A 114,330-nucleotide genomic window follows, 5' to 3' on the forward strand; every position below is an offset into this window, starting at 1 on the left:
GCTGAAAGTTATGATGCATCTCGACATGGCGTTTTGCGACGGCACCACGAGCCGGGCAAGTTCGTTTCGGCACGACATGCACGAAAATTTCGAACGCATATTCACCCTTATGGATGAAAAGACGAAACTTCCGGCTCCCTGGACGCCGGATACCGCCGCTTCGGCATTGACAGCGGTCATCGGCGGCCTGATCACCGAATGGACACTCGACCGAGGCAGCTTCGAATTAGTCCCGTGTGGACAGATGTTCATAAAGATGGTGCTGAAGACCTGGTTCCCGCTGGCACAGACGCAGGAGCTGGCGATTGCCACGATGATACCGGAAAAAGCCTAGAACGGCTTTCCCTTCGGAATTGAAGAGAACCGACGATGGCGGTTTTAAGCTTCTGCCAGGAGCTGAACCGATTTCCCAAAGCTGGAAATAAAAAAGGATCCGGAGGGAAAGCCAGATCCTTTGCTCTGATCGGAGGTCAACCGATCGATGAAAGAAGCCTGACGGATTGGAACGTCAGGCTTCTCATACCCGGCATTGAGCCGGGTAATTCGATATTAGAAGCTACGCTCGAAGCGCAGGATACCAGCCCACTGATCCTGGTTCACAGAATCGAAGTTGGTGTAGGAGACTTCCGGCTCGATGAGCAGGTTCTTGACCGGGTTCCACTTGACGTTGGTGGTAGCGGCAAAGATCTTGGAGTCGGTGTAGGCGAGCTGGAGGTTCCACTTCAGCTTTTCGTTGATCGGAACGCCAACGCCGCCCCAAACAGCCCAGTCACCCCAGCCGCACTTCGACGGATCGTTAACAGGGCAAGCCGAACGATCGAGGTTGGTGCCTGCGTACTTGTTCAGCTTGTCGCCATCGGTGTTCCAGCCGCCCATCAAGAAGGCCGAGAAGGTACCGAAGTCAGCATCGATACGGGCCTTGATGGCGCCTTCTTCGACGATCGAGTCGTAACCACCGACGACCTTGAAGCCCCATGCGCCCGACTTGAAGCCAGCACCGGCGACAACATCAGGAGCGTAATGGTTGCCCTTGTCGTCAGACCACCAGCTGGAGCCATAGGAAGCGCCCGAGCCACTGGAGTTCGAGTCTTCAACCGAAACGACAGCCGTGAAGCCATTGCCGGCATCGTAGCTGTAGGTCAACTGATTGAGTTCGTACGGACCGTCATAGATCACGTCGTCGTTGATGACGTCGCCGGCGTAACCGATGTAATAGTTATACTGCGAATCTGCCTTACCGACGAGGAAGCCGCCGAGGCTGATGTTGGCGAACAGCAGCTTCGTGGAGGTGGAGTTGCCGTCGTTCCAATCCCAACGGATGACCGTGTTGGTCTTCAGCGGGCCGTATTCGGTGTCGGTCGCGGTGTCGACGCTCAGCTCTGCACGGGTGTGCCACAGCGTACCGTTATGGCTGTTCGGGTTGTAGGCATCGTACCACTCGCCTTCGGTACGGACGCGACCGCCGATCTTGAGGCAGGTTTCAGTGCCTGGAATGAAGAAGTAGCCAGCGCCATATGCGTCGCAGATGCGAACGTATTCCAACGGCTCGGGCTCAGCAGCGACGATCGCGTCGGCCGCATGGGCGCCAGAAACTGCTGCCAGTGCAGCAGCGGAGCCGAGAAGAAGGCTCTTGATGTTCATTATTAAACTCCTGGTTGCAATATGCATTCCAATTTACCGCGAGTACAAAGCTGGAATACCACCCTAAGGAATACGTCGGTCTAAACGCAACCGGGCAGTCCGGCAAATACGCACCTGATGTCGGCTTGAGTCCCCTCTAACCTCCATGATTCACCCCCGCGGCAAAGGTTTTGAAATGCCTCTACCGATCCGGCCGATTGCTCGTCCGTAAGACAATTAATGTCCTGTATTTGGTTTACAAACAGCCCGTATGTTTGTCAATTCTGTGAACCCCTCTCCCCCCGACTAGACTTGATTGCTGTTGCTTAAATGCAACTGGAGGCGACAGGACTGGAATCGCTCCTTCCGGCGAGTGCGACGGCATCGCACAGTTAAGGCAAATGCGTGCCGGCAATCGATCGCAGCACGGCGGCCGGCGTTGCCGCTGCCGCCGAACCATCCAGGCCAATGTCGCGGATCGGCGATGGCGCCATTGGAAAGGGACAAATCGCGAATGAACGAGAATAGTCTTCTGCCAAGTAAGCGAGGCAGAAAGAGTGGCTCGGTCAAACTTTGCTATGACTACTCAAGATTTGAGTTTACATAACAGTGGCGACCGAATGCTGTTCTCTGGCATCAACGCACGGGAAATCGAAGCCATATTGGAAGACGATGTAGACCATGGAACTTCCTCAAGTTGTTCTCGATGTCCTCGACACCGTTCCAGACCTGACAGCTATCCCCACTTTCGGTCAGATGGTGTGGAATACGCAGGCAACGTTGCGGAAGTTTCCCAATATTGCGTCTGTCGCCAGGGTCGGTGTCTCTGGCCAAGGTGAGCCGATCGACATGATTTCGATCGGGAACGGCTCGAAGTCCGCCTTATTTGTTGGAGCGCCACACCCCAATGAGCTGATCGGTTGCCTAGCTATCGAACATCTGATCGCGCGTTTGTGCGCCGACCCAGCGCTTCGCGAAGCGTTGCCATATCGTTGGCACTTTATCAAAGCGATCGAGCCGGACGCCATCCGTTTGAACGAAGGGTGGTTTTCCTCGCCTGGGGATATTCTGACTTATTATGAAAATTACTATCGACCGCCATTGGATCGGCAGGCGGAATATGCCTTTCCCTGCACTGAGGATGATCGACTGAGCCGCCATCCGATGCCTGAGAACCTGGCTTGGCGACGCGCGATCGAGCTGGCAAAGCCGGATTTTCTGTATTCGCTTCACAACTCGGAATTCGGTGGTGCCTTTTTCCTCGTTTCCGGAATGCCGCCGGGCTTGGCGACAGAACTCAGGGGATTATGCGGGAGATATGGATTGCCACTCAATGTCGTCGGAGACGCGGCGCTCAACGAGCTCAAGTGGGAACCCGGGCTCTATCGTTTTCCCAATATGTGCAACCATCCCGGTGAGATCGGTTCCTCCGATTATCGCGAACCAGGTATGCGGCCTATTGGCAATTCGAGTGCCGGCTATAGCGCGGCCAACGGTACTGTTTGCCTATTTGCCGAAGCCCCGTACTGGGACTGCGATTTATTGCTAGATGTGACGCCATCTCCTTACAGCAAGGCTGATGTCGAAGCCAATCTCAGAGACTGGAACCGTGAAGCGCTCCGGCTTGCCGAACGGGCTCTGGCACTTGACTACGCAAAAGCGAACGTCGCTGCGGACAATATGTGGCGTATCATCCTTGAACACCGGAATCACTTCTCCAATACGAGTGAGGTCCGGACAGCGGACGCGGCGCATGACGAAGCATTGACATGGTCGGAGTACACGATCCGACATGTTGGTGGCCGGATGGAGCGGCTAAGCACGATTGCGCTTGCGCGTCGGTTGGCGCTCAGCTCACTGGATCGGCGAGAAGGGTTTCGCTTGGCCTCCAATTGTCATGATGCGCTGTCAGCACAGACAGAGATTCTCGCTCAAACGGAGGGTTTGCGACCGGTTCCGCTGAAGCGGCTCGTCCAATTCCAGCTGCATGCCGGTGTCGCAACGATGACAGCTTTGTTGGCTGGTAGGAAACCATGAGGCGCAGCTTTAGGTTCCCTTCAGTGAACACAGCAATCGCGAATGCGGCCGGGCAGACTTGACAGGAACCGACGGGAAAGCATAGCCTTTCAGCATTCACCAGGGGGGTCCCGGCAAGGGGCTGAGATACTGCTGAACAATGAGGCTTTGCCTCCTGTGGCGCAGTGACCCGTTGAACCTGATCCAGTTCATACTGGCGTAGGGACGGTGCAAGCGCTCGAAGGCTTCGGATTCCCACGTGGATTCCATGCCGGCGTCTTTCCATCATTCCGGCTGATTGACTGGGTCTCCAACCGCAACTTGGAGCCTCAAACCATGAATATTGCCGCAAAGACCCTCACTCCGACCGTCACCACCGGCCCGCTGCCGGCATCGCGGAAGATCTATGTCTCCGGAGACATTCACGCAGACATTCGCGTGCCGATGCGCGAAATCAGCGTCCATCCGACCTCTGGCGAGCCGCCTGTTGTTGTTTATGATTCTTCCGGCCCCTACACGATCGAGGGGGCCGAGATCCGCATCGAGCAGGGTCTGTCGCAACTGCGTCGCGACTGGGTTCTCGCTCGCGGCGATGTCGAGGCTTATGAAGGCCGGCATGTGCGCCCCGAAGACAACGGCTTCGTCACCGGCGAGCGGCTGACACCGGAATTTCCGGCCAAGCGGCAGCCTTTGCGAGCAAAGGACGGCAAGGCCGTCACCCAGCTCGCTTATGCACGCGCCGGCATCATCACGCCTGAGATGGAATTCATTGCCATCCGCGAAAATCTCGGCCGCAAGGCGAAGGCGGAAGCCCTGATTCGTGACGGCGAGAGTTTCGGCGCCCATATTCCCGACCATGTCACGCCGGAATTCGTCCGCCAGGAAGTCGCGGCCGGCCGGGCGATCATTCCGGCTAACATCAATCACCCCGAAAGCGAGCCGATGATCATCGGCCGGAATTTCCTGGTGAAGATCAACGCCAATATCGGCAATTCCGCCGTCACCTCCTCGATGGCTGAGGAAGTCGAGAAGATGGTCTGGGCCGCGCGCTGGGGCGCCGATACCGTCATGGATCTTTCGACCGGCCGCAACATCCACAACATCCGCGAATGGATCATCCGCAATTCGCCACTGCCGATCGGCACGGTGCCGCTCTACCAGGCGCTCGAAAAGGTCGGCGGCATTGCCGAGGACCTGACCTGGGAGATCTATCGCGACACGCTGATCGAACAGGCCGAACAGGGCGTCGATTACTTCACCATCCATGCCGGCGTGCGGCTGCATTACATTCCGTTGACCGTCAATCGCGTGACCGGCATCGTTTCGCGGGGCGGCTCGATCATGGCCAAGTGGTGTCTCCATCATCACCGCGAGAGCTTCCTTTACGAGCATTTCGAGGAAATCTGCGACATCTGCCGGGCCTATGACGTCTCCTTCTCGCTCGGCGACGGCCTGCGACCGGGCTCGATTGCCGACGCCAACGACGCCGCGCAGTTTGCCGAGCTCGAAACGCTCGGCGAATTGACGAAGATCGCCTGGGCAAAAGACTGCCAGGTGATGATCGAAGGCCCCGGCCACGTGCCGATGCACAAGATCAAGGAGAACATGGACAAGCAGCTCGCCGTCTGCGGCGAGGCGCCCTTCTACACGCTCGGGCCGCTGACGACGGATATCGCGCCGGGTTATGATCACATCACGTCCGGCATCGGCGCCGCTATGATCGGCTGGTTCGGCACGGCGATGCTCTGCTACGTCACGCCGAAGGAGCATCTTGGTTTGCCTGATCGCAACGACGTCAAAACAGGTGTCATTACCTACAAGATCGCAGCGCATGCCGCGGATCTCGCCAAGGGTCATCCGGCCGCCCAGGTCCGTGACGATGCCCTGTCGCGCGCCCGTTTCGAATTCCGCTGGGAGGACCAGTTCAACCTCTCGCTCGATCCGGACACAGCTCGCAGCTTCCATGACGAAACCCTGCCGAAAGAAGCTCACAAGGTCGCGCATTTCTGCTCGATGTGCGGCCCGAAATTCTGCTCGATGCGAATTTCGCATGACATCCGCGCCGAAGCACAGAAGGAAGGGCTGGAAGCCATGGCGGCAAAATACCGGGAGGGTGGCGATCTCTATATGCCGATCGACACCGCCTCGCATTCGGCCGAGTGACATGCGTATCCTTGTGAAAGGGGCCGGCGTTGCCGGCCTCACTGTCGCCCACGAGCTGATCAGGCGCGGAGCCGAAATCACGGTCCTAGATCCAAGCCGGAATTTTCAGCGCGCCGCCTCCTGGCTTGCCGGCGGCATGCTGGCGCCATGGTGCGAACGCGAAAGCGCCGAGGAGACCGTGCTGATGCTCGGCCGTGATTCCGCCGATCGATGGGACGAGATTCTGCCTGGCAAGATCGTCCGCAACGGCACCCTCGTCGTCGCACCGAATCGCGATCTAAACGAGCTGAAGCGATTCGCCAGCCGCACGACGGATTACCGCTGGCTGGACGAAGACGACATCGCCGCCCTTGAGCCTTCGCTTGCCGGCCGGTTCCGCCAGGGCTTGTTCTTTCCGCAAGAAGCACATCTCGATCCCCGCGAGGTCCTGCAATCATTAAAGAACGGTCTATCTGCAAAAGGCGCCACCTTTAGCGGCGAACTCCCGGATGATGGCGGCTTTTCCGAAGTCGTCGATTGCACGGGGGCTGCTCATATCGGCCAAATCCAGGATTTGCGCGGCGTGCGAGGCGAGATGCTCTATCTGGAGAGCAGGGAGATCGCACTTTCACGGCCCATCCGCCTGCTGCATCCACGCTTTCCCGTCTATATCGTGCCGCGCGGCGAAGGCCTGTTCATGATCGGCGCGACGATGATCGAGACCGATTTCAAAGGGCCGATCACCGCTCGCTCGCTGATGGAGCTCCTGAACGCAGCCTATGCGCTGCATCCGGCCTTTGCTGAAGCCGCCGTGGTCGAAACCGGCTCCGGCATCCGCCCTGCCTTTCCTGACAATCTTCCCCGCGTAAGACGCGAGAGAGGGACCATCTTCGTCAACGGCCTCTATCGTCACGGCTTCCTGCTGGCGCCGGCGATGGCCGAGAAAGCCGCCGATCTCGTCTTTTCCGGACACAACGAAAGGAGCCGCCAATGCGCCTGATCATCAATGGCGAAGCGCAGATTGTTGAAGCAACGACGCTTTCGCAACTCCTCTTGGCACTCGAATATGAGGGCGAGTGGCTGGCAACCGCCGTCAATGGCGAACTCGTCCATAGCGAGGAACGCGGCGACCATATCCTAACCGACGATGACAGGATCGAGATCCTGACACCAATGCAGGGAGGCTGACCATGCTTGAACTCTACGGAACGCAAATCGCATCGCGCCTTCTTCTCGGCACCGCGCGCTACCCCTCCCCCGCCGTACTGGCGGAATCCGTCAAACGTTCGCAAACCGGGATCGTCACCGTGTCGCTGCGCAGGGAAACGGCAGGCGGGCGCAATGGCGGTGCCTTCTTCGAGATGATTCGCGAGCTCGGCGTTCGCGTCCTTCCTAATACCGCCGGCTGCCACGGCGTATCCGAGGCGGTGCTAACCGCGAAAATGGCGCGTGAAGTGTTTCGGACCAACTGGATCAAGCTCGAAGTGATCGGCAATCACGATACGCTGCAGCCCGACGTCTTCGCGCTGGTGGAGGCGGCGAGAATCCTCACCAACGACGGTTTCGAGGTCTTTCCCTACACGACGGACGATCTCATCGTCGCCGAGCGGCTGCTGGAAGCTGGATGCAAGGTGCTGATGCCCTGGTGCGCGCCCATCGGAACGGCGGCGGGGCCGCTCAACCTCTCCGCCCTGCGCTCGATGCGAGCACATTTTCCCGAGGTGCCGCTGATCGTGGACGCCGGCATCGGCAGGCCGTCGCATGCGGCGACCGTCATGGAACTCGGCTTCGATGCCGTGCTGCTGAATACAGCGGTTGCTGGGGCGAGCGATCCGGCCGCGATGGCGGAAGCCTTCGCCAAGGCCATCGATGCCGGCCGCCAGGCCTACGGTGCCGGCATGCTGGAGCCGCGCGATATGGCCGTGCCCTCGACGCCAGTGATCGGAAAGGCGGTTTTCGCATGACGCTCGATCCCTTCTACCTCATCGTCGATAACGCCGATTGGATACAGAGGCTGGTGCCGCTCGGCGTCAAGCTGGTGCAGTTGCGCATCAAGGATCGCGCCACAGAGCTTCGCGCCGAAATTCGCCAATCGAGCGCAATTTGTGCCGCGCATGGATGCCAGTTGATCATCAACGATTATTGGCAGCTTGCAATCGAGGAGCGCTGCGATTTCGTCCATCTCGGCCAAGAGGATCTCGCTTCCGCCGATCTCTCCGCCATACGGGATGCCGGATTGAAGATGGGGCTTTCGACACATGATGAGGCGGAGCTGGAGACAGCGCTTGCTGCCGAACCCGATTATATAGCGCTGGGGCCAATCTATCCGACCGTGCTCAAGGCCATGCCTTGGGCACCCCAGGGTCTCGAGCGTCTCAGCAAGTGGAAGGCTCGCATCGGCAAGCGGCCGCTCGTCGCGATCGGCGGCCTGACAGTCGAGCGTCTTGGGGGCGTATTCGGGCACGGCGCCGATATCGCCGCGGTCGTGACCGATATTACCCGCAATCCTGATCCTGAATCGCGAACGCTCGAATGGATTGCGGCGACTCGATAGGCGCCTCCAAATTGACAAGATCGCGCCCCAGAGCCCTGCGAGGCGCGATTTTCAGCCGCTATTGCCCGATGAACGGGCCATTCATTGAACATTCAGCTGAACATATTCATGCTGAGGACGTTAATTAGATGACTCGCGTATTCGCTGAGCACAAAGGCTGCTTTGGAGGTAGTCATGATAAAGAAAACGGTTCTTACGGTTTTGCTGGCCGCTACGGTGGTAGGCGGCGCATTGGCGCCCGTCAGCAGCGCACAGGCGCAGTATTATGACGGCTATCGCGGTGATTGGCGCGGCCATGACGGCTGGCGTCACCATCGCCACCATGGCAATGGCGGCGCGATCGCCGGCGGTGTTGCCGCAGGTCTCCTCGGCGGCCTGCTGGTCGGCGGCGCTCTCGCCAACAGGGGCCCGGTTTACGAAGTCGCACCGCCGCCGCCCAGGTGCTGGTACGAGGATCGCCGCGTCCAGAACGAGTATGACTATGGCTGGCATTACGAGCGCATTCGCGTTTGTAACTAAGCAATAAGCGATGCATCCGCCGCGAATGGATGCATCCTTTCATGGAGATTGGGATTTGCCGGCAGTCGTAACTGCCGGCGAATTTGTTTCATGCAGGCAAATTATTGCCCATGAGTCCTCGGATACCGGTTCCGCTCCGGATATATGCGCCCCGCAAGACTTTCAGGTTCGGGTCGCCAGATTTCGACGAGCAACGGATAGCAGGGCACGATATCGCTCGAATGTTCGCTGCCGCAATCGCCACCGGGACAGGCTGAGAGCGCGCCGAGCAGATCGATCTCCGCGAAGAATTCGATGAAGTCGCCAGGCCGCACCGGGCTCGCCTTCATGAAATATTGATGGGTGTCGCGCGTAAAACCTGTGCACATAAACACGTTCAGCACGTCGTGAACGTGAAACTCGGCTTCCTGAACAGGGATGTTCATTTCCTTGGCGAGCGCGCGTGACAGGTTCGAATGACAGCAATGATGGTAGTCGTCGCCCTTCAGCAGCTGGTTTGTATAGGGATCGCAGCGCGTGCCGATGACATCGTGAACGCCGCCTCCATCCGCGTCCCAGCCATACCAACCAAGCGTATCATGGGTGATCGTCGCCATCGGCCGCAGATAGGGCAGCGTGCTCCACAGCCGATCGCCGATACCGACATGAGTGGCGTGCAAAGCCCGCGTCTTACCGCTAAAGAAGCGCTCGGAAAGATCGGCCGCATTCCATAGATTGAGATCACCGACCTGCGGTCCCTCCACGCTGACGATGCGGAAGAAATGTCCCTTTGGCACGCGGAAGCTACCGCCGTCACGTGGCGCCACGACGGTTTCGGCAATCTTAGTCATGGTTTGCCGCGCCGATCGCAGCACATCCATATCCGCGGGCGATAGCGTGCCGTTCGGATAGACGATGACGGGAGGCTTGCCGCGCCGCTCCTCGGCATCGGCGGGAGCGGGCGTATCGAAAATACTGTTCATGGCGACTTCACATTCCTCACCGATTTGGATCTGAGACATAGGCATCACTCTAAGAACAGCCGCCGCCTGCGCAACAGCGATTCTCCTTGCGGTATGACCAAGTTTTACTTAGCCTAGTGGAATGCAACATGTTCCGCTTGCCTCCCTCCGTGCCTTCGAAGCGGCCATTCGTCACGAAAGCTTCGCCCAAGCGGCGAGTGAGCTCAATCTCACGGCGGCAGGCGTAAGCCAGCATGTGCGCAGCCTGGAGGAATGGCTCGGCGTCAAGCTATTCACACGCCATGCCCGCGGCGTGACGGCGACCATGGCCGGGCGCGATTTCGGGACAGCCGTGGCAAGCGGCCTCGGACATATCGATATCGCCGCCCAGCAGCTGCGGCTTGGCGGAAACCACGGGCCGGTCAGCGTGGCCTGCATCGCTTCCGTCGCCACCCGCTGGCTGATACCCCGGCTGCCCGCATTCAAGAAAGAATACCCCGAAATCCAGATCAATATCGTCTATGCACTCGATGCGAGGATGCCGGAGGAGGCAGGCGTCGATCTTCTGATTCGGCATGGACCAAGGCCTTCGACACATGCCATCTCGCTGTTGACGGCCGAAACGCGGCCAACCTGCTCGAGAGAATATGAGCGCCGGCACGGGCCGATCGGGATGCCAGCCGATCTCCTTAATCTCGACCTCCTGCACGACGAAACGACGGCAGCCTGGACGCGCTGGTTCGCCCTCGAAAGTATCCAACAGCCTCCAAGAGCCGGTCCGATCTTTGCCGATTTCGGCTTGATGATCGGGTCCGTCATCGGCGGGCAAGGTGTGGGCCTCTGCCCCACGGCCTTGATTGCAGAAGAATTGGGCAATGGAACGCTGGTTACCCTATCCAATACGGCACTGGATACCGACAAATCTTATTGGCTGATCGAAGCCAATCATCTTTCCGACGACGCTGAAACGTTTCGCGACTGGCTGATTGCTGCCAGTGCCGCAATCGCTTAGGTGCCAAGCTGGACGACTCGAGCCCGACGCCGACGATCACGACCGCTAGACCCAGTTTTCCACCCGAATACCAGGCATGCGGATGAATTCCTTCATGTTGTTCGTCACCACGATCAGCCCCTCGCTGCGGGCATGAGCACCGATCTGCATCTCATGCGGGCCACACGGGGTTCCTGCGCGTTCCAACTCAGCTCGCACTTGTCCGTAGTGCGCAGCCGCCTTGTCGCCGAACGACAGAACCTCCAGACGCGCCACGAAATGCGCGACGGCAGTCAAGTTTTCCGCGCGCCGAGCCGACTTCTCTGCACCGTAGTACAACTCACCAAGCGTTATGCTCGATATGCAAAGCTGCTCCGCTAGAGCGTTAAATTTTTCCTGCACGGCAGGCGGATAGGTCTTCATCACATAAATGCAAATATTCGTATCGAGCATATAGGACAGCATCAGAAGGACTCGCGTTCTTCCGCCACCGGCTGTTCGCGCTCGCTCAGAAAGTCGTCACTGACACGAGGGCCATGAAGGAAGAGATCGTCCCATCGTTTGCCCTGGGGCACGATCACGCGGCTGCGACCGATCTTCAGGATATCGACCTGATGTACGTCCTCGGGGAATGCTACGGCCTTGGGCAGACGCACGGCCTGGCTTCGGTTGCTGGTGAATACAGTCGAACTCGTCATGTCCAACTCCTGATTTTGGGATATGCAATTGGGATATACCAAGCTCTGTGGGCTTGAAAAATCAAGCCACCGGCCCCAAGCGCCGATGCGGTTAAAGCCAACGAGCGCTGGTTAGCTCGATATGTCTGACCCAATGCGCCAATGTTTTCAAAGGCTTTCAGGAGTAACGGTTAGAAACCGCACCGGTTCGAGATCAACGTCGGTCTCAATCAGGCCCAGCCGCTTCAGCGTCAGATCGATGGCACGCCGGGCCTGAACCTCCGGAGCCTGATCGAGAACGATCGTCATCAACCCCTCCTTCAGATAGCCGCGCGTCGCGTCGGACAATTCATGCCCGACCCAGAATACCGGCTGCTGGCGATACCGGCGCAAAACCGTCGCGATCGCAGCATTGTCGCCGCCCGCGCTATAAACACCTATAATATCGGGATATCTCGCAAAGGCACTCGTCAGCAGCTCGACCGTCTTCATTTCATCATCCTCATCGAACATGACTTCGAGGAAGCGATGCGATGGGTTCGCATGATCAAGCAGATAGTTGGAAAAGCCGCGGATGCGTGCCTTGTGGTTCTCGTAAGTGCCGCTGTGGCAGAGCGCGACGAAAGTCCCGGAGATGTCCGCCTGCATGCGCGCCATATAGAAGGCAGCGGTGCGCCCGGCAGCTTCGTTGTCGATACCGACGTAAGGCAGTTCCAGCGCTGGCCGCGTCATGATCTGCACGACAGGAATGCCCCCGCTGGCAGCTTTGCGGATGCTGCCGACAACATCGGGATGGTCGGGCGCGACAACGATCAAGGCGGAGCGCCGCGCCTGCGGATTGGAGATATGACGCGAAAAATCGACAGGATCGTCCTCCCTGGCGAAAGTCCGCTGGATCTGGATATCCTTGTCAAGCAAGGCGGCGATGCGCTCGAAAGCGCGATTGAGCCTTGAGTAGAAAAAGGTTTCCGGCCGGAGCAGCACGACTTCGATGCGCACCAGACTATGCCTAGTGCCGGCGAGCGGCATACGGTAGCCGAGCCGCCTTGCGGCGATGAATACCTTTTCCGCCGTCTCCGGCAACACATTGCCGCGGCCATTGAGTGCACGCTCGACGGTGGCTGCTCCCACACCCGCGGCCGCCGCCACATCCTTCAACGTAATCTTGGCCACGCGTCCCTCACTTGCCAACCCGATGATCAGATTTGATCATGGATCCGTGGCGGATGAAAGAGGTGAAAATGTCAACCGAAGCGAGCGACGAGAAAATCGATAACGCTGCGCAGCATGGCCGTCGGGCGCCGGTCCGGTGCATAGACAAGGTGCATGGGTGTCGGCTGGTACGACCAGAGGGGCAGAACCGGCTCAAGCCGGCCTGCATCGAGATCGGCCGCCAGCAACAGTTCCGGCTGCAGCACAATGCCGGCTCCATGCAGAGCGGCAACGCGCAGAGCACCGCCCTGATTGGTGGTGAAGCGACCTTTGACCGCAATCTCGCGGGCTTCCCCGTCCGGACCGACGAGATGCCAGCGCCCCTGCAGGCGCCAGTACGAATGGCCAAGGCACATATGATGGGCGAGATCATCGGGGTTTTGCGGCCTGCCGCAGCGATCCAGATAGTCCGGCGACGCCGCGAGAATACGCCGATAGGGTTTCAACGGGCGCGCCACGAGATTGGTGTCCGTCAGATCGCCGATATGGATGCCGAGTTCGTAGCCTTCGCCGATCAGATCATGCGGATTATTGTCGAGCGCCAGATCGACGCTGACCTCCAGATTCTCATGCAGATAGTCGACGAGCGCCGGCACGAGGCTTTGCGTTCCGAAACTGACAGGGGCGACGAGCCGCAGGCGACCGCGCGGCACCGATTGCAGTTCGGAGGCCGATTGCTCGGCAAGCTCCACCTCTGCCAGCACTGTCTTGCAGCGCTCGTAATAAAGCTTGCCAACCTCGGTCAGCTGATGGCGGCGTGTGGTGCGATGAAGCAGGCGCGCGCCAAGCCGCTGTTCGATCGTCCTGATATGCTTCGCGACCATGGCTGGCGACACGCGGCTTATGTCGGCAGCGGCGGCGAAACTGCCCTGCTCGACCACTCTGACGAACATCGCCATGCCCGCCAGCTTGTCCATGATTGAATACCTATAGGTTCGGAATGAAGCAAATAGGAGCGTATTTATCGCCGACTGGTTTTGCAAGATAGTCCATAGGCGTCGAACAACCGACGACAATTATTCAAGGAGTTACCATGCCCATTCTGCGCTTGGAAATGCATCCCGGCCGCACACAAGACCAGAAGCGCGCTTTCGTTCGCGAGGCTACCAAAGCCGCTGCGGAAACCCTCGCTTGCCCGCCGGAATCGGTGGAAATCATCATCACCGAGATTTCGAAGGAGTCATGGGCGACGGCAGGAAAGCTGAAATCGGATAGCTGAAAACGACCCGATTTCGTGATCACGGCCTGGCGGTTTTATTCGACCGTCAGGCCTCGTTTGGCGCCAGGCTCTGCCGCCCCCAGGCTTCGGCCCAATTCATCAGGCGCACCATCTCCTGCTTGAGAGCATGCGAACGGATGATATCGGCGGCGTAATTTTGATTGGTGCGCGGATTGTAGAAGACGTCGATCTCTTCGCCGCTCTCCCGCCTTGCTGCCTCCAGGCGAAGCTTCATGTCCTCCACTTCGACCTTCACCGCAAAGTACCGCTTCATGACCTCAACAAGGTCGCGGTCGCCTGCACTAGTCTCCATGCGTACTCCATCCTACTTATTTTAGCAGCCTCGCAATGATCCGATTCGAATGGCGAAATCTAGGTCATTGTTTAGCCGGCAAGATGGATCGAGCGGCGAAGCCTTACGCGGGGATAGAAAAGCAGATGAGGTAAGAAGCGGAATTATGACCAGTTTTCCTTGACCGACTGCATCACGACGTTGGTCGACGTGCTGGCGACGAAAGGAAGGCTGGAAATCTTCTCGCCGAGCACGATACGATAGCGGCGGATATCGGAGGTGCGCACCTTCAGAAGATAATCGAAACGGCCGGCGATCATGTGGCACTCTTCGATTTCCTTGATTTTCTTGATGGCATTGTTGAAGCTGAGTAAGGCCTCCTCACGGGTATCCGTGAGTTTCACTTCGGCAAAAGCAACGTGGTCGAGGCCAAGCTTGATCGGATTGAGGATGGCCTTGAAGCCGTCGATGTAGCCGGAATCGATCAGTTTCTTGAGGCGCGCCTGGCAAGGAGTCTTGGAAAGGCCGACCCGCTCGGAAAGCTCCGTGATCGACATGCGGCCGTCTTCGACGAGGGCGTCGAGGATCTTTTGGTCGAACTGGTCAATTTCACTGGATTTGGTCATTTTCGCAGGCATTCCTATTTGAAATTGAGCTTATTGAAGTTCATTATGGCTGGAAAGCTGCAGTTTCAAGGCGGAATGCTTTATTGGAATGAAGTATGTTTGCGTCGACGCAATGGGAGGGCTGTGTGCGGCGATATCGTTCACATCAGCTCAAGCCATCGTGACCCTTGCACCTTGAGGTTATCATGACTGTCTCTGCCAAGCTCGCAACTGAAGAACCAGCTCCAGACGCCGCCCCATTTTCGCATTTCGCGCCGCCCATTCGTGAGCAGAGCCCGCTTCGTCAGGCGATCACTGCCGCCTACCGGCGCCCCGAAACCGAATGCCTGCCGGCCCTGATCGAGGCGGCCACCCTGCCGGCAACGACCCGCGAGGCAACAAAGAAGACGGCCAGGAAGCTGATCGAAGCGCTGCGCGCCAAACACAAGGGCGACGGCGTCGAGGGATTGGTGCAGGAATATTCCCTCTCCAGCCAGGAAGGCGTCGCGCTGATGTGCCTTGCCGAGGCGCTACTACGCATTCCCGACACGGCGACGCGCGATGCGCTGATCCGAGACAAGATCGCCGGCGGCGACTGGAAATCGCATATCGGCGGCGGCCGCTCGATGTTCGTCAACGCCGCGACCTGGGGCCTCGTTGTCACCGGCAAACTCACCTCGACCGTCAACGAAGGCGGGCTTTCTGCCGCGCTGACAAAGCTGATCGCCCGCGCCGGCGAGCCCGTCATCCGCCGCGGCGTCGACATGGCCATGCGCATGATGGGCGAACAATTCGTCACCGGCGAGACGATCGATGAAGCATTGAAGCGTGCGCGTGTGCTCGAAGCGAAGGGCTTCCGCTATTCTTACGACATGCTCGGCGAAGCGGCGACCACCCATGTCGATGCCGAGCGCTACTATCGCGACTATGAAAACGCCATCCATGCGATCGGCAGGGCCTCGGCCGGCCGCGGCATCTATGAGGGGCCTGGTATCTCCATCAAGCTCTCCGCGCTGCATCCGCGCTATTCGCGCTCGCAGGCCGACAGGGTGATGGGCGAACTTCTGCCGAAGGTGAAGGCGCTGGCGCTACTTTCGAAAGGTTATAATATTGGCCTGAACATCGACGCCGAAGAAGCAGACCGTCTCGAACTCTCGCTCGATCTGCTGGAAGAACTGTGCCTCGATCCGGCCCTCGCGGGCTGGGACGGCATCGGCTTCGTCGTCCAGGCCTATGGCAAACGTTGCCCCTTCGTCCTCGATTTCATTATCGATCTCGCCCGCCGCTCTGGGCACCGCCTCATGGTCCGCCTCGTCAAGGGCGCCTATTGGGACGCAGAGATCAAGCGCGCGCAGCTCGACGGCCTGGAAGGTTTCCCCGTCTATACCCGCAAGATCTATACAGACGTTTCCTATATCGCCTGCGCCCAAAAGCTGTTGGCCGCGACCGACGTGGTCTTCCCGCAATTTGCCACCCATAACGCACAAAGCCTGGCCACTATCTACCATATGGCCGGGGACGATTTTGCGGTCGGCAAATACGAGTTCCAATGCTTGCACGGCATGGGCGAGCCGCTCTACGAAGAGGTCGTCGGCGCGCAGAATCTCGGCCGCCCTTGCCGCATTTACGCGCCGGTCGGCACACATGAGACGCTGCTCGCCTATCTTGTCCGCCGCCTGCTGGAAAATGGCGCCAACTCCTCCTTCGTCAACAAGATCGCCGACCCGGCCGTGTCCGTTTCCGAGCTGATTGCCGATCCCGTCGAGATCGTGCGCGCCATGACCGTGGTCGGCGCACAGCACGACAAGATCGTTCTTCCAGTCGATCTGTTCGGCGGCGCGCGACGGAATTCCACCGGCGTTGATCTCTCCAATGAAACCGCGCTCACCGCTCTCTCTGCACAGCTGCAAGCTTCGGCAGCCAGAGACTGGATCGCTAATCCGCTTCTCGCAGACGGCTCCGAACGCGGCGTGGCTCGCGCCGTCTTCAACCCCGCCGACCACGGCGATGTCGTCGGCCATGTCACCGAGCTCGAGCCGCAGGATGCACCCGAGGTCATGCGGCTTGCCGCCGCCGCAGCGGAGCGTTGGGCTGCTGTGAGCCCTGCTGAGCGGGCCGCCATTCTTGAACGTGCTGCCGATCTCATGCAGAGCGAGATGCCTGTACTCGTCGGCCTGACCATCCGCGAAGCCGGCAAATCGGCTGCGAACGCGGTCGGCGAAATCCGGGAGGCGATCGATTTCCTTCGTTATTATGCCGCTCAGGCACGTCAGGTGCTGAAGCCGGAGAGCGTGCCGCTCGGCCCCGTCGTCTGCATCAGCCCATGGAACTTCCCGCTGGCGATCTTCACCGGCCAGATCGCGGCCGCGTTGGTCGCCGGCAATCCGGTTGTCGCCAAGCCCGCAGGCAATACACCGCTGATCGCAGCCCAAGGCGTTCGCATCCTGCACGAGGTTGGCATCCCACGTGATGTCCTGCAATTTGTCCCGGGCGGTGGACAAATGGGGGCGGCGCTTGTCGGCGCTCCAGAAACCGCCGGTGTCATGTTTACCGGCTCAACGGAAGTTGCCCGCCTGATTCAGGCTCAGCTGGCCGAACGGCTTTCCAAATTCGGCAAGCCGATCCCCCTCATCGCCGAAACCGGCGGGCAGAACGGCATGATCGTCGATTCCTCGGCCCTTGCCGAACAGGTTGTCGGCGATGTCATCGCCTCGGCCTTCGACAGCGCCGGCCAGCGCTGCTCGGCCCTGCGCGTCCTCTGCCTGCAGGAGGAAGTCGCCGATCGCACGCTGACCATGCTGCGCGGCGCTCTTCGCGAGCTCTCGGTCGGCAGGACCGATCGGCTCGCGGTCGATATCGGCCCCGTCATCGACGACAACGCCAAGCGCCGCATCGACGAGCATATCGAACGCATGCGCAAGCTCGGCTGCAACGTCGAACAGCTCGACCTGCCCGAAAGCGCCGCTAAGGGCACGTTCGTTGCTCCCACAATCATCGAGCTGAAGAAGCTGAGCGATCTGAAGCGCGAGGTGTTCGGCCCGGTCCTTCACATCATACGCTATCAGCGTAAGGGGCTGGATAAGCTCATCGCCGATATCAATGCGTCCGGCTACGGCCTGACCTTCGGCCTGCACACCCGGCTTGACGATACGATCGCCCATGTCACGGAGCGCGTGCGCGCCGGCAATCTCTACGTCAATCGCAACATTATCGGTGCCGTCGTCGGCGTCCAGCCCTTTGGCGGCCGCGGCCTTTCCGGCACGGGTCCGAAGGCGGGCGGCCCAATGTATCTGCGCCGTCTGGTCTCCTCTCCGACCGAACCGTTGCACGATGCCTCCGTGCAAGCCGATCCGGTTGCACAGCAGTTCATCGCCTGGCTCGAAAGCAAGGGCGTTGCGGATGCGGCAAAACAGGCGCGCGCCGTCGCCTCCCAGTCGTCGCTCGACTTCCACACCGAACTGCAAGGCCCGGTCGGCGAGCTGAACCTCTACGCACTGCATCCGCGCGGCAGGATCCTGCTTGCTCCGCAGACGGCACTTGGCCTGTATGTTCAGATCGCAGCAGGGCTTGCGACAGGCAATTCGGTCGTTATCGATGCCGCATCCGGCTTGCAGAGCGAGCTTCATGGCCTGCCGGCGCAGGTCGCAAACCGCATCTCCTGGACGAAAGACTGGTCAGCGGATGGACCGTTTGCGGGCGCTCTCATCGAAGGTGATGCCGAGCGGGTTCAGCAGGCGATCAAGACGATCGCGGCAATTCCTGGGCCGCTGGTTCTCGCACAGGCTGCGTCGAGCGAGGACATTGCCAAGAACGTCGATGCCTATTGCCTCAACTGGCTGCTCGAGGAAGTAACGACGTCGATCAACACTGCGGCGGCCGGCGGCAATGCCAGCCTGATGACAATCGGCTAAAACTAACAACAATCTAGAACTTAAGCGGCGGCCGGGACCCACACGGTCTGAGCCGCCGCTTCGTTTTCGTGGCGCACATTCTGCAGTGATCTGCAAATTCGCTAAGGCCGTCATCCAGCTTCCGGACCTCCTTCTCTTCTGTACAGAAATTTTTGAGAAAAGCTTTTCCCATATTGACTCTTGCCTTGAGAAAAGCTTTTCTCATGAAAACTCGACTGGGAGAAGACATCTGGACACTCAGCGTGCGAAAAGCGGACGCGCAACGATTCACGACGTTGCGGCGGCTGCAGGCGTCAGCATTTCAACGGCATCCAAGGCCTTGAATAATACCGGACGCATGGGCGACGAGACGCGCGAGAGGGTCAAGCGCGCCGCCGCCAACATCGGCTTCCGCCCGAATGCCTTGGCCAAGGGTTTGCTGAGCAATCGCACCTTCACGATCGGTCTTCTGACAAATGATACATATGGTCGCTTCACGCTACCGGTCATGGCCGGCATCACGGAGGCACTCGTCGATCACGGCATCTCGGTCTTTCTTTGCACGATCGAGGACGACCCGGCACTTGGAAAGGTTCATGTGGACGCGATGTTGGACAAGCATGTGGACGGCATTATCGCCTCTGGAAAGCGGATCGACCGCCGCCTGCCGGTGGATCTGTCCAATCTGCCGATTCCGGTGATTTATGCCTTCACTGAAGGGGCTCCGGGAAGCGTCACCTTCTGCGCGGATGACTATCAAGGAGCCGCGCTTGCTGTCGAATGGTTGCAGGGGCTTGGCCGACGCCGGATCGCCCATGTGACCGGTCCTGAAAGCTTCGTTTCAGTGCGTGAGCGCGCCAAGGCTTATCGCGACCTCGCCGGAGACGAACTACCGGTCATGTACGGCATGTGGTCCGAGGCCTGGGGACACGACGCTGTTGCGCAGCTCTGGAGCGCGGCCGGAGCAAAGCCGGACGCGATCTTCTGCGGCAACGATCAGATTGCCCGCGCAGTGGTCGATGCGCTGCGCGAGCGTGGCGTGCGGGTGCCGGAGGATGTCTCGGTGGTCGGTTTTGACAATTGGGAGATCGTCGCCGCACAGACCCGCCCGCCGCTGACGACGGTCGACATGAATCTCAAGGCGCTTGGCCGCGAGGCCGGGCTGACGGTTCTTGCGCTTGCGGAGGGACGCAGCGTCGAACCTGGCATCAGAACTTTGCCCTGCGAGCTTATCGTGCGGCAATCATGCGGGGGAAGCCCCGGCCGTTGATTAAAGGAAAGGGGCTGATGGGAGTAGCCCCATGGGAGGAGAACATGATGAAGCGATTTCTGGCCGCAACCGGCCTTATATCCTTGTGCCTTGCATCCGCCGCATCCGCCGAAAACATCTCCATGTGGGTGCGAAGCGGCATTGGCGATTCCTTCAAGAAGGTCGTCGAGGCCTATAATGCCGGCCATGACGACAAGGTCACGCTGACGGAAGTGCCTTTTGCCGAACTCGTGCAGAAATATGCGACGGCCATTGCCGGCGGCCAGGCGCCCGACGCCCTGTCGATGGACCTGATCTATACACCGGCCTTTGCCGCCGCCGGCCAACTCGAGGATCTGACGGACTGGGCCAAGAGCCTAACCTATTTCAATTCGCTGTCGCCCTCGCATGTGAAGCTCGGCACCTATGACGGTCACATCTATGGCCTGCCACTCTCCGTGGAGACGTCGGTCTTTGCGTGGAACAAGGATCTCTACAAAAAGGCGGGCCTCGACCCTGAAAAGGCGCCGACCAGCTGGGACGAGATCACGAGCAATGCCGAGAAGATCCGCGCGCTCGGCAGCGATACCTACGGCTTCTACTTCTCCGGCGGCGGCTGCGGCGGGTGCATGATCTTCACCTTCACGCCGCTCGTCTGGGGTGCCGGCGCCGACATTCTCTCGGAAGACGGCAAGAAGGCGACGCTCGACACGCCGCAAATGCGCAAGGCGGTCGACATCTACCGCAATTTGGTGAAGAAGGATCTGGTGCCGGCGGGAGCCGCAAGCGACACCGGCGCCAACTTCCTCAGCATCAGCAACGGCAAGATCGGCCAGCAGAGCATCGGCGCCTTTTCGATCGGCACGCTGATCACGCAATATCCCGATATCCACTTCGGCGTGACGCTGATCCCCGGCATCGATGGCAAGCCGTCCTCCTTTGCCGGCGGCGACAATTTCGTCATCTCCAAGGGCACGAAGAAGCTCGATGCCGTGAAGAAATTCCTCGAATACACCTATTCGCTCGAGGGGCAGAAGATCATGGCGAAATACGGCAGCCTCCCGACGCGCGGTGATATCGCCGACCAGGTGCTTCAGGGTCTCGATCCCCGTATGCAGGTCGGGCTGAAAGCGATCGCCGTCGCCAAGACGCCCTATACGCTGCAGTTCAACGACCTGATCAACAGCGCCAACGGTCCCTGGGCCGGCTTCACCAACGCAGCCATCTTCGGAAGCGATGTCGATGGCGCATTCTCCAATGCCCAATCGGAAATGCAGTCGATCATCGACAACGCCCAACAATAATCAAGCATGAACGCCGGGGGAGCTTCGACGCTCCCCGGTCCCTCCATCGAAATATCGGGAGCATTCCATGGCTGGCCCTGGAGCTATCGCAACCGCGCGTCCGCGAAAACGGCGAAAGCGTGCCAGCTGGCACGGGTTTCTCTATATCGCGCCGGCCATGGCGCTGGTCTTGATCTTCTTCGTCCTGCCGGTGGTCTTTACCTTTTGGATGAGCTTCCACAACTGGCCATTGCTCGGCAATCCCCGCTGGATCGGCTTCGGCAATTATATCCGCATAGTCTCCGACATGCGCTTCATGGCGGCTCTGCGCTTCACCGCCTATTACACCGTCATCGTCACCATTGCGATCTTCGCCGTCGCCTTCCCGCTCGCCTTCTTCGTCGAGAAGCACCGGCCGTTCGTCGGCTTCTACCGAACGATCATCTTCCTTCCCGTCGTCGTCGGGCTTGCAACGGCGTCGCTGCTCTGGGTCTGGCTCGCCAATGTTGACGCCGGCTTCTTCGCACCGGTCGCCCTGGCGCTTGGCCTCGTCGACAAGAGGCCGAACCTGCTTGCCGATTTCGACATGGCATTTGCAACGATCATCGTCATGGTGGTCTGGAAGATCGCCGGCTTTACCATGATAATCCTGCTGACAGGCCTGCAGGCAATCCCCTCCGAACTGACCGAGGCGGCCCGCATCGACGGCGCGAAACGCTGGCAGCGCTTCCGGCACGTGACCCTGCCGCTGATGCGCCGCACGATCGCGCTCGCGCTGATCATCTCGATCACGGGCTCGGTGCTTGCCTTCGACCAATTCTACATCATGACATCAGGCGGCCCGCAGAACCGCATGATTTCGGTCGTCTATTACATCTTCAACCAGTCTTTCGTGTCCTTCAACCTCGGCTATGGCGCGGCGCTCTCGATCGCGCTTCTCGTCATTCTGGTGCTGATCAGCATCGTCCAGCTCTGGCTGCTACGCGTCGGGGAGGACAAGCCATGACCACGGCAAAGGAACGCCGCGCAAGGCGCAAGCTCTTGCATGGCATCGGCTATCACGGCATCGGCGTCGTCATTGTCATCTTCTTCTTCGCGCCGTTCGCCATCGCACTGCTGTCGTCATTCCGGCATGGAACCGAAGCCAGCCTTCCGCCCTTGCCGCCATGGCCGACGACCGGCTTCAGTTTCGACGCCTATCGCTCACTCGATGGCTTCGGCGCCGGGGTCATTCAGCACACGCTGAACTCGCTTTTCGTCTCGGTCGCAACCGTGCTTCTGACCGTCATCGTCAGCCTGCTCGCCGGCTACGGCTTCTCACGCTATCATTTCCCCTTTAAGGGCGCGCTCTTCATCCTGATCATCGCGACGCTGATGATCCCTTTCCAGTCGATCCTGACGCCGCTCTTCATCATCCTGGCAAGGCTCGGGCTCAACAATTCCCTGATCGGGCTGACGCTCGTCTATGTGACACTGCAGCTTCCCTTCTCGGTCTTCATGATGCGCAACGCCTTCGACGCCGTGCCGAAGGAAATCGAGGAAGCAGCACGCATCGACGGCGCACGCGATTTGAAACTTCTCTTTCGTGTCCTCTTTCCCTTGGTGCTACCGGGTGTCGCGACCGTTGCGATCTTCGCCTTCCTCAATTCTTGGAACGAATTTCTGGCCGCATTGGTGCTCCTGTCGAGCAACGAGAAATTCACCCTGCCGGTGCTGATGATTGCCGTCAGGACCGGTCGGCTTGGCGCCGTCAACTGGGGCGCGGTCCAGGCCGGCATCGCTGTCATGACCATCCCCTGCGTCATCGTCTTTCTGCTTCTGCAACGCTACTACATGCGCGGGCTGATGGCCGGCGCGGTGAAATAACCCTTTCAACAACGGATCAAAGCCATGTCTGACAAAGAAAGCCGCCAGTTTCGCCCTCTGCCCGTTCCGAATGTCGAACTCGCTGGCCTTTTCGGTGCCCGCCAAGATGCCATCTGTAATTCCACCGCGGCAACGCTGCTCGACCGCTGCGTCGAGGCCGGCATGATCAAGGCCATCGACGTGGACCAGCCAAGCCCCGGCATCGTCATTCCTTTGCAAATCTGGTCGGGCTCGACGCAGATGTTCTGGGACAGTGATCTCGGCAAGTCGATCGAAACCATCGCCTATTCGCTCTATCGCCGCCCCAATGCCGAACTGGAAGCGCGAGCGGACGCCATCATCGACATGTATGAAAAGCTGCAGCAGGAAGATGGCTATCTGAACGCCTGGTTCCAGCGCGTCCAGCCGGGCCGCCGCTGGACCAACCTGCGCGATCATCACGAACTCTATTGCGCCGGCCATCTGATCGAGGCGGCCGTCGCTTATTATCAGGCAACGGGCAAGCGCAAGCTACTCGATATCATGAGCCGTTTTGCCGACTACATGATCACCGTTTTCGGCCATGGCGAAGGCCAGCTACGCGGCTATTGCGGCCATGAAGAGGTCGAGCTCGCCCTCGTCAAGCTCGGCCGCGCCACCGGTGAGAAGAAGTATCTCGATCTCGCCAAATACTTCATCGATGAGCGCGGCCAAGAACCGCATTTCTTCACCGAGGAGGCGCTTCGCGACGGCCGCGACCCGAAGAACTTCGTGCAGAAAACCTACGAATACAGTCAGTCGCATCTGCCGGTACGCCAACAGACTAAGGTCGTCGGCCATGCCGTGCGCGCCATGTATCTCTATTCCGGTATGGCCGATATCGCCACGGAATATAACGACGATACACTGACTGCAGCACTCGAGACGCTTTGGGACGACCTGACGACCAAGCAGATGTATGTGACCGGCGGCATCGGGCCGGCTGCCTCGAACGAGGGCTTTACCGATTATTACGACCTGCCGAACGAGAGCGCCTATGCCGAGACCTGCGCCTCCGTCGGTCTGGTCTTCTGGGCCAACCGCATGCTCGGCCGCGGACCGAACCGCCGTTATGCCGACATCATGGAAGTGGCGCTCTATAACGGCGCGATGGCAGGCTTGTCGCAGGACGGCAAGACCTTCTTCTACGAAAATCCGCTGGAGAGCGCCGGCAAGCATCACCGCTGGACCTGGCACCATTGCCCCTGCTGCCCGCCCAATATCGCACGCCTGCTCGCTTCCGTCGGCTCCTATATGTATGCAGCCGCCGACAATGAGATCGCCGTCCACCTCTACGGCGAGAGCAAGGCCCGTGTGCCACTCGCTGGCGGCGTGACCGTGCAGCTTTCCCAGACGACGCGCTACCCCTGGGACGGCGCCATTCGCTTCGAGGTCAATCCAGATCGCAATGCCAAATTCGCACTATCGCTGCGCATCCCCGAATGGGCCGAGGGTGCGACACTCGCAATCAATGGCGCACCGGTCGATTTGGCAGCGACCATCGTCGATGGCTATGCCCGCATCGAGCGCGAGTGGCAAGCCGGCGACAGCGTCGACCTCACCCTTCCGCTGATCCCGCGCACGCTGTTTGCCAATCCGAAAGTCCGCCAGGATGCCGGGCGTGCTGCCCTGATGCGAGGTCCGCTCGTCTATTGCGTCGAAACCACCGACAATGGCCATGAACTCAATGGCATTTCGCTTTCGAGTGATCCGGCCACCGCGAAGACAACGGAAATTGCCGCACTGGAGGGTGCGGTCGCGCTCGATGTTGCGGTCATGCGCGATGAGGCCGACTGGGGCTCCGATCTCTATCGAATGACACCCCCGAAAAGGACTGCCTCCACCGCGCGTTTCGTCCCCTACCATCTCTGGGACAATCGCGATCCGGGCGAGATGCTGGTCTGGATCCGCGCCGATCAGTTGGAGCGCGGAGCCTGACATGACGAAGAACGGCATGCGCCTGACCGGCGTCCGCAAGAGTTTCGGCGGGCTGGAGGTCATCCACGGCATCGATCTCGACATACCGGAAGGCGCTTTCGTCGTCTTTGTCGGCCCCTCCGGCTGCGGCAAGTCCACGCTTCTGCGCATGATTGCCGGGCTGGAGGAAGTGACCGACGGCGAGATCGCCATCAAAGGCCTAGACGTCACCGATCTCGACCCATCCGAGCGCGGCATCGCCATGGTGTTCCAGTCCTATGCGCTCTATCCGCATATGAGCGTACGCGACAATCTCGGTTTCGGGCTGAAAATGGCCCGGACCGACGCATCCGAAATCGAAAGACGCGTGCGCTCCGCCGCGGCGATCCTCAAGATCGACCATCTATTGGACCGGCGGCCGGGACAGCTTTCCGGCGGTCAGCGCCAGCGTGTCGCCATCGGCCGCGCCATTGTTCGCGAACCGGATGTCTTTCTCTTCGACGAGCCGCTCTCCAATCTCGACGCGGAACTTCGCGTCTCCATGCGCATCGAAATCGCCCGGCTGCATCGCGAACTCGGCAATACGATGATCTATGTCACCCACGACCAGACCGAAGCCATGACGCTCGCCGACAGGATCGTCGTGCTGCGGGACGGCCGGATCGAGCAGGTCGGCAGTCCGCGCGAGGTCTATGAGGATCCAGCCAACAGTTTCGTGGCCGGCTTTATCGGCTCGCCGAGGATGAACATGATCGAAGCCACCTGGACGAACGAAGGGACGGCGAAGGTCGGAAACGGCAGCATCAAAGTCGACCTTGCACGGACCAAGCCATCGGCGGGCGAAAAGATCCTGCTTGGCATGCGCCCCGAACATTTCGTCGTCGCGTCAAATGCCGACGATGCCGTGCGGGTCACGGTCGACGTCACCGAATATCTGGGCGGCACCCGCTATCTCTACTGCCAGACAGAGGACGGCCAGGCGATGATCGCCGAATATCGCGACGGGCCGGAAATCGAGCGCGGCGACACGCTCCATCTGCATTGCCCGCCTGAACGTCGGCGCTATTTCGACAAGCAGGGAAAACGGCTGCGGTAGCTGTCTCCTCGAACAACCGCACATATGCCAGAAAGGTTCGTCACCATTGCAAGCGGACTAGAATTCCCAAGGAGATATCAGATCCAGCCCAGTGTCACGGAAGTCGGACAGATTGCGAGTGGCCAAACGTCCGCCATTTACGCGGGCGATGGCTGCAATCATGCCACCCGCCGTCGACATCGGCCGTCCCTGCCTTTTCGCCGCACCCATTAGCTCGCCGTAGTCCAGTGCGGCTTCTTCGGTAAGGCCGAAGATCCGATCCGCGAAACGATGCCGCCATTCAGACAATCTCTGCTCAAGCCGCGCAGCTCGCTGGTCGAGAACAATCTTTTGAATACCAAAGCGATTTCAGCAATAGCGACGGTCGAGAGTGCTATCTCCGCATCATAGCGACAAAGCCATGGGAGCACGGCTTCCTCGGGCTGCTTCCGGAAAGTCTCCGAGATGACGTTTGTGTCCAGAAATATCACAGATCAATGCCGTGATTGAGTTGACGCCCCTCGCGAATGAAAGATTCAAGGTCAATGTCGTTATTATCGCTCATAGCCATTCGAGCATAGAAAGACGATGCGGGTTCGCGACCAGCCTCTCGAATCTCATAGGTTTCCAACGCTCGCTCGACGACATCGGCGATCATCCGGTTTTCACGCCGCGCGAGGCGATGAGCGAGGTCACGTGCTCTAGCACTGCGAACGGATAGTTGTGGTTCAGCCATGTCTGTCTCCTGTTCACACCAAAATATAGTCAGCCATCAAGATGGCAGAAGACGGCTAGGCGGCAGAAAGGAAACTATGCCGCCTTGCTGACCCGCACCGGAACGGACTTATACGACGGCGTGCCGCTTTCCTTGTCCTGATAATCGATCGGGATCAGGCAATTTGCTTCCGGGTAATAGGCGGCAACGGAGCCCTCGGCAATATCGTAGGAAATCGCCGTCAGCTTCAAGAGCCGCTTGCCGCCTGAGGGAAGTGCGGTCTCGATCTCGACGAGATCACCGTGTTCCAGCCCTTTCGCCTTCAAATCCCTATCGTTCATGAACAGGACGTCACGGCGGCCGAAGACGCCACGATAGCGGTCGTCGAGACCATAGATCGTCGTGTTGTACTGGTCGTGGCTGCGGATCGTTGCCAGCTTGAGGATAGTCCCATCCGAGAGCGAAATATCTTCGTTGAGGCCGGAAAACAGCTTGAATTCCGCCTTGCCGGAAGGCGTCTTCCAGACGCGCTCGGTCGGCCCGATGGGAAGGCGAAAGCCACCTGGCACGCGGATGCGCACGTTATAGTCGGCGAAATCCGGATAGACCACCTCGATCTTGTCGCGGATCAGATCGTAGTCAGTGATGAGCTCCATCCAGGCGACCTTGCTGTTCGGCAGGGTTGCCTGCGCTATTCCCGCGACGATCGCAGGTTCCGAACGCAGCTGGTCGGAGGCCGGCTTCAGCCGGCCGCGCGAGGCATGCACCATCGACATGGAATCCTCGATCGTCACAGATTGCGCGCCGGTTGCCTGAACATCTTGCTCGGTACGGCCAAGTACGGGAAACAGGAAGGATTCCTTGCCAACAAGCAGATTGGAGCGATTGAGCTTGGTGTTCATATGGACGGCGAGATCGAGCTTGCGCATAGCCTCGGCACATAGGTCCGGATCGGGAAGCGCGATCGAGAAATTGCCGCCGAGGCAGATGAGCACTTTGGAGCGTCCTTCCGCCATCGCCTGCATGGCGGCAACGGCATCGTGACCATGATGCGCCGGCGCGGTGAAACCAAAGGCACGTTCGATGCCCTCGATCAATGCAGGAGTGGGCTTCTCGGTAATCCCGACTGTGCGATTGCCCTGCACGTTGGAATGGCCGCGCAGTGGGCAGATGCCGGCACCCGGCCTGCCGAAATTGCCGCGCAGCAGCAGGAGATTGGCGATCTGCTGGACATTCGCCGTCCCCTTGGCATGCTGCGTGATACCCATGCCATAGGTGACGATCGTTGCCTTCGACTTGCCATAGATCTCCGCTACTCGCTCCAGATCAGCGCGGGCCAGACCAGAAACTCGCTCGATATCGGTCCACTCCGTCTGGTTGATATCGGCAACAAGGGCGTCGAAGCCGGTGGTGTGTTCAGCGATAAAGGCATGATCGAGAACGTCAGGTGAGGTTTCGGCCAGCGCCAGAACCGCTTTCATGATGCCCTTGAGCGCGGCGGCGTCGCCGCCGATCTTCACCTGATAATAGGACGACGCGATCCGGGTCGAGCTGAAGGTTCCCATCTCGATTGGATCTTGCGGATCGGCAAAACGCTCCAGCGCCCGCTCCTTCAAGGGATTGAAGACAATGATCGGCACGCCTCGACGCGAGCATTCGTGCAGCGTGCCCATCATGCGCGGATGATTGGTGCCGGGATTATGCCCCATGGAGATGATCAGATCGCACTCGTCGAAGTCGTCGAGCGAGACGGTGCCCTTGCCGATGCCGATCGATTGCGGCAGACCGACGCTGGTCGCCTCGTGGCACATGTTCGAACAATCGGGAAAATTGTTGGTGCCGTATTCGCGGGCAAAGATCTGAAAGAGGAAGGCCGCCTCGTTGGAAGCACGGCCCGACGTATAGAATTCGACCATATCCGGATCGGGCTGGCTGCGCATAACCTCGCCGATGCGGGCAAAGGCGTCTTCCCAGGCAATCGGTCGGTAGGTATCGGATGCGCGGTCATAGACCATCGGATGGGTCAACCGGCCGGCATTTTCCAGCTCATAATCGCTCCAAGTCAGAAGTTCGCTTACCGTGTGTTCGGCGAAGAACTCGGGCGTCACGCGCTTGTTCGTCGCTTCCCAGGTGACGGCCTTGGCGCCGTTTTCGCAGAATTGGAAAGTGGAGGTGTGCTCCTTGTCGGGCCACGCGCAGCCGGGACAATCGAAACCTGTGGGCTTGTTGGTACGCAGAAGAAGACCAGGCGCCTCGGTGACATCCATCTGGTCGCGAACCGCCTTGGCGGTGGCTTTCAGCGCCCCCCAACCGCCAGCGGGGCTATTGTAAGGACGAATACCGGGGACTTCACGCTTCTGCGTCATGATACGCTCCTTTGGCTACCCAAACGGCTTCCTCCCAAAGGTCGGGCCTACAAGGAATAGGCTTGCGACACCAGGGAGTAAAGCACAATCAAGCAATAGAAAATCGAACAATCACCAAGCGTGATAGAGCTATGCGTTGCGTTAGTTCTTGAAGACCAGGCAGGAGCCGCCCTGCTGCCGGACTTGCGTGCAAACGGCATCCGCCTCCTCCCGCGTTTGTCTAGGAATGCGCGCCGCATAGCGGACGCGGCGGCCGAAATCGGCATTGCGCTGACGCACGATCAAGGGCTTTTCGGCATTCAGCGGAGACGGCAGCTTCCGGATATTTGCGGCAAACAGACGGCGAGCGGCATCCACCTGAAAATGTTCGGCCAATTGCGCGCCCCAGGGCGCCCAGGGCCGCTCCTGCTCCAAGGGCGTCGGTTTCAGGCGCCGGCTCTGAGCAAGCGCGACGCAGGAATCGACGAACGGCTTGCTCTTATCCAGCACGGGAGCTGCGATATCTGGGGGATCATCGCGCCATTCTTCGACACTGTGAGCAGTGATCGCGCTCACATAGCTGCGCGTCTCATACGGAAGCCCGCCGGAATTCAGGAAATTGGCAAGACCGCCCTCGCCGGCATTATAAGCAGCGGCGGCAAGACCAAGATTGCCGAAACGGTCACGCAACTCATCGAGATAGGTCGCCGCCTTGCCGAGCGCTTCGAGCGCATCGTAGCTGTCGCGGACACCGCGCAGCTTCGCCGTTCCCGGCATGAACTGCGCGATACCGCGCGCGCCTTTGGGACTGACGGCATCGGAGCGAAACAGGCTTTCGCGCCAGACGAGCCGCGCGAGATAGTCCGGCGGCAGATGATTGTTGTGAGCGAAATATTCGATGGCCGTGCAGAGATCGCGATTGTAGCTGTCCTTGCGCAGGCACAGCGTTTGACCCGTCTCCGTCGTCAGCGGTCCGGAAATGCAAACAGGTGGTGCGACACTCCATTCCGGTTGGGCTCTCGCAGGTCTGAAAGCAGCACCGTTAATGGCAAATGCGATCGCAAAAGCGACGATGATGCCGACGAAGCCTGCCCGATAATGCCTGCCTGCCATTTAAGCGATATCCGTCCGAGACCAACCGATCGCAAATTCGCGGCCTCTTCATATCATCGATGGACGGAAGCGAAAACCTCTCACGCGACAGCCAACGCGCAGGCTGTTACTCCGCGAGGCGGCCGCCGCGCATCGGCGCCGGCACGCCCGTCGTGCCCGGAAAGCTGATCGGCAGACCGCGCAGAACGCGTACGGCGAGAAAGGCAAAGCACTCGGCCTCGACAGCATCGCCGCGCCAGCCCAGATCCTCCGCAAAGATCGGCTCGACGCCGGCCCGGCTCCTGAGCATCGACATGATCGTCGGATTGTGCCGGCCGCCGCCGCTGACGACGACCTTAGTGGGCCTACGCGGCAGCAGATCCAGAGCCTTGCCGACGGCGCTTGCCGTGAAGGCCGAAAGCGTGGCGGCGCCATCTTCCGGGCTGAGGCCATCCGCCATGGAAGCGCCGAAATCGAAACGATCCAGCGACTTCGGATAGGGTGCTGTGAGATAGGGGTGCTGCAGCAGCCGCTCAAGCCGAGCCTCATTGACCTTGCCGGCAGCTCCAAGCGCGCCGTCGCGGTCCATTTCGCCGAGCCCGCGGGACTTAATGAAATCGTTGAGTGGCGCATTGGCAGGACCGGTATCGAAAGCAACGAAATTGCCCTCCCCATCCCACCAGGTGATATTGGCGACGCCGCCGAGATTGAGAATGGCCGCCTCTCCTGCTGCACCTGCCCCGCGGAGCAGCGCGGTATGGTAGGCGGCAGCAAGCGGCGCGCCCTGCCCACCGGCGCGCATGTCGGCCGAGCGGAAATCATAGGCGACCTTGGTGCCGAGAATAGAGCGCATCAACTCGCCATCGCCAAGTTGGCGCGTCTGCCCCAGCCGGTCCTTCTGCGGCGCGCGATGCAGGACGGTCTGGCCATGAAAACCGACGACGCCGATATCGGCCATCGTCATGCCGTTCCCTTCGACCAGTTCCCTCACCGCCTCCGACTGGGCTCGCGTCAAGGCTTCCTCGGCCGCCTTGAAGATCGCCGGTTCGGGTCCCCCGAAATTCCACGCCCGCGCCTGCCGCAGCGTCTCTTCCAGCAGTTCGCGAATCCAGCTGGGATAAGGAGCCAGAACATAGGGGCCGAATTCCTCGACGCGCTCGCCATCCGTCTTCAGCATGGCGACGTCGATATTGCCGTCGAGGACGGTTCCGGTCATCAGACCGACTGCCCAGATTGGTTCCATGGTCAGGCTCCTATGCTGCGTTGACGAGATCGCTGACGGTCTGACGAAGCGCCAGGATGCCGCTGTCGAAATGGCGTGTCGGATGGATGCGGTTGGTAAGCAAAGTCCAGGCGCGGCCGTTTTCGAAATCGACCCAGAGGGCCACACCGGTAAAGCCGGTATGCCCGATCGTGCCCAGCGAGCAGAGAGCGCCGCCGTGCCAACCGTCATGGGGCCGTTCCCAGCCATGGGTGCGCGTCGCCGAAAGCGGCTGGCGCATCAGGGCGATCGACTGTGCAGATGCGCCGCTACCATCGAGTAGGCCTTTGGCGAAATCGAGGATTGCGTCAGCCGTTCCAAAGAGCCCGGCATGACCGGCACCCTGCAGCGCGGAGCAGTTGTCGTCATGGACTTCGCCCGACAGGACGCGATGGCGCCAGGTGCAGTCCTCCGTTGCTGCGGCCAATTCCGGCGGCGCGGAGAAGGCAAATCCCGATCCCGGATCCATGGCGCGGATTGTCTTTCCATTCAGCCGCTCCAGCACGAAGCCGAGCAGGATGAAGTTGATATCGGAATAGACGGGCAGACCGGCGCGCCATTCGCGCTGCAGGATGAAGGCGCGCAGAAGCTCTGGATCGCGGCCATAGGTGTAGATAGGCTCGACTGCCGGAAACGGCGTCTGATGACCGAGGCATTGGCGGAACGTCACCTTCCGTTCCCATGCTTCGGCACTGTATTGACGCAGGTCAGGCAGAAGCGTCGTCAGGGGGGCATCGAGATCGATCGTGCCGGCCTCTGCCAGAGCAAGAATACGCGGCGTGGTGAAAATGACTTTTGTGAGGGATGCAAGGTCGAACCAGGTATCTGGAAGCATCGGTCTGACATCAGGCACCTTCTGTGCCGAACCGACGGCGCGGACCTGCCTGATACCGTCGAGATCGACCATGCCAAGCACACCGCCAGGGATGCGCGCCGCCGCAACCGATTGCTCGATCGGCGCGAAGGCCCGATCGAAACGCTCCTGAAATTGCATGCTCCCCCCTACGGCCATCTCGCCTCTCCTCGACCCGCTCAGGCTTCTGCCAGCGCGATGTGATCCGGCGCAAAGCGGCGCCACTCAGGAACGGCCGGTTCGAAGCCCAAGGGGCGCACCAGGGACGGAACCTGGCGGGTGTCGAGCGTGAAGACTTCCCTGCGCCGCGCTACCGTCGGAACCGCCGCGATCAACCGCCTGGTATAGGAATGCTTGGGTTCCGACAAGACCGAGGCGGCATCGCCGATCTCGACGATTTGCCCGGCATAGATCACTGCGATGCGATGGGCGATGCGCTCCACAACCGCCATGTCGTGCGAGATGAACAGATAGGCGAGCCCGTATTCGCGCTGGAGTTCGATCAGCAATTCGAGAACCTGTGCCTGAACGGAAACGTCAAGTGCCGAAACTGCTTCGTCAAGCACCAGCACGGATGGATTGAGCATCAGGGCACGCGCGATGCAAAGCCGCTGACGCTGGCCGCCGGAAAATTCGTGCGGATAGCGCTCCAGGGCATTTTCCGGCAAGCCCACGCGCTTGAGCAGCATGACCATACGCTCGCGGGTTCCGGCAGAAACCCGCGCGCCCGCGGCGATCACCGGTTCGGCAAGAATGCTATCGATGCGCAGTCTCGGATTGAGCGAAGCGTATGGGTTCTGGAAAACCATTTGCACCGCGCTGGTGCGATCCGCCGCCTTGCCGCTATTCGTCGTAAAGGTGCCGCGGGTCGATTTCACCAATCCGAGGATCGCACGGGCTGTGGTGGATTTACCCGATCCGCTCTCGCCGACGATCGCCAGCGTCTCGCCCGGCATCAGGTCGAAACCGACGGCTTCGACGGCATGAACGGCGCCGCTCGACCGCCGAAGGAGGCCGCCCTTGACCGGAAAACGGACGGTCAGCCCCTCCACCTCCAGGGCGGGCCTGGATGCAGCCCCGTTGCGATGGAAATCACTGCGCGCCGCCTGTCCGGACGAAAAATGGGGAACCGAATGCAGCAGATGGCGGGTATAGGGATGGGTTGGATGATCGAGGATTTGATTAAGCTCGCCCGGCTCAACCGCCTCCCCAGCCTGCATCACCATCACCTTGTCGGCAATGCCGGCAACGAGGCCGATATCGTGCGTGATGAAGATCATCGACATGCCGGTCTCGCGCTTCAATTCGGCGAGCAGTGCCATGATCTGCGCCTGCACGGTGACATCGAGCGCCGTCGTAGGCTCATCGGCAATCAATAGACGAGGATTGCAGGCAAGGGCCGTTGCGATCATCACGCGCTGGAGCATGCCGCCGGAAAGCTGGTTCGGGCAATAGGTCAACCGCCGCGCCGCGTCCGGAATGCGCACGCGATCCAAGGCGTCCCTGGCTGCTGCTTTCGCCTGCTTGCCGGTTAGGCCGCGATGCAGCCGGAAGGATTCCTCGATCTGCGTCCCGATGGTCAGAACCGGATTGAGAGAGGTCATCGGCTCCTGGAAGATCATGCCGATCTCGGCACCACGGATCTTCGTCAGTTCCGCTTCGCTCGCCTTGGTTAGATCGAGGATGCTGTTGTCGGCACGCTTGAGGCGGATCGAGCCGCCGGTAATCCGGCCGCCACCGAAATCGACAAGGCGATTGATTGACAGTGCTGTTACGGACTTGCCCGAACCGCTCTCGCCGACGATCGCCAGGGTTTCGCCGGCATCAAGATCGAAGCTGATGCCGCGCACGATGGGATTGGCTTCAGGGTTGCGCCCGAAGCCGACGCTGAGATCGGAGACGGAGAGAAGCGGTGTCATACTGTCGCCCTCCGCATCTTCGGATCAAGGATATCGCGCAGGGCATCGCCGAGCAGGTTGAAGCCGAGAATAGAGATCATGATTGCCACGCCGGGGAAGATCAGCAGCCAGGGTGCCGTCTCCATGAGATTGCGGCTGTCGCTCAGCATCAGACCCAAAGAGGAGGCCGGTGGCTGTGTTCCCAGGCCGAGGAAGCTCAGCCCCGCCTCTGTCAGCAGCGACCAGGCAAGCGCCAGCGTCACCTGCACGGTCAAGGGTGCGACGAGATTGAGCAACAGATGCCGCGTCAGGATGTAGAAACGGCTGCTGCCGAAAGTGCGGGCTGCATCGACAAAATCGCGCCCTTTCAGCGAAAGGGCCGGGCCGCGAACGACGCGGGTAAAGATCGGCGTATAGACGATCGCGATTGCGGCAACGCTGGTCCAGGTGCCAGGCCCGACGATGGCGATGATCAGGAGCGCTAGCAGAATCGCCGGGAAGGCTAAAAGCACATCCATTGTGCGCATGATGACGCCATCCCAGCGCTTGCCGGACCAGGCCGCCGTCAGGCCAAGCAGCGTGCCCAGAAAGGTTGCAACCGCAACGGAGAAGAAGGCGACGGTGAAGGATTCTCCGACACCGTGCATCAGACGACTTGCCACGTCGCGGCCGAAGAGGTCCGTGCCCATCCAGTATGTGAGGCTCGGCGCATGCAGCCTGTCGATCCGATTCTGCGTTAGTGGATCGTGCGGGGTCACACCGAGCGTACCGAGGATGGCAAGCAGGACGTAGATCAAGACGATGATACCGCCGATCCGGCCGCTCATGTGCCCGAAGATGGCTTTGACGATGCGCATCAACCTTCTCCCAGTCGAACGCGCGGATCGAGCGCGACATAGGCGAGATCGACAAGCAGATTGACGATCAGGAAATTGAAGGCAATGAACAGCACGCTGCCCTGTACCAGCGCATAGTCGCGCTGCAGGATGGCATCGAGCACCATGCGCCCGAGCCCCGGCAGAGCATAGATCTGCTCGACCAGCACGGCACCACCGAGCAGGTATCCGAATTCAACGCCGCTCAGCGTCACAACCGGGATCAATGCGTTCGGCAGGGCATGCCGCCAGACGACACCGCGTGCCGGCACGCCGCGGCTACGGGCCGTACGCACATAATCATCGCTCAAGACATCGAGCATGGCGGAACGCACGACACGCGTCACCGAAGCAGCAAAGGCGAAACCGAGCGTCAATGCGGGCAGGATCATTTGTCCGAGATTTTCGAGCGGGTTTTCCCAAAGAGGGGTGAAGGCACCCATGGTCGGCAGCACGCCGAAGCCGGCCGACAAGGCATAGATTAGCAGCAGTCCGAGAACGAAGTTCGGCGTCGACTGCCCGATCATGGCGACGATGCGCACGGCAAGATCGGACAGTTTTTCATTTCGCGTCGCGGCAAAGACGCCTGCCGGCAGGCCGATGGCAAGCGCGATCACCATGGAGAGTAAGGCAAGTTCGAGCGTCAGCGGAAAGCGCTCCAGAATGATATCGAGCACCGGCTTGCCATAGGTAACGGATATGCCCAGATTGCCCTGGAATACGCCGAGCAGCCAATGCCAATACTGGACAGGCCAGGGCTGGTCGATGCCGAAATAGGCAGTAAGGGCCTGCCGCTGTTCCGGCGTCAGCAGGCCCGCATTGGTTCCGAGCATCGCCGTGATCGCATCGCCCGGCACCAGCCGGATGGCGACGAAGACGAAGATGGACACACCCAGCATGATCAGCGGGAATGTCGTCAGCCGGCGCGTCAGATACGACATTATAGTTCCTCTAGAGCAATTTCAGCTAAGACGTGAACTTACGGCAGAAATTGCGTAAAAACAAAGAGATAGAGCACTTCCATGACGTCATTTGAAAGGAAAATGCTCTAGCTCCCGATCGTCGTTACTTGATCGAGACCTTGCTCAGACCGAACAGTGAACCGGTCGGCGTCGGAACGAAACCCTCGACGTTCTTCTGCTCGGCCGTGTAGCCGTAGGCCGTATAGAGCCAGATCCAGGGCGAGACTTCGGCAAGATGCTTTTCGAACTCGGCGAAGATTTCCTTGCGCTTGGCCGGATCGGTCTCGGCGCGGCCCTTCTGCATCAGGCTGTCGAGCGTATCGTCGATATAGTTGGCGACCTTCTGCAGGTTGCCGGTCTTGGTCCAGTAACGGTTGTACATCGAATAGGGGTCGGCACTGCCGCCATTGAGCGCGACAGCCATGTCGAAATTGCCCTTGAGCCAGGTGTCGACATAGACGTTGAGTTCCATCACCTTGATGTCGAGCTTGATGCCGATTTCGGCGAGCTGCGACTGAATGACCTGCGCCTCGGCCGTGGCGGTCGGCGGCTCGCCGGTTGCGGCGATCACAGTCGCCGAAAAGCCGTTGGCAAAGCCGGCATCGGCCATCAGCTTCTTCGCCTTGGCGACATCGCGCGTGTAGCAGAAGAGCTTGCTGGGGTCGGTCGCATAGAGCGGCATCGTCAGTGGCCCCGTCACCTTGCCTTCGCCGAGCGCTGCCGTATCCATCACGTCCTTGCGGTCGATGGCGCATGAGATCGCCTGGCGCACGGCCAGCTGATCCATCGGCTTGCGTGAGGGATTGAGCTGCAGAACGTTGTAGGAGAGGATCGGCGTGCGGGTGAGCTGCAGCTTCGGCTCCTTCGGCACCAGCGTTGCCACGAGCGGATCGTTCAGCAGCGCAAAATCGATCTGACCGGTGCGCAGGGAAGCAAGGATCGCGGTTTCATCCGGCAGCACGCTGATGTTGATGCCATCGACGCCGGTCGCGCCGCCCGCCCAATCCTTATTGGCGCTCAAGACTTCCTTGGAGTTCGGAGCCCAACTATCGAGCTTGAAAGGCCCGGAACCGATCGCCTTCGTGCCGATGGTGCCGGCGGTGATTTCGCTGGCCGGCACGACGGCAGCATTGAGGCTCGTCATGGCCGTCAGAAGCGGAACGTCGGGCTGTGACAGGTTGAAAACGACGGTATTGGCATCGGGCGTATCGATGCTCGCGATCGACAGGAAGTTCGCGCGGGCGACAGCGCCGGTCGCCTGATCGAGAATGCGCTGGAAAGAGGCCTTGACGTCGGCCGACGTGACAGCTGCGCCGTTCTGGAATTTGGCTTTTGCGTTGAGCTTGAAGGTCAACTGCTTGCCGTCGGCCGAGAACTGCCAGCTCTCGGCGACACCGGGCACGATCTGCAGATTGCCATCGAGGCGAACGAGCGGCTCATAGATCAGTTCCAGCAGGCGGATGGAGGAGAAGGCGGTCTGCTTATGCGGATCAAGGCCGGTTGCGTCCTGCGACCATGCCATGCGCAACGTCGCTGCCTCCACGGGCATTGCAACCGTCGCCAGACCGATCCCCACGGCCAGCGCCACGCCCGAAATCAGCTTCTTTCCAAAATTCCCTTCCACTTTCAGTCCTCCAAATTTTTTAAATGTCCCCGGCCGATTTTGGCCCATTGATTGCCGTCGCGGCATGCCGCGATGGTTGTCTCAAGCAGTCCTGGCGTTGATGGCCTTGCGCAGGAATCCATCAGCGTTTTGCAATGCCGTGCGGGCTTCTTCAATGCCCATCCCGGTAATTTCCATGAGAATGGCAAGCTTGACGTCATTGCCGGTCAGATCGAGCACGCGGCGTGCTTCCTGCTGCGTGCAGCCTGTCGCCTGCATGACGATGCGCGAGGCGCGCGCCACCAGCTTCTTGTTGCTGGCGCTGACGTCGACCATCAGGTTCTGATAGCTTTTGCCGATGCGGATCATGCTTGCCGTCGTCAGCATGTTGAGGATGAGTTTCTGCGCCGTGCCGGATTTCAGCCGTGTCGAGCCGGTCAGGATTTCCGGGCCAACAACGGGCGAGATCGCCAGATCGGCAATGCCGGCGATGATGGAATTCGGATTGCACGATAGAGCGACCGTGAAGGCGCCAATGCTCTTGGCGTAGTTCAGGCCACCGATCACATAGGGCGTGCGGCCGCTGACGGCGATGCCGACGACCACATCATCCTTGGTCAGATTGATCTCTTCCAGCGCCTGGCGCCCCTGCGCCGGATCGTCCTCCGCTCCCTCGATCGAGCGCCGCAGCGCATCGGGGCCGCCAGCGATCAGGCCTATGACCATATCCGGTGGCACGCTGAAGGTCGGCGGGCATTCAGAAGCGTCGAGAACGCCGAGACGGCCGCTGGTACCGGCGCCCATATAGATCAGCCGGCCACCCTTCTGGAAGGCAACAACGATCTGATTGACGGCGGCGGCAATCGCCGGGATCACTTTTTCGACGGCGACCGGCACCGTCTGATCTTCATAATTGATTTCACGCAGGATATCGAAGGTCGGCAAGAGATCGATATGCATCGTATTCGGATTGCGCCCTTCGGAAACCAACTGCTCCAGTTCGGATATCAACGTCTGCTCTGTCATGGGCCTGCTCGCGAAATAACGCTTCGATATCAATAACTCGCAATGGCAAGTTCGATCACTTTAATATCGAACACACCGCAGCAAGGATCGGCTTTCAGTCAGACGGCCGATCAAAATCAGCCTGGGCTCGGACGGCCTTTTTCGGCTTCGCTCCCCACCCACTCCCTGTTTACCTTGGTTAACACTATTTCTGATTATTCCTTTCGTCAATCTATTAAGGAATAAAATATTCCATTTTGATCGTGCGAAATTTAGCCCTCCAGTGATCCCTCGTTAGCTTTGGCAATTGCCCGTCTTGCCAGAATGATCGCACCGGATACGGCGTCACCGTCGATGGGCTTCAGGCGACGGCGCACATCGGGGGCAAGCCAAGGCTCGAGCGGACTTGCGAGACCGCCGAGCAAGCAGACACGCGGCGCACCTTTTTCGAACAGGGTGCGAACCAGCGTATCGACATGGCCGGCCGCACTTTGCACAATCCGCCGTGCGACGGCATCGCCCTGATCGGCATGGCGCAGGACCATCGGTGCGAGAGCCGCATAATCCGTCGCCGATGCCCGGTCCATCCAGGCGACTGCCTCCATCGGATCGTTCTGAAAGCGCTGCATGATTTCGGCCAGCAATGCGGTCTTCTGTTCGCGGCCGTCATGGGCACGCAGCCCAAGCTGCACCGCCTTCAATCCGAGATAGGCGCCACTACCCTCATCCGAAATCGGAAAACCATAGCCACCGACCCGCAATTGCCGTCCTTCGACGAGGCCGAGACCGATCGAGCCCGTCCCAGCAATGACGATGGCACCATCGCGACCGGAATGCGCGCCGAGGCAGGCCCCCTCGCCGTCGCTGATAAAGTGGATACTGGCAAAGGGGTGTTCGATCGCCTTCAGTGCGGCAAGGGCGCCCCTGCGGCCGATCCCGGCCAACCCGACACCGACATGGATGCGGCCCATGTCTGCGGCGGCGAGCCCCGCCTCCTCGATAGCTGCATCGAAGGCGCGCGAAATCGATGCCCATGCTTCGGGAATGCCAAGACGGGTCGTTGCCGGCCCGGACAATCCCTGCCCTAAAACCGTGCCTTGGGCATCCTCGATGCGCGCCCGGCAACCGGTGCCGCCGCCATCAATGCCGAGGAAATAGGGAGCGTTTTCCAATGCGGCGGTCATGACGTCAGCCGTTCGATATCGGCGCCGCAGAGACGCAGCTTGCGATCGAGCTGCTCATAGCCGCGATCAAGATGATAGACGCGGTTGACGATGGTTTCGCCCTTGGACACGAGGGCGGCGAGAACCAGCGACACGGACGCCCTGAGGTCCGTAGCCATCACCTGCGCACCCTTGAGCGGCGCACCGCCGCGCACCAGTGCCGTCGTGCCCTGCAGGGTGATGTTGGCGCCGAGCCGCGTCAGCTCCGGTACATGCATGAAACGGTTTTCGAATACCGTCTCCCGGATCAGCGATGCGCCTTCTGCACAGCAGGCCAGAGCCATGAACTGTGCCTGTAGATCCGTCGGGAAGCCGGGATAGGGTTCGGTGGTGATATCGGTTCCCTTGAGCGGGCCGTCTCTAGAGACGACGAGGCCTCGGTCGCTGGGCCAGACGCTGACACCCATGGCTTCGAGCGCCTGGACGACCGAAGCCAGATTTTCCAACCGCGCATGAATGAGCTCGAGCTGGCCGCCGGTGATCGCCGCCGCCACTGCATAGGTGCCGGCCTCGATGCGGTCGGAAATGCCGTGATGCTTGGCGGGACGCCAGTCGGTGTCACCATCGATGAGGATGCGATGGGTCCCCGCCCCTTCGATGCGCGCCCCCATGGCGCAAAGGCAGGCCGCGAGATCAGCCACCTCCGGCTCGCGGGCAGCATTCAGGATTTCGGTCTCGCCCTTGGCAGCACAGGCGGCCATCATCGCCGTTTCCGTCGCGCCGACGGATGGCGAACTCAGCACGATCCGCGCACCCTTCAGCCCATTCGGCGCCGAGGCGACGATCAGGCCGCTTTCGATCGCGATGTCGGCGCCCAAAGTCGCCAGTGCCTTGATATGCATATCGACGGGCCGGGCTCCGATGGCGCAGCCGCCCGGAAGGGAAACACGCGCATGGCCGAAGCGGGCTAGCAGCGGCGCCAGCACAAGAACGGTCGCCCGCATGCGCCTGACCGTATCGTAGGACGTCTCTTTCGAGACGATCTCGCTCGCATCGATCGTGGTGACATGCGGCCCGCGAGTGATTTTGGCGCCGTGCAGCGCAATAACTCCGAGCATGTTCTCGACGTCGCTGACGGCGGGCAGGTTCGTGAGCTCCAGCGGATGCGGGCTCAAAAGGGCTGCGGCGATCTGCGGCAAGGCGGCGTTCTTGGCACCCGCGATGGTCACCGCGCCCTGCAACCGTCTGCCGCCGGAGATGCGAAGTCTGTCCATGATGAAAATCCGTCGAGGAAAAGGTAAGGACGCCACGAGTCCTTCACGCGCTCCTTCAAAGACTAATCGGCCATTCCAGAGTGTCAACCAGATTTGGAATTTTTTATTCCAACCTGCTGTGATAACATCCGATCGCACAAAGCGAGATTGCCGAGCTTGAACCGGATGCTATTTTGGGTGCGCTCGTGTCGGTGGGTAAAGCGGCCTTGATGGCTCGAAGGGACAAATGTCGATCTTAAGGAAAATCAGCGCGCAGCTCGAAACCATGGCTCCCGCCGATCGTCAGATCGGACAGTTCATCGTCGATAATCCCGACCAGATGCTGCGGCTGTCCTCAGCAGCACTCGCGGTCGAAACCGGCCGCAGCCAGTCGAGCGTCGTCAAGTTCAGCCAGAAGCTCGGCTATGCCGGCTATCAGGAATTGAAGCTTGCCGTCAGCGAGGCCAAGGCGCAGGAATGGCAGGCGCCGGCCGGCATGATCCACGGCACGATCGAAGTAGGCGACGGCTATCTTACGATCCTTCAGAAGCTGCTAGGCAGCAAGATGCAGGCCATGCAGCAGACCATTTCCGTCAACAACGAAGCCGATATCGAAAAAGCGCTCGAGGCGCTTCATGATGCAAGGCGCATCCATCTGGCCGGCGTCGGCGCCTCGTCGCTGGTGGCGCGCGATTTTTCTTACAAGCTGATGAAGCTCGGCCGTAACGTGCTGCATGACAGCGACAGCCATGTGCAGATGGCCAATGCGTCGACGCTTGGGCCTGACGACCTGCTCTTTGCACTGTCCTATTCCGGCGCCAGCATTGAGACGCTGCGGATTGCGGAGCTGGCAAGCCAGCGCCAGGCGACCGTCATTGCGGTCACCGGACTGCAGGACAACCCGCTTTCCCGCGTCGCCGATATCTGCCTCCATACCGTCGGCGATGAAGATCGCGTCCGCTCGTCGGCCATTACCGCCCGCGATGCACAGCTAATGCTGACTGATCTTCTGTTCATTCTCCTCATGCAGCGTCAGCCCGACGCCAACGACTATGTCCATAATAGCGAAACGGCCGTTTCCGTGCTGAAAGCCAAGCGTCTTTCATAAGATCGCGCGCCGGTAACTAAGCTGTGACGGCCACCACCCTGTACGGTGGTGATTTCGGGACGTAGCTTGGCGATCCAAGCAAATCATACCGGAGACATCCCATGGACCTTGGCCTCAAGGATAAAGTCGTTCTGATCACGGGCGGCTCGAAGGGCATCGGCTATGCCTGTGCTGGACTCTTCCTGCAGGAAGGCGCCCGAGTTGCAATCTGCTCACGCTCGCAGTCCAATATCGATGCTGCTCTTTCCAGGCTTCCGGATGCGCGTGGCTATGCCGCCGACCTGATCTCCGACGAGCAGGCACTTGCCGTGGTGAACAAAGTCGAGTCCGACATCGGCCCGATCGACATCCTCGTCAACAGCGCGGGCGCTGCGGCGCGCACGCCGGCGGATGAGTTGACGCCCGCCATCTGGCGTGCCGCCATGGACGCGAAGTTCTTTTCATATATCAACGTGATCGATCCCGTCATTAAACACATGGGCGCGCGCGGCACGGGCGCCGTCATCAATATCATCGGCAACGGCGGCAAGATCGCCTCGCCCGTCCACCTGGCAGGCGGTTCGGCCAACGCCGCCCTGATGCTTGCAAGCGTCGGGCTTGCCAACGCCTATGCCGGCAAGGGGGTGCGTGTCATCGGCCTCAATCCTGGCCTCACCGAAACGGATCGCGTTGCTGAAGGCCTGAAGGCGGCGGCGAAGATCTCAGGCTCGACCGAGGAGGAAGCGCTTGCCGAGGCACTGAAGCGTATTCCGCTCGGCCGCATGGCCGATCCCACCGACATAGCCAATGTCGTCGCCTTCCTCAGCTCGGCCAAAGCAGGCTACGTCACCGGCGTTGTGATCAGTATGGACGGCGCGCAGATGCCGGTCGTCGTTTGACCGGGGATCGGCGGCTCTAGGCCGCCGCCTTCCAGTCCAGCCCGATATCGAGCGTCGGTGCGCTATGCGTCAGCCAGCCGACGGAGATGAGATCGACGCCGGTAGCGGCGATTGCGGAAGCCGTCGCCGGCGTGATGCGGCCGGATGCTTCGGTGATCGCCCGGCCGCCGACAATATCTACTGCCTCGCGCAACTGATCCGGTGTCATATTATCGAGCAACACGGCGTCGACGCCCTCCTGCATCGCTTCGCGAAGCTGCTCCAGCGTATCCACCTCGACCTCGATCTTGACCATATGGCCCACACCGGCCTTGGCACGACGGATGGCTTCAGTGATGCCACCGGCAATAGCGACGTGATTGTCTTTGATCAGCACGGCGTCATAGAGCGCGAAGCGATGGTTCATGCCGCCGCCGGCGCGCACGGCGTATTTTTCCAGCGCCCGGAGACCCGGCGTCGTCTTGCGCGTGCAGACGATCGAGGCCTTCGTGCCGGCGATCGCCTCGACGATGCTACCGGTCACGGAGGCGATACCAGAGAGATGGCCAAGGAAATTGAGCGCGGTGCGTTCCGCTGTCAGCAGGCCGCGGGATGGCCCTTCGATCATCGCGATGACCTCGCCGGCATCAACCTTCGTACCGTCGGGCACGTGACGGGTCATGACGATAGCGGGATCGACCAACTGGAAGGCCAGCTCGGAGGCATCGAGGCCCGCGACAACGCCCGGCTGGCGGGTGACCATAGCAACGCGGGACCGATGTTCAGCTGGAATAACGGCCGTGGATGTGACGTCGCCGGCGAGGCCAAGATCTTCGACCAATGCATTGCGCACCAATGGCTCGACGATTAGGCGCGAGAGGGGAGCAAGCATCATGTCAGGCACTCCTTGCCATCGAATAGGGAACGACGGACCGGGCGATATCAAGGGCGTCGGTGAGATACATCGTGCGGCGCTGCGCGTGCTGCAGTTTCAGCGGAAAATCCGTGCGGGCATGAGCGCCGCGAGATTCCATCCGGAGATTTGCGAAAACGGCGATCAGCAGGCCCACTATCGCCGGGTCGGTCGCCGGACCTTCGCTCTCGCAAAGCGGCAGAAGTGCTGCGATCGCGCCATGAATGGCGCCAGCATTGCGCAGCACGCCAAGATGCCGCGAGACGATCGGCCGAACGAGCGTCGGATCTGGCACGAATGTTTCGGGGAAATGTTTCGGCAACTTAGCGGAGCTTGAATTCGTGCTGGCGATATCGCGCGCCGCTCGCATGCCCATGACCGCAGCCTCCAACAGGGAGTTGCTGGCAAGGCGGTTGGCGCCATGCAGCCCAGTGGAAGCCGCCTCGCCTACCACCCATAGGCCGGGAACCGAACTGCGGCCGTTCTCGTCGGTCGCAACGCCGCCCATGTGGTAGTGGACGGCCGGCCGCACCGGAATGAGATCACTCGCGGGATCCACACCCGCGTCGTTGCAAAGGGCTTCGATCACCGGAAAGCGGCTGCCAAAGCGGTTGCCGAGCGCAGCTCGCGCATCGAGAAATACCCGGCCGCCGCGTGCGATTTGCGCGCTGATGGCGCGCGCGACGACATCGCGCGGCGCAAGTTCGGCACCTTCGACGTCAGCCATGAAGCGCTCACCGCTTTCATTGACGAGAAGCGCGCCCTCCCCGCGGACGGCTTCGCTGACAAGCGCCAGCGGACGACGGCGGCTGTCGAGCGCCGTCGGATGAAATTGCACGAACTCCATATCGGCAAGCCGTGCCCCGACCCGTGCGGCGAGCACAATCCCCTGCCCGAAATTGCCGACCGGATTGGTCGTGGCATCGAACAGACCGCCGATACCGCCCGTGGCGAGAACGATGCGCGAGGACGGCAGCACAACACTGTCCTTATCGTTCAGGCACAGAAGGCCGGCGACGCGATCCCCATCCAGCAGCAGCCTCTGCGCCTGATAGCCCTCGAGCACCGTGATCGACGGCGTGCGGGCGACCGCCTCGGCGAGCGCGCGGACGATGGCGGCACCCGACCCATCGCCCTTGGAGTGCACGATACGTCGAAGCGAATGGGCAGCTTCGAGGCCGAGGGACAATTCCCCGGCATCGTTGCGGTCGAACTCGACACCGAAATGCTCCAGCGCCGCGATGGCGGCAGGGGCTTCGGCAACGATCCTTGCCGCGACCTTTGCATCGCAAAGTCCATCGCCAGCAGCAAGCGTATCGGCAAGATGCAGGGCCGCACTGTCGCCCTCGCCCATGCTGGCAGCGATGCCACCCTGCGCCCAGGCGCTCGATGTCTCCGCACCGATCAGGGCGCGGGTAACAATGATCGTCGGCTGAGGCGCCAGCGTCAGCGCCGTCACCAATCCCGCGAGGCCGCTGCCGACGATGACGACGCGGCCGCTCAAGTCTTCACGAATCTCGCTCATATCGCCAGCATCCTTTCCACTGCGCTTCGGGCATCTGCGGCAATTGCCGGGTCAATGGTCACCTCATGCCGTCTCTCTTCCAAGGCCTTGCGGATATTGCCAAGCGTGATGCGCTTCATGTGCGGGCAGAGAGTGCACGGGCGGATGAATTCCACATCCGGATGATGCACGGCGACATTGTCGCTCATCGAACATTCGGTGAGTAGCACCACGCGCGATGGACGTTTCTTGCCGACATAGTCGGACATGACCGCCGTCGAGCCGGCGAAGTCCGCCGCCTCGACGACATCGGGTGGGCATTCCGGATGGGCCAATACGGTCACGCCGGGATAATTCTCGCGGAGTTGGCGTATATCGTCCGCGGTGAAGAGTTCGTGAACCTCGCAATGCCCATGCCAGGCGATGAGCTCGACATTGGTTTCGCGTGCGACGTTGCGTGCCAGATATTCATCCGGCAGCATCAGCACCTTCGGCACGCCGAGCGATTCCACCACTTGCCGGGCATTGCCCGAGGTGCAGCAGATATCGGAAGCCGCCTTCACGGCTGCCGACGTATTGACGTAGGTGACGACCGGAACTCCCGGATGGGCTTGCCGCAGCAGTGCGATATCTTCCGGTGTGATCGATTCCGCGAGGGAGCAACCGGCCTCCATGTCGGGGATCAGAACCGTCTTTTCCGGGTTCAACAACTTCGCGGTCTCGGCCATGAAATGCACGCCGGCAAGGACGATGATATCGGCGTCTACTTCGACCGCCTTACGGGCAAGCGCGAGACTGTCGCCGACGATATCGGCAACGCCATGGAAGATTTCCGGCGTCTGATAGTTGTGTGCGAGAATGACGGCATTGTGCCGCCGCTTCAATTCGAGGATCGCCTCGACGTCATCCTGAAACATCAGCCATTCGGCTTTCGGGATGACGCGGCGGACACGATCATAGAGGGAGGATGCGGATATGGGAAGATTCATGGCCGGCTCCTAATTTATACTCATTTTGAGCATATCATGAACAAATAGATATTCTCGAAATGAGTATATGTCAATTGCGGGAGAGGGGTAATTTGGTTCCGGCGAATTCACGCTCTTCAAGGACGGAACGGCGGAAGCGGAAAAGCTTTGCGGGACGGCCGCCCGTCTCGCTTTCTGTCCCCCCGGTCTCTTCGACCAGTTCCTGCTGCTCGATCAGCCGACGGAAGTTCTGTTTATGCAGGGTCAGGCCTGCCAGCGCCTCCACGGTTTTCTGCAATTGCAGAAGCGTGAAATTTTCGGGCATGAGTTCGAAGACGACCGGACGATATTTGATCTTGGCTCTGAGCCGCGCCATGCCCGTCGCGAGGATACGGCGATGATCGGCAAACATCGACCTGCCGAAATTGTGCTTGAGATCGCAGCCCGCCTCGGCGACGAGACGTGCCTCATAGAGCAGTTCATAACGCTGCAGGACAAGATCCTCGTTCCACGCCGCACCATTCAGCCCGAAGTCGAAGTCGGCCCGCCGGCGGCGCTGCCCCCTGCGCATCGCGTCCTCCTCGATCCAGGATGTGAGCCGAGCGGCGATATCGTCCAGCATCGGCGGTCGCCCGCCCCGATGATCCTCCCAGGGGAAATATTCGTACCAGCCGTGCCAGCCAGGCATGCCGCCGCCGGGGGCCGCCTGCTCGCGCACCAGCCCAAGATAGCTGATCGAAATCGTACGGCCGCCGAGAATGTCATTGTTGCGATCCCGATCGGCAAAGGTATAGAGCTGCTCAAGATAGCCGACTGGGTGAGCCGTCTGCTCCTGAACCCATTCGCGCAACCCGCTTTGCAGCGTGCGATGCCCAAGCTCGAACGGACCGGATGGCAAGGCGTCGCCCGACCGCACCGTCATCACCCTTGGATCGCCGCCCGTAACGGCCGTCAGAACCGCGATCAACTCGGCATGCGCAAGCCCGATGGTCAAGCGAACTCCATGAATTACTTCCCTGTAACGTTGTCGCATGAAGCGAAGCGCAAGCCAATGCGGGTGCTGGCGTGCTCCACACCTCAAGGGTTGCCTGAAGAGCTGAAATGTCCAATTCGGGACATAAAAGCCAGCCGCAGCCCACCAGCAGCGGCGAGATTGCGTCGCCCCATGTGAATTACAGCAAGCCGATCATCAGGAATTGCAATCCCTACGATGGCAGCAGATTTCTGCCCGCTTCGGTGAGGACCACAAAGCCTTGCTCTCGTTCAACAAGGCCAAGATCTACCGCATCCTCCCAGATGGACAACCTGGGACAACTCGTCCGCCATGCATCCATGACCTCGTGATAAGGTCGGGGACCAGCTTTCAGGAAAATCAGGAGATCAATGACGAGGGTATTGGGCGCTTCCAAGATCACCTCCCTGAGTGGTGAAATAAAAATATACAGCCTCAGACCTTCATTGCTATGATGCGCTCGATGAGTTTCTGCCGTCAACTAGGTTACCCGTTTCCTCGTGATTGGCGGCAATATTGCCCCTTGGCTGCCGCCGCAGCCAATCCAACTGGCCTACTCCGTCGTATTTTTCGATCTAACGGCTCACATAATCCGGATGTTGCTCGCAAATAAGATCGACAATCGACAAGGTGCCCGACAAATGCTTGCGCAGAGCTGCGACGGCGGCCTCCGCATCGGCCGAGCTGATAGCATCGACCACGGCCTGATGATCGACAATGATTTGTTCGAGTTTGCCTGGCATTGGCAGATTGAGCATGCGCAGCCGGTCGAGATGCACGCTCTGGCGTCGGACGGTGGACCAGAGACCAAGAATGCCGGCTCGCTCATAGAGAACGCGATGGAAATCCTTGTCGAGCATATCGAAGAGGTCATAGGTTTCCTGCGACGCCACATGCTTTTGACGGGCCAGGATACCTTCCAGTATTGCCGCGGTTTCTGCAGGTGATTCGGCAGCCAGCCTGCGGACCGCCTCCAGTTCGATCGACAATCGCAGGAAATGCGCCTCCGTCGCGTTGCGGATATCGATCCTCGCAACGACAGTCGCATATTGCGGATAGACCTCCACCAGCCCCTCCTCTTCAAGCCGGATCAGGGCATCGCGCACGGGGGTCTGACTGACATTGAATTCGCTTTGCAGCGAGATGCGCGACAAGACCGTCGTTGGCGGCAGGCTCATCGAAAGAATGCGCGATCGCAGGATCTCGAGAATCTGAGGCGCGACTTGGCGGGAGCGATCGAGGGCAAATTCTTTCGGATTGAGCTTCACTGGCGGCCTTTCTGGTCAAGAGCGTCTACTTATTAAGCACAATTCAGGGCTTGATGCACTGATACATTAGTGCTTTAGTGGATCGGCGCCAACCTCGTTTCTCAAGGGTTGGATCAATCGGGAGGAGCAAATGAGAGGATTTCTTCGCTGTCTGACTGCGGTCGGCATGGTGATTGCGGGCAGCTTTTCAGCCGGAGCAGCCGAAAAGACGGATATTTCGATCACGCGCCAGCCCGGCATTCTCTATCTCGCCAGTCACGTCATGGAGACGCAGAAGCTGATCGAGAAGCATGCGGCAGCCGATGGCCTTCAGGGCGTCAAGGTGGAATGGCGCACCTTCAGCGGCGGCGGCGCGCAGACCGACGCACTGCTGTCCGGCAACGTCGACATCGTCAACACCGGCACCGGCAATCTCCTGCTGCTTTGGGACCGCACCAGAGGCAAGGTCAAGGGCATCGTCACCAATTCGGCCCAGCCCGTCATCATGGTTTCGCGCGATCCGCGCATCCAGTCGTTGAAGGATATTCAGGCGGGCGACAAGATCGCCGTGCCGACGGTCGGCGTCTCCACGCAGGCAATCCTCTTACAGATGGCCGCAGCGCAAATGTATGGCGCCGACCAGGTGCACAAGTTCGACGCCAATACGGTGCAGCTTGGCCATCCTGATGCGATGGCAGCCCTTGCCAACCAGACCCATGAGGTCAAGAACCACTTCTCCGCCCCGCCCTTCCAATATCTCGAGCTGAAGCAGCCGGGCGTTCACAAGGTCATCGATTCTCGCGACATCATCGGCGGCGAACTGACCCAAGGCACCTTCTTCACCACCACCCAGTTCGCAACCGCCAACCCGACGATCATCAAGGCGGTGCGCGAGGCAACGGCTGAAGCGATCGACTTCATCAAGAAGGATCCGAAATCGGCCGTGGAAGCCTACAAGACCGTCAGCGGCGACAAGACCAGCATCGAGGACCTTTTGGCGATCCTGAACGAGCCGCACATGATGGAGTTCCGCATGGATCCGCAGGGAACCATGAAGTTCGCGGCTCATCTCCACAAGATCGGTACGCTGAAGACCATGCCCAAGGCCTGGACCGACTATTACCTGCCGGAAGCCGCCGATCTCAATGGCAACTGATGCCGCGGGCGGCGCGAATGCCGCCTTCAAGCTACCCCACGGAGAAGGCTCATGCTTCAGGCAAAAACGCGTGCTGACATGCCGATGACGGAAACAATGACTGCGACACCGCTTCTGAATGTCGACAAGGTAACGCTTCGCTACAAGACGCCGAACCTGCTCATCACTGCGACGGAAAACGTCAGTTTTTCGGTCGCCCAGTCCGACCGCTTCGTCCTCCTGGGACCTTCCGGCTGCGGAAAATCGACCCTGCTGAAAGCGATCGGCGGCTATATGACACCGACCGCTGGCCGCATCGAGATCAAGGGACAACCGGTCAGGAAGCCGGGCGCCGACCGCATGATGGTCTTCCAGGAATTCGACCAGCTGTTGCCCTGGAAGACGGTGCTGGAAAACGTCATGTTCCCGCTGACGACGGCCCGCCGCCTGCCGCGCAGCGAAGCCCAAGCCATCGCCCGCGATTATATCGAAAAGGTCAAGCTCACCCGTGCCGTCGACACCTATCCGCACATGCTGTCAGGCGGCATGAAACAGCGTGTCGCGATTGCCCGCGGCATGGCGATGCAGCCCGATATTCTGCTGATGGACGAGCCCTTCGCAGCGCTCGATGCCCTTACCCGCCGGCAGATGCAGGATGAGCTCCTCCAGCTCTGGGAAGATACCCGTTTCACCGTCATCTTCGTGACGCACTCGATCGCCGAGGCGATCAAGATTTCCAACCGTATCCTTTTGCTGTCGCCGCACCCCGGCCGCGTCAAGGCCGAAGTGCGCGATGTGGAAGCCGTACGTGACGACCCTGCCGCCGCCGCGAAACTGGAGCAGGAGATCCACCACATGCTGTTTGCCGAGCAGGGACACAGGGAGTAAACCATGAGCGCGCCACAGATCATCCTCGCTCCACAGACAACGGAAGCAGCCGGCCATATCGCAGCTGTCGAGCAGAAGCTTGGCACGATCGAGCTCCTCTGGCAGTCGGGCCTATTCCGCAAGTCATTGCTGATCGTTATCCTTGCCGTCATATGGGAGGCCTATGCCCGGCATCTCGACAATCCGCTGCTGTTTCCGACGCTGAGCGATACGCTGACGGCGCTTTACGACCGTTTCGCCGACGGCGTACTGCCGGCCCGCATCTGGACCACGCTGAAGATACTGGTGACGGGCTACATCTCGGGAACGGTGCTCGCCGCCGTACTGACGGTCGTTGCAATCAATACCCGCATCGGCACCGATTTCCTCGAAACCATGACGGCGATGTTCAATCCGCTGCCGGCCATCTCGCTCTTGCCGCTCGCCCTCATCTGGTTCGGGCTGGGACCGGCAAGCCTCGTCTTCGTGCTCATACATTCCGTCCTCTGGGCCGTCGCTCTGAACACGCACGCAGGCTTTCTCGGCGTCTCGCGCACCTTGCGCATGGTCGGCGCCAATTATGGGCTGACGGGTCTTTCCTATGTCTTCCGCATCCTGATCCCCGCCGCCTTCCCATCGATCCTGACCGGCCTGAAGATCGGCTGGGCCTTTTCCTGGCGCACGCTGATCGCCGCCGAGCTTGTCTTCGGCGTCTCTTCCGGCCAGGGCGGCCTCGGCTGGTTCATCTTCGAAAACCGCAATCTTCTCGATATCCCCGCAGTCTTTGCCGGCCTGCTGACTGTGATCGTCATCGGGCTTATTGTCGAAAACCTGGTCTTCCAGACCATCGAGCGGCGCACCCTGCTAAAATGGGGTATGAAGGAATGATGCGGCGCACGGATTTATCCCTTCGACCAACATTCGAATACAAGGCGTAAATACAATGAATAGCAGGAAGAAGCCCCAGGACTTGCGCAGCGCCAGATGGTTTGCGCCTGATGATCTGAGAAGCTCGGGGCATCGCTCACGCACCATGCAGATGGGCTATGCGCCCGAAGAATGGGCGGACAAGCCCGTTATCGCCATCCTCAACACCTGGTCCGACGCCAATCCGTGTCATGCCCATTTCAAGCATCGCGTCGAGGACGTCAAACGCGGCATCCTGCAGGCCGGCGGCTTTCCGCTCGAACTGCCGGCACTGTCGCTGTCGGAAAGCTATGTGAAACCGACGACCATGCTCTATCGCAACATGCTGGCGATGGAAACAGAAGAGCTTTTGCGCTCGCATCCGGTCGACGGCGCCGTGCTAATGGGCGGCTGCGACAAGACCACGCCTGGCCTCGTGATGGGCGCGCTTTCCATGGGGCTGCCGATGATCTATCTGCCGGCCGGCCCGATGCTGCGCGGCAATTACCGTGGCGAATATCTGGGCTCAGGCTCCGATGCCTGGAAATTCTGGGATGAGCGCCGCGCCGGCACCATCTCGGAGAAGGAATGGGTCGATGTCGAGGCCGGTATTGCCCGCTCCTACGGTCACTGCATGACCATGGGCACGGCAAGCACGATGACTGCGATCGCCGAGGCGCTGGGCCTCACTCTGCCGGGCGCGAGTTCGATCCCTGCCCCGGACGCCAATCATATCCGCATGTCCTCGGCCGTCGGCCGGCGCATCGTCGAGATGGTTTGGGAAGATCTCGTCCCCTCGAAGATCGTCACGCTGGCCGCCGTCAACAATGCCGTCGCCGTCGCGATGGCGACGGGCTGTTCCACCAATGCCGTCGTCCATCTGATCGCGATGGCACGCCGCGCCGGCGTCAAGCTTTCGCTCGACGATCTCGATGAGGCCGGGCGCACGACGCCGGTGCTTGCCAATATCCGGCCGACGGGCAAAGCATATCTCATGGAGGATTTCTACTATGCCGGCGGCCTGCGTGCGCTGATGGCGAAGCTCTCCTCGAAGCTCGATCTCTCGGCGCTGACAGTCTCCGGTGTCACCCTCGGCGAAACGTTGGAGGGGGCGAAATGCTACAATGACGACGTGATCCGCTCGCTCGACAATCCGGTCTATCATGAGGGGTCGCTTGCGGTGCTGAAGGGCAATCTTGCACCGACCGGCGCCGTCATCAAGCCCGCCGCCTGCGATCCGCGCTTCCACAAGCACCAGGGACCGGCGCTGGTCTTCGACAGCTATCCGGAGATGAAGGCGGCGGTCGACAACGAGGATCTCGACATCACGCCCGACCACGTCATGGTGCTGCGCGGTGCCGGCCCGCAAGGCGGCCCCGGTATGCCCGAATGGGGCATGCTGCCGATCCCGAAGGCGCTTCTGAAGAAAGGGCACAGGGATATGCTCCGCCTCTCCGATGCCCGCATGAGCGGTACCAGCTACGGCGCCTGCATTCTGCACGTCTCGCCGGAATCGCATGTCGGTGGACCGCTGGCGCTGCTGCGCAACGGCGATATCGTCCGCCTCGATCTCGAAGCGCGGCGCATCGACATGCTTGTCGACGAGGACGAGCTGCAGCGGCGGCGCGACGCATGGGTCAAGCCTGCGGAAAAATTCGGCCGCGGCTATGGCTGGATGTTCTCGCGCCATGTGGCGCAGGCCGATACCGGCTGCGATTTCGACTTCCTGGAAACCGGCTTCGGCCCGACACCGGGCGAACCCGACATCTATTGATCACGAGGGATATATCGCATGAGCAATTATGTGCTGAGCAATGAGACGCGCGACAAGCTGATGGGCGTCGCAACACCGACGATCGCCACCGCACTTTTCCGGCGCGGCCTGCGCAACCAGTTCATTCAGGATGTGCGGCCGCTCTCGCCGAAGAAGGCGAACATGGTCGGCCAGGCCTTCACGTTGCGCTATATTCCGGCGCGCGAAGACCTGAATACGCTCGAAGTCTTCCGCAACCCCGAGCATCCGCAACGCGCCGCCGTCGAGCAGTGCCCGCCCGGATTCGTGCTCGTCATGGATAGCCGCAAGGATGCGCGCGCTGCCTCGGCAGGCTCCATCCTCGTTTCGCGGCTGCAGGTGCGTGGCGTGGCCGGTGTCGTTACCGATGGCGGATTCCGCGACAGCCCGGAAATCGCCGCCCTCGACATCCCCTCCTATCATCACCGCCCGTCCGCGCCGACGAACCTGACGCTGCATCAGGCCATCGAAATCAACGGCCCGATCGGCTGCGGCGATGTCGCGGTTTTCCCCGGCGACGTTCTCGTCGGCGACAATGAGGGCGTCATCGTTATTCCGGCGCATCTCGCCGACGAGATTGCCACAGAGACCGTGGAAATGACGGCCTATGAGGATTTCGTTACCGAAGAGGTCATGAACGGCGCCACCATCATCGGCCTCTACCCGGCGACCAGCGACGCCCCGAAACAGAAGTTCGCGGAATGGCGGAAGCAGAGGGGTCGATAAGGCTACATCAGGTGACGCAGCCGACGGATGCGGCCGGCTGCGGTTCCCTCATTGCTCTTCCTTGACTAGCTTCAAAACGAGCTGCTGAAGATTGCCGCCATCGCTGAATTCGACCCTATCGAAATCGCTGTTGCGCTGCCGTTCCCTGTTGGAAATCTCACCGAGCCGCTTGGTCAGTTCCACGCGTATCTTGCTGCATTTCGGGTCGTCGGGCACGGAAAAGCCGACACTCATGGCTTCGATTTCCTTGACCATGTCCTTGATGAAGCCGCCATGCACCCGCTCGTGGGCTTCGACCCCGGCGATGAACTTCTGCCAACTTTTGCGGGCCGATGGCGGCAATTGCGCCGAAGGTTTCGGCAATGTGTAGGTGATGATCAGCTTCGGTATGTTGACCGTGATCTTGCAGGCGCCGTCCGGCTGCAGCTCATATTTCCGCGTCCAGGTCAGCTTGAAATCGGTATGGGCAATCGCCCTCACCTTGGGTCCGAGCAACGGACCGCGCTCGCCGATTGAATCGTAGAGCTCGCGCCCCGATGTGCCGGCAATCGCGTAGGTCTTGGTCGTCTCGACCGCCTGCCACTCGGCATGGGCGGCCATCGGCAAAGAGGCAATGCACGTCACCGCTACCAGTAATCGAATGTCTGCTTTCACGAACGTCCCCTGCATGCCCCACTCAAGCGCGGCAAAGCTACCGGGTGACCTCAGCCATTTCAATGAGCATCGAGCGTCAGAATGCCGAAGCCGACAGCAATAGCTCTTCGGCATCCTCTCGCTCCATCTCGAAGACTCTCTTGCCGACGGCGAAGCTGAAACCGTTGCGGGCGAAGGCGGATAATTCCTTTGCCTTGCGCTTCTCATCGAGATCGCAGCGCCGGAACGGGCCGAAACCACGCTTCCTGGCAAAGATGACGGCGGAATGGAGATCGTCGACCTCCTCCACGGCCGCAACGACGGTTTCGCCAGCAATGCCTTTGGACGCGAGCTTGAAGGCGATGGCTTTCTTCGATTTGCCGGAACGAACTGCCGAGCGTGTGCTGATTTCGGCAAAAGCGACGTCGTCGAGGACTTTCAGTTCGTAAGCGAATTTAACGGCGAAATCAGCAAGCGTCTTGATCTGTGCGTCGCTGATATCCTCGAACTTCTGCTTGGCTTTTTTGGCAATCGCGTCGAACAGCTCCTTTTCCGTCATCATCCGGCGCTCGAGGCGATAGATGGTGGAGTTGCGTGCCCAGGAAAGCATGCGGCTTGTCAGCGTTTCATCCATGAAGGCAAGCATTCGGCGAGAGAAGAATCATCACGGAGAATTTTACGCAAGCCAGGCCACTCAGGCAATGAATGCGCTTGGTAATCATGGGATGATTGGTTATGCTCATTTTGCGGCCAAGGCGGTAAAACGCCGAGCGTCGAACCCCATCGACGGTGGAGGCCGTCTCAAGCACCACATTGCTATGGATCACGGAGCCTGCGGCTTTCCCGACAGCTTTGCCGATCGGGGGCCAGCGCTGCGTTCAGAGGAGGCAGGAATGGATTATCGCAAGCTCGGCCCAAGCGGGGCCGTTGTCACGGCCTATTGCCTTGGCACCATGACTTTCGGCGCGGAAGCAGACGAGGCCGCGTCGCATAGGCTTCTCGACGATTATTTCGCATGGGGCGGCAACTTCATCGACACCGCCGATGTCTATAGCGCCGGCAAGTCAGAAGAGATCATCGGCCGCTGGTTGAAAGCTCGTCCAACAGAGGCGCGCCAGGCCGTGATCGCCACCAAGGGCCGTTTCCCGATGGGCAACGGACCGAACGATCTCGGCCTGTCTCGCCGTCATCTGGGTCAAGCCCTGGATGACTCGCTGCGTCGTCTCGGCATCGAGCATATCGATCTCTATCAGATGCATGCCTGGGATGCCCTGACCCCAATTGAGGAGACGTTGCGGTTTCTCGACGATGCCGTGCGCGCCGGCAAAATCGGCTATTACGGCTTCTCCAACTATGTCGGCTGGCACATCGCCAAGGCCGTCGAGATTGCCAAGGCCCGCGGCTATACGCGGCCGGTGACGCTGCAGCCGCAATATAATCTGCTCGTTCGCGATATCGAACTTGAAATCGTTGATGCCTGCCTCGATGCCGGCATGGGCCTGCTTCCCTGGTCGCCGCTCGGCGGCGGCTGGCTAACCGGCAAATACAGGCGCGACGAAATGCCGACCGGCGCCACAAGACTTGGCGAAAACCCTAACCGCGGCAGCGAATCCTTTGCTCCACGCAATGCGCAGGAGCGAACCTGGGCAATCATTGCCGTTGTGGAGGAGATCGCCAGGACACGAGATGTGACCATGGCACAGGTAGCGCTTGCCTGGACGGCAGCACGCCCGGCGGTAACGTCAGTCATTCTCGGCGCTCGCACGCCCCAACAGCTTGCCGACAATCTTGGCGCCGCCAAGTTGACGCTCTCGGAGGCGGAGATGGATCGGCTGAACGAGGTCAGCGCGCCGCAACCCGCAGGCTATCCTTATGGCGAAAGCGGCCGGAACCAGCGCCATCGCAAGATCGAGGGTGGCCGTTAAGTTGCACCCGGCGGCGGAGCATTGGCCTGCTTCGCCGCCATTGTTTGGATCGCCTGCCGCGTCAGACGAGCGGCGGGTTCAGTCTGGCGAAGCCTTCCTGACGCCGATAGGGAAAATAGGGATAGGGTGCCGTCACCTCACTGACCTTATCCAGCCTTTCGATCTGCTCGTTCGACAGCGTCCAGCCGACCGCGCCGAGATTCTGCCGCAGCTGCTCTTCGTTGCGCGCGCCGATGATCACGCTTGCGACCGTCGGCCGGCTCAGGAGCCAGTTGATCGCGATCTGCGGAACGCTCTTTCCGGTCTCGCCGGCGATCTCATCCAGCACATCGACGATATCGAACAGCCTCTCGTCATCGACGGGCGGCCCGAAAGACGCAGTCTCATGCAAGCGGCTCTTTTCCGGCAATGGCTGTCCGCGACGGATCTTGCCGGTAAGCCTGCCCCATGCCAGCGGACTCCAGACCAGGGCGCCGACGTTCTGGTCATGACCCAGGGGCATCAGCTCCCATTCGTAATCGCGGCCGGCGAGCGAATAATAGACCTGATGGGCGACATGGCGTGGGTAGCCGTGCTTCTCGGAGATCGCGAGCGATTTCATCAGCTCCCAGCCGGCGAAGTTGGAAGCACCGATGTAGCGGATCTTTCCCGCCTTCACCAGGCCATCGAGTGTGGAAAGCGTTTCCTCAATAGGTGTCGAGGCGTCGAAAGCATGCAGTTGCAATAGATCGATGTAATCGGTCCCGAGCCGGCGCAAGGCAGCGTCGACCGATCTGATCAGTCGCGAACGCGAGCTCCCCCAATCAGCCGGTCCATCGCCCATCGGCAGTGCTGTCTTGGTCGAGATCAGCACGGCATCCCGCCTGCCCTGGATCGCCTGACCAAGCACCTCCTCCGATGCGCCTGCCGAATAGACATCGGCCGTATCGAAGAGATTGACGCCGGCCTCCAGGCAGATGTCGACCAGGCGCCGCGCTTCCGCCGCATCCGTCGAGCCCCAGGCGCTGAAGAGAGGGCCGCTGCCGGCAAATGTGCCGGCGCCGAAACTGAGAACCGGAACGCGTAAGCCGGAAGCACCGAGATTTCTATATTCCATTGTCTATCTCCTATTGGTTCTTCAGATAGATAGACGCTCGGCCAAAGGTGATATAGATTGCCGGAAAGAAACTGATTTATGACTTCAATTCATCATGAGCCGCCAAGAAATCAACCGATCCGGTGAAATGGAAGTCTTCGTGCGTGCTGTGGAACTCGGCGGCTTCACCGCCGCAGCCGCGGCTTGCCGGATGACGCCGTCCGCTGTCAGCAAGCTTGTCACGAGACTTGAAAAGCGCCTTGGCGCGCGTCTAATCCACCGCTCGACGCGGCGATTACAGCTCACCCCCGAGGGATGTGCCTTCTTCGAACGCAGTGTCGCTATTCTTGCCGATATTGCCGAAGCCGAACGCCATGCATCGGCGGGAGAGCAGGTGGCCGGCCATATCCGCATCAATACCAGCGGCTCCTTCGGCAATCATGTGCTGGCTCCACTCATTCCGGGCCTCATGGCGCTGCACCCGAATGTGTCACTGGAGATCTTCCATACGGACCGGGTCATCGACCTGATGGAGGAGCGCGCCGACGTCGCAATCCGCGCCGGGCCGCTGAAGAGCTCCAGCCTCATGGCGCGCAAGCTTGGAACGACACGAAGTATCATTGTCGCCTCGCCGGACTATCTACGCAGGCATGGGACGCCTCACTCCGCCGCGGAATTGGCAAAACATTGCCGCATCAGCTTTAGCTATTCGAGGGTGATCGAAGGCTGGCCGCTGCTCATTGACGGCGAGGTAGCGACGGTACCGGCAGCGCACAGGCTGCAGGTGAGCGACGGCGAAGCCATGCGGCATCTGGCGCTTGCCGGTGCCGGCCTGGCGCGGCTTGCCGCCTTCACGGTCAAATCAGATATTATGTCCGGGCGATTGCAGCCGGTGCTGGAAGAATTCAATCCCGGAGATATCGAGGAATTCCACGCCGTCTATATTGGCCAGGGCGGCCCCCTGCCAGCGCGCGTGCGCGCCTTGCTGGATTTTTTGCGCGAGAATGTCAGCCTTTGAAGAGCGACGCGGCCCACGGCCGCATCGCATCCTTGGAAAGGCGATTGTGACGCTGATCAGGCGGTCGGCTGCCGGGTCTTGCGCAGATAGGGCAATACCGTATCGAACGAGCCGAAGCGGGTAATCGCATCTTCGTTGGAGACTGCGGCGGTGATGATGACGTCCTCGCCCTGCTGCCAGTTTGCCGGTGTTGCGACCTGATGCTTTGATGTCAGCTGGATCGAGTCGATCGCGCGCAGGATTTCGCCGAAGTTGCGGCCTGTCGTCATCGGGTAGGTGAGGATCAGCTTGATCTTCTTGTCGGGACCAATGACGAAGACGGAGCGGACGGTGGCGTTGTCGGCCGGCGTGCGGCCTTCCGAACTTTCGCCGGCACCTGCCGGCAGCATGTCATAGAGCTTGGCGACCTTCAGGTCCTTGTCGCCGATCAGAGGGTAGTCGACGTCGAACCCGGTTGCCGTCTTAATGTCGTTCTTCCAGCGACCATGGCTCTCCACGGGATCGACGGAAATGCCGATGATCTTGACGCCGCGCTTGCGGAATTCGCCTTCGAGGCCAGCCATGGCGCCGAGCTCTGTCGTGCAGACCGGCGTGAAGTTCTTCGGATGCGAGAAGAGCACGGCCCAGCCGTTACCGATCCAGTCATGGAACTTAATCTCGCCCTGCGTCGTCTCGGCCGTAAAATCCGGCGCGATATCGTTGATGCGCAAACTCATTGTCTTACCTCCAAAACCTGCCCCGGCGTGCATTTGTGACAGCCCGGGAACGAGAAAAAATCCGTCGCACAATGGCGTCGAATGTCGGATATGAAAAGCCATTCTTTTATAGGGACGCCGCGATTGCCGCTGAAAACCCCTGCGGCCTGCGATGCCTGCTACGCGCCTTCAACATGTCCAGAAAGCGGTAACCGCCCGCCCAGCGCCCGTAACCACTTGCTATATTGATATGTCCTGCAAGACCGATATTGCGAATATCCGAATTCCAGAGCCGTCCGAACATGCCGAGCCGGTCGAGGCTCATATAAATGTCATTCAAGCTCCCGATCGTCATGCTTGAGAAAGGCAGCGCATCCGTCGGCATGGTGCCGAAGGATAGATGTCCCGCGTGCAAGGTTTCCGTCACCGGAATATCGCAAGGGGCTACGAGCAGCGCACCTTTGACCCTTCGTGCAGCCTGGCGGCCAGCCAATCTCGCTGTCAGCACGCAGCCCAAGCTGTGGGCAACTATATAGGCTTCTCCGGCTTCTTCCAGCGCGGCTTCCAATTTCTCCATCCAGCTGCCGAGATTGGGAAAGTCCCAGTCATCCTGCTCGACAAGCCGCACGTCGGAATGATCCTGCAGCCAGTAGCGCTGCCAATGCCCCTCACCCGAGCCGAAAAGGCCAGGCACGATCAGTACTCTGGTCATGGAAGCCTCACGAAGAAAAGCGATCGATTGCAAAGCTTGCGACAGGAAATCAAAACGCACCCCTTCAATGCCAAGGCGCGGGGGATGTACACCAATAGTAGATCTCGTAGTCGCGCGCGGAGAGCTCTCGCTCGGCGGGCTCAGGCCGATCGACGGACTGGATGCGTTCATTCGCCTCCTGCAAGGCGCGCCCGGCAAGAATCGTCTTCAGGCGGCTAATGACATTCCATTTCATGTAACCCTCCATTTGGTTGATAATCCCAAGCGGCTAATGCAAATCGTCCTCAGCCCATCATTCGGCCGCAGCAAGCGCCGCTATCGAATGCGGGAAGAAGGCAGAGAGCTCACCGACGACCTCATTGATACGGCTGGCAAGCGGTTCCGAGGAAACCCTGTAGTCGGTAAAGTCACGATCCGACGCGTAGACGGCGGTTGGCAGGGTATGTGCCATGAAGAAGCCGAAGAGCGGCCGCAGCTGATGTTCCACCATCAGCGCATGCCTGTCTCCTCCTCCGGTCGCCGTGATGATGATCGGCTTGGCGCGCAGCTCGTGCGGATCGATGAGGTCGATCAGATGCTTGAACAGCCCCGGGTAAGAGCCCTTGAACGTCGGCGATCCGATAATCAGGGCATCTGCCGAGACGATGTCATCGATCACACCCTTCGCCTGATCGTCGAGATCCTTGCGCCACTGAGCCGCGCCGAGAGATGGGCCGACATCATGCAGATCGTAGATCCTGCTTGAGAAGCCATAGCGCCCGCTTGCCAGATCCGCGACAGTCTGGACCAGCGCATAGGTCTTCGACGGCCTGTTGAAGCTGCCGGCAATGCCGACAAGTTTGGGCGCACTCATTCTTATCCCTTCCGAAGATCGCATGCATTTTCGATAATGCAAATATTGTCCATAAAAATAGTAGATTAAAAGGAACAGCGATCTCTGAAGGCGCAGGAATTGGAAAATCTCTTTCTACCGCGGCCAGCCAGGCGGACCCCACAAATGCCCCGAAAGGAAGGGATGGACGTCAACTCGCATCTTCGAAAATATCCGGGGCATCAAAGAGCGGGCCGGACAAGCCACATCGTCTGCCTCGGCGGAGTTGGAGCAAAGCAGAACTAGCCGGGGTGCGTATTCCCGGCATCTGTTGACGACGATATCAACCCACTCAACCGGGAAGCGCGGCCGGAGATTGCATACGCGCATATATATTTATCTTTCGACGACGATCTTCAAAACGTCGCGGTTCTTGTCCCAAAAGGGCAATGCGCTTTCGGCATCGGCGAAGGGTATGACCTTGGAAATAAGCGAGGCGGCACGACCGCCGATCGTTTCAAGATAGGCGATGACCGCATCGAAATCAGACTTGGTCGCGTTGCGCGACCCCATGATATCAAGCTCCTTGAGATTGAACATTTGCGTCTGATAGCTAACGGGCGCCTTGGCGTAACCGACATAGACGACGCGCCCGCAAAAGCCGGCCAGGTCGATCGCCTGACGAAAGGTTTCCGGAAGACCGACTGCCTCGAAGGCCACATCGACGCCCTGGTCTTCCGTCAGTTCGACAATGCGCGCAGCGACATCTTCCGTGCCGGCATCGATTGCGTGGCGGGCTCCAAACTGTTTTGCCAGCGCGGTCTTTTCCTGGCTGAGGTCGACGGCAATCACCTCGGCTCCGCGAGCAACGGCTCCGATGACGACGCCCATGCCGATCATTCCGCAACCCAGCACAACGATGCGATCGCTCGCCGACACGCGGCCGCGTGCCACTGCGTGGAAGCCCACTGATAGCGGCTCGACCAAGGCGAGAAAGCGTGACTCAAGGGTATCATTGAGGATCAGCTTCTCTGCCGGAAGAACGATCTCTTCGGCAAGTCCGCCATCCTGCTGCACACCGAGCGTGCGATTGTAGCGGCAGGCATTTACACGCCCCTTGCGGCAGGAGGAGCACGTGCCGCAACTGGTATAAGGAAGCACGATAACGCGCTGCCCGGGCCGATAGGCGGGCTGAACTCCCGCCCCTGTCTCGACGATCTCGCCGCCGATCTCGTGCCCGGGAATGCGCGGCAATTGCACCAGTGGATTGAGGCCTCGAAACGTGTTGAGATCACTCCCGCAGATGCCGACATGACGGACGGAAACACGGACATCACCTTCCCCGAGCTGCGGGCGAGCAACATCGGTGAAACGGGTTACGCCTTCACTTTCGATCGACAGAGCTTTCACGTGACGAAACCTTTCCTGGATTAGGCAGTAAACCGGGCGCGCAAATCTGGTTCACTGAATATAGAGCAGTTCGATGCGCCAATGTCGACCGGCAGGTGGAGCACACATCAAGGCAGTTTCGTCCTTGCGCACACCGGTATCATACAGGGATGAGTTGAGCACCATCTTCGCCTCGAACGTTGACACTGGATTGCGCCCATTCACCGCCTCCTTGCGCTGAATCTGCACGGCTGAGATAAACAGTTTAAAGCGGTGTTTTATGTTTAAAAAACCAGCAACGGTGGGGGCGCAGCATCTTGAGCTTCTGGAGACGATCGAGACCGACTATCACCAGTTCTCGCTTCTGGACGAGCATTGCATCGCCTGATCAACCGCGCTTCCAGCAACCGCTTCGTCACCGAATTCTATCACGCCATCTCGCTGATTTTCTTCTATCATTCTCAATGGAACAAGAAAGACGAGCGCAGCCGTAATAAAGCAGCGGTGTGTCAGCATCTGGATTATATCGATGCGATTCTCTTAAGGGATCCGAAAAAATCAGCCAGCCGTGTACGGCGCACCTTAGCGAGGCGCGCCGTACACGGCCTGCGAGCATCACTCGAGACGCTCAACTTGAAAATCCGAGCACGCCGCCGGACATGACCTACTGAAGGGTCATGCCTGGCCCGGTGTCTGCTCTCGCTGCGTAAGGATCGACGATGGAGAGCGCCCGGTTGAGAGCTTCGGCAAACCCATGAAGAGAGATGACATAACTTACCTCGCGGTCGGTATCTGCTGCGGCCAATGTCACAGGGAGACTGCGCCTGCGCCGCAGACCGGCGAGCATGGCTTTATTTAGCTTCAGCTCGACAAGACAGGCACGTGGGAAAGCGGCGGTAAATGGCGAGGCGAGGCTGGGAGTAGCTTTGCCGTCTGGTAGTAGTCCGACGCTCCGCAGGTATAGCCCCTGCGGCAAAGCCAACATGCCCCGGAGACTCCCACCCTCTGGAGTAAGTTCAATCGACAGTACAGGTGTATTTGTCTGCAGATCATACAGCGTGTATGAAATGGCGTAAGACAGCCTGGCAAGGTCAGCAGCGCCCTGATTGACGATGGTAAGTATCCAGTCGCCATAACGCTCCTGAAATGCGCCTGAACCGGCGGCGATGATGGTCGCCTTGTCAGCCATCACGAACCGCCATCCGGTCGCTTTATCGATGTTGACCAGCCCTCCTCGACGCCCACTATCACCTTGAACGGCCTTATCTCGTCCATCTCCGATCCCCCTTAGCTGGCGTATCGCCGCAACATCGCATGTCGCATCTCAGCCTCCGCCCTTCAGTAGCTGAGTTCTTGCGATCTCATATTGGCAATTTTACGCCAGTGCATCCTCCATTTGGTGTAATACTAGAAATCTTTTCAGTCATATTCAACGAATATGTCGAATATTTACTGTGGACAGAACTCAAATATTTTATGAAATACATTATTAAGCCTCGCGTAATATATATCTATATATTCCCACAGTAAAATTTACTTCAACTTGAATTCTATTGAGAGAAGTACCGCTGCATGCAGATTGCACGACGCGTCAAAAGCCCTTCACTACGAAGGAACGAGGCACGAGAGCGGATCGGCGAAAAAACTTGGTCGCAGGGGTGGGCGGAAAAACAATGCACGCTATATGGCGTACATAAGCGGGAGGAAATATTAACTCTGCGGAGGAGGTCGTCCGGCACAAAGGAAGAGGATTCTGATGCCCAATTCAGTTTTGAATGCCCTGGGACAGCCACTGTACTATAGCGATACATCGACAGGTTTCTTTTCCGCCACAGGCTCCGGCCCGGTGCTTTACGGCACCGCCGGCAACGACTCCATGTGGGGTGACGCCTCTGTCAATGTGACGATGATGGGCGGCACCGGCGACGATATCTATTATCTCTATTCCAGCATAAACCGCGCCTATGAAGCGCCCAATGCCGGCATCGATACCATCAATACCTGGATGGATTATACGCTGCCGGAAAACTTCGAAAATCTCACCGTCACCGGCAACAATCGTCATGCCTATGGCAATGACGCGGACAATATCATCACCGGGGGTAGCGGTAGCCAGACCATCGACGGCGGTGCCGGCAATGACGTGCTGATAGGCGGTGGCGGCGCCGACACTTTCATCATCAGCAAGGGCAACGGCAGCGATCTCATCACCGATTTCAGCGATGACGACAAGGTCCGGCTCAATCAATATGGCCTAACGTCCTTCGATCAGGTGGTCAGCCATTCCACGCAGGAAGGCGCCAATGTCCGGCTCGATCTCGGCAATGGCGAAAGCCTGGTCTTCGCCAACAAGACCATCTCCGATCTGCACGAAGATCAATTTCAGCTCGGGCTTGACAGATCTTCGCTGACGCAGACCTTTTCGGATGATTTCAACACGCTCTCGCTGCACGAGGGAGCGCAGGGCACCTGGGATGCTAAATATTCCTGGGCGCCGGACAAAGGCAGCAGCTTGAACGACGAGCTGCAGTGGTACATCAATCCTTCTTATGCACCGACCGCATCCGCGAACCCCTTTTCCGTTTCCGACGGCATTCTGACGATCACGGCAAAGCAGACGCCGGATGCATTGAAATCGATCGTCGAGAAACATGATTATACATCAGGCATTCTGACCACTCACTCCACCTTCTCGCAGACCTACGGATATTTCGAAATGCGAGCCGAGATGCCGCATAATCAAGGCGTCTGGCCCGCTTTCTGGCTGCTACCGGAGGACGGTTCCTGGCCGCCGGAACTCGATGTGGTGGAGATGCGCGGGCAGAACCCCACCACGGTGAACGCCACAGTTCATACGAACGAGACCGGCGAGCACACGATGACGTCTATTCCAGTGGAAGTGCCGAGCACCAACGGCTTCCACAATTACGGCGTCCTCTGGGACAAGGATCAGATCGTTTGGTATTTTGACGACGTGGCCGTTGCCCATGCCGATACGCCGGCCGATATGCACGGCCCGATGTACATGCTGGTCGATCTCGCCGTCGGCGGCGTGGCAGGCACGCCAACGGATGGCCTCCCGAACGGGTCCGAGATGAAGATCGACTATATCAAGGCCTATTCCCTGGACGATCATGCCGCCCAGCTTGCCGCCTCATCCCAATCCGCGCATACGACGGATTGGCATATTTGACGGGGATCAAGGTCACCTGAATATCCGAGCGGCAGGCTTCGGGTTGGTCCGGGCTGCCGTTCCACGCCATTGCTGCCGCGCGGCTCAATCCACCGATCAATCGTGACAGCGAGATGGATTTCTTAAGTCACGACCTGGATTTGCGTCTTGACGGAATTGGCGATGAAGCATTGCTCATGCGCCAGGTGATGCAGTTCCGCTTGCATTGCGGCGGTTGGCGGCTCCCCGGCATAGACGACGGTCGGACTGAGCTCGACACGGCTGACGATCAATTTTCCGTCGACCTTCTCCATCACGCCAGTCACCTTGTCGGTATAGCTCTCGACGACGATCCGTTTGGGCGCGGCGAGCGAGAGAAAAGTCAACATGTGACAGCTGGAGATCGCCGCGATATATGCCTCCTCCGGATCGACGTTGGCTTCCACAGAATAGGGAAGCGGAACGATATGCGGCGAGGCTGACGCCGGCACGACTTGCCCACCATCAAAGCGCCAGATGTGGGCGCGGCTGTAGCGCTTGTCGGTAAATACCGCTCCTTCTCGCTCCCAATGTACCTCGACGGTCATTTTCATGATCAATCATCCTTTGTCGGCATGGAAAGAAGTCTTGCGGTCGTTTGGGTAAGATGGCGGCGAAGATGCTCCACAGCCGCCGAGATATCGTGCCTCGTACAAGCGGCAACGATTGCAGCATGCTCCTCGAAAAACTCTATCCGCTCCTGAGCGCCCGCCTTTTGATGAAAGCACGCACGCCGGCATTCCCGCCGAAGCGCTTCTATGGTTCCAAGCAATCGAGTATTTTTACAACCGCTATACAGGGCGCTATGGAATTGATGGTCGAGCTCTTCAATCCGCAATGGATCGTATTCTGCGAATAGCTCATCGTTGAGCTTTTCAGCCTTCCGCAGGGTGGCGGGCGAGAGCAATGGGGCCGACTGCTCCATGGCAGCGACCTCAAGGATAGCACGAAGTTCGGTAAGTTCAGTCGCCTCACGTTCAGAAAGAACCGCCACCGCAAGACTGCGGTCAGGACGCCGCACGACCAAGCCGCTCCCAAGCAACCGGTTCAAAGCCTGCCTGACGGGCTGGCGGCTGACGCCAAACCGCTCAGCAATCAACTCTTGTTTGAGAACTGACCCCGGCGCCAATTGGCCCGATTCGATCTCGTACTGCAGCTCACTGAAAATCGACATTGGATCCATGGATCCAAAGTAGGATATTCCCGCGAAGTTCGTCAAGCCTTTGCTATCGATATTCGAGCCTGGCGTCTTTTGTGGTTCCCCGGCTAAAAGGATTAATAATCCGGGCCTGCGACGCTGCATGCTGCCGTCTCTTCATCGGCCGCAAATTGGACCTCAGCCCTAATCCTCTCTGAATGCCCGGCTGATCTGATCGGTCATCGGCTTGGTCAGATAGGCAAGAACACTTCTCTCGCCGGTCTGCAGGAAGGCCTCCACAGGCATGCCGGGCAACGGCGTAAGCTGCCCCAGCCGATCCCATTCCTGCTTTGCCACCCTGACCCGCACGACATAGTAACTTTGTCCCGAACGTTGATCCGTCGTCAGATCCGCCGAGATCGTATCGACATGCCCGTTCAATTCTGGTGTGATTCGTTGGTTGAAGGCAGGAAAACGCAGGGACACCGCCTGTCCCACGGTAATCTGATCGATATCCTGTGGCGCAAGTTTAAGCTCCGCCACCAGCGCGTCCTTATCCGGCACCACCTGCAGGATCGCTTCTGCCGGCGAGACAACCGCTCCTGCGGCATGGATGCTTAGCTGGTCGACGACGCCAGCCTGCGGTGCCTTGATGTCGATCCGTTTAAGATCGTCCTCGGCTGCAATTAGACGCTCGGAAAACTGGCCACTGTCGCTCTCCGCCTGGCGCAGCTGATCGGACACTTCCGAGCTGTGATCGGCATCGATCTGCAGGATCTGCAGCTCTGTTTCTGCGATCTTTCCTCGGGTCTGGGCTATAGACGAGACGAGATTGCCAAGATCGCCATTCAGCGAAGCGCTTTCCCGCTGCAACGAGTAGACCTTCGTTGCCGAAATGATGCCCTGATTGAGCAGACCTTCGAGGCTTCCGAGCTCCTTCGCAATGAGTGCGATTTCCCGCCGTTTGCCCTCTTCCTGCGCAACAAGCCCCTCGATCTCCCGGTTGAGCTGTTGAATGCGCTCATGCAGCTGTGATTTCTGCCCTTCGCGAGATGCCTGTCGATCGAAAAAGAGCCGCCGCTCGCCGGCCAGAATGGCGGTGACATCGGGATTTCCGGCAGACGAGAGAAGATCTGCCGGAAAGACGATCTCCTGCCTGCCATCGCGCTCGGCGACAAGACGCGCCGTGCGGGCGGAAAGCTCGTTGAGCCGTTTGCGGATGATGGAGAGATTGGCTCGCGTTTGAGTATCGTCGAGTCGGACGAGCACCTGACCCGCAGCGACATGATCGCCGTTCTTCACGAGGATTGCGCGGACAATGCCGCCCTTCAGGTGCTTTATCGGCTTTACATAGCTGTCGACGACGAGTGTGCCGGACGCGATCACCGCGCCGGCAATCTTGGTCGCGGCGGCAAGGCCGCCCACGACGCCGAACAATAGAAGGATGACCGCTACCACCAACAGTGACAGGCGGCGGATCATTCGTTCGTTCGATGACGAGGCCTTGCCGATCATCCGTGCGTCTCCCCAGCGGCGATCGCCAGATGCGTTGTTCCGAGCTGCTTGGACGACGGGCCAAGGATGTCCTTCTTTGGCCCGAATGCCTGAACCTGGCCGCCGGCAATGATCATGACCGTATCGGCAGCCGCAAGAGCGCTTGGCCGGTGGGCAATGACGATTGCGATGCCACCTCTATCCTTCACGCCTGTAAGCGCCGTTGTCAGTGCCGCCTCGCCTTCCGCATCCAGATTGGAATTCGGCTCGTCGAGAACCACTAGAAAGGGATCGCCGTAAAGCGCTCTCGCCAAGGCTATGCGCTGCCTCTGCCCGGCCGAAAGGCGCGATCCGCCTTCGCCGATCTTCGTATCGAACCCGTCCGGGAGCTTGACGATCATGTCGTAAACACCGGCCGCCTTCGCCGCCGCGATGATCGGCTCCGTTCGCATGTCCTCGGCAAAACGCGAAATATTCTCGGCGATCGAGCCGTCGAAGAGGTCCACATCCTGCGGCAGATAGCCGATATGCCGCCCAAGCTCGTCGCTATCCCATTGCGACAGCGCAGCGCGGTCGAGCCTCACCGCACCGATTGCGACCGGCCAAAGGCCGCAAATCGCGCGGGCCAGCGACGACTTGCCCGATGCGCTCGGGCCGATGACACCAAGCACCGTGCCGGCCGATATCTTGAATGAGATATTGCGCAGGATAATATCGCGGCTGCCGGGCGGCGTCACCGTAATATTCTCGACGCTGACTTCCCTTGACGGCGCAGGCAAGGCGAAGGCCTGCTTCTCGGGCGGCGCTGCATCGAGGAGCGGGGCAAGCCGCTTCCATCCCTGGCGAGCAGCCACAAAGCCCTTCCATTGGCCGATCGCAAGCTCGACAGGCGCCAGCGCCCGCGTCACCAGGATTGAACTCGCAATGATGATGCCTCCCGTCGCTTCCTGGCGAATGACGAGGATCGCACCGATAGCAAGGACACCGGATTGCAGCATCATGCGCGCAACCTTCGCGGCGATGGTGAGTGCGCCGACGCGGGTGCTCGCTATCGCCTGGTGCCCGAGGTAATCCTCGTTCATGACAGCCCATTTATCGGTAAGGCGGCCGGAAAACCCCATGGCAATAGCAGTCTCCCAGTTCCGCCGCGCGGCCTGGGCGAAGCCTAGACGCACGGCGGAAGACTTGGCCGCCTCCAGGGCCGGTTTGCGCGATAGAGCTTCGGCAGCCCCGGTAATGCCGATGAGCAACATGGCACCGCAAAGGGCGGTGAAGCCGATCCAGAAGTGGAATAGAAAACAAAGGAGCAGATAGAACGGCACCCAAGGCAGATCGAACAGCGCCGTCGAACCGCTTCCGGAGAGAAAGGATCGGATCTGCTCGAGATCACGCACCGATTGCAGCCCATCGTCCGAGGTCTGTTTTTTGGTTGGCAGGAACAGAAGCGCGCCGAAGACCTTCTTGTTTAAACGCTCGTCGAGCGACATGCCGATGCGCACAAGCAGCACGGAACGCAGGAATTCGATTACGCCCTGAAACAGGTAGAAGGTCACGACGATGATGACGAGACCGGACAATGTCGGTAAGCTATGGCTCGGAATGACCCGATCATAGACCTGCAGCATGAAAAAGGAGCCGGTCAGCACCAGCACATTGATGGCAGCACTCGCCAGGGCGATGCCGAGGAAGGCCTTGCGAAGCGCCGACACCATCAATGCGGCGAATGTCAGCGGCGGGTCTTTCGGGACGGCAAGCACCTTGCGTCGATCCTCAACATTGGCCGTCGCGTACGGCAGGGCTTCCAATCAAGTTCATGACGCCGCCTCCCGTTCGGCACCATGACCCTGCGAAGCGATCGTCAACGGCATCAGCCGCCATCGCCGCTTCGCATCTAACCTTCGGTGATCCCATATAATTTAGGAAGTCGAAATCTGCGCGAAATGCAGTTTCGGTGAACCCAATCTTATCATAGGACACCCTGTCCATTTGCGGGACAATTGTGCCATGAAATGGGGCAGCTGCCGGTTCTGGCAAGATGCTTTGAGCTCACATGGCCGAAGCGGGCGACATCCCGTCACCCGCTTCCGCATTCAGTCGAATTTCTCTGTCGTATCGGCCTTGCCCTTGACCCAATAGCCGGACGCCTTGATCCAGCTCAGCGGATAGCCGCGTTCTTCGACGAGGTAGGAGCGCAAGGCGCGCGTGACGGAGGCTTCGGCGGCGATCCAGACGAACGTGCCGGGCAGCACATCGATCGACTGCAATATCTTCAGAAGCGAGGACGGATCCGCCGCTTCCGAAAGAGGCCGATATGCCCAGCGCATATCCAGCTGCGCATCGGTTTGAAATGACTGATGTTCATGAGCATCGGCAACCGCGGCGATCGCCGTTATATGCGCCCTCGCACGTGCCTCCTCAATCCGGCGGCCGATGGCCGGCAGTGCCGTCTCGTCGCCGATCAGCAGCCAGTTCTCGATATCTGCGGACACAACGGCCGAGCCGCGGGGGCCGCCGATCTCCAGCCTGTCGCCGACGCGAGCGTCGAGCGCCCATTGGGTGGCGGGACCAGCGTCGTGGACGGCAAAATCGAGGACGAGCGTTCGTGCTTCGGCATCGTAATGGCGAGGCGTATAGTCACGCCGCTCCATCTCCTCGCCGGTACCCGGCACCATCACCTTGATGTGGTCGTCAGGCGCCAGGCTGACGAAATCGGCGAGGTCATCGCCGGCCAGCCGAATGCGCAGCATGCCGGGCGTGATCCTCTCGATTGCCGTCACCGTCAGGGAGCGACGCTTCAGTTCATGGCGCACGCGCTCGATCTTGGGAGGGGAAACGATCGGGTTGGAGGCTTGGGGATTGTCCATTTCATGTCCTTTCGAGGCACTTCGATCTCGATCCGCAGGACATGGTCGCGCAGACCGAAGCCGCAGAGCCGTTCGATCATACGCGTTGAGTGACGTTAACGCTTACGTGGCCGAGCGGTCCGGCCAGTGTGCACGTCTTGTATAAAAGAGGGCGTTTCCTCGCGCAACGTAAAGATGATAATTTTAGACAAGTTTTTCATCGAACGCCCACGCGGACGCAAGCTCTGCCGAGCAGGTCGGCACGGCCTTTCAAAGCCGTGCCGACCCGATTGATTACTGCAGCGCCTTCTCCATCAATCGCGCGAGACGCTCGGCAAAGGCGCGCGGATCGGCCGGCTTGTCGCCATCGAGGACACGGGCCTGGTCAAGCAGCAGAAAGGCCGCATCGTCGCGCAGGGACGGCGCATCCGCCTTGGCGGCGATCGCCTTGACGACCGGATGATCCATATTGATTTCCAGGATCGGCTTGGCGCCGGACTGCAGGCGGCCGGCACCCTGCAGGATCTTCTCCAACTGGCGGTCATAGCCCTGCTCGGAGGCAACGAGGCAAACTGCGCTTTCGATTAGACGATCGGATGCGCGCACATCGGAGACCTCATCGGCCAACTTCTGCTTGGCATAGTCGAGGAATGCCTGGACTTCGACGGGCGCGCTCTCGCTTTCCGGCTTGTCCTCATCCTGCTTCTTGAACTGGGCGAGATCAGCGGACCCTTGCGTGATTGACTTGAAGCTCTTGCCTTCAAATTCCGGGGCATTGGTCACCCAGAAACTGTCGACGGAATCGGTCAGCAATAGAACTTCGATGCCGCGGGCACGGAAACCTTCAAGCTGCGGCGAAGCCTTCAGTTGCTCCAGGCTGCCGCCGACGAGATAGTAGATCGACTGCTGGCCTTCCTTGGCATCCTTGATGTAGTCGGCAAGCGAGCGATAGCCGTCGCCCGAAGTCGTGGTGCGGAAGCGCGAAAGCGCCAGCAGCTGAGAACGACGTTCGAAGTCCTCGTAGATGCCTTCCTTGATGAGGCTGCCGAAATTCTCCCAAATCTTCAGGAAGGCATCATGGTCGCTCTCCGCCTGTTTCTCGATCGCCGTGATGATGCGGTTGGTGACACCCTTGCGGATCGCCGTCAGGATCGGGCTTTCCTGGATCATCTCGCGCGAAACGTTGAGCGGCAGGTCTGACGTGTCGACGAGACCGCGCACGAAGCGGAGATAGCGCGGCAGCAATTCCGCCTCGTCGGTGATGAAGACGCGCTTCACATAGAGCTTCATGCGGCCCTTGCGATCGGGATCGAAGAGGTCGAAGGGCTGCGTACCGGGCACGAAGGCGAGCGCCGAATATTCATGGCGCCCTTCGGCGCGGAAATGCACCGTCAGCGCCGGCTCGTCATACTGGCCGGAAACGCCGCGATAGAAATCAGTATATTCCTCGGCAGTGATGTCGTTTTTCGACTTGGTCCAGAGCGCGGTGCCATCGGTGAGCTGCGTCGCTTCCTCGCCGGGCTTTTCGGCGATCTTGATCGGCACCGGCACATGGCCGGACTGTTCCTTGACGATGCGCTCGACGCTCCAGCGCGAGGCATAGCTCTTGGCATCTTCCATCAGATGCAGCGTGATGCGCGTACCGCGCGCCGGCGCTTCGCTGACGTCGACGGGCGCAACGCTGTAGCCGCCCTTGCCGTCGGAAGACCACAACCAGGCATCTTTTGCACCGGCGCGGCGCGAGACGACATCGACGCGGTCGGCCACCATGAAGCAGGAATAGAAGCCGACGCCGAACTGGCCGATAAGCTGCGCGCCCTCGCCCTGCTTATTGGCCTCGATGCGCTCCATAAAGGCGCGCGTGCCGGAGCGGGCGATCGTGCCGAGCGCCTCGATCATCTCGTCGCGGCTCATGCCGATGCCATTGTCTTCCACGATGAGCTTGCTGCCATCGGCGTCGAGCGTCAGCAAGATGCGGCTGTCGGGATCATTGGCAAGCACGCCGGGCTGCGCAATCGCCTCATAGCGCAGCTTCTCGCAGGCATCGGCTGCATTCGAGATTAGCTCGCGCAGGAAGACATCCTTGTCCGAATAAACCGAGTGAACCATCATATGCAGAAGGCGGGCAACGTCGGCCTCGAAGACGTGGCTCTCGGCGGTCATTTCTGCGGTGGTGGTTGTCATATGCGTCTAGTCTCCTGGGAATGTTGAAAGTCGCGCCGAACAGGTGGCGGAAGACGAGGGAAATTTCAAGCTTACGTTGCCTTGCCGAGCTCAAAACAGGCGCATAGGCATTCGTCAGCGGGCAAAATCATGTGCCCGTCGCCTCATCATCCGAGCTTATCACGCAGGATTGACATCAGTACGGTGCAGCTGTGGCGCGGTGACGCAGGGGTTGCCATAAAATTGGCGAAGGCCGAGCCAAAATCGAAACCGTCGCATCGACGGGCTTCGAAGCCATCCGCTTGAAGACCTGTCGGAGATGTTCTTCAAGCAAAGGAGACCATTGTGCAAACCCTCCGTAATACCCTTCTCATCGGCGCTGGTCTTATAGCGGCCTCAGGATTGGCAGGCCAAGCATTCGCCCAGCAGAAGCAATCCATCCAGATGCATCAAATGACGGTTCGCTTGCCGGACGGTTCACTGGAGATGATCCGCTATAGCGGCAATCGGCCGCCGGTAGTTACATTCCCGGGAGACCCGGATGCTGCGTTCATCACAGCCTTCGATCCCTTCGGCGATGCCTCGTCTTTCGCCGAAATGGAGCGCATATCGGCTGCCATGGATCGCGAGACAGCCGCCATGCTCGACAATATCAGGCTTTCTGCGCGATCGCCCGATGTCAGCGACAATCTCATGAAGGTCGATCTGTCCGGACTGCCGATGGGCGCCAAGGGATATACGATGATCTCGACGACCTCAGGCAAAGGCACCTGCACGCAAACCATGGAGTATTTCAGCTCCGGCCGCGGCAAGCCTCAGGTCAAGACAACCAGTTCCGGAAACTGCGGCGCGCTTCAGGGCTCGACGGCCAAGCCCGCACGTGCCGTCTCGCCGCAACCAACCCCAAAGCATCTGCCGTCCGGGATGATCGAAGCTTCGTATCAGCCAAACCCGAAGACGGTGGGAATGGCCAAGGCGTTTTAAGATAAAATTCTGAGATCGACGCCAGCAACCTTGAAAACGGGATGCTCGAAAAGAGTATCCCGTATGTATTGCACTCTCGCTATCGCCCGCTGTGCGATTGCTTTGGTTGTCGCGACGGCAGCATCTCCATCCTGAAGCGCGCCGGAAAACGGCGGAACCATGGGTGACGTTTGGCGTTGTCCCCTCACCTCCGATGCAGGAGACTGATGTCATGCGCCGTCAAGCACACCTCTTGGCCCTTCTAACCATGCTATGTGTCGCTGCCCCGGCTGCCGCTGACGAAAGTAACTTCCTGAAACCCTTGAGCGGCGATTGGAGCGGCTCGGGTAGGGTTCTGCGAAAAATTGGCGGCTCGCCCATCAACGTATCCTGCAAGTTCAATATCCAAGCGCCGGGCTCTTCGATCGCCATGCAGGGCAATTGCCGCGGTCTTCTTGTCGTCAACCGGCCGGTGTCGGCGCAGCTCACGGCACGCGGAAGCCGCTATTCCGGCACCTATGTCGGTCCCTCCGGCGCAGCGTCCCAGCTGTCTGGCAGCAGGCAAGGGAGCGTCATCAATCTCGCAGTACGCTGGGCGCGCCTCGTCAATGGCGATCGGAGCGCCAATATGAGCATCCGAGCGCAACGCAGCGATCAACTGACGATCCAGACGACGGACAGAGATCCGAACTCCGGCAAGTCGGTCGTCACGAGCGAGATCAACCTGCGCCGCCAATAAGGTTTGCCTTCAGCTCCGAAAGATGGTGCCCTCCAGCTTTTCGGCCATCATGAAATGGACAAGCGGTATATCGACTTAGCGATACAAAGCCCGAATGCTTGACTTTGTGAGATCAATATGAGAACATAAAGTGAACATATGGAGATATCCATGACCAAAGCCGAGCAAGTCATCGAACGTGCAATGACCTTTGTCGCTGTCTCGAAGGCCCTTCGGGAGCGCGAACAGGAACGGCGCGCCACATGGACGCGCCGTGTCGAAATCAGCCGGCCGCTACCGCCCTTGCCGCGCGCCGTTCAGCTCTCGTTGAAGCTCGACAGCTGAAATGGTGACGGTGGTCACCAGCACCCGGTAGGCTGTGAGAGCGCCCGCCTTACGGCGGGCGCATGACCTTCGATTGCTTAGGCCTTGAAGAAAGCGAGCAGGTCGGCGTTGATCACGTCCGCATGTGTGGTGGCCATGCCGTGCGGGAAGCCTTTATAGACCTTCAGCGTACCCTTCTTCAGGAGCTTGATGGAAAGCTCGGCGGAATCTGCGATCGGCACGATCTGGTCATCGTCACCATGCATGACCAGCGTCGGTACTTCAATCTTCTTCAAGTCCTCGGTGAAGTCCGTTTCAGAAAAGGCCTTGATGCAATCATAATGGGCCTTTGTTCCACCCATCATGCCCTGACGCCACCAATTGTCGATGACACCTTGAGAAACGGCAGCACCGGGGCGATTGAAGCCGTAGAACGGTCCCGCCGGGATATCGCGGAAAAATTGAGCCCGGTTGGCTGCAAGCGCAGCGCGGAAGCCGTCGAAGACTTCCAGCGGCAGACCGCCGGGATTCTTGTCGGACTTGACCATGATCGGCGGTACGGCGCCGATCAGCACGGCCTTCGAGACGCGGCCATGGCCGCCATACTGAGCGACATAACGCGCAACTTCGCCGCCGCCTGTCGAATGGCCGACATGGATGGCGCCCTTGAGATCGAGATGCTCTGCAAGAGCCGCAACATCGGCGGCGTAGGTATCCATTTCATTTCCGGTCGCCGTCTGGCTGGAGCGGCCATGGCCGCGACGGTCATGAGCGATGACACGGTATCCCTGATTGAGGAAGAAGAGCATCTGGGCGTCCCAATCATCGGAGCTCAAAGGCCATCCGTGATGGAAGACGATCGGCTGACCCGTTCCCCAGTCCTTGTAGAAGATCTGCGTTCCGTCCTTGGTAGTGATCGTGCTGCTGCTCATTGTGTCCTTACCTTTCGAAGTTGATTGCTTTGTAGAGGCTTGTGCAGGTTGAGCGAAGGGACTGACAGCTGCAGCGGCGGCAAGGCCAAGCCCGGCTGTCATAACGCCCCGACGAGTAGCTTGAGGGATCGACTGGCTCATTTCAATCTCCACTTAAATTTACCGTGCGATTTATTATCGCGACACTCATACGCCTAACGCGTTTCGACTTCTGTGTCCACATAAAAAATTATCTAGCGATTATTTATTGCGATAACTAATTGGAAGACGGCGATTTGTTTTCGTAGACTAGCGAAGCCACATCGGTCTTTCGAACAGGAGCTCGCAATCAGGCGCTGCCTAACTGCGCAACAATTACTGCATGGGCTTGTCGACAAAATGCGAGATCGCGAATTGCGCGACACGTTCGTTCGACTTTCTCGCATCATCGAGCCAGAACGGGAAAATCTGCCATTGGTGGATCATCCCCGGCCAGACTTCCAAGTTCACATTGCCGCCCGCCTGACGTACCTTGTCCGCAAACCGCGAGGTGTCATCGAGCAGTGCCTCGCGCGCGCCGACCTGGATCAACAGCGGCGGAAACCCGGAGACATTGCCATAAAGCGGCGATATATCGGGATCATTAAGAGGACGATCACGCGCGAATGCATCATGGATGAGGGTCAGCTCGGCCTTGCTCATGAAAGGGTCACTGGCGGCGTTGGCGGCCAGTGACGCCCCCGTTGCGGCGAAGTCGGTGATCGGGCTCATCGCGACCACGGCAGCGGGAAGCGGACCACTCAGCCTGAGCTGGTTCAAAACGACTTCGATGGCCAGAGTTGCGCCGACGGACTCGCCGGCAATAACGATGTTGCCGGCCTTATATCCTGATGTCAGAAGCCAGCGATAGGCGGCAATGGCATCGTCTCTTTGGGCGGGGAAGCGATTTTCGGGCGCAAGGCGATAGTCGATCAACAGCACATCGGCCGAGGCGGCCTTGGCGAGCGAACCCGCTATGTTGGCGTGCGTGCGAAGGGAGCCGCTATAAAAGCCGCCGCCATGCAGATAAAGGATGGCACGCCGCCCGATCGGATGATGCAACCGTGCCGGCCAGATCAGATCGCCATCCACACCGTTGGCGTCGACACGCCGTATCTGGACGCGCGCCGGGCCTGGCGTCGATGTCATGAGCTTTTCGAAACCGGAGCGGCGTTGCAACAGGTCGGCTCCGGACACCGCGCCGCTGTCACGCAGAGTGCCGATCAATTTCTCGATCTGCTCGCTCGAAGCCTTTGTCTGCGGGGCGATCTCGGATGTCTCGGCGGCTGCAGCTTGCGATATCGATCCCAAGACTGCACTTGTCAGAACGGTCATTGCCATGACGAAACGGAATATGCAGCGCAATGATCGGAACTCGTTCATCAAATAAGCCTTTTCCCCGTAAGGCCGTGGACGCTATTGTGATGCCACGGTCGCAGAAAAGCTATTTGTGTCAAGTATGATGGCCGACGTGAGACTGGAATTTCCATTCATCCGCTGCCCATCATTGTCTCGATACGATCAACCGATGATCGCTTCCCTATCGATGCTCCGTTTCATTGAGGTGACGGTACCGGTGGATAAGTCGATGTTCATTCAGGCTCATGTCTGGCCGCCGTAAGGCGAGCGATGATCGCCTGCCGCGTCATTCTCGAGCCGGCAAGGCGTTGCCTGGTTCTAGCCAACACTTCAGCGCTGGCCTTCTCGGGCAATCCGGAATGAAATGGCGGCTCTGGCGCGTATTCCAGAGACAGTTGGATAGCTTCGGCTTCCTCGCGACCGCGCAAGGCGGCAACGATCGTCAGTCCGAAATCGATGCCGGCTGTCACGCCGCCCGCGGTGAAGAGATTGCCATCCCGCACGACACGCCCCGGCGTGGCAACGGCTCCGAAACTCTCGAGGAAATCAAGCGCATTCCAATGCGTTGTGGCCTTCTTGCCCTTGAGCAGGCCGGCCGCTCCAAGCACGAGAGAACCGGTGCACACCGATGTCACGAAGCGGGCTCGGGCCGCTTGTTTCCGTACGAAGCTCAGGACGTCCGCATCCTCGAGCAATGCATTCACGCCGACGCCGCCGGGCACGCAGATCACATCGAGCGGCGGGCATTCGGCAAACGTCGTTGTCGGCTGCAACGCGAGCTTCGTTGCCGACGCGATGGGCGACGTGTCCTTCCACACGAGATGCACCTCCGCATCATCCATCGAGGCGAATACTTCATAAGGTGCGGTCAGATCGAGTTGCTGGACGCCCGGAAAGGCAAGCAGGCCGAAGCGAATGGTCATGACATGTCTCCGATGATTGACTTTTCCAAGCCTATGCGACAACGATCTGGCACGTTTGCCAAACCACCGTCATTTCTTGCCAATCATGCGCCGTATCGAAATTCTTGCCTTCGACAATGCCCAACTGCTTGACATTACCGGTCCGCTGCAGGTTTTCACCAGCGCCAACGAGGCGGCGCATGAGCGCGATCGGCCGAAACCATACGAGGCCATCGTGGTCGCGGAAAACCCGCAGACGCAAACGAGCTCGGGTCTCGCCCTTATGACCGCCCCACTCGGCAATACCGATACACCGCTCGACACCCTCATCATCGCCGGCGGCTGGGGCGTCAATAAAGCCTGCGAGAACCTCGGCCTGATCGAATGGGTACGCCGGCGTGCCGCGAATGCCCGACGGATAGCCTCGGTCTGCAGCGGCGCCTTTCTGCTTGCGGAAGCCGATCTTCTGGATGGGCGAAGGGCAGCAACCCATTGGAATCGTTGCGAAGAATTCGCCAAGCGCTTCCCGCGAGTGAAGCTTGAGCCCGATCCGATCTTCGTTCAGGACGGGCAGATCTGGAGTTCCGCCGGCGTGACTGCCGGCATCGATCTCTCGCTTGCTTTGGTTGAAGCCGATCTCGGCCGCCCGCTGGCCCTTTCCGTGGCTCGCGAACTCGTCGTCTTCCTCAAGCGCCCGGGTGGTCAGGCGCAGTTCAGCGCGGCGCTGAGACTTCAGGAAGGCGGCGAACGCTTCGATCGTCTGCACAGCTGGATCATGGACAATCTGCGCGCCGATCTTTCCCTGCCGACGCTTGCCGAGCAGGCTAACATGAGCGCACGCAGCTTTTCCCGTCACTATCTGAAAGCGACTGGACGAACACCTGCCCGCGCCGTGGAGGAAATCCGCGTTGAAGCGGCACGCCGCCTCATGGAGGAAGGCCTGAGCGTGCATCAGGCACGCCTGCGTTGCGGCTTCACATCGGAAGAAACCATGCGCCGCAACTTCATGCGGAAATTCGGGACGACACCGCAGGCATTTCGCGATCATTTCGCTTGAGGGCTAGCTGCGACGGGCAACATTTGCCCGCACCTCAAGCGAAGTGGCTTTCTTCATAAATGTGGTCACTGCGCTCTTTCCCCGACATTCAGAGTCGGCATAGGCTGCAGCGATCGGAATCCACACAAGGCTTAAGCAGGATGGCAACCCATCGTTTTGTTCCTAACACCTATCACAATGTCATCGGCTCGCTGCCACCGGCCTTGCATGTTGCCGATGGCGATACGGTTATTACCGAAACGCTCGATGCCGCCGGTTACGACAAGCATGATGTCCGCCAGATATCCGGCCCAAATCCGATGAACGGCCCGATCTTCGTCGAGGGTGCTGAGCCGGGAGATTCTCTCAAGGTCGAGATCCTCGCAATGGTACCTACGCGCGATACGGGTTTCACCGGCAGCGTGGTCGCCGCTAACGTCGTCGACCCGCAGGATGTCCACGCGCTACCGGCACGCGAGAAGGTGATCTGGCAGATCGACCGTCAGAATCTCACGGCGCGATTGGCCGAACCGGTGGCGGGTCTCGAAACCCTTACTCTGCCGCTTGCTCCGATGATCGGCTGCTTCGGGGTTGCGCCGTCTCTCGGTCAAGCCATATCGACCGCCACCAGCGGCGAATTCGGCGGCAACATGGATTATCGGCTGCTGGGGCCTGGCACGACCATCTGGTTTCCGGTTTCGACGCTTGGCGCGCTTTTCTTCCTCGGCGATTGCCATGCAGTGCAAGGAGACGGCGAGATTGTCGGCACCGGCATCGAGACCACTTTCGAGGTGACGGTGCGCCTCAGCGTCGAAAAGAAAAAGACGATCATCTGGCCACGCGGCGAGACGGCGAACGATATTTTCACCATCGGCAATGCCCGGCCACTCGATCAAGCCCTCCAGCATGCCACCAGCGAGATGCTGCGCTGGCTCGGTTCTGATTACGGCCTGGACAAGACCGCAGCCAGCCACCTGCTCGGTCAGGTCGTGCGCTATGATGTCGGCAACGTCTTCGACCCTGCCTACACCATGGCCTGCCGCGTCTCTAAATCATGGCTGCAACGCCGGTAGAATATCAACCCGCATCCTGGGAGAGGTCGCGCCGCTGGCGCGACACGTTGCTTTCCTGCCGCTCTCGCGCCATGCGGCTGACGGCGGCACGCAATTGCGGATGCCGCGACATGAACAGATTGAAGTCCCGGCGGTCCAGCACGAAGAGCTGACAGAAATCGACGGCGACGACATCGGCCGTGCGGCGCGCGCCCGTCAAGAGCGCCATTTCGCCGAAAAAGGCGCCGGCGCCGAGCCGGATTTCGTCATTCTCCAGCTGCACCTCGACCGCGCCGGAAGCAATGAAGAACATGCTGTCGCCGCGATCGCCGGTTCTGATCACCCGGTCGCCGGGCGAAGCCGACCTCGGACGGAAGAGCAGCAGAAGTTCCTCGTGCTCATTATCATCAAGTTCGGCAAACATCGGGAAGGTTTCGATGAGCTGCTCGATCTCGAGATGATGCTGGCGATCCCGCTCCTCGCGCTGCTTGTTGATGACGGCCAACTGACGGCGAAGAGCCTCCTGCTTTGCCATGCCGTATTTGTTCGCCAGGAACGGCCAGCGGGCGAAGGCCCAGTTCTGCAGCTTTTCCGTGGCGTAGAAAGCGAGCGGATTGAGGGTGATCGACAGGATCGCACCGGCAAGAATCAGATCCTGTCCTTCCCGCGTCAGCAGCCCGAGCGAGACGCCTAGCCCCGCGAGAATGAAGGAGAATTCGCCGATCTGCGCGAGACCAGCCGCAACCGCAAAGCCGATGCTGGCTGGATAGCGCAAGAGCAGTACAACACAGAAAGCGATCAATGCCTTGCCGAGCATGATCAGCGCAAGCACGCCGATAATCATCAGCGGTTCGCGGATCAAAACCGACGGATCGAAAAGCATGCCGACGGACACGAAAAACAGAACCGAGAAAGCATTCTGCAATGGCAGGGAGTCGGCGGCCGCCCTGTGGCTGAGATGCGATTCACTCATCACGAGGCCGGCAAAGAAGGCGCCCAGCGCAAAGGAAACACCGAAGATTTCTGCCGCGCCAAAGGCGATGCCGAGCGCGATCGCCAGAACCGACAGCGTGAATAGTTCGCGCGAACCCGTGCGCGCAACCGAAGTCAGGAGCCATGGCACCACACGCGGGCCGATGAAGACCGCGACAGCCGCAAAGGCTGCGACCTTGAGCAGCGTCATGCCGATCGTCAGCCAGATCGAACCGGAAGCGGCATGGCCGCCGGCATCCGCATGACCGCCCAGAACACTGGCGAAGGCCGGCAAGAGCACGAGCGCAAGCACCATGGCCAGATCTTCCACGATCAGCCAGCCGACGGCGACACGGCCATTCGTCGAACTCACGAGATTGCGCTCTTCCAGCGCTTTCAACAGCACGACCGTACTGGCAACCGCAAGGCTGAGACCAAAGACGACGCCGGCGCCGACGCTCCAGCCCCATAGCGACGTCAAGCCCACACCGAGCAGCGTCGCGATTGCAATCTGACCGATGGCGCCGGGAATGGCGACGCCGCGCACCGCCAATAAATCCGCAGCAGAAAAATGCAGGCCGACGCCGAACATCAGCAGGATAACGCCGATCTCCGCCAGTTGCGATGCCAGCGAAACATCGGCGACGAAACCTGGCGTGGAGGAACCAATGATGACGCCAGCCACCAGATAACCGACCAGCGGCGGCAGATGCAGCCTGTCGGCCAGATAACCAAAAATAGCCGCGAACACAAAGCCCGCGGCAATCAATGCGATCAATGCAACGTCGTGCGGCACGGCGATCCTTCCCGTTTCACGGCGTTAAAGCCTTTTTCCCTCTGTGGAAGGCTACCTAGCATCGCTTTTGCCAGGCCGTCTACGGGAGATATGAAACCTAAAGGAAAACATCGCCTTGCCGCTGCGTGAAGCCAGAAGAGGAGCTGAGGCAAGGCGATGGGACAGCGAGCGCCTATTGGTCGAGGACAATCTGCAATTTGACGTCCGTCGGTCGGGCTTCAACGGCGCGGTCGAAAGCCTTGATGGAATCCTCGAAGTCAAATGTCTCGGAGATCAAGGGCTTCAGATCGACGCGGCCGGAGGCGATCAGCGCGATCGAACGCTCATACTGATGTGCATAACGGAAGACCGTTTCGATGCGGATCTCCTTGGTCGACGCCGTGGAAACATCGAAGCCGACCGGATTGACCGGCAGGCCGACGGCGACGATCACACCGCCGGGACGCGGCAGCGCCATAACCGTTTCCCAGGCCTTCGGCGAGCCCGAGCATTCGAAGATAACATCCGCACCCCAGCCCTCGGTCAGGCGATCGACTTCCTCGAAGAGGTTCCTCTCGCGGATATTGACCGGAATGACACCCTGATACTGCGCGGCGATATCGAGTTTCGGCTGGGCGAGATCGGCGACGATGGCACGCGCGCAGCCACCGGCAAGGGCTGCAACCGCAACCATGATGCCGATCGGCCCGGCACCAAGTACGACGGCGGTGTCACCGGGCGTAATGCGCGCCTTGGTGGCCGCCTGCATACCGACGGCGAAGGGCTCGACCATCGCCCCTTCCGCAAAGCTGACATTATCGGGCAGCTTGAAGGTGTAGTTGGCCGGATGCACGACGAAAGGCGTCAGCACGCCATGAATGGGTGGCGTTGCCCAGAAGGTGACGGCCGGATCGACATTGTACATGCCGAGACGGCTGGCCTTGGAATTGGCGTCGGGAATGCCCGGCTCCATGCAGACCCGGTCGCCGATCTTCAGATGCGTTACGCCTGCGCCGACCTCCACTACCGTTCCTGCCGCTTCGTGCCCGAGCACCATCGGTTCGTTGACGATAAAGGGACCGATCTTGCCGTGCGTGTAATAGTGCACATCCGACCCGCAGACGCCGACCGTGTGGATCTTGATCTTGACCTGATCTGGCCCGACCTCCTGCGGCAGATCGATATCGCGGATCGCCAGTTCATGCTGACGTTCCAAAACCAGGGCGCGCATCTTGCTCATTGCCTTTTTCCTCTTTCCAAAGCCGCCGTTGTCCCCGCTGACGCGGGCACGAAATCGTTGTTGGTTATATCGTCTCAGCCGGCATCATAAAACGATCCTTCAACTCTTCAGATGAAGTTCGACGGCCCTCTTCCACCTATCGATATCCGCTTCGCCTTCGAAATATTCGGAACTGCTTATTATTTAGCTCGCTATTGCCGATATTGACTGACGTTCCATTTCTTGTCTTTCTAATAGCTAATGAGAAGGAGGGGCTCATTATGACAGTGTATGATTGGACAGGTCAGCGCGCCCGCCGGAGGAAGATGATGCGCGCGGCAAGCATCGCGATGCTTCTGATCGTTCTGATGGCGATTCCAGCGATATTGCTGCATTATAACCTCATCCAACTCCCATATTAACCGCTTTGAAAAGACCTACCTACGCCGCTTTCGATGCGCCCCGCTTTGGCTTGCGCGAGACGTTGTCGCCCGCCTTATGGTCAAGCGGCAAACAATCCAGCACGGCCAGAAGCGCGATGATGCCAAGCAGCACGAAGGCTAGACGGAACTCGATGGCGACGACACCGTCGACGCCTAACGGCGCGCTGATGGCCTGGCCGATACGAATGCCGATGGCGCCAATGGCGATGCCCATGCCCATTGTCAGCTGAAAGACGGTACTGAACAGCGTGTTGGCACCCGTCATCTGTCCCGAGGGAATATCGGCGAAGGCGATCGTATTGAGCGCGGTAAAATGCATCGACCGACACATGCCGCCGATGAACAGCACCGGGACGATGAACCAGAGCGGCGTATCGGGCGAAAACAGCGCACAGGCGGCAATGAAGATGGCATTCAACAGACCGTTGACGATCAGCACCGGCTTGAAACCGAAGCGACGCAGAATGGGCGTCGTTGCTGGTTTCATCGCCAGATTGCCGGCAAAGACGGCAAGCGTCAGCATGCCGGCGTGAAAGGCGCTGAGCCCGAAGCCGACCTGGAACATCAGAGGCAATAGGAAGGGGACGGCGCCGATGGCGGTGCGGAACAGCGATCCGCCCGAGATGGTGATGGCAAACGTCGGCAGCTTCAGCCCCGAGAGATCGATGAGTGGATGCTCGGTCCGGAGAAAATGAAAAGCGGCGATGGCCAGCAAGACAAAGCCGGCGATCACATAGGCCCAAGCCTCTAGCCAGACGGGATCGGGACGCCCGATCAGTTCCAGCCCATACATCAGGCTCGCAAGCCCGATGCCGCTGATGACGAAGCCGATCCAATCGAAAGGCGGGCGCGCTGTGCTTTTCGTTTCCGGAATAAGCATCAGCGCGAAGACGAAGGCCAATATCCCAAGCGGCAGGTTGAGGAAGAAAATCCAGCGCCAGCTCGCATGGTCGGTGATGAATCCGCCGAGCGGAGGCCCGAGGATCGGTGCCACCAGCGCCGGCCAGGTGATCGTCGCAATGGCCGAGATCAGCTTGTCCTTCGGCGTATTGTTCAAGACGACAAGCCGGCCCACCGGCACCATCATAGCCCCGCCGATGCCCTGCAGAATGCGCATGGCAACAAAGGAGCCGACGCCATTGGCAAAACCGCAGAGGACGGAGGCAAGCGTGAAGACGACGACAGCCGTCGTGAAGACCAGTCGCGCGCCGAAGCGGTCGCTGATCCAGCCGCTGATCGGGATGAAGACGCCAAGCGTCAGCAGATAGGCACTCATGCCGATATTGAGATCGACCGGGCGGGCGCCGAAGGAAACGGCCATCTGCGGCAATGCGGTCGCGATAACCGTGCCGTCGAGGTTTTCCATGAAGAAGGCACCGGCCACGAGCAGCGCGATCAACAGCGAACGCGAGCCCGCCTCCCGCACCTCCTCCCTCTGCCCAGGTGTGGACATGTCATTCATCGATCAGCAACTCCGAATCCGCCTCGCATCCCGCCTGCATTTAACCGGTTCGGCAACGTTTACGATAGGTCGAAATCGTCCTATCAATCGAGGAAATGATCACGTTTCGCTTAGCGGATGGTACGCAACTTGATCTCCGTGCCGATATCGCCGCCGATCTCGATAGGTCGAGCCTAGATGCGGAAACCTGTTTAAATCGGTGAACAGATCGGTCAATTCGGAGCCAGTAGGCATGTACATGGGAGACATGCTAGGGTTTTCTCGGAAAACGCCGCGGGAAGAACAAGGGGATCGATACCACAACACTCTAGGACAGCCCCAAGCCAGCCAAGATGGCGGCAAGGAGCCCTCGCATCGACATAGGCTGACGATTGCTCTTACCAACGGCGCAACAATAAGGAACGAGAGCCCCGCATAATGAAACATGGCCAGGACGCAATGACCTCCAGGGCTACCCCGGAATCGAAACTGATCGTAACGCAGTCGCCCTTCGATGCCTTTGTGCGAAAATATGGTACGATCCCGCGGCGCGGCGTCTTCGGCTATTTCGTTCATGAACTCGGCCGCCGCATTGTCGGCGGAGACTATCCGGTCGGCACGACGCTGCCGAACGAGCCGGATCTGGTCGAGCAATTCGGTATCAGCCGCACCGTTATCCGCGAAGCGATGAAATGCCTTGCCGGCAAGGGATTGGTGGAAATCAAGACCCGCGTCGGCACGCGCGTCAAGGAGCGCTCCAACTGGCATCATCTCGATACGGATGTGATGGTCTGGTATTACGAGACCGGTCCGTCCGTTGAAATCATGCGATCGATCAAGGACCTGCGATTGGCGCTTGAGCCGGAGGCGACGGCGCGCGCTGCGCTGCGCCGCACCGAGAGCGACATTGCTGCGATCAGTTCCGCCTACGAGGAGATGGCGTCCACCATCGGCGACGTCAACAGCAATGCCGATGCCGACCTGCGTTTTCATACGGCGATCTTCGCCGCTACGCACAACATGGTCTATTCGCAGCTGATCGATCTGATCGCCGTCGGGATCTACGCCAACCGCACGCTTTCGGGTCATGAGGACATAGCCGAAGGACAAAAGCGCGCCCTGCCCCTTCACAAAGCGATCCTCGACGCCATTGTCTCGCAGAACACTGACGCCGCAATCAAGGCATCGCGAAACCTGCTGGAAGCCTGGCTCGCCCGCGACTACGGCTTCTGACGATCAAGACTACCGTCCGACTGCTCTACCCTTGCTGATGGGTGATTGCTTCCTGTGTGTCGGCCTTGGGCGCCGCCGATCCGCGTCCGGCGTCCCGCGCGACCGGGATGAGCCAGACGGTCACACAGGTCGTCAGGGCAACGATGACGACACCCCAGAAGCTCCAATGCAGCGCCGCGTCGAAGACACCCCTTATCGCAGGATCGCCGACGAGATCGGCAAGGCCGGTCGGCTGGTTGAGGATGTCGTGCAGTCTGGTGGCCAGCTCACCGCTGCCGTAATGCGCGATACCGACATTCATGATCGCGCCCAGCGCCGTTGCGCCAAGCGTGTTGCCGAGGCTGCGCGAGAAGATGATCGATGCCGTGGCGCTGCCGCGCATCGACCATTCGACGCTTTCCTGCACCAATACCACGCTCGTAAGGCTGATGAGCCCCATGCCGAAGCCCATCAGAAATGAGCCGATGCCAGCAATCACCGGACTGCTCTCCGGCGTCAGCAACAGCAGGAAAAACGAGCCGAAGGGAAACATCAGGCTGCCGGAACGCAGTGTGTTGCGGATGCCGAAGGTGCGGAAGAACCGGCTCGCCAGCATGACAGCAAGCGGCCAGCCGACGATCAACATCGTCAGTGTAAAGCCCGCCTCCAGTGGCGAACGACCAAGGACACCTTGGACGTAGATAGGCAGGACCGTCGTCAAACCGATCAGGGCCATGCCGGCAAGCAGGGTGGCGGCATTGCTGGTTGCGATCAGCCGCTGGCTCCAGAGAGCGATCGATATGATCGGCTCCGGCGCCCGCCGTTCCTGCCACAGGAAGAGAACACCGGTGACGACAAAGACGATCGCCAGGGGACAGAGAACGGCGAAACCCGCATCCGTCTCCGTCAGGATGACGAGCAGCGACACGATCGATATCGAAAACAGGACTGTGCCGAGATAATCGATCTTCGCCTCGCGTGGCGTAACCGACTCGTGCAGGAAGAGGATGAACCCGGCGATGGCGAGTGCGCCAAGCGGCAGGTTGATCCAGAAAATCCAAGCCCAGGAGAAATTGTTGACGATGATGCCGCCGGCAAGCGGGCCGATAACGGCGGAGATCGCCCAGACGCTGGCGAGCGCGCCTTGCACTTTGGCGCGCTCCTCCAGCTTGTAGAGATCGCCGACGACGGTCATCGTGACAGGCTGGATGGCACCAGCTCCGAGGCCTTGCAGCAGCCGGAAGACGATAAGAGACGCCATCGACCAGGCGAAACCGGCCAGTGTCGAGCCTATGAGAAAGATGATGATGCCGCCGATCAGCACCGGCTTGCGGCCGAAAATATCGGAGAGCTTGCCATAGATGACGGTGGTGGTGGATTGCGCCAGCAGAAAGGCCGAAAACACCCAGCTATAATAGGTGAAGCCGCCGAGCTGCCCGACGATGCGCGGCATGGCGGTTGCGACGATGGTCGCTTCGATGGCCACCATGAAGGTCGCCAGCATGATGGAGACGATGACCAACGGGCGTCTCGAACGATCGACCGTGCTGGACATGGCATTCCTTTCTGAGCTGCTGCACCCGGGATCGAAACATGCAAATGCCGCCATAACGGCTATGGTCGAGCGCTTAGTTTGCGGGATCAAAGCGTTGGGACGAGACGATTGGCGGGCGAATGCCGGCTGAATCGTTATAATAAGCTTTGCATATTGCTGCCGGTTGATGTCAACCATTTAAACGCGAACATTTTCCGCCAGATCGTCCTCAGCCGAGACTTAGGCTGGTGGCTTTCGAAAAACGGAACCGCGTAATTGCTCGCTTCTCAAGCTCCGTATCGATGTAGTCATCTTAGATCTTCATCAGAACCAAGTGCGCTTGCTTTGTTCACTTTCTGAACTTACTATCCTCACTGGAGAATTCAAGCGGGACGCCAGATTGCTAACCTCCTCCCAGCAGCAGCTTTTGCGGATCATCGGTCAATCGGGCCCAGCCACCCGCATGGCTCTGGCAGCCTCCATGGGGCTGAGCAAGGCTGCGATGAGTGGGATTGCGCGCGATCTGATCTCTCTTGGCATTTTGCGGGAGACGGAGGCGATCTACGGTCAGGGCCGTCCGTCGATCCTGCTCGACCTTAATCCGGAGGGCGCCTTCTTCGGCGGCGTCTCGCTGCTTGAAGACCCTGCATCGCTGGTGCTCAGCGATTTCAACGGCAATATCCTCGCTCGCCAGAGCATGCCGCTGTCGCGCGATCCTGATGTCATCGCCGAGATGATTGCCGACACGTTGCCGAAACTGCTTGCGGAATGCAAGGATGCCGACCTGAAGCTCTCCGGCCTCGGCATCGCGCTTTCCGGCTTCGTCGACGAAAAGCAGGCAAGCTGCATCAAATCTACCCTGCTTGGCTGGCAGGACGTTCCACTCGCCGGCATCATCAGGCAAAAGACCGGCATTGATACCTTTATCGAGAATGACGCCAAGGCGATCGCCGTCAGTGAGAAACTATTCGGCTGCGCCCGCGACGCGCAGAATTTCAGCGTCGTCTCGTTTGATGATGGTATCGGCTGCGCCCATTTCGTCGGCGGCAAACTCTACCGCGGCAATCATGGCGGCGCCGGCGAGATCGCTCATTGCACCATCGAGCCCAATGGTTCGCCCTGCCGCTGCGGCAAGCGCGGCTGTCTCGATACCGTGGCCTCACTGAAGGCGATCAAGGAGGCGGCAAAGATAGAGGGTCTCGCCTGCCAAACTCTTGAAGGGCTGGAGACGGAGGCGTCAGCCGGCAATGCCGCCGCGATCCGCATCTTGCATCGCGCCGGCAGCGCGCTTGGGCTTGCGATTGCGCATCTCATCCAGTTCAACGATCCCGGCCTGATCCTGATCACCCATGTCGAAGGCCGGTTCGATGGCCTCTTCGGCACTGTCATGCGGCAGGCGGTCGAAGCGAATGTATTGCCGCGCTATGCCGGCCAAACGCCGATCCGCACGCAGCGCGTCGATAGCGATGTCTGGGCGCGAGGGGCGGCCAGCATTGCCGCCCATAATTTCCTGATTGGCCCCAATCCCTAACGAGGTTCTCATGCGCATTGCCGTTGGAGGCATTCATATCGAATGCAGCACCTACAACCCGGTCCTGAACGAAGAGCAAGATTTTCGCATCCTGCGCGGCGCGGCGCTGACTGCCTCGCCCTATTTCGCCTTCCTTAGGGATTACGACGGTGAATTCCTGCCAACTATTCATGCCAGAGCCATCGCCGGCGGCCCGGTCGCCCGTCATACATACGAAGCCTTCAAGACAGAATTCCTGGAAGGCCTGAAGGCCCTACTGCCGCTCGATGGACTCTATCTCGCCATGCATGGCGCCATGTATGTCGAAGGCATGGAAGATGCCGAAGGCGACTGGATCAGCGCGGCTCGCGCCGTCGTCGGTGAGGATTGCATGGTCTCGGCAAGCTACGACCTGCACGGCAATGTCACCCAGCGCATCATCGATGCGCTCGACATGTACTCCACCTATCGCACCGCGCCGCATATCGATGTCGAGGAAACCATGCGCCGCGCCGTCAAGATGCTGACGGAAAGCCTGAAGACAGGCGTGAAGCCGATCCTGCTCTGGGCGCCGGTCCCCGTGGTGCTGCCGGGCGAGCGCACCAGTACAGTCGATGAACCGGCCAAGAGCCTTTACGATAGGCTGCCCGATATTGACGCCATCGAGGGCGTCTGGGATGCCTCGCTCATGGTCGGCTACGTCTGGGCCGATGAGCCGCGCGCAACGGCTGCCGCTATCATGACCGGCACGGATCGCGCCGTGCTTGAGCGGGAAGCAAAACGCCTGGCGCAGGCCTATTGGGACGTTCGTAAGGATTTCGTTTTCGGCTCGGAGACCGGCTCGATCGAGGAATGCGTCGCGAAGGCAATCGCCAGCACGACCGCGCCCGTGGTTCTGGCGGAATCCGGCGATAATCCGACCGGCGGCGGCGTCGGTGACCGGGCCGATGTGCTGGCGGAACTAATTGCCAAGGGTGCAGAAGGCGTCATCTTCGCCGGCATCGCCGACAAAGCTGCCACGGAAGCCTGCTACGCCGCTGGCCTCGGCGCCACCCTCGCTCTCTCGGTCGGCGCATCGCTCGACACCAATGGCAGCAAGCCGGTACAAGGCAACTTCACCGTCAAACATCTGCTGGAGACTAAAGAAGCGACCGACATGCAGGCCGTCGTCTCAATCGGCGGCATCGACCTCGTCCTGTCGGCCAAGCGTCGCCCCTATCATAATATCGCCGATTTCACCCGCCTCGGCCTTGATCCGCATAAAGCGAAGATCATCGTCGTCAAATCCGGCTACCTCTCGCCCGAGCTAGCACCGATTGCCAACCCAAACCTGATGGCGTTGTCGCCCGGCGTCGTCGACCAGTTCGTCGAACGCCTGCCGCGCCTGCGTAAGACGAAGCCGACCTATCCCTTCGACAAGGATTTCGACTTCACGCCCGAGACGGCGATTTCTGCGCGCGCCGTCGGTCGCTGAAGCTCCCGTCCCGAACCGCAAGGGTGGGCATTGTTGATTCGTCATCTCAAGAACGCGACTCGTTTTTGCGGGTCGCCTTTCTGCATTGCGCACAAACATTGTGCATTGCCGAAATTGCACAAAAAAGCGCTTGACGAGACGATCGAGTTCAACTTCTATTGAACCAATTTCAAATTGGTTCACCTTTCAATATGGCAATCAACAGCCTTCCGGAAAATTCGGTCCATGCCCTGGAAAGGCTCCGTGGGCTGTTGAATTCGGCCGATCTCCCAGCCGATGGAAAGCTGCCGACCGAGCGAGCTCTATCGGAGACACTGGGTGTCAGCCGACGCGCGATCCGGCGGGCATTAGAAGTGCTGGAAGCGGAAGGCCGCGTCTGGCGGCGCCAAGGCTCTGGAACCTATGTCGGGCAGCGACCGGACGATTGGAGCCAGCATGTCAGCACGCTTGTGGCGGGCACAGATCTGATGGAAGTCATGGAAGTCCGCCTGCGTATCGAGCCGCAACTCGCCCAGCTCGCCGCCATGCGCGCCAAGACCGACGACATCGACCGCATGTATGAACTGGCAAAGAAGATCACCGCTAGCGACGATGCCGACAGCCGCGAGCTTTGGGATGGCGCATTGCACCGGCTGATCGCACAAAGCGCCGGCAACCAGTTCTTCCTGACGATTTTCGACGTCATCAATCATGTCCGTCAGGATGAAGCCTGGCAAACCATTCGCGAATTGGCCCGCAGCGTCAACAAGACCCGCCCGGTCTCCTACGCCCAACATAGGACGATTATCGACGCGATTGCAGCGCGCAACCCGATGAAGGCGGCCGAAGCCATGCGCGAACATCTGCTGATGCTGCAGGAGAGCCTGATCCGCATCACCTCGCTGGATGCGCGGCAAGCAGAGGAGCCACTGACCGAGGAGGTGGGCTGACCCAAAAGCCGGCCTGACTCGCCGCGACCGGAGAGGAAACCGGTCGAAACCGCAAAGAACGAAAACGATAAACAGGAGAACAGAATGAAGATCGCCAAATTCATGGCATCGCTTGCCGCCGGCGCCCTGATCGCGCTGCCTGCCTTCGCCGTGGAGCTCAAGATCGGCCTGCAGGACGATGCCGATGCGCTGGACCCCGCGCAATCCCGCACCTTCGTCGGCCGCATCGTTTATACCGCGCTCTGCGACAAGCTCGTCGATGTAACACCGGACCTGAAGTTCGTGCCGCAGCTCGCCACATCCTGGAAATGGTCCGCGGATGGCAAGCAGCTCGTCATGGAGTTGCGCCAGGGGGTGAAATTCCAGGACGGCACACCGTTCAATGCGCAAGCCGTCGTCGACAACATCCAGCGCTATCAAACTATGCCGGAATCACGCCGCAAGAGCGAGCTTTCCTCTGTCAGCAAGGTCGAAGCATCCGGCGAATACGAAGCCACCTTCACCCTAAAGGCGCCTGACGTCACGCTGCTTGCCCAGCTTTCCGACCGTTCCGGCATGATGGTTTCGCCGACAGCGGCAAAGGCTGCTGGTGCCAAATTCGGCGATCATCCCGTCTGCTCCGGCCCGTTCAAATTCGTCGAGCGCGTGCAGCAGGACCGCATCGTGCTGGAGAAATTCCAGGATTACTGGAACAAGGACAATATCTTCATCGATAAGGTTACCTATCTGCCGATCCCCGACACGACGGTGCGCCTCGCAAACCTGCGTTCCGGCGATCTCGATATGATCGAGCGCGTAGCCGCCTCCGATGCGGGCACGGTTAAGGGCGATCCCAATCTCGTCTATGCCGATGCTATCGGCACCGGCTGGCTCGGCGTCTACGCCAATGTCGGCAACGGCGCGCGCGCCGACAATCCGATGGGCAAGGACAAGCGCCTGCGCCAGGCCTTCTCGCTGGCAATCGACCGCGAAGCCGCCATGCAGATCGTCTTCGATGGCACCGGACTTGCCGGCAATCAGCCGTTCGCACCGAACAGCCCCTGGTTCGACAAAGATATTCCGGTACCCGCCCGCGACGTCGACAAGGCCAAGGCGCTGGTCAAGGAAGCCGGCTTCGACCGCATCCCGGTCGAGCTCGCCGTCGCCAACAATCCGGTTTCGATGCAGATGATGCAGATCATCCAGTCGATGGTTGCCGAAGCCGGTTTTGATGTGACGCTGAAGACGACCGAATTCGCGACCCTCCTCGACGCGCAGTCGAGCGGCAATTACCAGCTCAGCCGCTCCGACTGGTCCGGCCGCTCCGATCCGGACGGCAACATCCAGCAGTTCGTGACGACAGGCGCCGGTCTCAACGATTCCAAATACAGCAATCCTGAGGTCGACAAGCTGCTACTTGAGGCGCGCCAGTCGCAGGACAATGCCGTGCGCAAGCAGAAGTACGATGCAGCCGAGGCGATTCTCAGCCAAGATCTGCCGATCATCTTCCTCGGGCATCAGGCCTGGATCTGGGCCTACAACAAGAAGGTATCCGGCTTCGTGCCCTCCCCGGATGGCATGATCCGTCTCGCCGGCGTGAAGAAGAACAGCTGAGCGACCAAAGCCATGCGGGCTCCTTCCCGCATGGCGCTTTCACATTCGACATCGCGGCAAGGATCTGCCCATGTATAGCTATATCGGAAAGAGGCTGCTCGTCGCCATACCGACGCTGCTGATCATTTCGATCTTCGTATTCTCGCTGCAGAAGCTTCTGCCCGGCGATCCTGTGCTGGCCATGGCAGGCGAGGAGCGCGACCCGCAGGTGCTCGAGCTGCTGCGCGAGAAATATCGCTTGAACGAGCCGGTCATCTATCAATATGGCTATTGGCTGCAGGGCGTCGCCAAGGGCGATCTTGGCGTTTCGCTGCGCACCGATCAACCCGTCCTGACGCTCGTCGCCGAAAAGCTACCGGTCACCATTCAGCTCGCCGTCATGTCGATGATCTTCGCTTTTGCGATCGGGATTCCCATGGGCATCTTGGCGGCGGTGAAGAAGAATACCATCATCGACTTTCTCGCCAATATCGTCGCCCTGTGCGGCCTGTCCGTGCCGAACTTCTGGCTTGGCATTATGTTGATCCTGCTGGTCTCGGTGAAGCTGCATTGGCTTCCCGCATCCGGCTACCAGCCCTTCTTCTCTGACCCATGGCATTCGATCCAGACCATGCTGATGCCATCCTTCGTGCTTGGCAATGCGCTTGCTGCCACCTTGATGCGTCACACGCGCTCATCGATGCTGAGCGTGCTCAGCGCCGACTATATCCGCACAGCCCGCGCCAAAGGCCTGCCGGAAACCGCCGTCGTCCTGCAGCATAGTTTCCGCAACGCCATCCTGCCGGTTGTCACCGTCAGCGCCCTGCTGTTCGGAGAACTCCTGGCCGGTGCCGTTCTGACCGAGCAAATCTTCACCATCCCCGGCTTCGGCAAGCTGATTGTCGATGCGGTATTCAACCGGGACTACGCCGTCGTCCAGGGCGTGGTGCTATGCACCGCCGTCGGCTTCATCGCAATGAACCTCATTGCCGATATTCTCTATGTCGTCCTCAATCCGCGCATGAAGGCGGCCCTATGAGCACAATCGTCCAAGCGACCACGGCAACCTCTTCTGTCAAACGCGCTCCTAACCGTGCCTGGCGCAAGCTGCGAGCCAACAAAGGGGCACTGGTCGGGCTTGCGATCATCTTGTTCTTTACCGTACTCGCCGCGCTGGCACCGCTCCTGCCCATCCCGGATTCGGTCGCTACCAGCTGGTCGGCAATCCGCAAGGCGCCATCGGCAGCGCACTGGCTCGGTACCGACGATCTCGGCCGGGACATTCTCTCCCGCATGATATGGGGGGCGCGGGCGTCCTTGATGGCCGGCGTCTTCTCGGTTGCCATCGCCGTTGCGATCGGAGTGCCTTTGGGCCTGATCTCGGGCTACTATGGCGGTTGGATCGATCAGATCATCTCGCGCGTCACCGAGGCCTTCCTGGCGATGCCGTTCCTCATTACCGCCATTGCGCTTGCCGCCTTCCTCGGCCCGAGCCTCACCAATGCGATGATCGCGATCGGGCTGTCGGCAACGCCAGTCTTCGTGCGGCTGACGCGCGGCCAGGTGCTGGCAGTCAAGACCGAGGATTATGTCGAGGGCGCCCGATCGATCGGCCTGCGCCATACCAGCATCATCACCCGTTATATCCTGCCGAACGTCTTTCCTCCGATCCTCGTGCAGGCAACACTCACCATCGCGACCGCCATCATCGCCGAGGCCAGCCTCTCCTTCCTCGGCCTCGGCCAGCAGCCGCCTGCCCCAAGCTGGGGCTCGATGCTCAATGTCGCCAAGAACTATCTCGAACAGGCGCCCTGGATGGCCATGTGGCCAGGTGCCGCCATTTTTCTCGTCGTGATCGGCTTCAATCTCCTCGGCGACGGCCTGCGCGATGCGCTCGACCCGCGCGAGGCATGAATAAACTCAAAAGGATGCCCCCAATGACCGCATTCACCACCCGCCCCGAAATCCTCGGCACCTTCGGCGTCGTCACTTCGACGCACTGGATCGCATCTGCCGTCGGCATGAGCATTCTCGAAAAGGGCGGCAATGCCTTCGATGCCGCCGTTGCGACGGGCTTCGTGCTGCAGATCGTTGAGCCGCATCTCTGCGGGCCGGGCGGCGACTTGCCCGCCATCCTCTATTCGAAGAAGAAGGATAAGGTCGAGGTCATTTGTGCCCAGGCGCCGGCACCGGCCGGCGCGACGATCGAGCATTACACGCGCGAGGGGCTGAAGCTCATTCCCGGCGATGGCCTGCTCGCCACCGTCATTCCCGGCGCCTTCGACGGCTGGATGCTGATGCTGCGCGATTACGGCAGGCTAACCGTCCGCGACGTGCTGGAACCGGCGATCCATTATGCCGAGAAAGGCCATCCCGTCCTGCCGCGCGTCTCCGCGACTATCGCAGATCTTGCCGATTTCTACCGCAAGGAATGGCCGACCTCCTACGAGACCTGGCTTCCGGGGGGAACAGCGCCCGAACCCTGGTCCAATTTCAGGAACCCGGTTCTTGCCGAAACCTGGAAGCGTGTCGTTGCCGAGGCGGAAAGCAAAAGCGATCGCGAAGCGCAGATCGAAGCCGCGCGCGATGCCTATTACCGCGGCTTCGTCGCGGAAGCGATCGACAGCTATGTCAGCAAAACGGAGGTCATGGATGCGAGCGGCGGGCGCCATAAGGGCGTGCTGACCGCCGACGACATGGCCAACTGGCGCGCCACTATCGAGGCGCCATTGACCTATGATTATCATGGCTGGACAGTCGCCAAGATCGGCCCCTGGGGTCAAGGCCCCGTCTTCCTGCAGACGCTATCGCTGCTTAAGGGTTTCGATCTGGCCGGCATGGACCCCGCCGGCGCCGATTTCGTCCACACCGTTACCGAGGCCATGAAGCTCGCCTTTGCCGACCGCGAGGTCTATTACGGTGACCCCAATTTCACGAACGTACCGCTCGAAACCCTGCTGTCGGATGCCTATGCCGCTGAGCGCCGCCAGCTGATTTCGTCCGAGGCCTCGCTTGCCCTGCGGCCCGGCAAGTTGCCCGTCTTTGAAAGCCAGTACGATCTTACCATGGCGATGCTCGAAGCGCCGGAAGCCAAGAGCGGTGCGGTCTACGAGCCAACAATGTCGCATCTCACCGAGAAGCGCGGCGACACCGTGCATATCGATGTCATCGACCGCGAGGGCAACATGGTGTCGGTCACACCATCGGGTGGCTGGCTGCAATCCTCGCCGATCATTCCCGGCCTCGGCTTTTGCCTCAATTCTCGCGCCCAGATGTTCTGGCTGCAGCCGGGCCTGCCCTCCTCGCTGGCACCGGGCAAGCGGCCGCGCACGACGCTGACCCCGACAATGGCACTGCATGAGGGACGCCCGACGCTCGCTTTCGGCACGCCCGGCGGCGATCAGCAGGAGCAGTGGCAGCTCTCCTTCTTCCTGCGCTATGTCCATCATGGGCTGAACCTGCAGGAGGCGATCGACAAGCCGCTGTTCCACAGCACGCATTTCCCGAGCTCCTTCTATCCGCGCACTCGCGAGCCCGGCGGCCTGACTGCAGAGGCGAATTTCAGTGCCAATGTGCTAGATACGCTCCGCAAGAAAGGCCATCAGCTGACCGTCGCACCGGAATGGACCGTAGGCCGCCTCACCGCCGCACGGCGCGACGCCGACGGTCTCTTGCGCGCTGCAGCGACTCCGCGTTTGATGCAAGCCTACGCTATCGGGAGATAGGGCCGATGACCTGGTCGATCGTTGCACGAGAGCCGGAAACTGGACATCTTGCAATCGCCGTCGCCACCCGCTTCTTTGCCGTCGGCAGCATCGTGCCGCATATTCGCGGCGGCATCGGCGCGGTTGCGACGCAGGCTTTTGCCAGCCCGCTTTACGGCATCGACGGACTTGCGATGCTGGCATCCGGTCACGCGCCCCATGAAATTCTTGAAACGCTGAGCGCCCGCGACGAAGGCCGCGAGCAGCGGCAATTTCACCTGATCGACAATAAGGGCAACAATGCCGCCTTTACCGGCGCCAGGTGTATCGATTGGGCGGGGCATCTGGTCGACGACAATGTATCGGTGGCTGGCAACATGCTGGCCGGCCCGCAGGTGATTGCGGAAACGCTTGCGACCTTCAAGAAAACCGCAGGCAAACCACTTGCCGAACGGCTGCTCGAAGCCATGCGGGCGGGCGAGGATGCAGGCGGGGATAAGCGTGGCAAGCAATCGGCAGCACTCGTCATCCACCGCGACCAGGATTATGCCTGGCTAAACATTCGTGTCGACGACAGTGCAGATCCGCTTGCCGAACTCGAGCGGCTCTATGCCGTCGCACAGGAGCGTTATCTCCATGTCGCCGAGACCATGCCGACACGGCAGAATCCAAGCGGCATGATCGACCGCCGCGAGATAGACGAAAAGATTGCCGCACTCGAAGCCGGAAGGGTTGCCGAAGGTCGCCCCTCAGCCTCCCATGCCACCATGGCAGCTCCATCGTGAGCAAGCTCAATTGAAGCCTGACCAATGGTAAAATCATAAAAGGGAACTTCATGCCGACCGTTGCAGCGCAGATGACCAATCCGGGCACCCAGCCTGTCCTTTCCGTCTCCAATCTCACCACGTCGTTTCTCGTCGATGGCGAGTGGCGCAAGGTCGTGAAGGACATTTCCTTCGATGTCATGCCGGGAGAGACGGTCGCTATCGTCGGCGAAAGCGGTTCCGGCAAGAGCGTGACGTCGCTTTCGATCATGCGGCTACTCGCCAGGGCCAGCAGCCGCATCGAGGGCGAAGTCAGGCTCAACGGCCGCGATCTCCTGGCATTGCCGGAGGCCGAGATGCGAAAGGTGCGCGGCAAGGACGTCGCGATGATCTTCCAGGAGCCGATGACTTCTCTCAATCCGATCTTCACCATCGGCCGGCAGATTTCCGAGGCGCTGACCTGCCATGGCAATATTTCCAAGGCCGAGGCAAAAGCCGAAACGATCCGCCTCCTGGAAAAGGTGCGCATCCCCAACGCGTCCTCGCGCTTCGACGAATATCCGCACCAGTTTTCCGGCGGCATGCGCCAGCGCGTGATGATCGCGATGGCGCTTGCCAGTCGCCCGAAACTCCTGATCGCCGATGAGCCGACGACCGCGCTCGACGTGACAATCCAGGGCCAGATCCTCGACCTCATCAAGGAGCTGCAGGAAGAGGAAGGCATGTCCGTCCTCTTCATCACCCACGACATGGGCGTTGTTGCCGAAATCTCCGATCGCACCATCGTCATGTATCGCGGCGAAGCGGTGGAAACAGGGAAGACCGACGATATCTTCCATCGCGGCCAGCATCCTTATACCCGAGCCCTGCTGTCAGCCGTGCCGCGCTTGGGTTCGATGAAAGACCAGCCGCAACCGTTGCGCTTCCCGGTCGTTGACGCAAGCACCGGCGAACGCAGCGAACCGAAGGCGCTCGCGGATACCGTCGATCACCGCAAGACACCGGTGCTCGAGGTGAAGAACCTCGTCACCCGCTTCGATCTTCGCGGCGGCCTGCTGGCTCGCCCGACGGGCGCGATCCATGCAGTCGAGAACGTCTCCTTCGATCTTGCACAAGGGGAAACGCTGTCGCTGGTCGGCGAATCCGGCTGCGGTAAGTCGACGACGGGGCGCTCCATCATGCGCCTCATCAACCCCAAATCCGGCGAAGTTCGCCTCGACGGCTATGACGTGATGAAGCTCAATACGCTCGATCTGCGCCGGATGCGCCGCAGCATCCAGATGATCTTCCAGGACCCGTTTGCGAGCCTCAATCCGCGCATGACGATCGGCGCCGCGGTAGCGGAACCCATTATCGAACATCGCTTGGGCACGCGCGCCGAAGCCCGGGAAAAGGCCGCCGATCTTCTGGAACGCGTCGGGCTGAAAGCCGACATGATGAGCCGTTATCCGCACGAATTCTCGGGCGGCCAGCGCCAGCGCATCTGTATTGCCCGCGCGCTTGCGCTCGATCCGAAGGTGATCGTCGCTGATGAGAGCGTCTCGGCGCTCGATGTGTCGATCAAGGCGCAGGTCTGCAATCTGCTGATGGATCTGCAGCAGAGCCTCAATCTCTCCTATCTCTTCATCTCGCACGACATGGCTGTGGTCGAGCGCGTCAGCCATCGCGTCGCAGTCATGTATCTTGGCGAGATCGTCGAAATCGGCCCGCGCGCATCGGTGTTCGAAAACCCACAGCACCCCTATACCAGGAAGCTAATGGCGGCCGTCCCGGTACCAGACCCATCCCGGCGCGGCATCCGGCGCAACCTCGCCGTCGACGAGTTGAAGAGCCCCGTGCGCCCCGTCGGCTATCAGCCACCCGCGCGACACTACCGCGAGGTCTCGCAGGGCCATCTGGTTCGAATGGAAGAGGCCGCCTGAGGCGCATTCTGACCTTGACGCCACCGAATTCCGGGCAAATATCGGCATCCTGTTTTCCATCTTATCTGGAGTGAATGATATGACCGATAACGTGCTCGATATTCCGGTAAAGAAGATCGACGGCAGCGATACGACGCTTGCCGACTATCGCGGCAAGGTCATCATGGTCGTCAATGTCGCGTCCAAATGCGGACTGACGGTGCAGTATGAAGGGCTGGAAAAGCTCTATGAGGAAAAGCGGGACGAAGGCCTTGTCATCGCCGGCTTTCCGGCCAATGACTTCAAAGGTCAAGAGCCGGGTAGCGACAAAGAGATTCTGGAGTTCTGCACGCTGACCTATGACGTGCAGTTTCCAATGTTTTCCAAGATCGCCGTGACAGGTGAAAACCGCCATCCGCTTTATGACAGACTGATCGCCTCCAGCGTCGAGACGGTAGGAGACGGGCCGATGCGTGAACGGCTCGCCAAACATGGCCTCGAGACCGGGCAGAACGGTGGCATCGTCTGGAATTTCGAAAAGTTCCTGATCGGTCGCGACGGCGACGTTGTTGCCCGCTTTGCGCCTGATGTAACCGCGGACGATCCGCGCCTGCTCTCCGTTCTGGAAAAAGAACTGGCTCGCGCCGGCTGAAATCCGCGGCAGATCGGATAAAAGCCGAAATAATTCAGAATAATAAGATCTATTTTTGCAAGCAGGGCGAGTATTACTTCGCCTTGCTATGTCGTTGCTTACGACTACGCTCAGGATTATTTTCAAGTCTTCGAATATATCCGAAGAAACGCCACATCAATCTGGGAGAAAGATGTCATGCGTGAACCTGATATGCAGAAACTTGATGCCCTGGTCGGTCGCCTGGTCGGCGATGTTGGCGCAGCGGTCTCCGGTGTGCTCGTGACACTTGGAGACCATCTCGGTCTGTTCAAGGCCATGGCGGACGGAACACCGATGACGTCGGTGGAGCTTGCCGATAAGGTTGGCGTAAAGGAGCGCTATGTGCGCGAATGGCTGTCGGCTCAAGCTGCGGCCGACTATGTCAGCTATGACGACGAAACCGAGCGCTTCTACCTGACGCCGGAACAGGCCATGGTGTTTGCGGAGGAAAGCAGTCCCGCCTTCTTCAACGGTGCCTTCGATGTCGTCCAATCCATGTGGTTGGATGAACCGAAGATCGCCAATGCCTTCAAGACCGGCAGCGGCCTCGGCTGGCATGAGCATAGCGCCTGCTTGTTCCGCGGCACGGAGCGTTTTTTCCGACCGGGCTACAACAGCCATCTCATTTCGGAATGGATACCCGCGCTGAACGGCGTGCATGAGAAATTGCAGGCCGGCGCGGCTGTCGCCGATGTCGGCTGCGGCCATGGAGCCTCGACCATCCTGATGGCGCAGGCCTATCCGAATTCGACATTCTTCGGCTTCGACTATCACCTGCCGTCGATCGCGCGGGCACGAGCTGCCGCGAAACAGGCGGGCGTCGATGGACGCATCACCTTCGAGCAGGCAAGCGCCAAGGATTTCCCGGCTGCCGGTTACGATCTTGTCGCCATGTTCGATTGCCTGCACGACATGGGCGATCCGGTCGGTGCCGGTAAACATGTCAAGGAAAGCCTTGCCGACGACGGAACCTGGATGATCGTCGAGCCCTTTGCGCATGATTGCCTGAAAGACAATCTCAACCCGGTCGGTCGCGTCTTCTACGGCGCATCGACGATGATCTGCACACCTGCCTCGCTGTCGCAGGAAGTCGGGCTGGGCCTGGGCGCGCAGGCCGGCGAATTGAAGCTGCGCAAGGTTGCCATGGATGCGGGCTATTCACATTTCCGCAAGGCGACCGAAACGCCGTTCAACATGGTCTTCGAAGTCAGGGCATGACCGGTAGGAAGACGCCGGGCCTAACGCGGCCCGGCGTCTTTCGGTGATTAGGCCTTCACGACGCTCGCCTGATAGATTTCGTCGATGGTTTTTGCGAGGCTGGCGTCGAATTCAGCATCGCTCATCGTCACGCGCAGATCCTCGGTCAAAGCACGGGAGAAGCTGGCGATCATTCCATGATTGTGGCTGAGCTTTTCGCAGGCATCCGCACGGCTGTAGCCGCCCGAAAGCGCCACGACGCGCGCCACCGCCTTATGATCGACGAGAGGCTTGTAGAAATCCGGAACCGTCGGGATCGTCAGCTTGAGCATGACTTTCTCGCCGGCCGGCACTGCATCGAGCCTCTGGGCGATCTCGTCCCGCAGAATAGCCTCGGCCTCCTGCTTGGTCGGGCTCTTGATGGAGACTTCCGGTTCGATGATCGGCACGAGACCATGGCCGAGGATCTGGTGTCCGATCTCGAACTGCTGCTTGACCACCGCGGCAATACCAGTCTTGTCGGCGTTGGCAATGACCGAACGCATCTTGGTGCCGAAGATTCCCTTCTTCGCCGCACGTGCAAGCAGAACGTCGAGATCCGGCATCGGCTTCATCACCTGCGCGCCGTTCTCCTCGGCCGCCAGACCCTTGTCGACCTTGAGGAACGGGACGACACCGCGATCGGCCCAAAGATAGGTGGGAACCGGCTTGCCCTTCGCCTCACCATCCATGGTCTTCTCGAAAAGAATGGCGCCGATCACCTTATCTCCGGAAAATGAGGGAGCCGTCATGATGCGCACGCGCATCTCATGCATCAGACGGAACATTTCCTCATCGCCATTATAGTCGGAATCGGCGATCCCATAGAGACGCAGGGCCCCCGGGGTCGAGCCTCCGCTTTGATCCAGGGCAGCGATGAAGCCACCCTTGCCCGACATCTGCGACATCATCTTTTCGTCAGCCATACTATTCTCCCTTATTACGCAACGCCGTGCGGCGCATACGGACTTTCTGGACCGGACAAGCCTTTTGGCATCTCCGGCCGGTTGCAACTATCGACCCCGGCGAACGTTTTCGCCCCTGATCCGGCCCTGCAAGCGACCGATATCTGAGAAACCTAACGGAATTCCGATGGTTATCCAGTCGAAATGCACAGCATTTTCGAGAAATCAATGACCGTGAACTGCGGAGTTTTGGGTGTGACAGCTTGCCAACACGGCTCTTTCCGCGCCAACTCGCCGAATAAACCGATTAAGGCGGTTATTACTGGAAGATGGCGCGCCGGGAACCGGTCGAACAATATTTTAACTTCAGCTTTTCACCATCCGTGTGATTTGAGCCGTTTTGAGCTGATTTGCCTTTGGGTGAGGTTGTGCAGCCCTTTTTCCGGCGCGAAAAGGGGGAAGGACCGACTGCATGGCATCCGCGATTCTGCTCAACTGGCAAACTGCGGCATCATTCAAGCGCGACGAAGTTGTTTATGGTGATCCACGAATTCAGCGCGAACGACTTCCCGCAACTCGGCCGGATCTTCGCCGATGATCGCCCGGTGCAGGAAGGCGGCCTTCCTTGAGAACACGGCTGACCCGATCAAAGGAGGAGGGGGCGTGTCTAGGCTGTCGATCCGATAGTGTCGCGCGACATCGCGGTACAACCTTTAGCATCTATATTCAGCCGGCATTCAGAAAGGCAATTTTAAGATGCATATCGCCAGCCATTCTATTATTAGGGGAATCTCATGGACAAATATAGCAAAACTGTTTTGACAATCATCGCCGTCGCGCTCGCGGCAATCGCCATCCAAAACACAATCACGCCGGCGCAAGCCGTCGGTGGCGGCTGCGGTACCGAGACCTACCGCCCCTGCTATGTAAAACTGGTGAACTAGAGCGGATTCAGATTTTAGGTCGAACAGACCTAAAATCATCCGGCTCTAGCGCAACCACCGCTGCCCGTGGGATACCCCCGGGTAGCTTTATCCCAGCCGATTATGAATCAGCGCCTTTTCGCGCGGCCTGAATGGCCGTACGGGCACCGTTGCGCAGCTGAGCCGTCTCCGTGCCGGCGATGACCAGATCGAGGCCGAGCTTCAGATATTCCCCAGCGCGTGCGCCATCGCCGCCGAAAGCGCAAATGACCTTGCCGTGGGCGCGGCAGCGTGCCAGCGCGGTTGCAAGCGCCTGATCGATCGCGGCGCTATCGGGTGCAAGACGGGCGCCGTTCGAAAGCGCGATGGAAAGATCGGACGGGCCGACGAAGATGCCATCGATGCCGTCGACTGCGAGAATCTCGTCGATGGCATCGAGCGCCATGCGGGTTTCCACCATAGCGATGGTAGCGGTCAGGCTGTTGGCGCTTTTCAGATAGTCTTCGGCCGGCAGACCGAAATGATTGAGTGCGAGCGATGGCCCCCAGCTCCGCTCGCCGAGCGGCGGATACTTCGTCGCTTGCACCAAGGCGCGCGCATCATCGGCGGAATTGATCATCGGCGCGATAATGGCGGAGGCGCCGGCATCGAGAAGGCGCGAGGCAGAAGCAAAATCGCCGACGGGAATGCGGGCAATCGCCGGCTTTCCGGCCAGGCGCACATAGGCGATCCCGTTGGCGGCGGACTCCATGTTCCACATGCCATGCTGCATATCGAGTACAATAGTATCGAAATCTTCCTGAGCCAGATGGTTGACGAGCATCGGATCGGGAATACCGACCCAGCCGGAGATCATGCCGCCATTCTCGCGGCGCTTCAGGCGTCCGGCAAAACCGTTCATGTCAGTCGTCATCGTCTTTCCTCACCTATCAACATCCGGCCCCATTTTGGAGCTCGCCTCAGCCGCCAAATCACGGCAAGCCGTTGCAATCGACAATACTCAATTCCCATTGCCGAGCCACTCGAAAGTGCGCATGCGACTGATACAATCGACAAAGCACGGCTTCGACCATCGTCGGTTGCCGTGCATAAGGATGATTTCAAATCTGCCCGACGACCATGACAAATATGCAGCTATTTGGGTCGGTTCGTCACGCTCGCAAGGCGGCCAAGACGTGACTGAAGACGAGAGATGCCGACAGGCAGACGGCATCTCTCATCCGCGGGATTTCGCCGGCTCCTTATCGCTCAGCGATCAGCAAAACGCTGCTTCGCAAAATCCGTAACAGGCGTATAGAGGCTGATGAGCGTTCCCTCGGGATCGCGGATCTGCCCTGCCCGGTTGCCCCAGGGCATCAGCTTCGGCTCGTGCACGACCTCCACCTTGTCCTTTAGCTTTGCAAATTCGGCATCGACATCACCAACCTGGAATTCGATGATGACAGAGCGATTGGCACAGGGCTCGGCGCTGCCCTCCTTGAACAGGGCGACGGCCTCGGCGCTTCCGATCGCAAGCGTCGCCGCCGGGGTGACGATCTCGGCAAAGACCGGCGCCAGCCACTCGGCCCGGTGGCCGGTGACCATCTCATAAAAGCCGACTACTTTCTTGATGTCTGAAGCGATCAGACGAATGGATGCCAGTTTCATCGCATACTCCTTCAAAAGGCCGGCCGAACATATCGTTGGCGGCTCGAAGGCTCTTGTTGCATAAGGCTGTTGCCACCATACTGGCAGCAGGAGTCAGCAGGAATGCGTCGCGCCGACCGTTTGTTTCAGATCATACAGATATTGCGCCGGTCGAGCCGGCCAGTGACCGCCGCCGCGCTGGCGGATGAGCTCGAAGTCTCCAAGCGCACGGTCTATCGCGATATCGCCGATCTGATGAGTCAACGCGTCCCGATCGAAGGCGAGGCCGGTTTTGGATATCTCCTCTCGCCCGGTTACGAAATGCCACCGCTCATGCTGACGCCCGAGGAGATTGAGGCCGTCGTCCTTGGAGCACAATGGGTTGCGGGCCGTGCCGACAAGACCCTTGCCAATGCCGCACGCGATGTGGTTGCCAAGATCACCGCCATCGTGCCCGAGCACCTGCGCCCCTTCATTCTTGAGCCGAGCGTCGGCGCCAAACCGCTCCTTCAGGAAGCTGAAGAGGAAAACATCGACCTGCCAATGCTGCGGGCCGCAATCCGCGAAGGACGAAAACTTCGCCTGCGTTATCAGTCCTATACGGGGGCGGAAAGCACAAGGATCGCCTGGCCCGTAATCCTTGGCTATTCCGACACCAGCCGCATCCTGGTGGCCTGGTGTGAGCTACGCCAGAGCTTCCGGCATTTCCGCACAGAACGGATTACCGAGGCCGACATGCTCGATGAAGGTCATGGCTTGCGGCCAGGCGAGCTTCGCCGCCGCTGGTCGGCCTGGCGAGAGGCAGAACTCCAGCAATTAGGCCAAGCGCAATAGGCATCAAGTGCCGGCGCCATTTTGTGCCCGCACCCGATAATATCAAATAATCCCGCCGCCGCCGGCAACGGAAGCCGGACGTTCGCCGGCAACCTTGCGGCGATAGCCGCTCGCCCTGTAGGTGGCGACCGGATCGATGGCGCCACCGGCGCGGCGGCGAGCTTCGGCCAGGATCGGTTCGACATCGGCGCGATAGGCGCGCTTCAGCGTTTCCGATGCCATCAGCGCGTCATTCGCATCCTGGTAGCCGTCCAGTGCTTTTCGATCGACAATCAGCGCTTGCGCGTAGGCACGGCGGATTTCATTGGCGCTGGAGATCAGGCTTTCGATCGGGTCCGTGACGTTATGCGACTGGTCGATCATATGCGCCGGATTGAAATCGTTGACCCCGCGCCGTTCGGCATCGACCAGCTCGTTGAAGACGAGGAACAGGCGGTAGGGCTCGATGGCGCCGGCGTCGAGATCGTCGTCGCCATATTTCGAGTCGTTGAAGTGGAAGCCTCCGAGCTTGCCGAACTGGATGAGGCGCGCGACGATCATCTCGATATTGGTATTCGGCGCGTGGTGACCGAGATCGACGAGGCACTGCGCCTTCGGGCCGAGGGTCTGCGCGATCAGATAGTTGGTGCCCCAGTCCTGAACGACCGTCGAATAGAAGGCCGGCTCGTACATCTTATGCTCGGAGAACAGCCGCCAATCGTCCGGGAGTGCCTTGTAGATATCGGCCATGGCGGCGAGATAGCGCTCGAAGGCCTTGGTGAAATTGGTCTGGCCGGGGAAATTCGAGCCGTCGCCGATCCATACCGTCAGCGCCTTCGAGCCGAGCGCCTTGCCGATTTCGATGCATTCGATGTTGTGCTCGACGGCCTGGGCGCGGGTTGCCGCATCGACGTGGCTCAGCGAACCGAACTTATAGGAATGCGCCTGACCGGGCGCATCGGAGAAAGTGTTGGAGTTCATAGCGTCGAAGCCGAGGCCGAGTGCATCGCCTTTCGCCTTCAATTCCCTCGCATCGGCCTTGTCCCAGGGAATATGCAGCGAAACCCTTGGTGTTGCCCGCGTCAGCTGCTGAATAACGGCGCAATCATCGAGCTTGTCGAAGATGCCGCGCGGCTCGCCGGTGCCGGGAAAGCGGGCAAAGCGCGTACCGCCGGTACCGACACCCCAGGAAGGAACTGCAACGAAGAATTCGGAGACCTTCTTGGTCACGGCTTCGATATCGACGCCGCGCCGGGCGAGCGTGGCGCCCAGCGCCTCGTAATCGGAATTCAGCGCGGCGGCGCGCTTGTCATTTTCTGCAGCGACCAGATCGGGCGCGATCCTGTATTCGGCCATTCTTTCCTCCCAAATGCGTCATTCGAAACACTACAGTGCGATAACTCTGCAAGCCATCACCCGCCCACACCCATCGGGGGCCCTACGGGCCAACTCAGGGTGAGGGCTGATCTCCCATTCAGTCGGCGCAAGCGCTGCTCCACCCTCACGGTGAGGTGCGCTGCCGCAAGAGCGAAGCGAGTGCGGTAGAGCCTCGAACCATGAGGATGGCCCCGAGGCTGCCGCTTCCCCCCGCAACTACCGCGTAAAGCTCTGCGCGTTGCCGGCGTCGACGTTGATGATGTTGCCCGTCGACTTGGCGGAAAGGTCCGAGGCCAGGAAGTAGATGGCTTCGGCAATATCCTCAGGGAAGACATTGAGCTTCAGCATCGAGCGCTTGCGGTAATGTTCCTCCAGCTCGTCCACCTCGATCTTCGAAGAGGCAGCGCGCTGCTCGCGCCACTCGCCATTCCAGATCTTCGAGCCGCGCAAGACGGCGTCGGGATTGACCGTGTTCACGCGAATACCGGCTTCCGCACCTTCCAGCGCCAGGCAGCGGGCCAGATGAATCTCGGCAGCCTTTGCCGTGCAATAGGCGGCGGCATTCGGCGAGGATGCAAGACCGTTCTTCGACGCGACGAAGACGACATTGCCGCCGAGATTTTGGCGGCGGAACAGCCGGAAGGCTTCGCGCGAGACGAGGAAATAGCCGGTCGCGAGGATATCGATATTGCGATTCCACATCGAAAGCTCGGTGCTCTCGATCGGCGCGGACGATGCTATACCGGCATTCGAGACCAGAATATCGACGCCGCCAAATTCGACGCAAGCCTCGGCAAAGGAGGAGATGACTGCATCTTCCTTCGTCACGTCGAGCTTGATGCTACGTACCGCATCGGCACCATATCGCTTGGCGAAATCGGCCTGTGTGCTTTCAAGTGCCGCCTGGTCGATGTCAGCCAGAACCACGCAGGCGCCCTCGCCCGCCAGGCGCGCCGCCGTCGCTCGGCCGATGCCGCCGGCGCCGCCGGTGACGAAAGCGACACGGCCGGCAAGGCTCTTCGGCTTCGGCATGCGCTGAAGCTTCGCCTCCTCCAGCAGCCAATATTCGATATCGAAGGCTTCCTGCTCCGGCAGACCCTGATATTCGGAAACCGTAGAGGCGCCACGCATGACGTTGATGGCGTTGACATAGAACTCGCCAGCAATACGGGCAGTCGCCTTGTCCCGGGCAAAGGACAGCATGCCGACGCCGGGCACGAGGAAGATCACCGGGTTCGGGTCGCGCATGGCAGGCGAGTTGTCGTGCTTGCAATCATTGTAGTAGCGCGCGTAATCGGCGCGGTAATCTTCCAGCGCCTTGTCGAGGCCGGCGATGACCGCATCGACATCGGGCTTGGCCGGGTCGAAATCAACGATCAGTGGCCGGATCTTGGTGCGCAGGAAATGATCCGGGCAGCTCGTGCCGAGCGCGCCAAGCGGGCGAAGGTTCTTCGAGTTGACGAATTCGAGCACGGCATCCTGATCATCGAAATCCCCGAGCTTGCGCTCGGTCTTGCCGATGCGGCCGCGGATTTCCGGCATCAGCCGGGCGGCGATCGCACGGCGCTGCGCCTGCGGCAGGCTCTGGGTGATGGCACCGCCAAAAATGGTCTTGCCTGCCGTCTTGGCGGCGAACCATTCGATCGCCTTGTTGATGATCGCGAGCGTCAGCTCGTAGCATTCCTTGGCATCGTTGGCCCAGGTGAAGAGGCCATGGCTTTCGAGCACGACACCCTTCGCATTCGGATGCGCCTTGACGAAGGCTTCGAGATCGAGGCCGAGTTGGAAGCCGGGGCGGCGCCAGGGCAGCCAGCCGATCTTCTCACCGAAGATCTCGCGTGTCAGTTCGCGCGAATTCTTCGACGCGGCGATGGCGATGATGGCATCGGGATGCATGTGGTCGACATGGGTGAACGGCACGAAGCCATGGAGCGGCGTGTCGATGGAAGCGGCCCGCGCATTCAGATTAAAGGTGCAGTGCGGCAGGAAGCCGACCATGCGATCCTCGTCTGAAACGCCCTGATAGATGTTCTTCAGGCTGTCGAGCTTGTCCTGATAGAGCGTTGCGAAACCATCGAGCTTGATGGTGCCGACATCGCCGCCGGAGCCCTTGACCCAGAGCACCCTAACCTTCTCGCCGGAGAGTGGATCGGTTTCCATGACTTTGGCCGACGTGTTGCCGCCGCCGTAGTTGGTGATACGCTTATCGGCACCGAGCAGATTCGACCGATAAAGCAGCTTGCCGGGCTCATCGAGTCCATCAGCATATGCATCATCCCAACGGTTTTCCAGAAGCTGAACGCCAGCCGCCATGTCATCCTCCCTTGAAATCAAGTCTTTCGGGCAGACCGGATCATGATGGAACCGCCCTTTGTGAGCAGGGTATCGCTCACGTATAGTCACCTTGTCAATCGAAAACGGTCAAATTCGATAATGTTGCGATGCAATATGAAAGTTTATGATCGTTTATGATTGACACATTGTCATATTTGCGAAATAACCGCCCTCAAGGAGGAGCCAATGCACGAACGCGAACGCCATCGCATTATTCTGAGCGCCGTACAGGAAAAGTCTGTCGTGACGATTCAGGATATTTCCGAGCTGACCGAGGCTTCGGAAGCGACGATACGCCGTGATATCGCTGCCCTGCACGTGCAGGGAAAGATCCGGCGCGTGCGCGGCGGCGCGGAATCGATCCATCCTCCGCAGCTTGGCAATCTCGTCGGCCGACCCTTCCGCGTCTCAGAATCCGTCAATATCGACAAGAAACGCGCAATAGCGCGCAAGGCGGCAGAATTGTGCAGTCCGGGTGACGCCATCATCATCAATGGCGGCACGACGACATTCCAGCTGGTCCATTATATCTCGGCGTTCCGCCTGCAGGTGATGACCAACTCCTTCGCGATCGCGGAACATCTGGTCAAGCATTCGAAAAATACGGTGACGGTGCCGGGCGGCGCGATCTATCGCGAGCAGAGCCTGATCCTTTCGCCTTTCGACAACGATACCACGCGCAATTTCTACGCACGACGGATGTTTCTCGGCGCGCAAGGCGTCGGCCCTCTTGGAATCATGGAGGCGGATGGACTGCTGATCCAGAGCGAGCAGAAGCTGATGCGGCAGGCGGACGAACTCGTCCTCATGGTCGATTCGAGCAAGTTCCGTCAGCGTTCCAGCCTGATCCTTTGTCCGCTCGAGCAGGTTTCGACCATCATTACCGATGACGGCGTGACCGCCGAGACCGTGCGTATGATCGAGGATGCAGGCGTATCGCTTGTAATAGCGAACGTTTCGGCCGAGGCCGACGAGGAGGATTCCCCGTCGGTCGCATAAAACAAGCGGCGATGGGGTGTGCATAGCCTATCAACTTTGGGAGGAAGTGACATGAATATAGCAAAGAAACTGGCGATCGGCGTCGCGCTCGCCGCCACGCTTTTCGCCGGCGCGGCCAGTGCAAAGGACGTCAAGATCGGTCTCGTTGTGAAGTCGCTGGGCAACGGCTTCTTCGAAGCCGCCAACAAGGGCGCCCAGGAAGCAGCCAAGGATCTCGGCGGCGTGCAGGTGATCTATACCGGCCCGACCTCGACTACGGCCGAAGGCCAGATCGAAGTGATTAACTCGCTGATCGCACAGGGCGTCGATGCCATCGCAATTTCGGCGAACGATCCCGATGCCGTCGTGCCTGCCCTGAAGAAGGCGGCACAGCGCGGCATCAAGGTGATCTCCTGGGATTCCGGTGTCGCAAAGGCCGGCCGCATCCTGCAGCTGAACCCTTCGTCCAACGAGCTGATCGGCAAGATGTGCCTGACGCTCGCCAAGGATCACCTCGATGGCGGCAAGGGCAACTTCGCCATCCTGTCGGCCACGACGACGTCGACGAACCAGAACATCTGGATCGGCGAGATGAAGAAGCAGCTGAAGGACTTCCCGGGCCTCAACCTCGTCACGACCGTCTATGGTGACGATCTCTCCGACAAGAGCTATCGTGAAGCCCAGGGCCTCCTGACCTCGCATCCCGAAGTCAAGGTCATCGTCGCTCCGACGACGGTCGGCGTGCTCGCCGCTTCGCAGGCGGTCAAGGATGCCGGCAAGATCGGCCAGGTCTACGTGACCGGTCTCGGCCTGCCGTCCGAAATGGCCGGCGCCATCAAATCAGGCGCGACGAAGGAATTCGCGATCTGGAATCCGATCGATCTTGGCTATTCCGCCACGCAGATCGCCTATCGCCTCGTCAAGGGCGAAACCGACGGCAAGCCGGGCAGCGAGATCAATGCCGGCCGCATGGGCAAGATCAAGGTTGGCGAAAACGGCGAAGCCGCCATGGCCGATCCGTTCGTCTACAATGCCTCGAACATCGATCAGTTCTCCAAGGTTTTCTGATCGATACCAGCATTCGCAGCACTCCGGCGGCATCAGCCGCCGGACCTGGTTTCAATGATCCGGTACATTGCTGATGACCACAGTCCTTCAACGCTCCATCGCGGACGCACCAGCCGCGGACAATCAGGCCATTCTGGAGATGCGCGGCATTTCCCAGATCTTTCCGGGCGTCAAAGCGCTGGATGGCGTCAGCATTTCGCTTTATCCCGGCAAGGTGACCGCCCTGATCGGCGAAAACGGTGCCGGCAAATCCACCCTCGTCAAGATTTTGACCGGTATCTACCGCCCGAACGAGGGCGAGATTCTCGTCGACGGCAAGCCAACAGCTTTCGCCAACGCGCAGGCAGCCATCGATGCCGGCGTCACGGCCATCCATCAGGAGACGGTGCTCTTCGACGAGCTGACTGTTGCCGAAAACATCTTTCTCGGTCATGCGCCGCGCACATCCTGGCGCACCATCGACTGGAAGAGGATGAACAGCCGATCGAAAGAGCTTCTGCAATCGCTGGAAAGCGCCATCGATCCCACGACCCGATTGAAAGACCTCTCCATTGCGCAGCGCCATCTTGTGGCAATCGCACGCGCCTTGTCGATCGAGGCCCGCATTGTCATCATGGACGAACCCACCGCCGCCCTCTCCCGCAAGGAGATCGACGATCTCTTCCGCATCGTCGAGGGATTGAAGGCAAAGGGCAAGGCGATCCTGTTCATCAGCCACAAGTTTGACGAACTCTACGAGATCGCCGACAATTTCGTCGTCTTTCGCGACGGCCGCGCCGTCGGCCACGGCGAACTGAAGTCGACGCCGCAGGACGAGATCGTCCGCATGATGGTCGGGCGCGACGTCAAGGACGCTTTCCCGAAAGTGCCCGTTACCATCGGCGACACCGTTCTCGAAGTCGACAAATACTGTCACCGCACCGAATTCCGCGATATTTCCTTCAAGCTGCGGCGCGGCGAGATCCTCGGCGTCTACGGGCTGATCGGCGCCGGACGTTCGGAGCTTTGCCAATCGCTCTTCGGCATTACCCGACCGCTCTCCGGACGTCTGACGCTCGACGGACAGGAAATCCAGGTGCACTCGCCGCAGGATGCCATTGCCGCCGGCATCGTCTATGTGCCGGAAGAGCGTGGCCGCCACGGCCTGGCGCTGCCGATGCCGATCTATCAGAACATGTCGCTGCCGTCACTCGGACGCACCTCGCGCAAGGGCTTCCTGAAGGCGGCCAACGAATTCGCTCTCGCCCGCAAATACGCCGAACGGTTGGATCTGCGTGCTGCCGCGCTTTCCGTGCCTGTGGGAACGCTCTCCGGCGGCAACCAGCAGAAGGTGGTCATCGGCAAGTGGCTCGCGACGCAACCGAAGATCATCATTCTGGACGAGCCCACCAAGGGTATCGATATCGGCTCGAAGGCAGCCGTCCACGGCTTCATCAGCGAACTGGCGGCCGAGGGCCTCAGCATCATCATGATCTCCTCCGAACTGCCCGAGATCCTCGGCATGTCGGATCACGTCCTGGTCATGAAGGAAGGCCTGTCCGCTGGCCTTTTCGAGCGCGAGGGGCTGACGCCGGAAACCTTGGTGCGCGCCGCCACGGGAAATGCATAAGGAGAGCCGGATGCCACGCATCCTCAAAAAGCGCGAAACACTGCTCGCCATCATCATCGTCATAATGATCGCCGGCTTCGCAACGCGTGCGGCCGGCTTTGCCGAGCCCACCAATCTCGCCAATATCTTCAACGACACATCGATCCTAATCATCCTGGCCCTTGCCCAGATGACGGTGATCCTGACGAAGTCGATCGATCTCTCCGTCGCCGCCAATCTGGCTTTGACCGGCATGGCGGTTGCGATGCTGAACGCCACCTATCCCGATATTCCGCTGGTCGCACTCGTCATCACGGCGATCCTGATGGGTGCGGTTCTCGGCGCCATCAATGGGTATCTCGTCTGGGCGCTGGAAATCCCGCCGATCGTCGTGACGCTCGGCACCCTGACGATCTATCGCGGCATGGCCTTCGTGCTGTCGGGCGGCGCCTGGGTCAATGCGCATCAGTTCACGCCGATTTTCCTGAACGTGCCGCGCACGCCGCTTCTCGGCCTGCCGGTGCTTGCCTGGATCGGCATCGTGATCGTGCTGATGATGTATCTGGTGCTGCGCTACACGCAGTTCGGCCGCTCGGCCTATGCGAGCGGCGGCAATCCGGTTGCCGCCGTCTATGCCGGCATCGATGTCGGCTGGACGCGCTTCCTCGCCTTCGTCCTCTCCGGCGCGCTCGCGGGGCTGAGCGGCTACCTCTGGGTTTCGCGCTATGCGGTCGCCTATGTCGATATCGCCAATGGGTTCGAACTCGACAGCGTGGCCGCCTGCGTCATCGGCGGCATTTCG

103 protein-coding genes, 1 pseudogene and 1 riboswitch (2 of these 105 running past the window's edge) are annotated in these 114,330 nt (G+C 59.8%); of the genes and pseudogenes, 51 read left to right on the forward strand and 53 right to left on the reverse strand.

Features of this window, described 5'->3' with window-relative positions; all coding sequences use genetic code 11:
• A protein-coding gene (locus ACYJRZ_RS17365) for a TetR family transcriptional regulator (RefSeq protein ID WP_459460923.1) crosses the window boundary here: on the forward strand, window positions 1-334 show its 3' portion. The gene continues 323 nt to the left of window position 1, outside the view; 334 of the gene's 657 nt are visible here — the last part of the coding sequence; its start codon lies off the left edge, out of view; the stop codon is at window positions 332-334.
• 215 nt (window positions 335-549) lie between these two features.
• Here ACYJRZ_RS17365 and ACYJRZ_RS17370 read toward each other — a convergent pair whose 3' ends face one another.
• Window positions 550-1,641, reverse strand: a complete 1,092-nt coding sequence (locus ACYJRZ_RS17370; RefSeq protein ID WP_459460925.1) for a porin — start codon at window positions 1,639-1,641, stop codon at window positions 550-552.
• 660 nt (window positions 1,642-2,301) lie between these two features.
• On the opposite strand from ACYJRZ_RS17370, the gene ACYJRZ_RS17375 reads away from it, so the two are divergent.
• The 7 genes from ACYJRZ_RS17375 (at window position 2,302) to ACYJRZ_RS17405 (ending at window position 8,851) form a co-directional block, all read left to right on the forward strand.
• Window positions 2,302-3,657 carry a M14 family zinc carboxypeptidase gene (locus ACYJRZ_RS17375; protein WP_459460927.1) on the forward strand — a complete coding sequence of 452 codons (1,356 nt, stop codon included), beginning with the start codon at window positions 2,302-2,304 and terminating at the stop codon, window positions 3,655-3,657.
• 91 nt (window positions 3,658-3,748) lie between these two features.
• A riboswitch (TPP riboswitch) is annotated at window positions 3,749-3,880 on the forward strand.
• A gap of 92 nt (window positions 3,881-3,972) precedes the next feature.
• Complete coding sequence (gene thiC / locus ACYJRZ_RS17380) at window positions 3,973-5,799, forward strand: phosphomethylpyrimidine synthase ThiC (RefSeq protein WP_459460929.1); 1,827 nt, start codon at window positions 3,973-3,975, stop codon at window positions 5,797-5,799.
• A gap of 1 nt (window position 5,800) precedes the next feature.
• Window positions 5,801-6,778: a glycine oxidase ThiO gene (gene thiO / locus ACYJRZ_RS17385; RefSeq protein WP_459460931.1), complete on the forward strand. Its 978-nt coding sequence runs from the start codon at window positions 5,801-5,803 to the stop codon at window positions 6,776-6,778.
• The gene (gene thiS / locus ACYJRZ_RS17390) at window positions 6,769-6,966 is read left to right on the forward strand and encodes a sulfur carrier protein ThiS (protein WP_459460933.1); all 198 of its coding nucleotides are present in this window, start codon (window positions 6,769-6,771) and stop codon (window positions 6,964-6,966) included. Before thiO ends, thiS begins: the two co-directional genes overlap by 10 nt.
• 2 nt (window positions 6,967-6,968) lie before the next feature.
• The gene (locus ACYJRZ_RS17395) at window positions 6,969-7,742 is read left to right on the forward strand and encodes a thiazole synthase (protein WP_459460935.1); all 774 of its coding nucleotides are present in this window, start codon (window positions 6,969-6,971) and stop codon (window positions 7,740-7,742) included.
• Window positions 7,739-8,332: a thiamine phosphate synthase gene (locus ACYJRZ_RS17400; protein WP_459460937.1), complete on the forward strand. Its 594-nt coding sequence runs from the start codon at window positions 7,739-7,741 to the stop codon at window positions 8,330-8,332. Before ACYJRZ_RS17395 ends, ACYJRZ_RS17400 begins: the two co-directional genes overlap by 4 nt.
• Window positions 8,333-8,506: 174 nt before the next feature.
• A complete protein-coding gene (locus ACYJRZ_RS17405) occupies window positions 8,507-8,851 on the forward strand; it encodes a hypothetical protein (RefSeq protein ID WP_459460939.1) in 345 nt (114 codons plus the stop codon).
• A 101-nt stretch (window positions 8,852-8,952) separates the two neighbouring features.
• Here the strand turns inward: ACYJRZ_RS17405 and ACYJRZ_RS17410 are convergent, their stop codons facing one another.
• Window positions 8,953-9,813, reverse strand: a complete 861-nt coding sequence (locus ACYJRZ_RS17410) for an urea carboxylase-associated family protein (RefSeq protein ID WP_459460941.1) — start codon at window positions 9,811-9,813, stop codon at window positions 8,953-8,955.
• A 121-nt stretch (window positions 9,814-9,934) separates the two neighbouring features.
• On the opposite strand from ACYJRZ_RS17410, the gene ACYJRZ_RS17415 reads away from it, so the two are divergent.
• On the forward strand, window positions 9,935-10,804 hold the full coding sequence (locus tag ACYJRZ_RS17415; RefSeq protein WP_459460943.1) for a LysR substrate-binding domain-containing protein: 870 nt from the start codon (window positions 9,935-9,937) through the stop codon (window positions 10,802-10,804).
• A 45-nt stretch (window positions 10,805-10,849) separates the two neighbouring features.
• Here ACYJRZ_RS17415 and vapC read toward each other — a convergent pair whose 3' ends face one another.
• The 4 genes from vapC to ACYJRZ_RS17435 form a co-directional block, all read right to left on the reverse strand.
• Window positions 10,850-11,248, reverse strand: a complete 399-nt coding sequence (gene vapC, locus ACYJRZ_RS17420) for a type II toxin-antitoxin system tRNA(fMet)-specific endonuclease VapC (RefSeq protein ID WP_459460945.1) — start codon at window positions 11,246-11,248, stop codon at window positions 10,850-10,852.
• Entirely contained in the window at window positions 11,248-11,481 is a 234-nt protein-coding gene (gene vapB / locus ACYJRZ_RS17425; RefSeq protein WP_459460947.1) for a type II toxin-antitoxin system VapB family antitoxin, read from the reverse strand. Before vapB ends, vapC begins: the two co-directional genes overlap by 1 nt.
• Before the next feature lie 147 nt (window positions 11,482-11,628).
• Window positions 11,629-12,633 (reverse strand): LacI family DNA-binding transcriptional regulator, encoded by a 1,005-nt coding sequence (locus ACYJRZ_RS17430; protein WP_459460949.1) that lies wholly within the window; start codon window positions 12,631-12,633, stop codon window positions 11,629-11,631.
• 71 nt (window positions 12,634-12,704) lie between these two features.
• The gene (locus ACYJRZ_RS17435; RefSeq protein WP_459460951.1) at window positions 12,705-13,589 is read right to left on the reverse strand and encodes a LysR substrate-binding domain-containing protein; all 885 of its coding nucleotides are present in this window, start codon (window positions 13,587-13,589) and stop codon (window positions 12,705-12,707) included.
• Window positions 13,590-13,705: 116 nt separating this feature from the next.
• Here ACYJRZ_RS17435 and ACYJRZ_RS17440 point away from each other — a divergent pair, with 116 nt between their 5' ends.
• On the forward strand, window positions 13,706-13,891 hold the full coding sequence (locus tag ACYJRZ_RS17440) for a 4-oxalocrotonate tautomerase (RefSeq protein WP_047632639.1): 186 nt from the start codon (window positions 13,706-13,708) through the stop codon (window positions 13,889-13,891).
• Between the two features lie 46 nt (window positions 13,892-13,937).
• Here the strand turns inward: ACYJRZ_RS17440 and ACYJRZ_RS17445 are convergent, their stop codons facing one another.
• Window positions 13,938-14,204 carry a hypothetical protein gene (locus ACYJRZ_RS17445; protein ID WP_459460953.1) on the reverse strand — a complete coding sequence of 89 codons (267 nt, stop codon included), beginning with the start codon at window positions 14,202-14,204 and terminating at the stop codon, window positions 13,938-13,940.
• Window positions 14,205-14,347: 143 nt separating this feature from the next.
• Window positions 14,348-14,809, reverse strand: coding sequence for an Lrp/AsnC family transcriptional regulator (locus ACYJRZ_RS17450; protein WP_015342703.1), 462 nt, complete (start codon window positions 14,807-14,809; stop codon window positions 14,348-14,350).
• Window positions 14,810-14,994: 185 nt separating this feature from the next.
• Here ACYJRZ_RS17450 and putA point away from each other — a divergent pair, with 185 nt between their 5' ends.
• The 7 genes from putA (at window position 14,995) to ACYJRZ_RS17485 (ending at window position 26,107) form a co-directional block, all read left to right on the forward strand.
• A complete protein-coding gene (gene putA / locus ACYJRZ_RS17455; protein WP_459460956.1) occupies window positions 14,995-18,699 on the forward strand; it encodes a trifunctional transcriptional regulator/proline dehydrogenase/L-glutamate gamma-semialdehyde dehydrogenase in 3,705 nt (1,234 codons plus the stop codon).
• A 265-nt stretch (window positions 18,700-18,964) separates the two neighbouring features.
• The gene (locus ACYJRZ_RS17460; RefSeq protein WP_459461266.1) at window positions 18,965-19,948 is read left to right on the forward strand and encodes a LacI family DNA-binding transcriptional regulator; all 984 of its coding nucleotides are present in this window, start codon (window positions 18,965-18,967) and stop codon (window positions 19,946-19,948) included.
• Between the two features lie 44 nt (window positions 19,949-19,992).
• Window positions 19,993-21,231, forward strand: coding sequence for an ABC transporter substrate-binding protein (locus ACYJRZ_RS17465; protein ID WP_459460958.1), 1,239 nt, complete (start codon window positions 19,993-19,995; stop codon window positions 21,229-21,231).
• A 67-nt stretch (window positions 21,232-21,298) separates the two neighbouring features.
• On the forward strand, window positions 21,299-22,216 hold the full coding sequence (locus tag ACYJRZ_RS17470) for a carbohydrate ABC transporter permease (protein ID WP_459460960.1): 918 nt from the start codon (window positions 21,299-21,301) through the stop codon (window positions 22,214-22,216).
• Complete coding sequence (locus ACYJRZ_RS17475; protein ID WP_459460962.1) at window positions 22,213-23,076, forward strand: carbohydrate ABC transporter permease; 864 nt, start codon at window positions 22,213-22,215, stop codon at window positions 23,074-23,076. Before ACYJRZ_RS17470 ends, ACYJRZ_RS17475 begins: the two co-directional genes overlap by 4 nt.
• 24 nt (window positions 23,077-23,100) lie before the next feature.
• Window positions 23,101-25,032, forward strand: coding sequence for a glycoside hydrolase family 127 protein (locus ACYJRZ_RS17480; protein ID WP_459460964.1), 1,932 nt, complete (start codon window positions 23,101-23,103; stop codon window positions 25,030-25,032).
• Between the two features lies 1 nt (window position 25,033).
• Complete coding sequence (locus tag ACYJRZ_RS17485) at window positions 25,034-26,107, forward strand: ABC transporter ATP-binding protein (protein ID WP_459460966.1); 1,074 nt, start codon at window positions 25,034-25,036, stop codon at window positions 26,105-26,107.
• 57 nt (window positions 26,108-26,164) lie between these two features.
• Here the strand turns inward: ACYJRZ_RS17485 and ACYJRZ_RS17490 are convergent.
• From ACYJRZ_RS17490 to murA, 13 genes and pseudogenes are all read right to left on the reverse strand, one after another.
• Window positions 26,165-26,577, reverse strand: a pseudogene (locus tag ACYJRZ_RS17490) (PIN domain-containing protein).
• Window positions 26,574-26,822, reverse strand: a complete 249-nt coding sequence (locus tag ACYJRZ_RS17495) for a plasmid stabilization protein (RefSeq protein ID WP_459460968.1) — start codon at window positions 26,820-26,822, stop codon at window positions 26,574-26,576. The pseudogene ACYJRZ_RS17490 and the gene ACYJRZ_RS17495 overlap by 4 nt, the downstream one beginning before the upstream one ends.
• 74 nt (window positions 26,823-26,896) lie before the next feature.
• Window positions 26,897-29,167 carry an FdhF/YdeP family oxidoreductase gene (locus ACYJRZ_RS17500; protein ID WP_459460970.1) on the reverse strand — a complete coding sequence of 757 codons (2,271 nt, stop codon included), beginning with the start codon at window positions 29,165-29,167 and terminating at the stop codon, window positions 26,897-26,899.
• 141 nt (window positions 29,168-29,308) lie between these two features.
• Window positions 29,309-30,259, reverse strand: coding sequence for a lytic transglycosylase domain-containing protein (locus ACYJRZ_RS17505; RefSeq protein ID WP_459460972.1), 951 nt, complete (start codon window positions 30,257-30,259; stop codon window positions 29,309-29,311).
• A gap of 106 nt (window positions 30,260-30,365) precedes the next feature.
• Window positions 30,366-31,481, reverse strand: coding sequence for an anhydro-N-acetylmuramic acid kinase (locus tag ACYJRZ_RS17510; RefSeq protein ID WP_459460974.1), 1,116 nt, complete (start codon window positions 31,479-31,481; stop codon window positions 30,366-30,368).
• Window positions 31,482-31,491: 10 nt separating this feature from the next.
• The gene (locus ACYJRZ_RS17515; protein WP_459460976.1) at window positions 31,492-32,511 is read right to left on the reverse strand and encodes a serine hydrolase domain-containing protein; all 1,020 of its coding nucleotides are present in this window, start codon (window positions 32,509-32,511) and stop codon (window positions 31,492-31,494) included.
• 20 nt (window positions 32,512-32,531) lie between these two features.
• A complete protein-coding gene (locus tag ACYJRZ_RS17520) occupies window positions 32,532-34,271 on the reverse strand; it encodes an ABC transporter ATP-binding protein (protein WP_459460978.1) in 1,740 nt (579 codons plus the stop codon).
• Window positions 34,268-35,107, reverse strand: a complete 840-nt coding sequence (locus ACYJRZ_RS17525) for an ABC transporter permease (protein WP_459460980.1) — start codon at window positions 35,105-35,107, stop codon at window positions 34,268-34,270. Before ACYJRZ_RS17525 ends, ACYJRZ_RS17520 begins: the two co-directional genes overlap by 4 nt.
• Entirely contained in the window at window positions 35,107-36,066 is a 960-nt protein-coding gene (locus tag ACYJRZ_RS17530; RefSeq protein WP_459460982.1) for an ABC transporter permease, read from the reverse strand. Before ACYJRZ_RS17530 ends, ACYJRZ_RS17525 begins: the two co-directional genes overlap by 1 nt.
• 124 nt (window positions 36,067-36,190) lie before the next feature.
• Window positions 36,191-37,636 carry an ABC transporter substrate-binding protein gene (locus ACYJRZ_RS17535; RefSeq protein WP_459461267.1) on the reverse strand — a complete coding sequence of 482 codons (1,446 nt, stop codon included), beginning with the start codon at window positions 37,634-37,636 and terminating at the stop codon, window positions 36,191-36,193.
• Between the two features lie 156 nt (window positions 37,637-37,792).
• Window positions 37,793-38,716, reverse strand: coding sequence for an N-acetylmuramic acid 6-phosphate etherase (gene murQ / locus ACYJRZ_RS17540; RefSeq protein ID WP_459460984.1), 924 nt, complete (start codon window positions 38,714-38,716; stop codon window positions 37,793-37,795).
• A 251-nt stretch (window positions 38,717-38,967) separates the two neighbouring features.
• Entirely contained in the window at window positions 38,968-39,879 is a 912-nt protein-coding gene (locus ACYJRZ_RS17545) for a glucosamine kinase nucleotide-binding domain-containing protein (protein WP_459460986.1), read from the reverse strand.
• A complete protein-coding gene (gene murA / locus ACYJRZ_RS17550) occupies window positions 39,876-41,132 on the reverse strand; it encodes a UDP-N-acetylglucosamine 1-carboxyvinyltransferase (RefSeq protein ID WP_459460988.1) in 1,257 nt (418 codons plus the stop codon). The genes ACYJRZ_RS17545 and murA overlap by 4 nt, the downstream gene beginning before the upstream one ends.
• A gap of 226 nt (window positions 41,133-41,358) precedes the next feature.
• Here murA and ACYJRZ_RS17555 point away from each other — a divergent pair, with 226 nt between their 5' ends.
• Together ACYJRZ_RS17555 and ACYJRZ_RS17560 are read left to right on the forward strand one after the other, a co-directional pair.
• On the forward strand, window positions 41,359-42,219 hold the full coding sequence (locus tag ACYJRZ_RS17555; RefSeq protein WP_459460990.1) for a MurR/RpiR family transcriptional regulator: 861 nt from the start codon (window positions 41,359-41,361) through the stop codon (window positions 42,217-42,219).
• Between the two features lie 101 nt (window positions 42,220-42,320).
• On the forward strand, window positions 42,321-43,097 hold the full coding sequence (locus tag ACYJRZ_RS17560; RefSeq protein WP_459460991.1) for an SDR family oxidoreductase: 777 nt from the start codon (window positions 42,321-42,323) through the stop codon (window positions 43,095-43,097).
• 16 nt (window positions 43,098-43,113) lie between these two features.
• Here the strand turns inward: ACYJRZ_RS17560 and nadC are convergent, their stop codons facing one another.
• From nadC to ACYJRZ_RS17585, 5 genes are all read right to left on the reverse strand, one after another.
• A complete protein-coding gene (gene nadC / locus ACYJRZ_RS17565; protein WP_459460993.1) occupies window positions 43,114-43,971 on the reverse strand; it encodes a carboxylating nicotinate-nucleotide diphosphorylase in 858 nt (285 codons plus the stop codon).
• A gap of 1 nt (window position 43,972) precedes the next feature.
• Entirely contained in the window at window positions 43,973-45,514 is a 1,542-nt protein-coding gene (locus ACYJRZ_RS17570) for an L-aspartate oxidase (protein WP_459460995.1), read from the reverse strand.
• Window positions 45,511-46,482: a quinolinate synthase NadA gene (gene nadA / locus ACYJRZ_RS17575; protein ID WP_459460997.1), complete on the reverse strand. Its 972-nt coding sequence runs from the start codon at window positions 46,480-46,482 to the stop codon at window positions 45,511-45,513. The genes ACYJRZ_RS17570 and nadA overlap by 4 nt, the downstream gene beginning before the upstream one ends.
• A 70-nt stretch (window positions 46,483-46,552) precedes the next feature.
• Window positions 46,553-47,455, reverse strand: a complete 903-nt coding sequence (locus ACYJRZ_RS17580; RefSeq protein WP_459460999.1) for an NUDIX hydrolase — start codon at window positions 47,453-47,455, stop codon at window positions 46,553-46,555.
• Window positions 47,456-48,048: 593 nt separating this feature from the next.
• Window positions 48,049-48,741: a GntR family transcriptional regulator gene (locus ACYJRZ_RS17585; RefSeq protein ID WP_459461001.1), complete on the reverse strand. Its 693-nt coding sequence runs from the start codon at window positions 48,739-48,741 to the stop codon at window positions 48,049-48,051.
• Between the two features lie 130 nt (window positions 48,742-48,871).
• Between ACYJRZ_RS17585 and ACYJRZ_RS17590 the strand changes: the two genes are divergently transcribed.
• Genes ACYJRZ_RS17590 through ACYJRZ_RS17610 form a run of 5 tightly spaced genes read left to right on the forward strand, consistent with a single transcriptional unit; the run spans window position 48,872 to window position 54,146 of the window.
• Window positions 48,872-49,876, forward strand: coding sequence for an ABC transporter substrate-binding protein (locus ACYJRZ_RS17590; RefSeq protein ID WP_459461003.1), 1,005 nt, complete (start codon window positions 48,872-48,874; stop codon window positions 49,874-49,876).
• 51 nt (window positions 49,877-49,927) lie between these two features.
• Window positions 49,928-50,743, forward strand: coding sequence for an ABC transporter ATP-binding protein (locus tag ACYJRZ_RS17595; protein ID WP_459461005.1), 816 nt, complete (start codon window positions 49,928-49,930; stop codon window positions 50,741-50,743).
• A 3-nt stretch (window positions 50,744-50,746) separates the two neighbouring features.
• Window positions 50,747-51,610 carry an ABC transporter permease gene (locus tag ACYJRZ_RS17600; protein ID WP_459461007.1) on the forward strand — a complete coding sequence of 288 codons (864 nt, stop codon included), beginning with the start codon at window positions 50,747-50,749 and terminating at the stop codon, window positions 51,608-51,610.
• Between the two features lie 55 nt (window positions 51,611-51,665).
• On the forward strand, window positions 51,666-53,402 hold the full coding sequence (gene araD / locus ACYJRZ_RS17605; protein WP_459461009.1) for an L-arabinonate dehydratase: 1,737 nt from the start codon (window positions 51,666-51,668) through the stop codon (window positions 53,400-53,402).
• Window positions 53,403-53,420: 18 nt separating this feature from the next.
• Window positions 53,421-54,146 (forward strand): ribonuclease activity regulator RraA, encoded by a 726-nt coding sequence (locus ACYJRZ_RS17610; RefSeq protein WP_459461010.1) that lies wholly within the window; start codon window positions 53,421-53,423, stop codon window positions 54,144-54,146.
• A 48-nt stretch (window positions 54,147-54,194) separates the two neighbouring features.
• On the opposite strand, the gene ACYJRZ_RS17615 is transcribed toward ACYJRZ_RS17610, so the two are convergent.
• Both ACYJRZ_RS17615 and recX read right to left on the reverse strand, forming a co-directional pair.
• Complete coding sequence (locus ACYJRZ_RS17615; RefSeq protein ID WP_459461012.1) at window positions 54,195-54,815, reverse strand: DUF922 domain-containing Zn-dependent protease; 621 nt, start codon at window positions 54,813-54,815, stop codon at window positions 54,195-54,197.
• A 61-nt stretch (window positions 54,816-54,876) separates the two neighbouring features.
• Window positions 54,877-55,413 (reverse strand): recombination regulator RecX, encoded by a 537-nt coding sequence (recX, locus tag ACYJRZ_RS17620; RefSeq protein WP_459461014.1) that lies wholly within the window; start codon window positions 55,411-55,413, stop codon window positions 54,877-54,879.
• Window positions 55,414-55,672: 259 nt separating this feature from the next.
• Between recX and ACYJRZ_RS17625 the strand changes: the two genes are divergently transcribed.
• Window positions 55,673-56,704 (forward strand): aldo/keto reductase, encoded by a 1,032-nt coding sequence (locus ACYJRZ_RS17625; RefSeq protein WP_459461016.1) that lies wholly within the window; start codon window positions 55,673-55,675, stop codon window positions 56,702-56,704.
• A gap of 61 nt (window positions 56,705-56,765) precedes the next feature.
• On the opposite strand, the gene ACYJRZ_RS17630 is transcribed toward ACYJRZ_RS17625, so the two are convergent.
• Entirely contained in the window at window positions 56,766-57,800 is a 1,035-nt protein-coding gene (locus ACYJRZ_RS17630; RefSeq protein WP_459461018.1) for an aldo/keto reductase, read from the reverse strand.
• A 94-nt stretch (window positions 57,801-57,894) separates the two neighbouring features.
• On the opposite strand from ACYJRZ_RS17630, the gene ACYJRZ_RS17635 reads away from it, so the two are divergent.
• Window positions 57,895-58,797: a LysR family transcriptional regulator gene (locus ACYJRZ_RS17635; protein WP_459461020.1), complete on the forward strand. Its 903-nt coding sequence runs from the start codon at window positions 57,895-57,897 to the stop codon at window positions 58,795-58,797.
• A 56-nt stretch (window positions 58,798-58,853) separates the two neighbouring features.
• Here the strand turns inward: ACYJRZ_RS17635 and ACYJRZ_RS17640 are convergent, their stop codons facing one another.
• The 5 genes from ACYJRZ_RS17640 to ACYJRZ_RS17660 form a co-directional block, all read right to left on the reverse strand.
• The gene (locus ACYJRZ_RS17640) at window positions 58,854-59,513 is read right to left on the reverse strand and encodes a peroxiredoxin (protein ID WP_459461021.1); all 660 of its coding nucleotides are present in this window, start codon (window positions 59,511-59,513) and stop codon (window positions 58,854-58,856) included.
• A 106-nt stretch (window positions 59,514-59,619) separates the two neighbouring features.
• Entirely contained in the window at window positions 59,620-60,204 is a 585-nt protein-coding gene (locus tag ACYJRZ_RS17645) for an RBBP9/YdeN family alpha/beta hydrolase (RefSeq protein ID WP_459461023.1), read from the reverse strand.
• A 64-nt stretch (window positions 60,205-60,268) separates the two neighbouring features.
• Window positions 60,269-60,439, reverse strand: coding sequence for a hypothetical protein (locus ACYJRZ_RS17650; RefSeq protein WP_459461025.1), 171 nt, complete (start codon window positions 60,437-60,439; stop codon window positions 60,269-60,271).
• Between the two features lie 57 nt (window positions 60,440-60,496).
• On the reverse strand, window positions 60,497-61,057 hold the full coding sequence (msuE, locus tag ACYJRZ_RS17655) for an FMN reductase (RefSeq protein ID WP_459461027.1): 561 nt from the start codon (window positions 61,055-61,057) through the stop codon (window positions 60,497-60,499).
• A 354-nt stretch (window positions 61,058-61,411) separates the two neighbouring features.
• Window positions 61,412-62,425, reverse strand: a complete 1,014-nt coding sequence (locus ACYJRZ_RS17660) for a zinc-binding alcohol dehydrogenase family protein (protein ID WP_459461029.1) — start codon at window positions 62,423-62,425, stop codon at window positions 61,412-61,414.
• A 354-nt stretch (window positions 62,426-62,779) separates the two neighbouring features.
• On the opposite strand from ACYJRZ_RS17660, the gene ACYJRZ_RS17665 reads away from it, so the two are divergent.
• A complete protein-coding gene (locus ACYJRZ_RS17665) occupies window positions 62,780-63,067 on the forward strand; it encodes an FCD domain-containing protein (protein ID WP_459461031.1) in 288 nt (95 codons plus the stop codon).
• 1 nt (window position 63,068) lies between these two features.
• Here ACYJRZ_RS17665 and ACYJRZ_RS17670 read toward each other — a convergent pair whose 3' ends face one another.
• Window positions 63,069-63,593: an invasion associated locus B family protein gene (locus ACYJRZ_RS17670; RefSeq protein WP_459461033.1), complete on the reverse strand. Its 525-nt coding sequence runs from the start codon at window positions 63,591-63,593 to the stop codon at window positions 63,069-63,071.
• Between the two features lie 567 nt (window positions 63,594-64,160).
• On the opposite strand from ACYJRZ_RS17670, the gene eglC reads away from it, so the two are divergent.
• Window positions 64,161-65,597 carry an endo-1,3-1,4-beta-glycanase EglC gene (gene eglC / locus ACYJRZ_RS17675; protein WP_459461035.1) on the forward strand — a complete coding sequence of 479 codons (1,437 nt, stop codon included), beginning with the start codon at window positions 64,161-64,163 and terminating at the stop codon, window positions 65,595-65,597.
• A gap of 122 nt (window positions 65,598-65,719) precedes the next feature.
• Here the strand turns inward: eglC and ACYJRZ_RS17680 are convergent, their stop codons facing one another.
• The 6 genes from ACYJRZ_RS17680 to htpG form a co-directional block, all read right to left on the reverse strand.
• Window positions 65,720-66,169 (reverse strand): OsmC family protein, encoded by a 450-nt coding sequence (locus ACYJRZ_RS17680; RefSeq protein ID WP_459461037.1) that lies wholly within the window; start codon window positions 66,167-66,169, stop codon window positions 65,720-65,722.
• Between the two features lie 2 nt (window positions 66,170-66,171).
• Window positions 66,172-66,918 carry a GntR family transcriptional regulator gene (locus ACYJRZ_RS17685; RefSeq protein ID WP_459461039.1) on the reverse strand — a complete coding sequence of 249 codons (747 nt, stop codon included), beginning with the start codon at window positions 66,916-66,918 and terminating at the stop codon, window positions 66,172-66,174.
• A gap of 39 nt (window positions 66,919-66,957) precedes the next feature.
• On the reverse strand, window positions 66,958-68,268 hold the full coding sequence (locus ACYJRZ_RS17690; protein ID WP_459461041.1) for an HlyD family type I secretion periplasmic adaptor subunit: 1,311 nt from the start codon (window positions 68,266-68,268) through the stop codon (window positions 66,958-66,960).
• Window positions 68,265-70,004, reverse strand: coding sequence for a type I secretion system permease/ATPase (locus ACYJRZ_RS17695; RefSeq protein WP_459461268.1), 1,740 nt, complete (start codon window positions 70,002-70,004; stop codon window positions 68,265-68,267). The genes ACYJRZ_RS17690 and ACYJRZ_RS17695 overlap by 4 nt, the downstream gene beginning before the upstream one ends.
• A gap of 333 nt (window positions 70,005-70,337) precedes the next feature.
• Entirely contained in the window at window positions 70,338-71,111 is a 774-nt protein-coding gene (locus ACYJRZ_RS17700; RefSeq protein ID WP_459461043.1) for a siderophore-interacting protein, read from the reverse strand.
• A 273-nt stretch (window positions 71,112-71,384) separates the two neighbouring features.
• Entirely contained in the window at window positions 71,385-73,274 is a 1,890-nt protein-coding gene (gene htpG / locus ACYJRZ_RS17705; RefSeq protein ID WP_459461045.1) for a molecular chaperone HtpG, read from the reverse strand.
• A gap of 324 nt (window positions 73,275-73,598) precedes the next feature.
• On the opposite strand from htpG, the gene ACYJRZ_RS17710 reads away from it, so the two are divergent.
• The 3 genes from ACYJRZ_RS17710 (at window position 73,599) to ACYJRZ_RS17720 (ending at window position 75,279) form a co-directional block, all read left to right on the forward strand.
• A complete protein-coding gene (locus ACYJRZ_RS17710) occupies window positions 73,599-74,237 on the forward strand; it encodes a hypothetical protein (RefSeq protein ID WP_459461047.1) in 639 nt (212 codons plus the stop codon).
• A 211-nt stretch (window positions 74,238-74,448) separates the two neighbouring features.
• Window positions 74,449-74,955, forward strand: a complete 507-nt coding sequence (locus ACYJRZ_RS17715) for a hypothetical protein (protein ID WP_459461049.1) — start codon at window positions 74,449-74,451, stop codon at window positions 74,953-74,955.
• A 150-nt stretch (window positions 74,956-75,105) separates the two neighbouring features.
• Entirely contained in the window at window positions 75,106-75,279 is a 174-nt protein-coding gene (locus tag ACYJRZ_RS17720; RefSeq protein WP_015342656.1) for a hypothetical protein, read from the forward strand.
• 77 nt (window positions 75,280-75,356) lie between these two features.
• Here the strand turns inward: ACYJRZ_RS17720 and ACYJRZ_RS17725 are convergent, their stop codons facing one another.
• The 3 genes from ACYJRZ_RS17725 to ACYJRZ_RS17735 all read right to left on the reverse strand — a co-directional run bounded on the left by ACYJRZ_RS17725 (window position 75,357) and on the right by ACYJRZ_RS17735 (window position 78,490).
• On the reverse strand, window positions 75,357-76,190 hold the full coding sequence (locus ACYJRZ_RS17725) for an alpha/beta fold hydrolase (protein WP_459461051.1): 834 nt from the start codon (window positions 76,188-76,190) through the stop codon (window positions 75,357-75,359).
• A gap of 354 nt (window positions 76,191-76,544) precedes the next feature.
• Entirely contained in the window at window positions 76,545-77,543 is a 999-nt protein-coding gene (locus ACYJRZ_RS17730; protein WP_459461269.1) for an alpha/beta hydrolase, read from the reverse strand.
• Between the two features lie 257 nt (window positions 77,544-77,800).
• The gene (locus ACYJRZ_RS17735) at window positions 77,801-78,490 is read right to left on the reverse strand and encodes a DJ-1/PfpI family protein (protein WP_459461053.1); all 690 of its coding nucleotides are present in this window, start codon (window positions 78,488-78,490) and stop codon (window positions 77,801-77,803) included.
• A gap of 85 nt (window positions 78,491-78,575) precedes the next feature.
• Here ACYJRZ_RS17735 and ACYJRZ_RS17740 point away from each other — a divergent pair, with 85 nt between their 5' ends.
• Window positions 78,576-79,526 (forward strand): GlxA family transcriptional regulator, encoded by a 951-nt coding sequence (locus tag ACYJRZ_RS17740; RefSeq protein WP_459461055.1) that lies wholly within the window; start codon window positions 78,576-78,578, stop codon window positions 79,524-79,526.
• Between the two features lie 140 nt (window positions 79,527-79,666).
• Window positions 79,667-80,578, forward strand: coding sequence for an acetamidase/formamidase family protein (locus tag ACYJRZ_RS17745; RefSeq protein ID WP_459461057.1), 912 nt, complete (start codon window positions 79,667-79,669; stop codon window positions 80,576-80,578).
• A 4-nt stretch (window positions 80,579-80,582) separates the two neighbouring features.
• Here the strand turns inward: ACYJRZ_RS17745 and ACYJRZ_RS17750 are convergent, their stop codons facing one another.
• The 3 genes from ACYJRZ_RS17750 to ACYJRZ_RS17760 form a co-directional block, all read right to left on the reverse strand.
• Entirely contained in the window at window positions 80,583-82,325 is a 1,743-nt protein-coding gene (locus ACYJRZ_RS17750; protein ID WP_459461059.1) for a cation:proton antiporter domain-containing protein, read from the reverse strand.
• A 172-nt stretch (window positions 82,326-82,497) separates the two neighbouring features.
• Window positions 82,498-83,544 carry an NAD(P)-dependent alcohol dehydrogenase gene (locus tag ACYJRZ_RS17755; RefSeq protein ID WP_459461061.1) on the reverse strand — a complete coding sequence of 349 codons (1,047 nt, stop codon included), beginning with the start codon at window positions 83,542-83,544 and terminating at the stop codon, window positions 82,498-82,500.
• Window positions 83,545-83,964: 420 nt separating this feature from the next.
• Entirely contained in the window at window positions 83,965-85,428 is a 1,464-nt protein-coding gene (locus ACYJRZ_RS17760) for a DHA2 family efflux MFS transporter permease subunit (protein WP_459461063.1), read from the reverse strand.
• 438 nt (window positions 85,429-85,866) lie between these two features.
• On the opposite strand from ACYJRZ_RS17760, the gene ACYJRZ_RS17765 reads away from it, so the two are divergent.
• Complete coding sequence (locus ACYJRZ_RS17765; protein ID WP_459461065.1) at window positions 85,867-86,640, forward strand: FadR/GntR family transcriptional regulator; 774 nt, start codon at window positions 85,867-85,869, stop codon at window positions 86,638-86,640.
• A 25-nt stretch (window positions 86,641-86,665) separates the two neighbouring features.
• Here the strand turns inward: ACYJRZ_RS17765 and ACYJRZ_RS17770 are convergent, their stop codons facing one another.
• Window positions 86,666-88,174 (reverse strand): MDR family MFS transporter, encoded by a 1,509-nt coding sequence (locus tag ACYJRZ_RS17770; protein WP_459461067.1) that lies wholly within the window; start codon window positions 88,172-88,174, stop codon window positions 86,666-86,668.
• A gap of 379 nt (window positions 88,175-88,553) precedes the next feature.
• Between ACYJRZ_RS17770 and ACYJRZ_RS17775 the strand changes: the two genes are divergently transcribed.
• From ACYJRZ_RS17775 to ACYJRZ_RS17825, 11 genes are all read left to right on the forward strand, one after another.
• Entirely contained in the window at window positions 88,554-89,684 is a 1,131-nt protein-coding gene (locus ACYJRZ_RS17775) for an ROK family transcriptional regulator (protein ID WP_459461069.1), read from the forward strand.
• A gap of 10 nt (window positions 89,685-89,694) precedes the next feature.
• Window positions 89,695-91,137: a M81 family metallopeptidase gene (locus ACYJRZ_RS17780; protein WP_459461071.1), complete on the forward strand. Its 1,443-nt coding sequence runs from the start codon at window positions 89,695-89,697 to the stop codon at window positions 91,135-91,137.
• Between the two features lie 191 nt (window positions 91,138-91,328).
• Complete coding sequence (locus tag ACYJRZ_RS17785) at window positions 91,329-92,066, forward strand: FadR/GntR family transcriptional regulator (RefSeq protein WP_459461073.1); 738 nt, start codon at window positions 91,329-91,331, stop codon at window positions 92,064-92,066.
• Between the two features lie 84 nt (window positions 92,067-92,150).
• Window positions 92,151-93,659, forward strand: a complete 1,509-nt coding sequence (locus tag ACYJRZ_RS17790; protein ID WP_459461075.1) for an ABC transporter substrate-binding protein — start codon at window positions 92,151-92,153, stop codon at window positions 93,657-93,659.
• Between the two features lie 70 nt (window positions 93,660-93,729).
• Complete coding sequence (locus tag ACYJRZ_RS17795; protein WP_459461077.1) at window positions 93,730-94,677, forward strand: ABC transporter permease; 948 nt, start codon at window positions 93,730-93,732, stop codon at window positions 94,675-94,677.
• Complete coding sequence (locus ACYJRZ_RS17800; RefSeq protein ID WP_459461079.1) at window positions 94,674-95,552, forward strand: ABC transporter permease; 879 nt, start codon at window positions 94,674-94,676, stop codon at window positions 95,550-95,552. The genes ACYJRZ_RS17795 and ACYJRZ_RS17800 overlap by 4 nt, the downstream gene beginning before the upstream one ends.
• A 23-nt stretch (window positions 95,553-95,575) precedes the next feature.
• The gene (locus ACYJRZ_RS17805) at window positions 95,576-97,363 is read left to right on the forward strand and encodes a gamma-glutamyltransferase family protein (protein ID WP_459461081.1); all 1,788 of its coding nucleotides are present in this window, start codon (window positions 95,576-95,578) and stop codon (window positions 97,361-97,363) included.
• Window positions 97,364-97,368: 5 nt separating this feature from the next.
• On the forward strand, window positions 97,369-98,127 hold the full coding sequence (locus ACYJRZ_RS17810) for a DUF1028 domain-containing protein (RefSeq protein ID WP_459461083.1): 759 nt from the start codon (window positions 97,369-97,371) through the stop codon (window positions 98,125-98,127).
• A gap of 50 nt (window positions 98,128-98,177) precedes the next feature.
• The gene (locus ACYJRZ_RS17815) at window positions 98,178-100,028 is read left to right on the forward strand and encodes an ABC transporter ATP-binding protein (RefSeq protein ID WP_459461085.1); all 1,851 of its coding nucleotides are present in this window, start codon (window positions 98,178-98,180) and stop codon (window positions 100,026-100,028) included.
• 79 nt (window positions 100,029-100,107) lie between these two features.
• Window positions 100,108-100,659, forward strand: a complete 552-nt coding sequence (locus ACYJRZ_RS17820) for a glutathione peroxidase (RefSeq protein ID WP_459461087.1) — start codon at window positions 100,108-100,110, stop codon at window positions 100,657-100,659.
• A 177-nt stretch (window positions 100,660-100,836) separates the two neighbouring features.
• A complete protein-coding gene (locus tag ACYJRZ_RS17825; RefSeq protein ID WP_459461089.1) occupies window positions 100,837-101,898 on the forward strand; it encodes a class I SAM-dependent methyltransferase in 1,062 nt (353 codons plus the stop codon).
• Window positions 101,899-101,945: 47 nt separating this feature from the next.
• On the opposite strand, the gene ACYJRZ_RS17830 is transcribed toward ACYJRZ_RS17825, so the two are convergent.
• Window positions 101,946-102,842 carry a fructose bisphosphate aldolase gene (locus ACYJRZ_RS17830; RefSeq protein ID WP_459461091.1) on the reverse strand — a complete coding sequence of 299 codons (897 nt, stop codon included), beginning with the start codon at window positions 102,840-102,842 and terminating at the stop codon, window positions 101,946-101,948.
• Window positions 102,843-103,615: 773 nt separating this feature from the next.
• On the opposite strand from ACYJRZ_RS17830, the gene ACYJRZ_RS17835 reads away from it, so the two are divergent.
• A complete protein-coding gene (locus ACYJRZ_RS17835; RefSeq protein WP_459461093.1) occupies window positions 103,616-103,765 on the forward strand; it encodes a hypothetical protein in 150 nt (49 codons plus the stop codon).
• A gap of 100 nt (window positions 103,766-103,865) precedes the next feature.
• Here the strand turns inward: ACYJRZ_RS17835 and ACYJRZ_RS17840 are convergent, their stop codons facing one another.
• Together ACYJRZ_RS17840 and ACYJRZ_RS17845 are read right to left on the reverse strand one after the other, a co-directional pair.
• Complete coding sequence (locus ACYJRZ_RS17840) at window positions 103,866-104,657, reverse strand: HpcH/HpaI aldolase family protein (protein WP_459461094.1); 792 nt, start codon at window positions 104,655-104,657, stop codon at window positions 103,866-103,868.
• Window positions 104,658-104,992: 335 nt separating this feature from the next.
• On the reverse strand, window positions 104,993-105,391 hold the full coding sequence (locus tag ACYJRZ_RS17845) for a VOC family protein (RefSeq protein ID WP_459461096.1): 399 nt from the start codon (window positions 105,389-105,391) through the stop codon (window positions 104,993-104,995).
• Window positions 105,392-105,493: 102 nt separating this feature from the next.
• On the opposite strand from ACYJRZ_RS17845, the gene ACYJRZ_RS17850 reads away from it, so the two are divergent.
• Complete coding sequence (locus ACYJRZ_RS17850) at window positions 105,494-106,204, forward strand: helix-turn-helix transcriptional regulator (protein ID WP_459461098.1); 711 nt, start codon at window positions 105,494-105,496, stop codon at window positions 106,202-106,204.
• Window positions 106,205-106,246: 42 nt separating this feature from the next.
• Here ACYJRZ_RS17850 and rhaI read toward each other — a convergent pair whose 3' ends face one another.
• On the reverse strand, window positions 106,247-107,539 hold the full coding sequence (gene rhaI / locus ACYJRZ_RS17855; RefSeq protein WP_459461100.1) for an L-rhamnose catabolism isomerase: 1,293 nt from the start codon (window positions 107,537-107,539) through the stop codon (window positions 106,247-106,249).
• A 237-nt stretch (window positions 107,540-107,776) separates the two neighbouring features.
• Window positions 107,777-109,873, reverse strand: a complete 2,097-nt coding sequence (locus tag ACYJRZ_RS17860) for a bifunctional rhamnulose-1-phosphate aldolase/short-chain dehydrogenase (RefSeq protein WP_459461102.1) — start codon at window positions 109,871-109,873, stop codon at window positions 107,777-107,779.
• Window positions 109,874-110,080: 207 nt separating this feature from the next.
• Here ACYJRZ_RS17860 and ACYJRZ_RS17865 point away from each other — a divergent pair, with 207 nt between their 5' ends.
• From ACYJRZ_RS17865 to ACYJRZ_RS17880, 4 genes are all read left to right on the forward strand, one after another.
• Window positions 110,081-110,893 (forward strand): DeoR/GlpR family DNA-binding transcription regulator, encoded by an 813-nt coding sequence (locus tag ACYJRZ_RS17865; protein WP_459461104.1) that lies wholly within the window; start codon window positions 110,081-110,083, stop codon window positions 110,891-110,893.
• Between the two features lie 51 nt (window positions 110,894-110,944).
• Window positions 110,945-111,940, forward strand: coding sequence for a rhamnose ABC transporter substrate-binding protein (rhaS, locus tag ACYJRZ_RS17870; RefSeq protein WP_113407536.1), 996 nt, complete (start codon window positions 110,945-110,947; stop codon window positions 111,938-111,940).
• A 73-nt stretch (window positions 111,941-112,013) separates the two neighbouring features.
• Window positions 112,014-113,549, forward strand: a complete 1,536-nt coding sequence (locus ACYJRZ_RS17875; protein WP_459461107.1) for a sugar ABC transporter ATP-binding protein — start codon at window positions 112,014-112,016, stop codon at window positions 113,547-113,549.
• Between the two features lie 10 nt (window positions 113,550-113,559).
• Window positions 113,560-114,330, forward strand: the 5' portion of a protein-coding gene (locus tag ACYJRZ_RS17880) for an ABC transporter permease (protein WP_459461109.1). It continues 234 nt past the right edge of the window; 771 of the gene's 1,005 nt are visible here — the first part of the coding sequence; it begins with the start codon at window positions 113,560-113,562; the stop codon falls past the right edge of the window.

This window comes from Rhizobium sp. No.120, assembly GCF_054558365.1.

What these genes read in the sequence shown, in the direction of transcription:
- ACYJRZ_RS17370 (WP_459460925.1), bottom strand. Translation starts at nt 1,641, where the DNA reads ATGAACATCAAGAGCCTTCTTCTCGGCTCCGCTGCTGCACTGGCAGCA.
- ACYJRZ_RS17375 (WP_459460927.1), top strand. Translation starts at nt 2,302, where the DNA reads ATGGAACTTCCTCAAGTTGTTCTCGATGTCCTCGACACCGTTCCAGAC.
- thiC (WP_459460929.1), top strand. Translation starts at nt 3,973, where the DNA reads ATGAATATTGCCGCAAAGACCCTCACTCCGACCGTCACCACCGGCCCG.
- thiO (WP_459460931.1), top strand. Translation starts at nt 5,801, where the DNA reads ATGCGTATCCTTGTGAAAGGGGCCGGCGTTGCCGGCCTCACTGTCGCC.
- thiS (WP_459460933.1), top strand. Translation starts at nt 6,769, where the DNA reads ATGCGCCTGATCATCAATGGCGAAGCGCAGATTGTTGAAGCAACGACG.
- ACYJRZ_RS17395 (WP_459460935.1), top strand. Translation starts at nt 6,969, where the DNA reads ATGCTTGAACTCTACGGAACGCAAATCGCATCGCGCCTTCTTCTCGGC.
- ACYJRZ_RS17400 (WP_459460937.1), top strand. Translation starts at nt 7,739, where the DNA reads ATGACGCTCGATCCCTTCTACCTCATCGTCGATAACGCCGATTGGATA.
- ACYJRZ_RS17405 (WP_459460939.1), top strand. Translation starts at nt 8,507, where the DNA reads ATGATAAAGAAAACGGTTCTTACGGTTTTGCTGGCCGCTACGGTGGTA.
- ACYJRZ_RS17410 (WP_459460941.1), bottom strand. Translation starts at nt 9,813, where the DNA reads ATGAACAGTATTTTCGATACGCCCGCTCCCGCCGATGCCGAGGAGCGG.
- ACYJRZ_RS17415 (WP_459460943.1), top strand. Translation starts at nt 9,935, where the DNA reads ATGCAACATGTTCCGCTTGCCTCCCTCCGTGCCTTCGAAGCGGCCATT.
- vapC (WP_459460945.1), bottom strand. Translation starts at nt 11,248, where the DNA reads ATGCTGTCCTATATGCTCGATACGAATATTTGCATTTATGTGATGAAG.
- vapB (WP_459460947.1), bottom strand. Translation starts at nt 11,481, where the DNA reads ATGACGAGTTCGACTGTATTCACCAGCAACCGAAGCCAGGCCGTGCGT.
- ACYJRZ_RS17435 (WP_459460951.1), bottom strand. Translation starts at nt 13,589, where the DNA reads ATGGACAAGCTGGCGGGCATGGCGATGTTCGTCAGAGTGGTCGAGCAG.
- ACYJRZ_RS17440 (WP_047632639.1), top strand. Translation starts at nt 13,706, where the DNA reads ATGCCCATTCTGCGCTTGGAAATGCATCCCGGCCGCACACAAGACCAG.
- ACYJRZ_RS17445 (WP_459460953.1), bottom strand. Translation starts at nt 14,204, where the DNA reads ATGGAGACTAGTGCAGGCGACCGCGACCTTGTTGAGGTCATGAAGCGG.
- ACYJRZ_RS17450 (WP_015342703.1), bottom strand. Translation starts at nt 14,809, where the DNA reads ATGACCAAATCCAGTGAAATTGACCAGTTCGACCAAAAGATCCTCGAC.
- putA (WP_459460956.1), top strand. Translation starts at nt 14,995, where the DNA reads ATGACTGTCTCTGCCAAGCTCGCAACTGAAGAACCAGCTCCAGACGCC.
- ACYJRZ_RS17465 (WP_459460958.1), top strand. Translation starts at nt 19,993, where the DNA reads ATGATGAAGCGATTTCTGGCCGCAACCGGCCTTATATCCTTGTGCCTT.
- ACYJRZ_RS17470 (WP_459460960.1), top strand. Translation starts at nt 21,299, where the DNA reads ATGGCTGGCCCTGGAGCTATCGCAACCGCGCGTCCGCGAAAACGGCGA.
- ACYJRZ_RS17475 (WP_459460962.1), top strand. Translation starts at nt 22,213, where the DNA reads ATGACCACGGCAAAGGAACGCCGCGCAAGGCGCAAGCTCTTGCATGGC.
- ACYJRZ_RS17480 (WP_459460964.1), top strand. Translation starts at nt 23,101, where the DNA reads ATGTCTGACAAAGAAAGCCGCCAGTTTCGCCCTCTGCCCGTTCCGAAT.
- ACYJRZ_RS17485 (WP_459460966.1), top strand. Translation starts at nt 25,034, where the DNA reads ATGACGAAGAACGGCATGCGCCTGACCGGCGTCCGCAAGAGTTTCGGC.
- ACYJRZ_RS17495 (WP_459460968.1), bottom strand. Translation starts at nt 26,822, where the DNA reads ATGGCTGAACCACAACTATCCGTTCGCAGTGCTAGAGCACGTGACCTC.
- ACYJRZ_RS17500 (WP_459460970.1), bottom strand. Translation starts at nt 29,167, where the DNA reads ATGACGCAGAAGCGTGAAGTCCCCGGTATTCGTCCTTACAATAGCCCC.
- ACYJRZ_RS17505 (WP_459460972.1), bottom strand. Translation starts at nt 30,259, where the DNA reads ATGGCAGGCAGGCATTATCGGGCAGGCTTCGTCGGCATCATCGTCGCT.
- ACYJRZ_RS17510 (WP_459460974.1), bottom strand. Translation starts at nt 31,481, where the DNA reads ATGGAACCAATCTGGGCAGTCGGTCTGATGACCGGAACCGTCCTCGAC.
- ACYJRZ_RS17515 (WP_459460976.1), bottom strand. Translation starts at nt 32,511, where the DNA reads ATGGCCGTAGGGGGGAGCATGCAATTTCAGGAGCGTTTCGATCGGGCC.
- ACYJRZ_RS17520 (WP_459460978.1), bottom strand. Translation starts at nt 34,271, where the DNA reads ATGACACCGCTTCTCTCCGTCTCCGATCTCAGCGTCGGCTTCGGGCGC.
- ACYJRZ_RS17525 (WP_459460980.1), bottom strand. Translation starts at nt 35,107, where the DNA reads ATGCGCATCGTCAAAGCCATCTTCGGGCACATGAGCGGCCGGATCGGC.
- ACYJRZ_RS17530 (WP_459460982.1), bottom strand. Translation starts at nt 36,066, where the DNA reads ATGTCGTATCTGACGCGCCGGCTGACGACATTCCCGCTGATCATGCTG.
- ACYJRZ_RS17535 (WP_459461267.1), bottom strand. Translation starts at nt 37,636, where the DNA reads ATGCCCGTGGAGGCAGCGACGTTGCGCATGGCATGGTCGCAGGACGCA.
- murQ (WP_459460984.1), bottom strand. Translation starts at nt 38,716, where the DNA reads ATGACAGAGCAGACGTTGATATCCGAACTGGAGCAGTTGGTTTCCGAA.
- ACYJRZ_RS17545 (WP_459460986.1), bottom strand. Translation starts at nt 39,879, where the DNA reads ATGACCGCCGCATTGGAAAACGCTCCCTATTTCCTCGGCATTGATGGC.
- murA (WP_459460988.1), bottom strand. Translation starts at nt 41,132, where the DNA reads ATGGACAGACTTCGCATCTCCGGCGGCAGACGGTTGCAGGGCGCGGTG.
- ACYJRZ_RS17555 (WP_459460990.1), top strand. Translation starts at nt 41,359, where the DNA reads ATGTCGATCTTAAGGAAAATCAGCGCGCAGCTCGAAACCATGGCTCCC.
- ACYJRZ_RS17560 (WP_459460991.1), top strand. Translation starts at nt 42,321, where the DNA reads ATGGACCTTGGCCTCAAGGATAAAGTCGTTCTGATCACGGGCGGCTCG.
- nadC (WP_459460993.1), bottom strand. Translation starts at nt 43,971, where the DNA reads ATGATGCTTGCTCCCCTCTCGCGCCTAATCGTCGAGCCATTGGTGCGC.
- ACYJRZ_RS17570 (WP_459460995.1), bottom strand. Translation starts at nt 45,514, where the DNA reads ATGAGCGAGATTCGTGAAGACTTGAGCGGCCGCGTCGTCATCGTCGGC.
- nadA (WP_459460997.1), bottom strand. Translation starts at nt 46,482, where the DNA reads ATGAATCTTCCCATATCCGCATCCTCCCTCTATGATCGTGTCCGCCGC.
- ACYJRZ_RS17590 (WP_459461003.1), top strand. Translation starts at nt 48,872, where the DNA reads ATGAGAGGATTTCTTCGCTGTCTGACTGCGGTCGGCATGGTGATTGCG.
- ACYJRZ_RS17595 (WP_459461005.1), top strand. Translation starts at nt 49,928, where the DNA reads ATGCTTCAGGCAAAAACGCGTGCTGACATGCCGATGACGGAAACAATG.
- ACYJRZ_RS17600 (WP_459461007.1), top strand. Translation starts at nt 50,747, where the DNA reads ATGAGCGCGCCACAGATCATCCTCGCTCCACAGACAACGGAAGCAGCC.
- araD (WP_459461009.1), top strand. Translation starts at nt 51,666, where the DNA reads ATGAATAGCAGGAAGAAGCCCCAGGACTTGCGCAGCGCCAGATGGTTT.
- ACYJRZ_RS17610 (WP_459461010.1), top strand. Translation starts at nt 53,421, where the DNA reads ATGAGCAATTATGTGCTGAGCAATGAGACGCGCGACAAGCTGATGGGC.
- ACYJRZ_RS17615 (WP_459461012.1), bottom strand. Translation starts at nt 54,815, where the DNA reads ATGCAGGGGACGTTCGTGAAAGCAGACATTCGATTACTGGTAGCGGTG.
- recX (WP_459461014.1), bottom strand. Translation starts at nt 55,413, where the DNA reads ATGGATGAAACGCTGACAAGCCGCATGCTTTCCTGGGCACGCAACTCC.
- ACYJRZ_RS17625 (WP_459461016.1), top strand. Translation starts at nt 55,673, where the DNA reads ATGGATTATCGCAAGCTCGGCCCAAGCGGGGCCGTTGTCACGGCCTAT.
- ACYJRZ_RS17630 (WP_459461018.1), bottom strand. Translation starts at nt 57,800, where the DNA reads ATGGAATATAGAAATCTCGGTGCTTCCGGCTTACGCGTTCCGGTTCTC.
- ACYJRZ_RS17635 (WP_459461020.1), top strand. Translation starts at nt 57,895, where the DNA reads ATGAGCCGCCAAGAAATCAACCGATCCGGTGAAATGGAAGTCTTCGTG.
- ACYJRZ_RS17640 (WP_459461021.1), bottom strand. Translation starts at nt 59,513, where the DNA reads ATGAGTTTGCGCATCAACGATATCGCGCCGGATTTTACGGCCGAGACG.
- ACYJRZ_RS17645 (WP_459461023.1), bottom strand. Translation starts at nt 60,204, where the DNA reads ATGACCAGAGTACTGATCGTGCCTGGCCTTTTCGGCTCGGGTGAGGGG.
- ACYJRZ_RS17650 (WP_459461025.1), bottom strand. Translation starts at nt 60,439, where the DNA reads ATGAAATGGAATGTCATTAGCCGCCTGAAGACGATTCTTGCCGGGCGC.
- msuE (WP_459461027.1), bottom strand. Translation starts at nt 61,057, where the DNA reads ATGAGTGCGCCCAAACTTGTCGGCATTGCCGGCAGCTTCAACAGGCCG.
- ACYJRZ_RS17670 (WP_459461033.1), bottom strand. Translation starts at nt 63,593, where the DNA reads ATGGCTGACAAGGCGACCATCATCGCCGCCGGTTCAGGCGCATTTCAG.
- eglC (WP_459461035.1), top strand. Translation starts at nt 64,161, where the DNA reads ATGCCCAATTCAGTTTTGAATGCCCTGGGACAGCCACTGTACTATAGC.
- ACYJRZ_RS17680 (WP_459461037.1), bottom strand. Translation starts at nt 66,169, where the DNA reads ATGAAAATGACCGTCGAGGTACATTGGGAGCGAGAAGGAGCGGTATTT.
- ACYJRZ_RS17685 (WP_459461039.1), bottom strand. Translation starts at nt 66,918, where the DNA reads ATGCAGCGTCGCAGGCCCGGATTATTAATCCTTTTAGCCGGGGAACCA.
- ACYJRZ_RS17690 (WP_459461041.1), bottom strand. Translation starts at nt 68,268, where the DNA reads ATGATCGGCAAGGCCTCGTCATCGAACGAACGAATGATCCGCCGCCTG.
- ACYJRZ_RS17700 (WP_459461043.1), bottom strand. Translation starts at nt 71,111, where the DNA reads ATGGACAATCCCCAAGCCTCCAACCCGATCGTTTCCCCTCCCAAGATC.
- htpG (WP_459461045.1), bottom strand. Translation starts at nt 73,274, where the DNA reads ATGACAACCACCACCGCAGAAATGACCGCCGAGAGCCACGTCTTCGAG.
- ACYJRZ_RS17715 (WP_459461049.1), top strand. Translation starts at nt 74,449, where the DNA reads ATGCGCCGTCAAGCACACCTCTTGGCCCTTCTAACCATGCTATGTGTC.
- ACYJRZ_RS17720 (WP_015342656.1), top strand. Translation starts at nt 75,106, where the DNA reads ATGACCAAAGCCGAGCAAGTCATCGAACGTGCAATGACCTTTGTCGCT.
- ACYJRZ_RS17725 (WP_459461051.1), bottom strand. Translation starts at nt 76,190, where the DNA reads ATGAGCAGCAGCACGATCACTACCAAGGACGGAACGCAGATCTTCTAC.
- ACYJRZ_RS17730 (WP_459461269.1), bottom strand. Translation starts at nt 77,543, where the DNA reads ATGACCGTTCTGACAAGTGCAGTCTTGGGATCGATATCGCAAGCTGCA.
- ACYJRZ_RS17735 (WP_459461053.1), bottom strand. Translation starts at nt 78,490, where the DNA reads ATGACCATTCGCTTCGGCCTGCTTGCCTTTCCGGGCGTCCAGCAACTC.
- ACYJRZ_RS17740 (WP_459461055.1), top strand. Translation starts at nt 78,576, where the DNA reads ATGCGCCGTATCGAAATTCTTGCCTTCGACAATGCCCAACTGCTTGAC.
- ACYJRZ_RS17745 (WP_459461057.1), top strand. Translation starts at nt 79,667, where the DNA reads ATGGCAACCCATCGTTTTGTTCCTAACACCTATCACAATGTCATCGGC.
- ACYJRZ_RS17755 (WP_459461061.1), bottom strand. Translation starts at nt 83,544, where the DNA reads ATGAGCAAGATGCGCGCCCTGGTTTTGGAACGTCAGCATGAACTGGCG.
- ACYJRZ_RS17760 (WP_459461063.1), bottom strand. Translation starts at nt 85,428, where the DNA reads ATGAATGACATGTCCACACCTGGGCAGAGGGAGGAGGTGCGGGAGGCG.
- ACYJRZ_RS17765 (WP_459461065.1), top strand. Translation starts at nt 85,867, where the DNA reads ATGACCTCCAGGGCTACCCCGGAATCGAAACTGATCGTAACGCAGTCG.
- ACYJRZ_RS17770 (WP_459461067.1), bottom strand. Translation starts at nt 88,174, where the DNA reads ATGTCCAGCACGGTCGATCGTTCGAGACGCCCGTTGGTCATCGTCTCC.
- ACYJRZ_RS17780 (WP_459461071.1), top strand. Translation starts at nt 89,695, where the DNA reads ATGCGCATTGCCGTTGGAGGCATTCATATCGAATGCAGCACCTACAAC.
- ACYJRZ_RS17785 (WP_459461073.1), top strand. Translation starts at nt 91,329, where the DNA reads ATGGCAATCAACAGCCTTCCGGAAAATTCGGTCCATGCCCTGGAAAGG.
- ACYJRZ_RS17790 (WP_459461075.1), top strand. Translation starts at nt 92,151, where the DNA reads ATGAAGATCGCCAAATTCATGGCATCGCTTGCCGCCGGCGCCCTGATC.
- ACYJRZ_RS17795 (WP_459461077.1), top strand. Translation starts at nt 93,730, where the DNA reads ATGTATAGCTATATCGGAAAGAGGCTGCTCGTCGCCATACCGACGCTG.
- ACYJRZ_RS17800 (WP_459461079.1), top strand. Translation starts at nt 94,674, where the DNA reads ATGAGCACAATCGTCCAAGCGACCACGGCAACCTCTTCTGTCAAACGC.
- ACYJRZ_RS17805 (WP_459461081.1), top strand. Translation starts at nt 95,576, where the DNA reads ATGACCGCATTCACCACCCGCCCCGAAATCCTCGGCACCTTCGGCGTC.
- ACYJRZ_RS17810 (WP_459461083.1), top strand. Translation starts at nt 97,369, where the DNA reads ATGACCTGGTCGATCGTTGCACGAGAGCCGGAAACTGGACATCTTGCA.
- ACYJRZ_RS17815 (WP_459461085.1), top strand. Translation starts at nt 98,178, where the DNA reads ATGCCGACCGTTGCAGCGCAGATGACCAATCCGGGCACCCAGCCTGTC.
- ACYJRZ_RS17820 (WP_459461087.1), top strand. Translation starts at nt 100,108, where the DNA reads ATGACCGATAACGTGCTCGATATTCCGGTAAAGAAGATCGACGGCAGC.
- ACYJRZ_RS17825 (WP_459461089.1), top strand. Translation starts at nt 100,837, where the DNA reads ATGCGTGAACCTGATATGCAGAAACTTGATGCCCTGGTCGGTCGCCTG.
- ACYJRZ_RS17830 (WP_459461091.1), bottom strand. Translation starts at nt 102,842, where the DNA reads ATGGCTGACGAAAAGATGATGTCGCAGATGTCGGGCAAGGGTGGCTTC.
- ACYJRZ_RS17835 (WP_459461093.1), top strand. Translation starts at nt 103,616, where the DNA reads ATGGACAAATATAGCAAAACTGTTTTGACAATCATCGCCGTCGCGCTC.
- ACYJRZ_RS17840 (WP_459461094.1), bottom strand. Translation starts at nt 104,657, where the DNA reads ATGACGACTGACATGAACGGTTTTGCCGGACGCCTGAAGCGCCGCGAG.
- ACYJRZ_RS17845 (WP_459461096.1), bottom strand. Translation starts at nt 105,391, where the DNA reads ATGAAACTGGCATCCATTCGTCTGATCGCTTCAGACATCAAGAAAGTA.
- ACYJRZ_RS17850 (WP_459461098.1), top strand. Translation starts at nt 105,494, where the DNA reads ATGCGTCGCGCCGACCGTTTGTTTCAGATCATACAGATATTGCGCCGG.
- rhaI (WP_459461100.1), bottom strand. Translation starts at nt 107,539, where the DNA reads ATGGCCGAATACAGGATCGCGCCCGATCTGGTCGCTGCAGAAAATGAC.
- ACYJRZ_RS17860 (WP_459461102.1), bottom strand. Translation starts at nt 109,873, where the DNA reads ATGGCGGCTGGCGTTCAGCTTCTGGAAAACCGTTGGGATGATGCATAT.
- ACYJRZ_RS17865 (WP_459461104.1), top strand. Translation starts at nt 110,081, where the DNA reads ATGCACGAACGCGAACGCCATCGCATTATTCTGAGCGCCGTACAGGAA.
- rhaS (WP_113407536.1), top strand. Translation starts at nt 110,945, where the DNA reads ATGAATATAGCAAAGAAACTGGCGATCGGCGTCGCGCTCGCCGCCACG.
- ACYJRZ_RS17875 (WP_459461107.1), top strand. Translation starts at nt 112,014, where the DNA reads ATGACCACAGTCCTTCAACGCTCCATCGCGGACGCACCAGCCGCGGAC.